At 66.7% G+C, this 107,873-nt stretch carries 114 protein-coding genes, 2 tRNA genes and 3 pseudogenes (2 of these 119 only partly in view); 58 read left to right on the plus strand and 61 right to left on the minus strand.

What is annotated here, in order from left to right:
• Window positions 1-654: the 3' portion of a YihY/virulence factor BrkB family protein gene (locus ACHMXA_RS15980; RefSeq protein ID WP_395315761.1), read on the plus strand. 270 nt of this gene lie to the left of the window's left edge; 654 of the gene's 924 nt are visible here — the last part of the coding sequence; its start codon lies off the left edge, out of view; it ends in the stop codon at window positions 652-654.
• Between the two features lie 18 nt (window positions 655-672).
• On the opposite strand, the gene ACHMXA_RS15985 is transcribed toward ACHMXA_RS15980, so the two are convergent.
• A complete protein-coding gene (locus ACHMXA_RS15985) occupies window positions 673-1,245 on the minus strand; it encodes a DUF924 family protein (RefSeq protein WP_176668906.1) in 573 nt (190 codons plus the stop codon).
• A 116-nt stretch (window positions 1,246-1,361) separates the two neighbouring features.
• Between ACHMXA_RS15985 and ACHMXA_RS15990 the strand changes: the two genes are divergently transcribed.
• The 4 genes from ACHMXA_RS15990 to ACHMXA_RS16005 all read left to right on the plus strand — a co-directional run bounded on the left by ACHMXA_RS15990 (window position 1,362) and on the right by ACHMXA_RS16005 (window position 4,776).
• Window positions 1,362-1,811 (plus strand): CHRD domain-containing protein, encoded by a 450-nt coding sequence (locus tag ACHMXA_RS15990; protein WP_176668905.1) that lies wholly within the window; start codon window positions 1,362-1,364, stop codon window positions 1,809-1,811.
• Between the two features lie 142 nt (window positions 1,812-1,953).
• Complete coding sequence (locus tag ACHMXA_RS15995) at window positions 1,954-3,084, plus strand: patatin-like phospholipase family protein (RefSeq protein WP_176668921.1); 1,131 nt, start codon at window positions 1,954-1,956, stop codon at window positions 3,082-3,084.
• Window positions 3,085-3,185: 101 nt separating this feature from the next.
• Complete coding sequence (locus tag ACHMXA_RS16000) at window positions 3,186-3,935, plus strand: acetoacetate decarboxylase (protein WP_176668904.1); 750 nt, start codon at window positions 3,186-3,188, stop codon at window positions 3,933-3,935.
• Between the two features lie 58 nt (window positions 3,936-3,993).
• Window positions 3,994-4,776, plus strand: coding sequence for a 3-hydroxybutyrate dehydrogenase (locus ACHMXA_RS16005; protein WP_019653083.1), 783 nt, complete (start codon window positions 3,994-3,996; stop codon window positions 4,774-4,776).
• A gap of 124 nt (window positions 4,777-4,900) precedes the next feature.
• Here ACHMXA_RS16005 and ACHMXA_RS16010 read toward each other — a convergent pair whose 3' ends face one another.
• A complete protein-coding gene (locus ACHMXA_RS16010) occupies window positions 4,901-5,851 on the minus strand; it encodes a GNAT family N-acetyltransferase (protein WP_395315762.1) in 951 nt (316 codons plus the stop codon).
• A 157-nt stretch (window positions 5,852-6,008) separates the two neighbouring features.
• Here ACHMXA_RS16010 and ACHMXA_RS16015 point away from each other — a divergent pair, with 157 nt between their 5' ends.
• Window positions 6,009-8,417, plus strand: coding sequence for a YgiQ family radical SAM protein (locus ACHMXA_RS16015; RefSeq protein ID WP_395315763.1), 2,409 nt, complete (start codon window positions 6,009-6,011; stop codon window positions 8,415-8,417).
• Between the two features lie 16 nt (window positions 8,418-8,433).
• On the opposite strand, the gene ACHMXA_RS16020 is transcribed toward ACHMXA_RS16015, so the two are convergent.
• Together ACHMXA_RS16020 and ACHMXA_RS16025 are read right to left on the minus strand one after the other, a co-directional pair.
• Window positions 8,434-9,078: a DUF1294 domain-containing protein gene (locus tag ACHMXA_RS16020; protein ID WP_395315764.1), complete on the minus strand. Its 645-nt coding sequence runs from the start codon at window positions 9,076-9,078 to the stop codon at window positions 8,434-8,436.
• Between the two features lie 17 nt (window positions 9,079-9,095).
• Complete coding sequence (locus tag ACHMXA_RS16025) at window positions 9,096-9,476, minus strand: tautomerase family protein (protein WP_395315765.1); 381 nt, start codon at window positions 9,474-9,476, stop codon at window positions 9,096-9,098.
• 234 nt (window positions 9,477-9,710) lie between these two features.
• On the opposite strand from ACHMXA_RS16025, the gene ACHMXA_RS16030 reads away from it, so the two are divergent.
• Window positions 9,711-10,628: a DMT family transporter gene (locus ACHMXA_RS16030; RefSeq protein ID WP_395315766.1), complete on the plus strand. Its 918-nt coding sequence runs from the start codon at window positions 9,711-9,713 to the stop codon at window positions 10,626-10,628.
• Window positions 10,629-10,665: 37 nt separating this feature from the next.
• On the plus strand, window positions 10,666-11,580 hold the full coding sequence (locus ACHMXA_RS16035; RefSeq protein WP_395315767.1) for a hypothetical protein: 915 nt from the start codon (window positions 10,666-10,668) through the stop codon (window positions 11,578-11,580).
• Window positions 11,581-11,583: 3 nt separating this feature from the next.
• On the opposite strand, the gene ACHMXA_RS16040 is transcribed toward ACHMXA_RS16035, so the two are convergent.
• Window positions 11,584-12,459, minus strand: a complete 876-nt coding sequence (locus tag ACHMXA_RS16040) for a CoA transferase (RefSeq protein WP_395315768.1) — start codon at window positions 12,457-12,459, stop codon at window positions 11,584-11,586.
• Between the two features lie 141 nt (window positions 12,460-12,600).
• Here ACHMXA_RS16040 and ACHMXA_RS16045 point away from each other — a divergent pair, with 141 nt between their 5' ends.
• Window positions 12,601-13,503 (plus strand): SDR family oxidoreductase, encoded by a 903-nt coding sequence (locus ACHMXA_RS16045; RefSeq protein WP_176668895.1) that lies wholly within the window; start codon window positions 12,601-12,603, stop codon window positions 13,501-13,503.
• A gap of 17 nt (window positions 13,504-13,520) precedes the next feature.
• Here ACHMXA_RS16045 and ACHMXA_RS16050 read toward each other — a convergent pair whose 3' ends face one another.
• Window positions 13,521-13,979, minus strand: a complete 459-nt coding sequence (locus ACHMXA_RS16050) for an Lrp/AsnC family transcriptional regulator (protein WP_176668894.1) — start codon at window positions 13,977-13,979, stop codon at window positions 13,521-13,523.
• 126 nt (window positions 13,980-14,105) lie between these two features.
• On the opposite strand from ACHMXA_RS16050, the gene ACHMXA_RS16055 reads away from it, so the two are divergent.
• Window positions 14,106-14,714, plus strand: coding sequence for a glutathione S-transferase (locus ACHMXA_RS16055; RefSeq protein ID WP_395315769.1), 609 nt, complete (start codon window positions 14,106-14,108; stop codon window positions 14,712-14,714).
• 10 nt (window positions 14,715-14,724) lie between these two features.
• Here the strand turns inward: ACHMXA_RS16055 and ACHMXA_RS16060 are convergent, their stop codons facing one another.
• Window positions 14,725-15,123, minus strand: coding sequence for a DUF488 domain-containing protein (locus tag ACHMXA_RS16060; protein WP_395315770.1), 399 nt, complete (start codon window positions 15,121-15,123; stop codon window positions 14,725-14,727).
• A gap of 36 nt (window positions 15,124-15,159) precedes the next feature.
• Window positions 15,160-17,034 (minus strand): PhoX family protein, encoded by a 1,875-nt coding sequence (locus ACHMXA_RS16065; RefSeq protein WP_395315771.1) that lies wholly within the window; start codon window positions 17,032-17,034, stop codon window positions 15,160-15,162.
• 89 nt (window positions 17,035-17,123) lie between these two features.
• Here ACHMXA_RS16065 and ACHMXA_RS16070 point away from each other — a divergent pair.
• A pseudogene (locus ACHMXA_RS16070) lies at window positions 17,124-17,953 on the plus strand (crotonase/enoyl-CoA hydratase family protein).
• A 393-nt stretch (window positions 17,954-18,346) separates the two neighbouring features.
• On the plus strand, window positions 18,347-18,661 hold the full coding sequence (locus tag ACHMXA_RS16075) for a hypothetical protein (RefSeq protein ID WP_019653070.1): 315 nt from the start codon (window positions 18,347-18,349) through the stop codon (window positions 18,659-18,661).
• 53 nt (window positions 18,662-18,714) lie between these two features.
• On the opposite strand, the gene ACHMXA_RS16080 is transcribed toward ACHMXA_RS16075, so the two are convergent.
• From ACHMXA_RS16080 to ACHMXA_RS16095, 4 genes are all read right to left on the minus strand, one after another.
• Complete coding sequence (locus ACHMXA_RS16080) at window positions 18,715-19,968, minus strand: acyl-CoA dehydrogenase family protein (RefSeq protein WP_395315772.1); 1,254 nt, start codon at window positions 19,966-19,968, stop codon at window positions 18,715-18,717.
• Between the two features lie 121 nt (window positions 19,969-20,089).
• A complete protein-coding gene (locus ACHMXA_RS16085) occupies window positions 20,090-21,247 on the minus strand; it encodes a DSD1 family PLP-dependent enzyme (RefSeq protein WP_395315773.1) in 1,158 nt (385 codons plus the stop codon).
• A 132-nt stretch (window positions 21,248-21,379) separates the two neighbouring features.
• The gene (locus tag ACHMXA_RS16090; RefSeq protein WP_176668887.1) at window positions 21,380-21,688 is read right to left on the minus strand and encodes a hypothetical protein; all 309 of its coding nucleotides are present in this window, start codon (window positions 21,686-21,688) and stop codon (window positions 21,380-21,382) included.
• A 78-nt stretch (window positions 21,689-21,766) separates the two neighbouring features.
• Window positions 21,767-23,209 carry an amidase family protein gene (locus ACHMXA_RS16095; protein WP_395315774.1) on the minus strand — a complete coding sequence of 481 codons (1,443 nt, stop codon included), beginning with the start codon at window positions 23,207-23,209 and terminating at the stop codon, window positions 21,767-21,769.
• Between the two features lie 138 nt (window positions 23,210-23,347).
• Here ACHMXA_RS16095 and ACHMXA_RS16100 point away from each other — a divergent pair, with 138 nt between their 5' ends.
• From ACHMXA_RS16100 to ACHMXA_RS16200, 21 genes are all read left to right on the plus strand, one after another.
• Window positions 23,348-24,355 (plus strand): ABC transporter substrate-binding protein, encoded by a 1,008-nt coding sequence (locus tag ACHMXA_RS16100; protein WP_019658670.1) that lies wholly within the window; start codon window positions 23,348-23,350, stop codon window positions 24,353-24,355.
• 11 nt (window positions 24,356-24,366) lie between these two features.
• The gene (locus tag ACHMXA_RS16105; RefSeq protein ID WP_395315775.1) at window positions 24,367-25,218 is read left to right on the plus strand and encodes an ABC transporter ATP-binding protein; all 852 of its coding nucleotides are present in this window, start codon (window positions 24,367-24,369) and stop codon (window positions 25,216-25,218) included.
• Window positions 25,215-25,973: an ABC transporter permease gene (locus tag ACHMXA_RS16110; protein WP_395315776.1), complete on the plus strand. Its 759-nt coding sequence runs from the start codon at window positions 25,215-25,217 to the stop codon at window positions 25,971-25,973. The genes ACHMXA_RS16105 and ACHMXA_RS16110 overlap by 4 nt, the downstream gene beginning before the upstream one ends.
• Window positions 25,973-26,710, plus strand: a complete 738-nt coding sequence (locus ACHMXA_RS16115; protein WP_395315777.1) for an ABC transporter permease — start codon at window positions 25,973-25,975, stop codon at window positions 26,708-26,710. The genes ACHMXA_RS16110 and ACHMXA_RS16115 overlap by 1 nt, the downstream gene beginning before the upstream one ends.
• Window positions 26,710-27,480, plus strand: coding sequence for a class II aldolase/adducin family protein (locus tag ACHMXA_RS16120; RefSeq protein WP_395315778.1), 771 nt, complete (start codon window positions 26,710-26,712; stop codon window positions 27,478-27,480). The genes ACHMXA_RS16115 and ACHMXA_RS16120 overlap by 1 nt, the downstream gene beginning before the upstream one ends.
• A gap of 47 nt (window positions 27,481-27,527) precedes the next feature.
• Complete coding sequence (locus ACHMXA_RS16125; RefSeq protein WP_395315779.1) at window positions 27,528-28,367, plus strand: TauD/TfdA dioxygenase family protein; 840 nt, start codon at window positions 27,528-27,530, stop codon at window positions 28,365-28,367.
• 67 nt (window positions 28,368-28,434) lie between these two features.
• Complete coding sequence (locus tag ACHMXA_RS16130) at window positions 28,435-29,172, plus strand: GntR family transcriptional regulator (protein WP_176668879.1); 738 nt, start codon at window positions 28,435-28,437, stop codon at window positions 29,170-29,172.
• Between the two features lie 57 nt (window positions 29,173-29,229).
• Window positions 29,230-30,063 carry an SDR family oxidoreductase gene (locus ACHMXA_RS16135; RefSeq protein WP_395315780.1) on the plus strand — a complete coding sequence of 278 codons (834 nt, stop codon included), beginning with the start codon at window positions 29,230-29,232 and terminating at the stop codon, window positions 30,061-30,063.
• The gene (locus tag ACHMXA_RS16140; RefSeq protein ID WP_395315781.1) at window positions 30,060-31,235 is read left to right on the plus strand and encodes a pyridoxal phosphate-dependent aminotransferase; all 1,176 of its coding nucleotides are present in this window, start codon (window positions 30,060-30,062) and stop codon (window positions 31,233-31,235) included. The genes ACHMXA_RS16135 and ACHMXA_RS16140 overlap by 4 nt, the downstream gene beginning before the upstream one ends.
• Before the next feature lie 13 nt (window positions 31,236-31,248).
• A complete protein-coding gene (locus tag ACHMXA_RS16145; RefSeq protein ID WP_395315782.1) occupies window positions 31,249-32,130 on the plus strand; it encodes an alpha/beta fold hydrolase in 882 nt (293 codons plus the stop codon).
• Complete coding sequence (locus ACHMXA_RS16150) at window positions 32,130-33,437, plus strand: Zn-dependent hydrolase (RefSeq protein ID WP_395315783.1); 1,308 nt, start codon at window positions 32,130-32,132, stop codon at window positions 33,435-33,437. The genes ACHMXA_RS16145 and ACHMXA_RS16150 overlap by 1 nt, the downstream gene beginning before the upstream one ends.
• Entirely contained in the window at window positions 33,434-34,372 is a 939-nt protein-coding gene (locus tag ACHMXA_RS16155; RefSeq protein ID WP_395315784.1) for a cupin domain-containing protein, read from the plus strand. Before ACHMXA_RS16150 ends, ACHMXA_RS16155 begins: the two co-directional genes overlap by 4 nt.
• Window positions 34,373-34,463: 91 nt before the next feature.
• On the plus strand, window positions 34,464-34,730 hold the full coding sequence (locus ACHMXA_RS16160; RefSeq protein ID WP_395315785.1) for a hypothetical protein: 267 nt from the start codon (window positions 34,464-34,466) through the stop codon (window positions 34,728-34,730).
• Window positions 34,731-34,905: 175 nt separating this feature from the next.
• Complete coding sequence (locus ACHMXA_RS16165) at window positions 34,906-35,166, plus strand: hypothetical protein (protein ID WP_176668872.1); 261 nt, start codon at window positions 34,906-34,908, stop codon at window positions 35,164-35,166.
• Between the two features lie 87 nt (window positions 35,167-35,253).
• Window positions 35,254-35,451 (plus strand): hypothetical protein, encoded by a 198-nt coding sequence (locus ACHMXA_RS16170; protein WP_395315786.1) that lies wholly within the window; start codon window positions 35,254-35,256, stop codon window positions 35,449-35,451.
• A 111-nt stretch (window positions 35,452-35,562) separates the two neighbouring features.
• Window positions 35,563-36,015 (plus strand): hypothetical protein, encoded by a 453-nt coding sequence (locus tag ACHMXA_RS16175; RefSeq protein WP_395315787.1) that lies wholly within the window; start codon window positions 35,563-35,565, stop codon window positions 36,013-36,015.
• A gap of 98 nt (window positions 36,016-36,113) precedes the next feature.
• Complete coding sequence (locus ACHMXA_RS16180; protein ID WP_395315788.1) at window positions 36,114-37,646, plus strand: diguanylate cyclase; 1,533 nt, start codon at window positions 36,114-36,116, stop codon at window positions 37,644-37,646.
• A gap of 141 nt (window positions 37,647-37,787) precedes the next feature.
• Window positions 37,788-38,861: a putative FMN-dependent luciferase-like monooxygenase gene (locus tag ACHMXA_RS16185; RefSeq protein ID WP_395315789.1), complete on the plus strand. Its 1,074-nt coding sequence runs from the start codon at window positions 37,788-37,790 to the stop codon at window positions 38,859-38,861.
• 16 nt (window positions 38,862-38,877) lie between these two features.
• Window positions 38,878-39,540 carry a CMD domain protein gene (locus ACHMXA_RS16190; RefSeq protein WP_395315790.1) on the plus strand — a complete coding sequence of 221 codons (663 nt, stop codon included), beginning with the start codon at window positions 38,878-38,880 and terminating at the stop codon, window positions 39,538-39,540.
• Window positions 39,541-39,553: 13 nt separating this feature from the next.
• Window positions 39,554-40,165 carry an alkylhydroperoxidase domain protein gene (locus ACHMXA_RS16195; RefSeq protein ID WP_395315791.1) on the plus strand — a complete coding sequence of 204 codons (612 nt, stop codon included), beginning with the start codon at window positions 39,554-39,556 and terminating at the stop codon, window positions 40,163-40,165.
• A gap of 364 nt (window positions 40,166-40,529) precedes the next feature.
• Window positions 40,530-40,606, plus strand: a tRNA-Arg gene (locus tag ACHMXA_RS16200).
• A gap of 305 nt (window positions 40,607-40,911) precedes the next feature.
• Here ACHMXA_RS16200 and ACHMXA_RS16205 read toward each other — a convergent pair.
• The 13 genes from ACHMXA_RS16205 to ACHMXA_RS16265 all read right to left on the minus strand — a co-directional run bounded on the left by ACHMXA_RS16205 (window position 40,912) and on the right by ACHMXA_RS16265 (window position 48,941).
• Window positions 40,912-41,976, minus strand: a complete 1,065-nt coding sequence (locus ACHMXA_RS16205; RefSeq protein ID WP_395315792.1) for a tyrosine-type recombinase/integrase — start codon at window positions 41,974-41,976, stop codon at window positions 40,912-40,914.
• A 316-nt stretch (window positions 41,977-42,292) separates the two neighbouring features.
• Entirely contained in the window at window positions 42,293-43,000 is a 708-nt protein-coding gene (locus tag ACHMXA_RS16210; protein ID WP_176668864.1) for a hypothetical protein, read from the minus strand.
• A gap of 23 nt (window positions 43,001-43,023) precedes the next feature.
• A complete protein-coding gene (locus ACHMXA_RS16215) occupies window positions 43,024-43,293 on the minus strand; it encodes a hypothetical protein (RefSeq protein WP_395315793.1) in 270 nt (89 codons plus the stop codon).
• Between the two features lie 272 nt (window positions 43,294-43,565).
• A complete protein-coding gene (locus ACHMXA_RS16220) occupies window positions 43,566-43,772 on the minus strand; it encodes a hypothetical protein (protein ID WP_176668862.1) in 207 nt (68 codons plus the stop codon).
• Window positions 43,769-43,915: a hypothetical protein gene (locus ACHMXA_RS16225; protein WP_176668861.1), complete on the minus strand. Its 147-nt coding sequence runs from the start codon at window positions 43,913-43,915 to the stop codon at window positions 43,769-43,771. The genes ACHMXA_RS16220 and ACHMXA_RS16225 overlap by 4 nt, the downstream gene beginning before the upstream one ends.
• A 2-nt stretch (window positions 43,916-43,917) precedes the next feature.
• Complete coding sequence (locus ACHMXA_RS16230; protein ID WP_176668860.1) at window positions 43,918-44,124, minus strand: hypothetical protein; 207 nt, start codon at window positions 44,122-44,124, stop codon at window positions 43,918-43,920.
• Between the two features lie 14 nt (window positions 44,125-44,138).
• Window positions 44,139-46,844 (minus strand): toprim domain-containing protein, encoded by a 2,706-nt coding sequence (locus tag ACHMXA_RS16235; RefSeq protein ID WP_395315794.1) that lies wholly within the window; start codon window positions 46,842-46,844, stop codon window positions 44,139-44,141.
• Between the two features lie 156 nt (window positions 46,845-47,000).
• On the minus strand, window positions 47,001-47,135 hold the full coding sequence (locus ACHMXA_RS16240; protein ID WP_395315795.1) for a hypothetical protein: 135 nt from the start codon (window positions 47,133-47,135) through the stop codon (window positions 47,001-47,003).
• Window positions 47,135-47,458 carry a hypothetical protein gene (locus tag ACHMXA_RS16245; protein WP_395315796.1) on the minus strand — a complete coding sequence of 108 codons (324 nt, stop codon included), beginning with the start codon at window positions 47,456-47,458 and terminating at the stop codon, window positions 47,135-47,137. The genes ACHMXA_RS16240 and ACHMXA_RS16245 overlap by 1 nt, the downstream gene beginning before the upstream one ends.
• On the minus strand, window positions 47,455-47,829 hold the full coding sequence (locus ACHMXA_RS16250) for a hypothetical protein (protein WP_395315797.1): 375 nt from the start codon (window positions 47,827-47,829) through the stop codon (window positions 47,455-47,457). Before ACHMXA_RS16250 ends, ACHMXA_RS16245 begins: the two co-directional genes overlap by 4 nt.
• Window positions 47,830-47,923: 94 nt before the next feature.
• Window positions 47,924-48,247, minus strand: a complete 324-nt coding sequence (locus ACHMXA_RS16255) for an ogr/Delta-like zinc finger family protein (protein WP_369658405.1) — start codon at window positions 48,245-48,247, stop codon at window positions 47,924-47,926.
• A 252-nt stretch (window positions 48,248-48,499) separates the two neighbouring features.
• Entirely contained in the window at window positions 48,500-48,697 is a 198-nt protein-coding gene (locus ACHMXA_RS16260) for a hypothetical protein (protein ID WP_176668854.1), read from the minus strand.
• Window positions 48,698-48,731: 34 nt separating this feature from the next.
• Window positions 48,732-48,941 carry a hypothetical protein gene (locus ACHMXA_RS16265; protein ID WP_395315798.1) on the minus strand — a complete coding sequence of 70 codons (210 nt, stop codon included), beginning with the start codon at window positions 48,939-48,941 and terminating at the stop codon, window positions 48,732-48,734.
• Window positions 48,942-49,022: 81 nt separating this feature from the next.
• Between ACHMXA_RS16265 and ACHMXA_RS16270 the strand changes: the two genes are divergently transcribed.
• The 3 genes from ACHMXA_RS16270 (at window position 49,023) to ACHMXA_RS16280 (ending at window position 52,678) form a co-directional block, all read left to right on the plus strand.
• On the plus strand, window positions 49,023-49,367 hold the full coding sequence (locus ACHMXA_RS16270; RefSeq protein ID WP_395315799.1) for a helix-turn-helix domain-containing protein: 345 nt from the start codon (window positions 49,023-49,025) through the stop codon (window positions 49,365-49,367).
• Window positions 49,368-49,559: 192 nt separating this feature from the next.
• Entirely contained in the window at window positions 49,560-51,311 is a 1,752-nt protein-coding gene (locus ACHMXA_RS16275; protein ID WP_395315800.1) for an AAA family ATPase, read from the plus strand.
• 74 nt (window positions 51,312-51,385) lie between these two features.
• Window positions 51,386-52,678 (plus strand): hypothetical protein, encoded by a 1,293-nt coding sequence (locus ACHMXA_RS16280; RefSeq protein WP_395315801.1) that lies wholly within the window; start codon window positions 51,386-51,388, stop codon window positions 52,676-52,678.
• 6 nt (window positions 52,679-52,684) lie between these two features.
• Here the strand turns inward: ACHMXA_RS16280 and ACHMXA_RS16285 are convergent, their stop codons facing one another.
• From ACHMXA_RS16285 to ACHMXA_RS16400, 24 genes are all read right to left on the minus strand, one after another.
• A complete protein-coding gene (locus ACHMXA_RS16285) occupies window positions 52,685-53,728 on the minus strand; it encodes a phage late control D family protein (RefSeq protein ID WP_395315802.1) in 1,044 nt (347 codons plus the stop codon).
• Between the two features lie 2 nt (window positions 53,729-53,730).
• Window positions 53,731-54,168 carry a phage tail protein gene (locus tag ACHMXA_RS16290; RefSeq protein ID WP_395315803.1) on the minus strand — a complete coding sequence of 146 codons (438 nt, stop codon included), beginning with the start codon at window positions 54,166-54,168 and terminating at the stop codon, window positions 53,731-53,733.
• A gap of 11 nt (window positions 54,169-54,179) precedes the next feature.
• Window positions 54,180-56,855 carry a phage tail tape measure protein gene (locus tag ACHMXA_RS16295; protein WP_395315804.1) on the minus strand — a complete coding sequence of 892 codons (2,676 nt, stop codon included), beginning with the start codon at window positions 56,853-56,855 and terminating at the stop codon, window positions 54,180-54,182.
• Between the two features lie 68 nt (window positions 56,856-56,923).
• Window positions 56,924-57,040, minus strand: a complete 117-nt coding sequence (locus tag ACHMXA_RS16300; protein ID WP_176663632.1) for a GpE family phage tail protein — start codon at window positions 57,038-57,040, stop codon at window positions 56,924-56,926.
• Window positions 57,041-57,048: 8 nt separating this feature from the next.
• On the minus strand, window positions 57,049-57,411 hold the full coding sequence (locus ACHMXA_RS16305; RefSeq protein ID WP_395315805.1) for a phage tail assembly protein: 363 nt from the start codon (window positions 57,409-57,411) through the stop codon (window positions 57,049-57,051).
• A 65-nt stretch (window positions 57,412-57,476) separates the two neighbouring features.
• Window positions 57,477-57,989, minus strand: a complete 513-nt coding sequence (locus ACHMXA_RS16310; protein ID WP_395315806.1) for a phage major tail tube protein — start codon at window positions 57,987-57,989, stop codon at window positions 57,477-57,479.
• 37 nt (window positions 57,990-58,026) lie between these two features.
• Complete coding sequence (locus ACHMXA_RS16315) at window positions 58,027-59,211, minus strand: phage tail sheath protein (protein WP_395315807.1); 1,185 nt, start codon at window positions 59,209-59,211, stop codon at window positions 58,027-58,029.
• 34 nt (window positions 59,212-59,245) lie between these two features.
• Window positions 59,246-59,920 (minus strand): hypothetical protein, encoded by a 675-nt coding sequence (locus ACHMXA_RS16320; RefSeq protein WP_395315808.1) that lies wholly within the window; start codon window positions 59,918-59,920, stop codon window positions 59,246-59,248.
• 16 nt (window positions 59,921-59,936) lie between these two features.
• On the minus strand, window positions 59,937-61,136 hold the full coding sequence (locus tag ACHMXA_RS16325; protein ID WP_395315809.1) for a hypothetical protein: 1,200 nt from the start codon (window positions 61,134-61,136) through the stop codon (window positions 59,937-59,939).
• Complete coding sequence (locus tag ACHMXA_RS16330) at window positions 61,136-61,714, minus strand: phage tail protein I (protein ID WP_395315810.1); 579 nt, start codon at window positions 61,712-61,714, stop codon at window positions 61,136-61,138. Before ACHMXA_RS16330 ends, ACHMXA_RS16325 begins: the two co-directional genes overlap by 1 nt.
• Window positions 61,707-62,591 carry a baseplate J/gp47 family protein gene (locus ACHMXA_RS16335; protein WP_395315811.1) on the minus strand — a complete coding sequence of 295 codons (885 nt, stop codon included), beginning with the start codon at window positions 62,589-62,591 and terminating at the stop codon, window positions 61,707-61,709. Before ACHMXA_RS16335 ends, ACHMXA_RS16330 begins: the two co-directional genes overlap by 8 nt.
• Window positions 62,588-62,950, minus strand: a complete 363-nt coding sequence (locus tag ACHMXA_RS16340) for a GPW/gp25 family protein (protein WP_369658388.1) — start codon at window positions 62,948-62,950, stop codon at window positions 62,588-62,590. Before ACHMXA_RS16340 ends, ACHMXA_RS16335 begins: the two co-directional genes overlap by 4 nt.
• A complete protein-coding gene (locus tag ACHMXA_RS16345; RefSeq protein WP_395315812.1) occupies window positions 62,947-63,684 on the minus strand; it encodes a phage baseplate assembly protein V in 738 nt (245 codons plus the stop codon). Before ACHMXA_RS16345 ends, ACHMXA_RS16340 begins: the two co-directional genes overlap by 4 nt.
• A 76-nt stretch (window positions 63,685-63,760) precedes the next feature.
• On the minus strand, window positions 63,761-64,213 hold the full coding sequence (locus ACHMXA_RS16350) for a phage virion morphogenesis protein (protein ID WP_395315813.1): 453 nt from the start codon (window positions 64,211-64,213) through the stop codon (window positions 63,761-63,763).
• Window position 64,214: 1 nt separating this feature from the next.
• Window positions 64,215-64,727, minus strand: a complete 513-nt coding sequence (locus ACHMXA_RS16355; protein ID WP_395315814.1) for a phage tail protein — start codon at window positions 64,725-64,727, stop codon at window positions 64,215-64,217.
• Window positions 64,711-65,256, minus strand: a complete 546-nt coding sequence (locus ACHMXA_RS16360; RefSeq protein ID WP_395315815.1) for a hypothetical protein — start codon at window positions 65,254-65,256, stop codon at window positions 64,711-64,713. Before ACHMXA_RS16360 ends, ACHMXA_RS16355 begins: the two co-directional genes overlap by 17 nt.
• Window positions 65,253-65,828 carry a lysozyme gene (locus ACHMXA_RS16365; RefSeq protein WP_395315816.1) on the minus strand — a complete coding sequence of 192 codons (576 nt, stop codon included), beginning with the start codon at window positions 65,826-65,828 and terminating at the stop codon, window positions 65,253-65,255. Before ACHMXA_RS16365 ends, ACHMXA_RS16360 begins: the two co-directional genes overlap by 4 nt.
• Window positions 65,821-66,129 (minus strand): hypothetical protein, encoded by a 309-nt coding sequence (locus ACHMXA_RS16370; protein WP_395315817.1) that lies wholly within the window; start codon window positions 66,127-66,129, stop codon window positions 65,821-65,823. The genes ACHMXA_RS16365 and ACHMXA_RS16370 overlap by 8 nt, the downstream gene beginning before the upstream one ends.
• The gene (locus ACHMXA_RS16375) at window positions 66,126-66,542 is read right to left on the minus strand and encodes a hypothetical protein (RefSeq protein ID WP_395315818.1); all 417 of its coding nucleotides are present in this window, start codon (window positions 66,540-66,542) and stop codon (window positions 66,126-66,128) included. Before ACHMXA_RS16375 ends, ACHMXA_RS16370 begins: the two co-directional genes overlap by 4 nt.
• A 4-nt stretch (window positions 66,543-66,546) precedes the next feature.
• Window positions 66,547-66,750 carry a tail protein X gene (locus ACHMXA_RS16380; protein WP_097199076.1) on the minus strand — a complete coding sequence of 68 codons (204 nt, stop codon included), beginning with the start codon at window positions 66,748-66,750 and terminating at the stop codon, window positions 66,547-66,549.
• Window positions 66,750-67,220 (minus strand): head completion/stabilization protein, encoded by a 471-nt coding sequence (locus tag ACHMXA_RS16385; protein ID WP_395315819.1) that lies wholly within the window; start codon window positions 67,218-67,220, stop codon window positions 66,750-66,752. The genes ACHMXA_RS16380 and ACHMXA_RS16385 overlap by 1 nt, the downstream gene beginning before the upstream one ends.
• A gap of 106 nt (window positions 67,221-67,326) precedes the next feature.
• Complete coding sequence (gpM, locus tag ACHMXA_RS16390) at window positions 67,327-68,037, minus strand: phage terminase small subunit (protein WP_395315820.1); 711 nt, start codon at window positions 68,035-68,037, stop codon at window positions 67,327-67,329.
• A gap of 5 nt (window positions 68,038-68,042) precedes the next feature.
• Window positions 68,043-69,050 (minus strand): phage major capsid protein, P2 family, encoded by a 1,008-nt coding sequence (locus ACHMXA_RS16395; RefSeq protein WP_395315821.1) that lies wholly within the window; start codon window positions 69,048-69,050, stop codon window positions 68,043-68,045.
• A 52-nt stretch (window positions 69,051-69,102) separates the two neighbouring features.
• A complete protein-coding gene (locus ACHMXA_RS16400) occupies window positions 69,103-69,954 on the minus strand; it encodes a GPO family capsid scaffolding protein (protein ID WP_395315822.1) in 852 nt (283 codons plus the stop codon).
• Window positions 69,955-70,107: 153 nt separating this feature from the next.
• Here ACHMXA_RS16400 and ACHMXA_RS16405 point away from each other — a divergent pair, with 153 nt between their 5' ends.
• The 3 genes from ACHMXA_RS16405 (at window position 70,108) to ACHMXA_RS16415 (ending at window position 73,822) form a co-directional block, all read left to right on the plus strand.
• Window positions 70,108-71,886 (plus strand): terminase ATPase subunit family protein, encoded by a 1,779-nt coding sequence (locus ACHMXA_RS16405; RefSeq protein ID WP_395315823.1) that lies wholly within the window; start codon window positions 70,108-70,110, stop codon window positions 71,884-71,886.
• Window positions 71,886-72,902 (plus strand): phage portal protein, encoded by a 1,017-nt coding sequence (locus ACHMXA_RS16410; protein ID WP_395315824.1) that lies wholly within the window; start codon window positions 71,886-71,888, stop codon window positions 72,900-72,902. Before ACHMXA_RS16405 ends, ACHMXA_RS16410 begins: the two co-directional genes overlap by 1 nt.
• Window positions 72,903-73,051: 149 nt before the next feature.
• Window positions 73,052-73,822, plus strand: coding sequence for a DNA adenine methylase (locus tag ACHMXA_RS16415; RefSeq protein ID WP_395315825.1), 771 nt, complete (start codon window positions 73,052-73,054; stop codon window positions 73,820-73,822).
• 81 nt (window positions 73,823-73,903) lie between these two features.
• On the opposite strand, the gene ACHMXA_RS16420 is transcribed toward ACHMXA_RS16415, so the two are convergent.
• Complete coding sequence (locus tag ACHMXA_RS16420; RefSeq protein ID WP_395315826.1) at window positions 73,904-74,812, minus strand: hypothetical protein; 909 nt, start codon at window positions 74,810-74,812, stop codon at window positions 73,904-73,906.
• Window positions 74,813-75,769: 957 nt separating this feature from the next.
• Between ACHMXA_RS16420 and chrA the strand changes: the two genes are divergently transcribed.
• Genes chrA through ACHMXA_RS16435 form a run of 3 tightly spaced genes read left to right on the plus strand, consistent with a single transcriptional unit; the run spans window position 75,770 to window position 78,518 of the window.
• On the plus strand, window positions 75,770-77,140 hold the full coding sequence (chrA, locus tag ACHMXA_RS16425; protein WP_395315827.1) for a chromate efflux transporter: 1,371 nt from the start codon (window positions 75,770-75,772) through the stop codon (window positions 77,138-77,140).
• An 11-nt stretch (window positions 77,141-77,151) separates the two neighbouring features.
• Window positions 77,152-78,066 (plus strand): Fe-Mn family superoxide dismutase, encoded by a 915-nt coding sequence (locus ACHMXA_RS16430; protein ID WP_395315828.1) that lies wholly within the window; start codon window positions 77,152-77,154, stop codon window positions 78,064-78,066.
• Window positions 78,063-78,518 carry a chromate resistance protein ChrB domain-containing protein gene (locus ACHMXA_RS16435; protein WP_395315829.1) on the plus strand — a complete coding sequence of 152 codons (456 nt, stop codon included), beginning with the start codon at window positions 78,063-78,065 and terminating at the stop codon, window positions 78,516-78,518. The genes ACHMXA_RS16430 and ACHMXA_RS16435 overlap by 4 nt, the downstream gene beginning before the upstream one ends.
• Window positions 78,519-78,522: 4 nt before the next feature.
• On the opposite strand, the gene ACHMXA_RS16440 is transcribed toward ACHMXA_RS16435, so the two are convergent.
• On the minus strand, window positions 78,523-79,524 hold the full coding sequence (locus ACHMXA_RS16440) for a DMT family transporter (protein WP_395321308.1): 1,002 nt from the start codon (window positions 79,522-79,524) through the stop codon (window positions 78,523-78,525).
• A 551-nt stretch (window positions 79,525-80,075) separates the two neighbouring features.
• Between ACHMXA_RS16440 and ACHMXA_RS16445 the strand changes: the two genes are divergently transcribed.
• From ACHMXA_RS16445 to ACHMXA_RS16455, 3 genes are all read left to right on the plus strand, one after another.
• Complete coding sequence (locus ACHMXA_RS16445) at window positions 80,076-80,276, plus strand: hypothetical protein (protein WP_395315830.1); 201 nt, start codon at window positions 80,076-80,078, stop codon at window positions 80,274-80,276.
• Window positions 80,277-80,295: 19 nt separating this feature from the next.
• Entirely contained in the window at window positions 80,296-81,183 is an 888-nt protein-coding gene (locus ACHMXA_RS16450) for a DUF72 domain-containing protein (protein ID WP_395315831.1), read from the plus strand.
• A 156-nt stretch (window positions 81,184-81,339) separates the two neighbouring features.
• Window positions 81,340-81,846: a hypothetical protein gene (locus ACHMXA_RS16455; RefSeq protein WP_395315832.1), complete on the plus strand. Its 507-nt coding sequence runs from the start codon at window positions 81,340-81,342 to the stop codon at window positions 81,844-81,846.
• Between the two features lie 220 nt (window positions 81,847-82,066).
• Here the strand turns inward: ACHMXA_RS16455 and ACHMXA_RS16460 are convergent.
• From ACHMXA_RS16460 to ACHMXA_RS16475, 4 genes are all read right to left on the minus strand, one after another.
• Window positions 82,067-82,142: transfer RNA gene (locus ACHMXA_RS16460), tRNA-Pro, on the minus strand.
• Window positions 82,143-82,177: 35 nt separating this feature from the next.
• Window positions 82,178-82,882 (minus strand): glutathione binding-like protein, encoded by a 705-nt coding sequence (locus tag ACHMXA_RS16465; RefSeq protein WP_395315833.1) that lies wholly within the window; start codon window positions 82,880-82,882, stop codon window positions 82,178-82,180.
• Between the two features lie 123 nt (window positions 82,883-83,005).
• Window positions 83,006-83,275, minus strand: coding sequence for a UBP-type zinc finger domain-containing protein (locus ACHMXA_RS16470; RefSeq protein WP_395315834.1), 270 nt, complete (start codon window positions 83,273-83,275; stop codon window positions 83,006-83,008).
• Between the two features lie 38 nt (window positions 83,276-83,313).
• Window positions 83,314-84,996, minus strand: a complete 1,683-nt coding sequence (locus tag ACHMXA_RS16475; protein WP_395315835.1) for an FAD-dependent oxidoreductase — start codon at window positions 84,994-84,996, stop codon at window positions 83,314-83,316.
• Between the two features lie 171 nt (window positions 84,997-85,167).
• Here ACHMXA_RS16475 and ACHMXA_RS16480 point away from each other — a divergent pair, with 171 nt between their 5' ends.
• From ACHMXA_RS16480 to ACHMXA_RS16490, 3 genes and pseudogenes are all read left to right on the plus strand, one after another.
• Entirely contained in the window at window positions 85,168-86,049 is an 882-nt protein-coding gene (locus ACHMXA_RS16480) for a GNAT family N-acetyltransferase (RefSeq protein WP_395315836.1), read from the plus strand.
• Window positions 86,046-88,366 (plus strand): annotated as a pseudogene (ppk1, locus tag ACHMXA_RS16485) (polyphosphate kinase 1). The gene ACHMXA_RS16480 and the pseudogene ppk1 overlap by 4 nt, the downstream one beginning before the upstream one ends.
• A gap of 19 nt (window positions 88,367-88,385) precedes the next feature.
• Complete coding sequence (locus ACHMXA_RS16490) at window positions 88,386-88,847, plus strand: histidine phosphatase family protein (protein WP_176664348.1); 462 nt, start codon at window positions 88,386-88,388, stop codon at window positions 88,845-88,847.
• A 27-nt stretch (window positions 88,848-88,874) separates the two neighbouring features.
• Here the strand turns inward: ACHMXA_RS16490 and ACHMXA_RS16495 are convergent, their stop codons facing one another.
• Entirely contained in the window at window positions 88,875-90,395 is a 1,521-nt protein-coding gene (locus ACHMXA_RS16495) for an exopolyphosphatase (RefSeq protein ID WP_395315837.1), read from the minus strand.
• A gap of 264 nt (window positions 90,396-90,659) precedes the next feature.
• On the opposite strand from ACHMXA_RS16495, the gene pstS reads away from it, so the two are divergent.
• Genes pstS through phoR form a run of 7 tightly spaced genes read left to right on the plus strand, consistent with a single transcriptional unit; the run spans window position 90,660 to window position 97,316 of the window.
• On the plus strand, window positions 90,660-91,694 hold the full coding sequence (pstS, locus tag ACHMXA_RS16500; RefSeq protein ID WP_176663667.1) for a phosphate ABC transporter substrate-binding protein PstS: 1,035 nt from the start codon (window positions 90,660-90,662) through the stop codon (window positions 91,692-91,694).
• Between the two features lie 37 nt (window positions 91,695-91,731).
• Window positions 91,732-92,814 (plus strand): phosphate ABC transporter permease subunit PstC, encoded by a 1,083-nt coding sequence (pstC, locus tag ACHMXA_RS16505; protein ID WP_395315838.1) that lies wholly within the window; start codon window positions 91,732-91,734, stop codon window positions 92,812-92,814.
• The gene (pstA, locus tag ACHMXA_RS16510; RefSeq protein WP_176663669.1) at window positions 92,811-93,695 is read left to right on the plus strand and encodes a phosphate ABC transporter permease PstA; all 885 of its coding nucleotides are present in this window, start codon (window positions 92,811-92,813) and stop codon (window positions 93,693-93,695) included. Before pstC ends, pstA begins: the two co-directional genes overlap by 4 nt.
• 20 nt (window positions 93,696-93,715) lie before the next feature.
• The gene (pstB, locus tag ACHMXA_RS16515; protein WP_021007056.1) at window positions 93,716-94,495 is read left to right on the plus strand and encodes a phosphate ABC transporter ATP-binding protein PstB; all 780 of its coding nucleotides are present in this window, start codon (window positions 93,716-93,718) and stop codon (window positions 94,493-94,495) included.
• Window positions 94,496-94,511: 16 nt separating this feature from the next.
• Window positions 94,512-95,213 carry a phosphate signaling complex protein PhoU gene (phoU, locus tag ACHMXA_RS16520; RefSeq protein WP_125950607.1) on the plus strand — a complete coding sequence of 234 codons (702 nt, stop codon included), beginning with the start codon at window positions 94,512-94,514 and terminating at the stop codon, window positions 95,211-95,213.
• 28 nt (window positions 95,214-95,241) lie between these two features.
• Window positions 95,242-95,934, plus strand: a complete 693-nt coding sequence (gene phoB, locus ACHMXA_RS16525) for a phosphate regulon transcriptional regulator PhoB (protein WP_007836652.1) — start codon at window positions 95,242-95,244, stop codon at window positions 95,932-95,934.
• A gap of 44 nt (window positions 95,935-95,978) precedes the next feature.
• Window positions 95,979-97,316, plus strand: coding sequence for a phosphate regulon sensor histidine kinase PhoR (phoR, locus tag ACHMXA_RS16530; RefSeq protein ID WP_395315839.1), 1,338 nt, complete (start codon window positions 95,979-95,981; stop codon window positions 97,314-97,316).
• Between the two features lie 30 nt (window positions 97,317-97,346).
• On the opposite strand, the pseudogene ACHMXA_RS16535 reads toward phoR, so the two are convergent.
• The 3 genes and pseudogenes from ACHMXA_RS16535 to ACHMXA_RS16545 all read right to left on the minus strand — a co-directional run bounded on the left by ACHMXA_RS16535 (window position 97,347) and on the right by ACHMXA_RS16545 (window position 100,773).
• Window positions 97,347-98,691, minus strand: a pseudogene (locus tag ACHMXA_RS16535) (MATE family efflux transporter).
• Entirely contained in the window at window positions 98,688-100,424 is a 1,737-nt protein-coding gene (locus ACHMXA_RS16540) for a hypothetical protein (protein WP_395315840.1), read from the minus strand. The pseudogene ACHMXA_RS16535 and the gene ACHMXA_RS16540 overlap by 4 nt, the downstream one beginning before the upstream one ends.
• Before the next feature lie 79 nt (window positions 100,425-100,503).
• Window positions 100,504-100,773: a type B 50S ribosomal protein L31 gene (locus ACHMXA_RS16545; protein ID WP_126019047.1), complete on the minus strand. Its 270-nt coding sequence runs from the start codon at window positions 100,771-100,773 to the stop codon at window positions 100,504-100,506.
• Between the two features lie 183 nt (window positions 100,774-100,956).
• Between ACHMXA_RS16545 and ACHMXA_RS16550 the strand changes: the two genes are divergently transcribed.
• Window positions 100,957-102,015 carry an oxidoreductase gene (locus tag ACHMXA_RS16550; protein ID WP_395315841.1) on the plus strand — a complete coding sequence of 353 codons (1,059 nt, stop codon included), beginning with the start codon at window positions 100,957-100,959 and terminating at the stop codon, window positions 102,013-102,015.
• Between the two features lie 131 nt (window positions 102,016-102,146).
• Here ACHMXA_RS16550 and rho read toward each other — a convergent pair whose 3' ends face one another.
• Together rho and trxA are read right to left on the minus strand one after the other, a co-directional pair.
• Window positions 102,147-103,412, minus strand: coding sequence for a transcription termination factor Rho (gene rho, locus ACHMXA_RS16555; protein ID WP_176663674.1), 1,266 nt, complete (start codon window positions 103,410-103,412; stop codon window positions 102,147-102,149).
• Between the two features lie 182 nt (window positions 103,413-103,594).
• A complete protein-coding gene (trxA, locus tag ACHMXA_RS16560) occupies window positions 103,595-103,927 on the minus strand; it encodes a thioredoxin TrxA (protein ID WP_093195545.1) in 333 nt (110 codons plus the stop codon).
• A gap of 157 nt (window positions 103,928-104,084) precedes the next feature.
• Here trxA and ACHMXA_RS16565 point away from each other — a divergent pair, with 157 nt between their 5' ends.
• Both ACHMXA_RS16565 and ACHMXA_RS16570 read left to right on the plus strand, forming a co-directional pair.
• A complete protein-coding gene (locus tag ACHMXA_RS16565; protein WP_395315842.1) occupies window positions 104,085-106,691 on the plus strand; it encodes a PD-(D/E)XK nuclease family protein in 2,607 nt (868 codons plus the stop codon).
• Window positions 106,688-107,873: the beginning of a UvrD-helicase domain-containing protein gene (locus ACHMXA_RS16570; protein WP_395315843.1), read on the plus strand. 2,081 nt of this gene lie beyond the right edge of the window; 1,186 of the gene's 3,267 nt are visible here — the first part of the coding sequence; the start codon lies at window positions 106,688-106,690; its stop codon lies beyond the right edge, outside the window. The genes ACHMXA_RS16565 and ACHMXA_RS16570 overlap by 4 nt, the downstream gene beginning before the upstream one ends.

Raw genomic sequence — 107,873 nt, forward strand, 5'->3', positions numbered from 1 at the left:
GAGGGCATCGTGGCCACCGTGGTCGGCATCGGGCTGCTGGTGGTGGGCGCCACCACCGTGTTCGGCGAGCTGCAGGACGCGCTCGACCGCATCTGGCGCGCGCCGGCCCGTACCAACACCAAGGGGTTGTTCAACATGCTGCGCGTGCGGCTGCTGTCGTTCAGCATGATCATGGGCATCGGCTTCCTGCTGATGGTGTCGCTGGTGGCGAGCGCGGCGCTCGCGGCGGTGGGCAAGTGGTGGTCGCCGGTGTTCGGTGCCTGGGAGACGACGGCGCAGGTCGTCAACTTCGTCTTCAGCTTCGCGATGGTGACGGTGATCTTCGCGATGATCTACAAGATCATGCCGCGCGTGAAGGTGCAGTGGCGCGACGTGTGGGTGGGTGCGGCGGTGACGGCGCTGCTGTTCACCGTGGGCAAGCACCTGATCGGCCTGTACATCGGCAAGAGCAGCGTGGCCTCGGGCTATGGTGCGGCGGGCTCGCTGGTGGTGGTGCTGGTGTGGGTGTACTACTCGGCGCAGATCTTCCTGCTGGGCGCGGAGTTCACCTGGGTCTACGCGCGCACCTACGGCTCGATGAAGGACACCAAGGGCATCGCCGAGCTGAACCCGTCGCCCACGCGCGAGGCGCCGCTGCCGCACAACGACGACTGAGCGGCGCCGCCTCGCGCTTCAGCCCGCGAAGCCGCCTTCGTCCAGGAACTTCTGTTCCTCCGCCGTGCTGGTGCGCCCCAGCATCCTGTTGCGGTGCGGAAAGCGGCCGAAGCGCGCGACGATGTCGCGGTGCAGCACGGCATAGCGCTGGGTGTTGTCGTCGAGCGCGGCGTTGAGCTCCACCGAGCGCTCCTGCTCGGCCAGCACCTCGGAGTGCATGAAGGGCAGGTAGAAGAAACGTTGCAGCGTGGGCTCGCACTGCCGGTCGAAGCCCGCCTCGATGGCCTGCTTTGCCACGGCCAGTGCCTTTCCGTCGGTGGCCAGCATGTGCGGATTGCCGCGCCAGGCGTTGCGCGGGAACTGGTCGAGCAGCACCAGCAGCGCCAATGCGCCCTGGCCGTCGGCGGCCCAGCGGTCGAGTTCGCCGCGGGCGGCGGCCTGGTGGGCATCCGAGAAGCGGGAGATGAAGGCGTCGTCGAAGGCGTCGTTCTTGGCGAACCAGCGCTCGGGGCCGGCCTCGCGCCAGAAATCGACCACTTCGCGGGCCGTGGGGAGCGTGTTGGAGAGGGCTGTGGAGGCGGGGGAGGTCATCGACACATTCTCTTTCAGGTTGTGCGCTCGGGCCCAAGTCGGGGCGATGGCCGACAGGACGGAGCCCGTGCAGTTGCCTATGCTTTGGTCGCCTTCACAACCAGGAGATAAAGCTCATGACCCAATATGGCGCTCTTTTGCGTGCGGCCCTCGTCGCCGGCGTTGCCGGTGCCGCGCTGGCCGGCTGCGGAATGATGTCGAAGTCGAACGTTGCGAGCTTCAGCGGCGCAATGAATGCGGCGAGCGAAGTCCCGCCGAACATGACGCGCGGCAGCGGCATGGCCGAGGCCTGGCTCGACCGCGACACCAATGTGCTCAAGTACAAGATCACCTACACGGGGCTGAGCGGCCCGGCGACCATGGCGCACTTCCACGGCCCGGCGGCCGCGGGCGCCAATGCGGGTGTGGTGCTGCCCTTCGCCAATCCGGCGAGCCCGATCGAGGGGCAGGCCACGCTCACGCCGGCGCAGGCCGCGGACCTGTCGGCGGGCAAGTGGTACGCCAACATCCACACGGCCGCCAACCCCGGCGGCGAGATCCGGGGGCAGATGCTGCCGAAGATGTGAAGCCGTTCCAGGGGCAACAGCCCCTGGTCAGCTTGGCGTCGCGGGGCTGGTGTCAAATGAACGCATGACGACGACACCACCGAAGAAGAAAACCCGTGCCGCCTCCAAGCCCCTCGACCCGTTCGCCTCGCGCCGCGAGGACATGCGCACCGCCCGCAAGGCGCTGGTGCTGCAGGGCGGGGGCGCGCTCGGCGCCTACCAGGCCGGCGTGTACGCCGCGCTCAGCGAGACCGAACTGCAGCCGCACTGGATCGCCGGCGTCTCCATCGGCGCCATCAACGCCGCGCTGATCGCGGGCAATGCGCAGGAAAAGCGGGTCGATCGGCTTCGCGAGTTCTGGCACCTGGTGTCTTCCGGGCCTTCGCAGCGCTTGCCCTCGTGGCTCGGAGACCGGGCCACGCAGAACCAGTACAGCGCCACCATGGCCTCGCTGGTGGGCATTCCGGGCTTCTTCGAGCCGCGCTATTCGCCGGCCTTCCTGATGGGCGGCGCGGCGCCGCTGCTGAGCTACTACGACACCTCGCCGCTGAAGTCGACGCTGGAGCGGCTCGTCGACTTCGACCGCATCAACGCCTGCGAGGCCCGCTTCAGCGTGGGCGCGGTGAATGTGCGCACCGGCAACTCGGTGTACTTCGACAACACGCGCCAGCGCATCGGGCCCGAGCACATCATGGCCAGCGGCGCGCTGCCGCCGGGCTTCGCGCCGGTGAGCATCGACGGCGACGACTACTGGGACGGCGGCATCGTCTCGAACACGCCGCTGCAGTACGTGCTCGACACGCATCCGCGCAACGAGCCGCTGGTGGTGCTGCAGGTCGACCTGTTCAACGCGCGCGGCGAGATGCCGCGCAACATGGCCGGCGTGATGGAGCGGCAGAAGGACATCACCTACTCGAGCCGCACGCGCATGAACACCGACGCGCTGGCCGCCAACATGAACCTGCAGCAGGCCATTGCGGACCTGATCTCCAAGCTGCCGGCCCACCTGCGCAACGACCCTAGCGTGCACGCGGTGCAGTCGCAGCTCACGCACGAGCCCATCGACATCTTCCACCTGATCTACCGCGACAAGCCCTACGAGCTGGAATCGAAGGACTACGAGTTCTCGCGCGCCGCGGTCGAAGAGCATTGGGAGGCCGGCGCGCGCGACATGCGCGTGACGCTGGCCCATCCCGAGACGCTGCGCGCCGATGCCACCGTGAACGGCGTGACCACCTTCGACCTCGGCGAGCACGGCTCGGGGCGCGTCAAGCGGCCCGGGCTTTCTCGATGAGCTGCCTGGGCGACGGTCGATTCAGCCCCGGCTAAGAAACCAGCGCGAGACTGGGCCGTCACTTCACCGCTTCAGCTTCACCAGGAGGAAATGTCTGCATCATGAACATTGAAGACGTGCGACGAACGGCATTCGCGATGCCGCTGACCAGCCCCGCCTTTCCGCCAGGCCCTTACCGCTTCATCAGGCGCGAATTCCTGATCATCACGTACCGCACCGACATCGAGGCCCTGCGCGCGGTGGTACCGGAGCCGCTCGAGGTGGTCGAGCCGCTGGTGAAGTACGAGTTCATCCGCATGCCCGATTCCACCGGCTTCGGCGACTACACCGAGTCGGGCCAGGTCGTTCCGGTGCAGCTGCGCACCGACAAGGGCGTGGAGAAGGGCTCCTACGTGCATGCGATGTACCTGAACGACCATCCGCCCATCGCCGGCGGGCGCGAGCTCTGGGGCTTTCCGAAGAAGCTCGCCTCGCCGGTGCTCGACTACGAGACCGACGTGGTGGTCGGTACGCTCGACTATGGCAAGGTGCGCATCGCCAAGGCTACGATGGGCTTCAAGCACCGCACGCTCGACCCTGCGCCCATCCTGGCGGGCATCGCGCAGCCGAATTTCCTGCTGAAGATCATTCCGCACGTCGACGGCACGGCCCGCATCTGCGAGCTGGTGCGCTATCACATGGTCGACGTGACGCTGCACGGCGCATGGGGCGGGCCGGGCTCGCTCGAACTGCATCCACATGCGCTCGCGCCGGTTGCCGACCTGCCGGTGCGCAAGGTGGAGTCGGCGGTGCACTATATCGCCGACATGACGCTCGCGCTCGGCACCGTCGAGCACGACTATCTCGCCTGATTCTTGCTGGCGGCCTCAGGTCGTCGGCTTTCCAACCCCAACCGTCAAGGAAATCACCATGCAACTCAAGGACAAGGTCGCCTACATCACCGGCTCGGCCAGCGGCATCGGCAAGGAAATCGCCATCCTGTTCGCGCAGGAAGGCGCCAAGATCATCATTGCCGACCTGAACAAGGAAGCGGCCGACGCCACCGCGGCCGAACTCAAGGCCACGGGCGCGCAGGCCATCGGCGTGGGCGTGGACGTGACGAACGAAGACCAGGTCAACGCCTCGGTGGAAGAGGGCGCGGCGGCCTTCGGCGGCATCGACATCCTGATCAGCAACGCGGGCATCCAGATCGTGCATCCGGTGGAGGAATTCAGCTTCGCCGACTGGAAGAAGATGCTCGCCATCCACCTCGACGGCGCCTTCCTCACCACCAAGGCCTGCCTGAAGCACATGTACGCGCAGGGCCGCGGCGGCAGCGTGATCTACATGGGCTCGGTGCACTCCAAGGAGGCCTCGCTGCTGAAGGCGCCCTACGTGACGGCCAAGCATGGCCTCATCGGCCTGGCCAAGACGGTCGCGAAGGAAGGTGCCAAGCACGGCGTGCGCGCCAACGTGATCTGCCCGGGCTTCGTGCGCACGCCGCTCGTGGAGAAGCAGATTCCCGAACAGGCGAAGACGCTGGGCATCACCGAGCAGGAAGTCATCAAGAACGTGATGCTGAAGGAGACGGTCGACGGCGAGTTCACGACCACGGAGGACGTGGCGCGTGTGGCGCTGCTGTTCGCGGGGTTCCCGACGAATGCGCTGACCGGGCAGTCGCTGGTGGTGAGCCACGGTTGGTTCATGCAGTGAGCCTTCTCCCTCCCCCTCTGGGGGAGGGCCGGGGTGGGGGCACGCGGCGTATCCATCGAAAGCTCTGCCTGCCCCCATCCCAACCTTCCCCCAGAGGGGGAAGGGGCCAGTCAGGCAGGGCCTGCTACAGCTTCAATTCCCAGGTCTCGCCCACCAGCGGCGTGCCGTATCCCTCGTGCGGCTCCGAAGCCGTGAGCTCGAAGCCGCGGCTGGCGTAGATGCCGCGGGCGGCCGTCAGGCAGCTGTTGGTCCACAGCACCATCTTGCGGTAGCCCTTCAGGCGTGCGAAGGCGATGCATTCGTCCACCAGCTTGCCGCCCAGCCCCAGCCCGCGCGCGCCGGGCGTGAGGATCAACAGGCGCAACTGCGCCACCGTGGCCGACTTGCGCACCACGAAGATCGAGCCGACCCGTTCGCCGTTGAGCTCGGCGATCCAGCAGCGCTCCCATTCGGGCTGGAACTTGAGCAGGAACTCGCCTGCGATGTTCGCGACGAGCGCCTCGAAGGTGCTGTTCCAGCCGTACTCTCGCGCGTAGATCTCGCCGTGCTGCTGCACCACCCAGCCGATGTCGCCGGGGCCGGGCTCGCGCAGGATGGCGGCTTGAGGCCGCTCCGGCGGCGCCTGGGGATCGAGCAGCGACTGCACCGTGCCCATGGCGTGCACCAGCTGCTGGCGCTGGGCGGGCGCCAGCGAGGCGAGCAGGGCGGCCGCCTCTTCGCGCGACTTCTGCTGCAGCGGCGCGAAAGCGGCATGGCCCGCCTCGGTCAGGCGCAGCACGCTCTGGCGTGCGTCGCGCGGATGGGGCTCGCGCACCAGCCAGCCTTCGTTCTCGAAGCGGCGCAGGATGCGGCTGAGGTAGCCGGCGTCGAACCCGAGGTCGCGCCCGATCTCGCTCGCAACGGGTACCTCGCGGTGCGCCAGCTCGTAGAGAACGCGCACGTCGGTCAGCGACATCGCGCTGCCCAGGTAGGGATCGAGGGCGCCGATGCGGCGGGTGTAGAAGCGGTTGAATTGGCGGATCGCCTTGACGGCGGCGGTATCGATGGGAAGCGAAGTCGTGGACATGGTTGCCATTGTCATTAAGTTGTTTGACTTTGGCAATCAAATTGGCCCGGCATGAGTCCTTCGGGAAAGTCCGGTCACACCTCGGTCGGGGCGACAGGCATGGTGGAAAACCCTAAAATCGAGGGTTGCCCACAACGGCGCTCCGCGGCGCTGTCAACTCCCACCGATGAACGCTCCCGTCGACGTCTCCTTTTTCGCGCGTGCCGCCAAGCCGCTGACCAGCTACCGCAAGTACTGGGCGGCCCGTTTCGGCACGGCGAAATTCCTGCCGACCTCGCGCAAGGAGATGGAAGCGCTCGGCTGGGACAGCTGCGACATCATCGTCGTCACGGGCGACGCCTACGTCGACCATCCCAGCTTCGGCATGTCGGTCATCGGCCGCATGCTGGAGGCGCAGGGCTTTCGCGTGGGCATCATCGCGCAGCCCGACTGGCAGAGCGCCGAGCCCTTCATGGCGCTGGGCAAGCCGAACCTGTTCTTCGGCGTCACCGCCGGCAACATGGATTCGATGATCAACCGCTACACGGCCGACCGGAAGATCCGCAGCGACGATGCCTACACCCCCGGCGACGTCGGCGGCGCTCGCCCCGACCGCGCGGCCATCGTGTATTCGCAGCGCTGCAAGGAAGCCTGGAACGACGTGCCGATCATCCTCGGCGGCATCGAAGGCTCGCTGCGCCGCATCGCCCACTACGACTACTGGTCGGACAAGGTGCGCCGCTCCGTCGTGGTCGACTCCAAGTGCGACCTGCTGCTGTACGGCAACGCCGAGCGCGCCATCGTCGAGATCGCGCACCGTCTGGCGGCCAAGGAGCCGGTGCAGCAGATCACCGACGTGCGCGGCACCGCCTTCGTTCGCCGCGAGACGCCCGAAGGCTGGTTCGAGATCGACTCCACCAGCGTCGACGAGCCCGGCCGCGTCGAGGCGCACGTCAACCCGTACCTCATGGTGTCCGACCAGGCCAAGGCCAACGGCGCCACCTGCGCCAAGGAAGACGAGGCAGAGGCCGTCGCGAAGGCGGCCGAGGCTGCCGGCTCGGCTGCCGGTTCCGTGGTCAACCCCGCCATCAAGCCGCTGAACTTCGTGCCCAACCCCGCGCTGCAGGGCAAGGGCAAGACCAAGGTGCCGCCGCGCGAGCGCTCGGTGATCCGCCTGCCGTCGTACGAGCAGGTGCGCAGCGACCCGGTGCTCTACGCGCACGCCAACCGCGTGCTGCACCTGGAAACCAACCCCGGCAACGCCCGCGCCCTGGTGCAGGCGCACGGCGAGGGCACCACGGCGCGCGACGTGTGGATCAACCCGCCGCCCATTCCCCTCACCACGGCCGAGATGGACCACGTCTTCGACCTGCCGTACGCGCGCAGCCCGCATCCGCGCTACGCCGACGAGAACGGCAGCCACGACGGCGCGACCAAAATCCCCGCGTGGGAAATGATCCGCTTCAGCGTGAACATCATGCGCGGCTGCTTCGGCGGCTGCACCTTCTGCTCCATCACCGAGCACGAGGGCCGCATCATCCAGAGCCGCTCCGAAGACTCGATCATCAAGGAGGTCGAGGCCATCCGCGATTCGGTGAAAGGCTTCACCGGCACCATCTCCGACCTCGGCGGCCCCACGGCCAACATGTACCGCATCGGCTGCAAGTCGCCCGAGATCGAGGCCGCCTGCCGCAAGCCCAGCTGCGTGTACCCGGGCATCTGCCAGAACCTCAGCACCAGCCACGACCCGCTCATCAAGATCTACCGCCGGGCGCGCGCGCTCAAGGGCATCAAGAAGATCCTGATCGGCTCCGGCCTGCGCTACGACCTGGCCGTGCAGTCGCCCGAGTACGTGAAGGAACTGGTGCAGCACCACGTCGGCGGCTATCTCAAGATCGCGCCCGAGCACACCGAGCAGGGCCCGCTCACCAAGATGATGAAGCCCGGCATCGGCAGCTACGACAAGTTCAAGCAGATGTTCGAGAAGTACTCGGCCGAGGCTGGCAAGAAGCAGTACCTCATTCCGTACTTCATCGCCGCGCATCCGGGCACCAGCGACGAGGACATGATGAACCTCGCGATCTGGCTCAAGAAGAACGGCTTCCGCGCCGACCAGGTGCAGACTTTCTACCCGAGCCCGATGGCCACCGCCACCGCGATGTACCACTCCAACCGCAACCCGCTGCGCAAGATCACGCGCGAGAGCGAGACGGTGGACATCGTGCGCGGCGACAAGCGCCGCCGCCTGCACAAGGCTTTCCTGCGCTACCACGACGCCAACAACTGGCCGCTGCTGCGCGAGGCCCTCAAGAGCATGGGCCGCGCCGACCTGATCGGCAACGGCAAGCACCACCTCATTCCGACGTGGCAGCCGCTGACCGACGGCGGCTACACCAGCGCGCGGCGCAAGAACTCGACGGTGGCTCCGGCCACTGCCAAGGCCGCGCCGGTCAAGCTGGCACCGGTGAAGCCCTCCAAGGGCCGCATCCTCACGCAGCACACCGGCCTGCCGCCGCGCGACAACGGTTCGGGCACGGGTTCCGCTGGGCGCAAACCCGCGGGCCCGGTGCGCGGCAGCATCCGCAAGCCGCGCTGAGCGGCTTCGGACTCCGTCAAAGGGCCGGCACGAACCTGCCCACCCAGGCGCCGACAGCCGCCACGTGCGCCAGCACCGTGGCCCAGTAGACGGCCATGAAGCTCTTCTTGCTCACCTTGTGGCGGAACAGCCGCTGCGCGATCCACGCGCCCGGCCAGCCGCCGGCCAGCGAGAGCAGGTGCAGGGTGCTTTCCGCAGTGCGCCACCGGCCTGCCTGGGCCGCGCTCTTGTCGACGCCATAGATGAAGAGCGCCGACAGGCTCAGCAGCAGCAACACGCCAAGGGCGATCGGCGGGATCCGGCCGGTCCATACGCCGTAGCCAAGCAGCGCCGCGTAGCCGACGAGCAGCAGCGCCATCGGCAGTGATGACGAAGGTGAAGAAGAAGCTGAAGAAGAAGGGGCAGGGCGGCGCTGCTGCTGCTTCACGCGCCCTTGCGGACGCTGCTGCGGAGCGCCCGCCGCTCGAACCGCCACTGCGCGCGGCCCCTTGCCGCCCACGTGGATCTCATCGAAGTCCAGCCGCATGCCGACCTGCGGCGTGGTACCGCGGTCTGCGAAGTCGCGCAGATGCACGAACACATCGGCGGAGATTTCGGGACAGCGGATGAAGCCGAAGCCCCGGTCCTTCTCCCATCGAACGAGCGTGCCCTGGCGTTTCATCGGCGGGATTCTCGCCGCTATGCGTACTGCATCTCGCCGTTGCCGAAGGACCAGTTCTCCTTTGCCACCTCGACGAGGTTGATGAACACGTCCTCGCGCCGGATGCCCAGCCGGCCGTGCAGGTCGTCGGCCACGCGCCTGTAGAAAGCCTTCTTCATGTCGGTGGTGCGCCCCTGGTTCAGCGTGATCTGGATCAGCACGAAGCCCGGCGAATACGCCACGCCGAGGTAGCTCGCCGGATGCACCAGCTCGTGCGGGGCGTGCCGCGTGATGACCTGGAACTTGTCGTGCTCCGGCACGTTGATGGTGTCGCGCATGGCCTGGTAGACCAGGTCGCCGATGGCTGGACCCAGGGTTTCGGCGGCGTCGCTGGAAAGATCGATTCGCACGAGTGGCATGTGCTGTTCCTCGAAAAAGTCTTGGGCGCATAAGATACGCGACATGGCCCGCCATCTTCTTTCTCCCCCGTCCGCCGTCCGCTGCTGAAGCGCGCCTCGCGCTCAGACCCAAGCGATTGCCGCCAGCCATGCCCCTCGGGCCGGCCGGCGGCTCGGATGGTCACGCCCGCTGCCTGAACCCCGGTCCTGAAGCGATCGGCCATGGCGGGCGTCATGGAGAAAGAACTTTCATCAATGAACGCAAGAACGTCTGCCGCCCTGGCCTGGGGCGGCGTGCTGCTGGCGGGCGCCCTGTGGGGCGGTGGTGCGCTGGTGGCGCAATTCCTGATCGATGGCGGCATCGCGCCGCAAAGCCTGTCGCTGGCGCGGTTCGCCCTGGGGCTGCCGCTGCTGTGGTGGCTGCACTGGAGGGCGCCCGCGATGCCAGGGGCCGGATGGGCCGATCTCGGTGGCCGCGAGCGGTTGCAGATGCTGGCCACGGGCGCTGCGATGGCGCTCAACGTGAGCTGCTGGTTCGCCGGCATCGTGCACCTGGGGGCGGCGCTGCCGACTGTCATCTCGATCTGCTGTGCGCCGGTGATCGTCGCGCTGGTGTCGGTGCTGCGCGGCTACGAGCGTCTCGGCCCGAGGCTTGTCACGGGCCTGCTGCTCGCGCTGGCGGGCGTGCTTCTGCTGGTGATGCCCGCGGGAGGATGGGGCCCGCTGGCGCCGGGGCATGCGGCCGGCGTGGCCTGGTCGCTGGGCTCTGCCTTCTGCTACGCGATGGTGGTACTGGGCAACGCGCGCATGCCTGCGCGGGTGCCGGCGGTCACGGCCTCGGCCTGGGGGATGACGGTGGCGGCGCTGTGCATGCTGGCCGTCGCGCTGCCCTCGGGCATCACCTGGCCGTCCGGCGGCGCGCAGTGGCTGGGCGTGGGCTACACGGGCGTGGTGACGACCTCGGTGGCTTACCTGGCCTTTGCCTGGGGCGCGCGGCGGCTGTCGCCCACGGCGGCGGTGGTCGGCACGCTGATCGAGCCGCTGGTGGCTGCGTTGCTGGCCGCGGCGCTGTTCTCGCAGGCGCTGACCCCGCGCCAGTGGGCCGGGGCCCTGCTGCTGGCCGGCGCGATGCTGCTGTTGGTGCGGCGCAGCAAGCCCGCGCTGTCCGACTGAAGGCGAGGGCGGGGCGGTCCGTTGTATGGTGTGGCCCATGAGCAGTTCGCCCCACCCGCCGGCTCCATGGACACGCACTCTGGCTGTGGCGGCGCTGCTGCTGTTCGTAGCCTGCCCGATGCGGTCTTCGTTCGCGGCCCCGACGGAGAACTCCTCCGCCGAGGCGTTGCGGGCCACCCACCAGCGCCTGAGCGACAAGCTGAACCGCAGCAGCTTCGGCCGGCCCGTGCAGCTCGATTCCATGGAGACGGCCGACGGCCTCCAGGGCGACGTCCATGCCGTGGTCGAGCATCCGCTCGCTGAAATCGGCGCCGCGCTCAAGGGCTCCGCCCACTGGTGCGAGGTGCTGACCCTGCACGTCAACAACCGGCGCTGCAGCGTCGCCAGCGGCCCGCAGGGGCGCGAGATGCTCACGCTCTACGTGGTGCGCCGCTACGACAAGCCGATCGATCAGGCCTTCGAACTGCCTTTCGTCTACCGGGTCAGCAGCAGCTCGCCCGATCACCTGCTGGTGGAGCTTTCCGCCGAAAGCGGCCCGCTGGGCACCAGCAACTACCGCGTGACGCTCGAGGCCGTGGCGCTCGACGAGCGCAAGAGCTTCCTGCACTTCAGCTACAGCTACGACCACAACACCATGGTGCGCCTGGGCACCATGGCCTATCTGGCGACCTTCGGCAGCGACAAGGTGGGCTTCACCGTGGTCGGCAAGACGCCCGAGGGCCAGCCCGACTACATCCGCGGCCTGCGGGGGCTGGTGGAGCGCAACGCGATGCGCTACTTCCTGACGCTCGACGCCTACCTCTCGGCGCCGGGGCCGGACCAGGCCGAGCGCCGCCAGCGGCGCTGGTTCGCGGCCGCCGAGCAGTACCCGCGTCAGCTGCACGAGATCGATCTGGACACCTACCTCGCGCTCAAGCGAGAAGACCGGCAGCGCGACGGTCCCGCTCGCTGAGTCCTAGTCAGCCAGCGTGAGCAGCGGCACGTCGCGCTCGCGGCTCATCGCATCGAGTTCGGCGCGCGTGCGCGTCAGCAGCCAGGCCGCCAGCGCCTCGCGCGTGGCCGGCGCCAGCATGTCGTGCGAGGCGATCTGCGCGGCTTCGCACAGCCGCTTCGCGAAATGCGGCTCCAGCGCCGCCACCGCCACGCGGCCGTCGGCGCAGGTGTATACGCGATAGCCCGCATGCGCGCCGCCGACCGCGCCCGAAGGCTGCGTCAGGCCCCAGGTGCGGGGCAGGGCGAGCCAGTCGGCCGACGCGTTCAGCGCCACTTCCAGGTACACGCCGCCAGCCTTTCGCGAGCGCAGCAGCATGGCCTTGAGCACCGCCTCGCTCGCGAGCAGGGCGCCGCCCATGTCGGCGTAGAGGGTGGGCGGCAGCTCGGTGCCGGTGACGAGGCCGCTTTCGGCAAGGTAGGTCAGGTCGTGGCCCGGCTCCTCGGCCCGCTCTCCCGGCGCGCCGACGATGGCCACCTGCGACAGCGAAGGGTGGCGCGCCTGCAGCGTGGCCCAGTCGAGCTTCAGCTTGGCGAGCGCCGAGGGGCGGAACGAGGTGAGCAGCACGTCGGTGGAGGCAAGCTCGGCGTGCAGTTGCTGCTGGCCGGCCTCGGTCTTGAGGTCGAGGGTGCGGATCTCGATGCCGTCGTGCAGTGCGGTGTACGCGGGGCGGTTGTAGAGGCCCATCGGATCGCCGCCGGGCGGCTCCAGCTTCAGGCAGGTGGCGCCCATCCGGCGGCAGCGCAGCAGTGCGGCGGGGCCGGGCAGGTTCAGCGCGAGGCTGAGGACGCGAACGCCCTCCAGCGGTGCGAAGGCTTGATCGTCGGCGGGGCTCGGCATCGGTCGTCGTCTCCGGAAGAATCGTTTCGTGCATTCTCGCCCGAGGGGCGGAGCCACCTCACGCAAGCCGCAAGGGCGCTGCGCGCGTAGCATGTGCCGGTGGCGGCGCGTGCCGCCTCCCATCGACCAAGGAGACGAATCATGTTCGAGACTTCCCTCATGAGCGGCCAGCGCATCCTGGTGACCGGCGGGGGCACCGGCCTCGGCCGTGCGATGGCCGAGCGCTTCCTGAGCCTCGGCGCCGACGTGGCCATCTGCGGCCGGCGCCAGTCGGTCTGCGAGGAGACGGCGGCCGAATGGCGCAAGCAGTTTCCGCAGCGGCGCATCGACACCTTCGGCGTGGACATCCGCATCGCGCAGCAGGTCGACGAGATGGTCGAGAGCCTGTTCCAGAGCGGCGGCCTCACGGGGCTGGTGAACAACGCGGCGGGCAACTTCGTCTCGCCCACCGAGGCCCTCTCGCCGCGCGCCTTCGACGCCATCGCCAACATCGTGTTCCACGGCAGCTTCTACGTGACGCAGGCTGTGGGCAAGCGCTGGGTGGCGCAGGCGAAGTCGGGCGAGTGGAAGCAGGGCGACGCCTTCCGCAGCGTGATGAGCATCATCGTCACCTGGGTCGACAACGGCAGCCCCTACGTCGTGCCCTCGGCCATGAGCAAGGCCGGCATCGAGGTCATGACCAAGTCGCTGGCGGTCGAATGGGCGCGCCACGGCATTCGCCTGAACGCCGTCGGCCCCGGCGAGATTCCGACGGAAGGCATGAGCAAGCGCCTGAACCCCGGCGAGGAGCCCGGCGCACGCAGCAAGCAGAACAACCCGATGGCGCGCACCGGCCGCATGAGCGAGCTGCAGAACCTGGCTTCCTTCCTGATGGCGCCGGGCCAGTGCGACTGGCTCACCGGCCAGAGCATCATGATGGACGGCGGCAACGCGCTGGCCACCGGCGGCAACTTCTACGAGCTGCGCCAGTGGAGCGACGCCGACTGGCTGGCCGCGCGCGAACGCATCGAGGCGCAGAACCAGAAGGACAAGGCGCAGCGCTGAGGGCTGCCGTCCATTTCCTATTTCTTCGGCGGCCTGGCCGCGTGCACGGTGACCCGCTTGTTCACCGGGCTCGACAGCACCAGCGACGTGGTCACCGAGCCATCGACCGCCAGCGCGTCCACCACGCGCTCCAGGTCGGCCGGCTCGGCGATCGCGCAGCGCACGAAGAAGCAGTCTTCGCCGGTCACGCGGTCGGCGCTCAGCACCTCGGGCATCGATTCGAACAGCTTCAGGTACCTGGCGATGCCCGCATGCGTGGTGTCGATGCGGATGATGGCCTGCAGCCCCACGCCCAGCGCGCGCAGGTTGACGCGCGCGCCGTAGCCCTCGATCACGCCCGCCTCCTCGAGCTTGCGCACCCTCTCGCTCATGGCCGGCTGCGACAGGCCGATGCGCTTGCCGATGGCGGCCAGGCTCTGGCGCGCGTCGGTCTGGAGCGCTTCGAGGATCAGGCGGTCTTTCTTGTCGATGTTCATGGGCGGAAGAGGGCAGGCGAACGGCCGCCGATGGTTGATCGGTTTGCGGCCGCTATTTTCGATGGCTTGCCATTCGGCGCGGCCGCTGCGCCGGATATCGTGGGCCGTCTTCCAGGAGGAACTTCCATGCAACTCGTCGGCATGCTCGACTCGCCCTATGTGCGGCGCACCGCCATCTCGCTGCGCCTGCTCGGCGTTCCCTTCGAACACCGCTCGATCTCGGTCTTCAGCACCTTCGAGCAGTTCCGCGCGATCAACCCGGTGGTCAAGGCGCCCACGCTGGTCTGCGACGACGGCTCGGTGCTGATGGATTCGACGCTCATCATCGACTACGCCCAGGCGCTCAGTGGGCGCAGCCTGCTGCCTTCAGACCCGGCGCGGCGGCTGCGCGAGCTGCGCCTCACGGGGCTCGCGCTCGCGGCCTGCGAGAAGACGGTGCAGATCGTGTACGAGCGCAAGCTGCGCCCGGCCGAGAAGCTGCACCAGCCGTGGATGGACCGCGTGCAGGGCCAGCTCGCCGCTGCGTATTCGGCGCTCGAAGGCGAGCTCGCTGCCCAGCCGCTGTCGGCCAGTGAAGAGACGATGACGCAAGCCGGCATTTCGACAGCCGTGGCCTGGGCGTTCACGCAGTTGATGACGCCCGACGCGATCTCGCCGAACGACTTCCCGGCGCTGGCCGCGTATTCAACGCAGGCCGAGCGCCTGCCGGTGTTCGTCGGCGCGCCGATGGTCTGAGCGGAGTCAATCAGTCGACGATCTTCGCGCCGCGCTCCGCCAGCAGGCTGCGCAGCACGGAGCGGTGGCAGCGCGATTCCTCCTCGCAGTAGCAGCCCACCGAGAGCGACGCGCCGTGCGACAGCGCGGCCAGCAGGTCGAGGCTGCGGCTCGCATCGGGCTCGGCCATCTCGGCCTTGAACTTGCGCACGAAGGCGTTCCACTGCGCGGGCGACTCCGCCTTCTGTGCTTCCTGTGCCTGCTTCATCGCCTCGACGGAGGGGGCGAGGTTGGGGTACCACACGTCGTACCAGTCCTGCGAGGCGAACTCGGTCTTCGGAACGCCGCGCGGCGGACGGCGCACGGTACCGACGCGAAGGCCTTCGCCGGGGGCGCGCGGTGTGCCGAGGCGGACGATGCGGATGCTCATGCTGGTGTCCTTTTTCTCGCCTGTTTGATTGTTGTCTCAGGTGCCGACGATACCGCCGTCGCGCCGCCGTATCGCCAGCGCCGCCGAGCGCGGCCGGGCGCTGCCCGGCGTCGTGCCGTCGGGCCAGGCGCTGTTGTGCTTTGTGTCGCCGTCGTCGCGCGCCTCGCCTGGGTGCTGGATGTTGACGAACAGCGTGCGCCGGTCGGGCGTGACCACGCAGCCGGTGATCTCGCAGCCATTGGGCCCGGTGAGGAAGCGCTTGATGCGGCCCGAGGCCGGGTCGGCGCACAGCATCTGGTTGTTGCCCAGCGAGGTGTAGGGCGGCTTGCCGATGACCTGGCCGCTCAGGTCGGTCTGGATCCAGAGCAGGCCGCCGCGGTCGAAGTGCAGTCCGTCGGGTGCGCCGAACGCATCGGCGCCGGCCGAGGGATAGCGCGCGCCGCTGCCGGGCTGCGCGGGGTCGCCCGCGAGCGCGAAGTGGTCCCACGAGAAGCCGGTGGAAGCGGCATCGCCCGCGTCCTCGCGCCAGCGCAGGATGCCGCCGAAGAGGTTGTTGGCGCGCGGGTTGGCCGCATCGGGAGCGGGCTTGCCGGCGTCGCCGCGCTGGCTGTTGTTGGTGAGCGTGACGTAGACCTCGCCGCTTTGCGGATGGATGGCGATCCATTCGGGGCGGTCCATCTTCGTGGCGCCGACATGATCGCCGGCCAGCCGCGCGTGGATCAGCACCTCCGCCTGGTCGGCGAAGCCGTTCGCCGCGTCCAGGCCGTTGCGTCCGTGCGTGAGTTCGAGCCACTGGCCGCGGCCGCTGGCGTCGTAGCGCGCCGCGTAGAGCGTGCCTTCGTCGAGCAGGTGCCGGTTGGCGGCGCGCGCGGCGGCGTCGGTGCCGGGGCGCACCTTGTCGCGGCTGATGAACTTGTAGATGTATTCGAAGCGCGAGTCGTCGCCCATGTAGACCACCAGGCGGCCGTCCTTTGCGACGGTGCAGGTGGCGCTCTCCTGGCGCTTGCGGCCCAGCGCGGTGCGCTTGACCGGCGTGGCCGTGGGGTCGAAGGGGTCGATCTCGACCACCCAGCCGAAGCGGTGCGGCTCGTTCGGGTGGCGGCTGAGGTCGAAGCGCTCGTCGAAGCGCCAGTAATCGACCCACTGCGAGCCGGCCACCGTGCCGTAGCGGCGCTGGGCCGGCGTGGCGTTGCGGGCCGCTTCCTTCGGGCCGCCGAAATAGCCGTGGAAGTTCTCCTCGCAGGTGAGGTAGGTGCCCCACGGCGTGACGCCCATCGCGCAGTTGGCGAAGGTGCCGAAGACCGCGTCGCCCGCCGGATTGGCCGCGGTGCGCATCAGCGGCGTGCCGGCGGCGGGGCCGGAGATGCGCATCGGCGTGTTGCCGTGCACGCGGCGCGCGAAGGGCGAGGGCAGCACCTGCTGCCAGCCCTGGCCGCTGCGCCGGATCTCGATCACCGAGACGCCCATGGCGTGCAGCGACTTGCGGACCTTGTCGGCGGTCCAGTCCTTCACGCCGTCGGTGTGGAGCAATTGCTCGTCGGTGTACTCGTGGTTCATCACGAGCAGGCCACGTTCGCCTGTGGCATCGAGCGCGAAGAAATGCATGCCGTCGTGGTGCATGCCGGCCTGCACGGCCTGGTCGTCGGCGCTGTTGCTCGCGTCGGGTGCGAAGGGCGGCATGCGGCCCGCGACGCCGGTGGGCGTGCCCCAGGGGTAGAGCAACTGCCATTCGTATTCGGGCGGCACCACGATGCCGTCGCGCAGGGAGGCCGGCACGCCGGTGAAGCCCAGCGCCTCGCCGGTGCCGGCGGATGGGGGCGCTGGCGTCGAGGCGCAGCCCTGTCCGAACAGTGCGACCACGGCGGCGGCGGAACCCGATTGAATGAGAAAGTGGCGGCGGTCCAGGGGCATGGCTTTGGTGTTGTGTAGGCGACAGCCGCCATCATCGCCTGAGCCCGGGCCCGGCGATACTGGCGCGGCAACCGCCCAGGAGACATCGAATGACCGACCGCATCGAACGGACCCGCCACGCCGACGGCGTCGTGGAACTGCAACTCGCCCGCGCCGACAAGATGAACGCGCTCGACCCGGCGATGTTCGATGCGCTCATCGAGGCCGGCGAGGCCCTGCGCGGCGACAAGGCGGTGCGCGCGGTGGTGATCTCGGCCGCGGCAAGGCCTTCTGCGCGGGGCTCGACATGGCTTCGTTCGAGCGCATGCAGCAGCAGGGCGCGGGAGCCGACGTGCTGGGCGAGGGCGCCGCCGGGGCCGACCTGGTGGTGCGCACCCACGGCATCGCGAACGCCGCGCAGCAGGTCGCGATGGTCTGGCGCGAGGTGCCGGTGCCCGTCATCGCCGCGGTGCATGGCGTGGCCTTCGGGGGCGGCCTGCAGGTGGCGCTGGGGGCGGACATCCGCATCGTCGCGCCCGACACCAAGCTGTCGGTGATGGAGATCAAGTGGGGCCTGGTGCCCGACATGGCCGGCATGGTGCTGATGCGCGAACTCGCGCGCAGCGACGTCGTGCGCGAGCTCACCTTCACAGGTCGCATCTTCTCGGGCGAAGAGGCGCTGCGCCTGGGCTTCGCCACTCGCGTCAGCGCGGACCCGCTGGGCGAGGCGCTGCAGATGGCGCACGAGATCGCCGGCAAGAGCCCCGACGCGATCCGCGCCGGCAAGCGGCTGCTGAACGCATCGCTGTCGCAGAGCGCGGCCGAACTGCTGCTGGCCGAATCGGTGGAGCAGAAGGCGCTGATCGGCAGCCCCAACCAGACCGAGGCCGTGAAGGCCAACATCGAACGGCGCGCGCCGCGCTTCAGCGCGCCGGCCTGATTTCTCCAGGCCCCTCCGGCAGCCGGCCCGAAGGGCCGATTAGGACCAATCCGCGCCGCCGAGCGAACAGGGCGGCCGGGTAACTCCCGTGTCCGCGGGCACCGTTCTCGCGCACCCTCGCATCCCCCGTCTCACCGCAGGCGTGTTTACACCTGCGTCTTTCGTTCGGCTGGCCCTTCAATCCGCGCCGCAACAGCCGAAAAGATTAGAAATTCCCTTTGGTGTATCTTTATGTAAGAATAAAGTGGTTGTTTTGACGCGAGAATCGATGAGGATGGAGGCAATTTGTGTGCAGAAGGTCACGTCTCCTCCTCTGACAACTCCTGCGGAGGATGGCTCCAGACAGCGCACTCATTAACAATTTAAGGCTTTGCCTAGCGACGGCGATCCTGCATGTCGACGACCACGTTTTTCTGTAACCTCAGCGTGCCCATCCTGGTGGGCGAGGATCGCTACAAGTACGTCCCCATAGTGGGAGTCTTCCGCAGCATTCCATTCGATCAAGTCGATGAATGGGTGATGCACCCCGACGGCCGGCCGCGCAGCGACCGCGAACTGGCGGCCGAAGTCCTTGTCGAGATCCGCAAGCCACTCGGTTCGAGTGGACGCACCGCGCCGCACGCCTTCGACGTGGCGGACATCCTGCAGCTCGACCGGGCCGCGGCGATCGTCGTGTCCACCTTCCTGGCGGCGCTTCCGCGCGTCTGACGGCGCCGCGCCGCGTCGATCGCCTGCGCCGCAACTGCCGCCGTCTCAGCCCTTCAAGCGCTTCCCACCGCCCAGTAGAAAGTGGGCCTCGCCCCGTTGAGCAGATATTCGCCCACCACGCGCCCCTTGTAGATGGTCGGGTTGTGCGAGGCGAGCGTGCGCGCATTACGCCAGTGCCGGTCGAGCCGGCGGTCTTCCTGCAGCGCCGAGGCGCCGCCGATGTCGAAAAGCCGCGTGCCCGCCTGCAGCACCGCGTCGACGATGCCGGCCTGCGCCTTGGCGGTGTTCAGCTCCACTTCGAACAGCAGGCTCTCGGGCGCGGCTTCGCCGCGCTGGAGGAAGCGGTCGACCTCGCCCAGGCCGCGCGCCACCGCCTGCACGGTCGAGGCCGCGATGAAGGCCGCACTCGCGAGCTGGCCGACGACCTGCTGCACCAGCGGGTCTTCGCGCGGCGTATCGCCGCTGCCGTGGCTGTAGATGCGCTTGCGCGGCTGCACGAAGGCCACCGCGTCGCGCACGATGGCGCGCGCGATGCCCGCGAGCGTGGCCAGGTGTATGAGCTGGAAATGTGCGGTCAGCGGCGTGGGCTGGTCGCGCACGTAGAGCAGCACGTTCTCCGGCTTCACGCGCACGTTGCGAAAGCGCGTGGTGCCCGATGCGCTCAGCCGCTGGCCGAAGCCGCGCCAGTCGTCCACGCGCTCCACGCCCTGCGCCTCGGCCGGCACGAGCGCGATCACGCGGTCGCTGCTGCCGTCGTCGTTCAGGCGCTGGGCCGAGACCGAGATCCAGTCGGCGTAGAGCGTGCCGGTGCTGTAGAACTTGTCGCCGTCGAGCCGCCAGGCGTCGCCGTCGCGCCGCAGCGTGGTCTTCAGCTCCCCGAGCGGGCCTTCGCCGAGCTCGGTGGTGGCGTTGCCGAAGATCACCCCCTCGGCCGCCAGGCGCATCCACGGGCCATGCAGGGCGGGGTCGATCTCGGCGAAGAGCCGTTCGATGAATCCGAAGTGCGCGCGCAGGATCTGCGGCAGGTTGGAGTCGGCCTCGCCGAGTTCGATGAGCAGGTCGTAGAGCTGCTCCACCGATGCGCCCAGCCCGCCGTGCTCGAGCGGCACGCGCAGGGCGCCGAAGCGCTCGGCGTTGAGCCAGGCCACGGGTTCGTAGGCGAGCTCGCGATCGTTCTCGCGCTGCGCCGCACCTTCTGCGATGCGCTGAAAGATAGGGCGGAAGCGGGCGGCAAGCTGCTGCGAGGAGGGAGCTTGCACGCCGGGCGCCGGCGATGCGGGCCGCGTCGTTGCTTGGATGGATTCCATGGAGGCGGGGCAGCCCCGGAAGGGCGCCCGGAAAGAAGAAAGGGACAGGCTGCCGACTTTCCCCCGCCGTGCGGCGCTTGTGAAATACGCTTTTCGCGTTTTCTTATGACGGCCCCTTCTGCTATCGCCTGCCGCGCGCGTCCACCGGCCAGATGGCGACCAGCGTGCCGCCCTCGACCACGTGATAGGCGTCGTGCAGGTTGACTGTCGGGTCGCAGTGCGGAGTGATGAACTCCACCCGGGTACCCAGCGTCGGCTTCGGTGCCTGCGAGCCCGGAGGCGGCATCAGCTTGCCGTGCTCGTCGCCGAAGAAGGCGTAGCGGCTCGCGGCGTCCGCGCCCTTGGCCACCAGCGGCACGCCGCTGTCGGTGGAGAAGCACTTGGTGCCGCCGTCCACGGTCACCCAGTCGGCCGCGTTCGTGCTGACCACCGCCGTCTGTACGAAGAGCGAGGTCTCGAAGGGCGAGGGCTGGTCGCCGTTTGCCAGCACGCGCGAGTACTCGGCGTCCATGAACACGTACGAGCCCGCCTGCAGTTCGGTGAAGGCGTTCTCCTGCGAATCGAGGTCGTGCGTGCCTGTGCCCGCGCCCGTCACGATGTCGAAGTTCAGGCCCTGCCGCCTTGCGGCCGCCACGATGCCCGCCACGGTCTCGCGCAGCCCGGCTGCCGCCGCGCTGCGCTCCTCGCGTGCCACGATGTGCTGCAGGTTGCCCGCATACGACTGCAGCCCGCGCAGCCGAAGGCGCGGCTCCGCAGCCACCAGCGCGGCCAGCTCGAGCACCTTCGCCTGCGTGGCGCAGCCGGTGCGGTTGTAGCCGGCGCCGTAGTCCACCAGCACGTCGAGCGGGTGCGTGAGCTCGCTCGCGGCGCGTGCCAGGTCGGCCAGGTTCTGCGGGTTGTCGACCACCACCATCACGTCGCCCGGGCGCGCCCGCTGCGCCAGCTTGATGAGTCTTGCGATCTTGCTCGGCGTGACCGCGGGCGAGGTGATGAGCACGCCCGGAATTCCGCCCTGGACCATCACCTCCGCCTCGCCCATCGTCACGCAGCTCACGCCGATGGCGCCCGCCGCCACCTGGCGCCGCGCGATCTCGACCGACTTGTGCGTCTTCACGTGCGGCCGCAGGTTCACGCCGCGTGCCTTGGCGAAGGCGGCCATGCGTTCGATGTTGCGCGTCATCGCGGGCAGGTCGATCAGCAGTGCGGGGGTGTCGAGCAGATGGCGGCCACCGGGAACGCCGATCAGCGGCGCGTTGACTTGCTGCAGGTCTTGGGGCATCGGGGAAAAGCCTTTGTCTCGGTCTTCGTGTTGAGGGCGCCCCGCGCGCGGCATTTCGGCGCGCAGGATTTCGGGGCGAGATGATCGCACCGAATCGCTCTCGGGCTCCCTGGGAGATGCCAGTCCGGGTGGCTAGGCGGGGTGAGAAGGCTCGTGGCGGCTGGGCCGGCGCAGCGCCAGCCACCAGAGCAGCGCGGCATTGGCCGACCAGCTCGCAGCCAGCATCAGCAGCGCCGTGTCGGCCACGCCGGGCGAGAGGCCGAGGGTCAGCAGGCTCAGCGACCACGGCAGCCCACCCGCGATGGCCACGAGCAGGCTCACGTCGCTGTCGGGCGCGACCGCGCTAGCCAGGATGCAGACGACGCCCGTCACCGTGTAGGCGAGGGCGGCGACGCGCCATCCGAAGCGCGAGGGCGGAGGACGTGAGTTTGCAATCGGCATGCTTGAGCATCGCCGATCGTGTGCCATGGCGTGAAGGCCTGCCGCGCGAAGGAGCGTAGTGTTTTTGCGACGAGGGTTTCAGCGGCTTGCCAACTTTTCCACGGCGGGGGCGATTGGCGCCTTCGGCAGCACGGCTTCGATGCCGACGGCCAGTGCCAGCAGCGCCGGATCGGAGCCTTCCGCGCCGGTGATTTCCAGCCCCGCGGGCAGGCCGTCGAAGGCGAGTCCCATCGGCAGGCTCACTGCCGGCAGGCCCGCCATGCCGGCCGGCCCCGTGTTGCGGATGTAGGCCGCGAACGCACTGGTGGGGCGGCCGCACAGCGACACTTCCACGTCCTCGCCGATGCGCGCGGCGGTCAGCGGGCTGGTCGGGAAGACGAGGGCGGCGAGCCCGTGCCGGGCGAAGCAGTCGCGGTATGCCGCCTGCATGCGCGGGCGCAGGGTGTGCAGCGCGTGGGCATAGGCCTCCGGCGCGATGGCCGTGGCGCCGAAGAGGCGCTCGAAGAGCGGCCGCACGTCGGGGCTGACCACCGCGTCGGTGAGCGCGCGTGCGTCGAAGGGGCGATCGTGCCGCGCGAAGTAGGCAGCCAGCGCGGGCAGGATCTCGTGCAGCGAGATCGTCATCGACGCTTCGCGGAAGAGCGCGCCGGCCTCGGCCAGATCGCAGGGCACCAGAACGGCTCCGGCCTCGCGCAGCAGTTCGAGGCGCTCGCGGGCCAGTTGCGCCACGGGCGGATCGAGCTCCTCCCAGAAATAGGCTTCCGGCACGCCGAGGCGCACGCCCGCGAGCGGTGTCGGGCTCACTTGCAGCGGGCCGCCGGCCACCGCGTGGTCGACCAGCACGCAATCGTCGACGCAGCGCGCCATGACGCCGGCGGTGTCGAAGGTGGGCGAGATCGGCACCAGCCCGTCGTCGGGCCAGCGGTGCGTGGTCGGCCGGAAGCCCACCAGGCCGCACAACGCGGCCGGCACGCGCACCGAGCCGCCCGTGTCGGTGCCGATGGCCGCCGACGCGGCGTGCAGCCCCAGCAGCGCCGCATTGCCGCCGCTGGAGCCGCCGGTGATGCGCTCGGCGTCGAACGGATTGCGCGAGGGCCCGAAGCCGTGGTTGTGGCCGGTGACGCCCTGCGACCACTCGTGCAGGTTCGTCTTGCCGAGTACCAGCGCGCCCGCGTCAAGCAGCCGCTGCGTCACGCCGGCGTGGATGCGCGGGCGGTGGTCCGCCATCCACGGGCTGCCGGCCGTGGTCGGCATGCCGGCGACGTCGATGTTGTCCTTGAAGGCGAGCGGCACGCCATATAGAGGCAGCGTTCCCGGCGAGGGGCGAGGTGCGGCATCGAGTTCGGCGGCCGCGGTGCGGAGGGCTTCGGGGTCCAGGTGGAGCAGGGCGCCGTAGGGGGCGGTGGCATCCGCGCGCTCCAGCAGCGCCTGTGCGTAGTCGGCGGCTCGAAGTTCGCCGCGCGACATCAGCCCGGCAGCCTCGCGGGCGGAAAGATCGGTCAGCGCATGGATTCGGTTCATGAGGGGCTCGAAGTGGGGCAGAAGCTGCACTCGGGTGCATGTTTTGGGCCAATTCACGCTTCCAGCGCCAAAAAACAGGCCAAAACAACATGGCATGGATACTGCTTTAAGAGTTTTTTGTATTCACTAGGCCGTCCAATGTCTTTCAAGTCCTTGCGTATCCTGGCCGCCGTCGCAACGTCGATGGCTCTTCTGGCGGGCATGCCCGCGTCCGCCGCCGAGAAGGTCTCGCTGCGCCTCAAATGGCTGGCGCAGGCGCAGTTCGCCGGTTTCTACGTGGCCAAGGCCAAGGGCTTCTATGACCAGGCCGGGCTCGACCTGACGATCAACCCGGGCGGTCCCAACCTGAACGTCGAGACGCTGGTCGCCTCGGGCAACGACACCTTCGGCCTTGCCGGCGGCACCGAGACCGTGCTGCTCGCCCGCGAGAAGGGCCTGCCGCTGGTGTGCATCGGCGTGACAGTGCAGAACACGCCCTTCACCTACGTGACCTACAAGGATTCCGGCATCACCAAGGTGAAGGATTTCGCGGGCAAGAAGGTCGCGACCTGGTTCACCGGCACGCAGTACACGCTGTACTCGATGCTCGCTTCGGCCGGCGTGAAGCAGAGCGACCTGACCATCGTTCCCCAGTCGGGCTCCATGGCGCCCTTCGTCGAGAAGCAGTTCGACGTGGCCGCCGCCACCTACTACAACGAGCTCAATACGCTGAAGGAGCAGGGCCTGGGCGACAAGCTCACCCTCATCAAGCCCGACGACTACGGCGTGGTGGTGCAGCAGGACACGGTGCTCGTGTCCGAGAAGTATCGCAACGAGAAGCCGCAGCAGGTGCAGGCCTTCCTCACGGCCACCATCAAGGGCTGGAAGTACGCGCTGCAGAACAAGAAGGAAGCCATCGACATCGTCATGGCCGCGGCCCCCAGCCTCAACCGCGCGCACCAGGAAGCCATGCTCGACGAGTTCGAGAAGCTCGTGAAGGCCGGCAAGGGCACCACCGATGGCATCCTCGCCATCGACCTGCCCACCGTCGAGAAGATGCAGACCCAGCTCGTGGGCTACAAGGCGCTGAAGGCCCCGGCGGATCTGTCGAAAGCCTACGACCCCAGCTTCTGGACGCAGGTGCCCGTGGCCGACAAGAAGTTCTGAGCCGCCGCGCCATGAAGTTCATGCCTCACGAAGTGATGCCGCCGGTGGCAGCCGACACGGCGCCGCCCATGCTCGAACTGGTCAACGTGTGGAAGCGCTTCGGCGACGCGCAGGCGCGCACCGTCGCGGTGTCCAGCGTCAACCTGCGCATCGCCAAGGGCGAGTTCGTCACGCTCGTGGGGCCCTCGGGTTGCGGCAAGTCGACGCTCTTCAACATGATCGCCGGGCTGCTGCCGCCCGACGACGACGGCTCGCTGCTGTTCGGCGGTGCGCCGCAGCGCGACGGCCAGCTGCTGGGCAAGGTGTCGTTCATGCCGCAGCGCGACTTGCTGTTTCCGTGGCGCACCGTGCTCGACAACGCCATCCTCGCGCTCGAGGTGGAAGGCGTGCCGCGCAAGGAGGCGCGAGAGCGGGCGCGCGCGATGCTGCCGGAGTTCGGCCTGGCGGGTTTCGCTGGGCACTACCCGCACCAGCTCTCGGGCGGCATGCGCCAGCGCGTGGCCCTGATGCGCACCTTCCTGTTCGAGCGCGACCTGATGCTGCTCGACGAACCCTTCGGCGCGTTGGACGCGCTCACGCGCAGCCGCATGCAGCACTGGCTGCTCGACATCTGGGCGCGCCACCGGCGCACCGTGCTCTTCATCACGCACGACATCGACGAGGCCATCGTGCTGGGCGACCGCGTGCTGGTGATGAGCGCGCGCCCCGGCACGGTGAAGAGCGAGACCGTGATCGACCTGCCGCGCCCGCGCGACCCGTCGGTGGTGCTGACGCCGGAGTTCATCCGCATCAAGCAACGCCTGCTGGCGGAGATCGAGGAAGAAAGCCGCAAGACCTTCGCGCAGGAGGGCACCGCCTCGTGAACGATTTCCTGCAGCGCGCAGTGCGCTCGCCCGCGCTGGCCTTCGTCGGCCTGGCGCTGGCGTGGGAGGTCTGCGTGCATGCCTTCGCGCCGTCGCCGCGCTACCTGCCGGCGCTCAGCGCCATCGCGCAGGACGCATGGTCGGTGTGGCCCCAGCTCGCGCGCGGCTTCGGCCGCACGCTGCTGGAGACCGTGCTCGGCTTCGCGATGGGCGCGCTGTTCGGCTGCGCCTGCGGCACGGTGTTCACCTATTCGCGCTGGATGGAGCGCTCGGTGTTCCCGCTGTTCGTGGTGTCGCAGACGGTGCCGGTGGTGGCCTTCGGCGCGCTCATCGTCATCTGGTTCGGCAACTCGCTGCTGGCCAAGGTGATGACCGCCTTCTTCCTGACCTTCTTCCCGGTGACTGTGAACACGCTGCGCGGGCTGAAGTCGTGCGACCCGCAGCGCATCGCGCTGATGAAGAGCTTCGGCGCCGGCCGCTTCGTGATGTTCTTCAAGCTGGCCGTGCCGTCGGCGCTGCCGCAGGTGATGGTCGGGCTGCGCGTGGCCATCGGGCTGAGCCTGATCGGCTCGGTGGTGGGCGAGTGGTTCGGCGAGACCGTGGGCCTGGGCGTGATGCTCATGGAGGCGATGAACGCCGACCTCGTGGTGCGCCTGTGGGTGGTGATGTTCGCCTGCGGGCTGATGGGTGCGCTGCTCTACGGGCTGCTCGCCTTCGTGGAAAGGAGGCTCGTATGGTGGCGCAGCGAAAGCTGATGGCATCGCCTGTAGCGCCGGTGCTGCTGGGCATTGCCGTGCTGCTGGCAGTGTGGGAGGGCGCGATATGGCTCTTCGGCATTCCGCCCTTCGTGCTGCCCAGCCTGGGCACGATCGTGCAGCACGCCTTCACGGACACCGGCCGCCTGACGGGCGCGCTGCTGGCCACGCTGGGCGAGGCGCTCGGCGGTTATGCGCTGGGCGGCCTGCTCGGGCTGATGCTGGCCGTGGTGCTGCTGCTGGCGCCGCCGCTCGAACGCATCGTGATGCCGCTGGCGGTGGCGGTGAACGCGGTGCCCACGGTGGCCTATGCGCCGCTCTTCCTGATCTGGTTCGGCCTCGGTGCCGCCTCGAAGATCGCGCTGGTGGCGCTGGCGGTCGGCTTCACCATGCTGGTGAATGCGCTGCACGGCCTGAAGCAGGCCGACCTCGCGGCGGTCAACCTGATGCGCAGCTTCGGGGCGGGGCAGCTGAAGATCGTCTGGCGCCTGCGCCTGCCGGTGGCCATGCCCTCGGTGGTCACGGCCCTGCGCATCGGCGTGCCGCGCAGCATGATCGTTGCGATCGTCGGCGAGATGCTGGGTGCCTATGCGGGGCTGGGGCGAATGATCTATGAATCGACGCAGCAGGTCGACCTGCTGAGCGTGTGGTCGGCGGTGCTCGTGGCATCGCTGGCGAGCATGGTCTTCTACGGTCTGCTCGTGTGGATCGACCAGAAATTGGTGTGGTGGAGATGATGACGAAAGCGAATCCCGCGGCGTACCCCGAGACCGAAGCCGAACTGCGCGTGCAGCTCGCCGCCTGCTACCGGCTGGTGGCGCACTTCGGCATGGACGACCTGATCTACAACCACATCTCCGCGCGCGTGCCGGGGCCGGAGCACCACTTCCTCATCAACCCCTACGGGCTGCTGTTCTCGGAAGTGACGGCCTCTTCGCTGGTGAAGATCGACCTGAACGGCAACAAGGTGGACGACACCGACGCCGAGGTCAACCGTGCCGGTTTCGTGATCCACAGCGCGATCCACGCGGGGCGCTCCGACGCGCTGTGCGTGCTGCACACGCACTCGGAAGCCGGCACTGCCATCGCCGCCATGCCCAATGGTCTCTCGCCGCTGAGCCAGTTCGCGATGCGCTACCAGGGCCACACCGCCTTCCACGACTACGAGGGCGTGGCGCTGGAGACCGGCGAGCGCGAGCGGCTGGTGCGCGACCTGGGCCCGCACCACACGCTGGTGCTTCGCAACCACGGCATCCTGACCGTGGGCCGCACCATCCCCGAGGCTTTCATCCTCATGTACTACTTCGAGAAGGCAGCCAAGGTGCAACTGCTCGCGCAGGGCGGAGTGGCGCCCGGCGAATCGCTGGTGTACCCGCAGCCTGAGGTGAGCGAACTGGCCGCGCGCCAGTTCACCGAATTCGCGGGCGACATCCTGCCGCCCGGCACGCGCGAATGGCCTGCGTTCCTGCGCATGCTGGAGCGCACCCAGCCCGACTACCGGCTCTGATCGCCGGCAACTTCCTTCCTGTTCATCCCCAGAGACACATCCCGACCATGCAACTCGAGAACCTCACCTCTTTCATCGGCACCGAAGTCAAGGGGCTAGACCTGCGCGAGCCCGTGAGCGACGCCGACTTCGCGGTGCTGCGCGACACGCTCAACCAGCGCTCGGTGCTGCTGTTTCGCGGCCAGCAAATCAACGAATCGCAGCACGTGGCCTTCTCGCGCCGCTTCGGGCCGCTGCTGGGCCACGTGCTCACGCAGTTCCTGAAGAAGGAGCACCCGGAGGTCTACGTGCTGTCGAACGTGTCGGAGAACGGCAAGCCCATCGGCAACCACAAGGAAGGCTGGAACTGGCATTCCGACCTCTCGTACAAGGCGGAGCCTTCCATGGGCGCGCTGCTCTATGCGCTCGAAGTGCCGCCGGTGGAAGGCGACACCTTCTTCGCGTCGATGCACGCCGCCTACGACGCGCTCGACGACGACATGAAGGCGCGCATCCGCCATCTCACCGCCACTCACAGCTACGCCAACTACTACGGCAAGGCCTTCGCCGACCGCAACCCGCTCACCCCCGAGCAGCTGGCCGCCACGCCCGACGTGGTGCACCCGCTGGTGCGCACGCACCCCGAGACCGGCCGCCTCTCGCTCTACGTGGGCGAGGACGTGGTCAAGCAGATCGACGGCCTGCCCGCCGAGGAGAGCGCGGCGCTGCTGGCCGAGCTGAACGCACACGCCATCTCGCCTGAGTTCAGCTACCGCCACAAGTGGCTCGCGGGCGACCTGCTGGTGTGGGACAACCGCTGCACCATGCACCGCGCCACGCCCTATGACGACCAGGTCTATCGCCGCGTGATGCACCGCACCACGGTGGCCGGAGACCGCCCGTTCTGAAACCGCCCAGGGCGCGGCGTGCTGGAAATGCACCGACAAAGACAAACACAACAAGGAAGGCAAGAACATGGAACCCGATGAACCCGAGATGACCGCCGACACTTCGGCGCCGCGCGCACGCGAGCGCCAGCGCGGCAAGGGCGCGACGCTGTCCGACGAGCTGAAGGACACGCTGGAGGACCTGATCGTCAGCGGCGTGCTCAAGCCCGGCGCACGGCTCGACGAGGCCGAGCTGGCCGATCGCTTCAAGGTGTCGCGCACGCCGGTTCGCGAGGCGCTGAAAGCGCTGGCCGCCACCGGGCTCGTCGACCTGCGCAGCCGCCAGGGCGGCGTGTGCGTGGCGCGCATCTCGCTGCCCATGCTCATCGAGATGTTCCAGATGATGGCGGTGATGGAAGGCCTGTGCGCCAAGTTCGCCGCGCGCCGCGCCACCGAGGCGCAGAAGCAGCGCATGGGCCAGCTGCACGACGACCTGACGAGCATCCTCGCCTCGGGCGACCACTCGCGCTTCTATGACGTGAACCAGGACTTCCACGACGCGCTGTACGAAGCCTCCAACACGCACTACCTCGCCGAGCAGACGCGCGCGCTGCGCAAGCGGGTGCGCGTGTACCGCCGCTACGTGACCTTCCAGCCCGGGCGCATGAGCGCCACCATCGGCGAGCACGGCGCCATCCTCGACGCCATCCGGCGCAACGACCCGGGCGCCGCGTTCAACGCCGCCATCGACCACGTGAGCCTGCTCGAGGACGACATCGTCGACCTGATCGCCGCGCTGTCCGAGCAGGACGCGGGCGTCGCCTGAGGCTTCTTTTCTTCCTTCTTCCATTTCCGATCGCATTCCCGCATCCCAGGACAACCCATGAAACTCGAACTCGAAGGCAAGACCGTACTCATCACCGGTGCCTCCAAGGGCATCGGCCTCGCGGCCGCCCACTCGTTCGCGGCCGAAGGCTGCCATCTGCAACTCGCCGCGCGCGACGGCGTCGCCCTCGCAGCGGCCAAGGAGGAGATCGAGAAGCTCCATCCGATCAATGTGCGCATCCACCCGATGGACCTGGCTGCCCCCGGCGCCATGGCGCAGTTGGCCGAGGCGGCCGGCCACGTCGACATCCTCGTGAACAACGCGGGCGACATTCCCGCGGGCCCGATCGAGTCGCTCGACTTCACGGTGGTGCGCCGCGGCTTCCAGCTCAAGGTGCTGGGCTACATGGAGCTCAGCCAGATCTACTACGCGCGCATGAAGGCCGCGGGCGGCGGCGTGATCGTGAACGACATCGGCAACTCCGGCGAGAACTGGGACGCCAACTACATCGCCGGCTCCACCGGCAACGCGGCCGTGATGGCCTTCACGCGCGCGCTCGGCGGCGTGAGCCTGGACGACGGCATCCGCGTGGTCGGCGTGAACCCCGGCCCGGTCGCCACCGATCGCATGGTCAAGCTGATGAAGCGCCGCGCCCTCGATACCCACGGCGACGAAGGCCGTTGGGAGGAGCTGTTCGACAACTACCCGGGCGGGCGCCCGGCCACGCCGCAGGAGGTGGCCGAGCTGATGGTGTTCCTGGCCTCGCCGCGCGCGGGCTACATCACGGGCACGGTGGTGACCATCGACGGCGGCATCGCCGCGCGCGGCTCGATCATCAAGACCAGCAAGAAGGCCATGGCAGCCGAGCAGGCGCAAAGGCTCGCTGCATGAACGCGGCCCTGAACCCCGCCGCCGCGGTGCCGGCCGTGACGAGCGACGCCGAAACCCGCAACCGGTACTTCGACCGGCTGTTCACCAACCCCGAGCTGATGTGGCTGGGCCAGAACACCAACCACTTTCCGCTTCACCCGGCCGTGCGCAAGGCGCTGCACGATGCCATCGACGACGAGAGCTTCCACGCCTACGCGCCGCCGCTGGGCATGGAGGCGCTGCGCTCGGCCATCGTGGCCGACCTCGGCGTGCCCGACCAGTCGGCCGTGGTGACCGACGGCGCGGTGTCGGCGCTCGCGCTGGCCTGCCGTGCCTTCTGCGTGGCGGGCAAGGGCTTCGTCACCACCGACCCCGGCTGGAAGTGGCCGCTGCAATTCGCGGCCAAGGCGGGCTCGGCGATCACCGAGATTCCGATCTACGGGCCGGAGCACGGCTTCAAGCTCTCGGCCGATGCGCTGGCCGCGTCGACCGATGCGAACACCGCCGTCATCTACCTCGTGGACCCGAACAACCCGCTGGGCACCACCTACACCGAGGACGAGATCCGCGCCTTCGCCGAGCGCGCGCGCGAGATCGGCGCCATCCTCATCCACGACTGCACCTACCGCGACTTCGCCGACAGCCACACGCTGGCCTCGCGCTTCTACCCGGAAGGCACCGTGACCATCGTGAGCTTCTCGAAGTGGCTCGGACTCGCGGGCCTGCGCCTCGGCGCGCTGGTGGCTTCGCCGGAACTGCTCGCGCGCATCCTGCCGCACTCGCAGGCGCCGCTGGGCGCGAGCGTGCTGGCGCAGCGCGCGGCCATCGCGGGCCTGTCGGTCAAGGCCGAGTGGATGGCCGAGGTGATCGCGCAGCAGCGCGAGAACCAGCGGATGATCGTCGACGCCTTCGCGAAGCTGCCGGGCTTCGAGGTGCCGGTGTTCCCGTCGCAGGCCAACTTCATCGTGGTCGAGTGCAGCAAGGCAGGCGTGACGCCCGAGGCGCTGGTCACCGCGCTCGGGGAGCACGACATCATGGTGCGGCAGGGCACGTACCACACGCCCCGCTTCGGCCATCGCTTCGTGAAGATATCCACCACCGTACCCAGGGCCTGGGCTCAGGCGCTGTGCGACGTGCTGCCGCAGGCGGTGGAGCGCGCGCGCAGCCTGCCGGCGACGGCGGCGCTGTTCTGAGGAGGATGCGACGATGAGTTTCGCGACCACCCCCGACGGCGTTCGCCTCTACTACGAGACCGTCGGCAGCGGCACGCCGATCGTGTTCGTGCACGAGTTCGGCGGCGACCACCGCAGCTGGGAGCCGCAGATGCGCTACTTCGCGCGGCGCCACCAGTGCGTGACCTTCGGCGCGCGCGGCTATCCGCCTTCGGACGTGCCGGCCGACGTGGAGCGCTATTCGCAGGCCATCGCGGCCGACGACATCGTGGCCGTGATGGACGCGCTGGGCCTTGCGCGCGCGCACATCGTGGGGCTGTCGATGGGCGGCTTCGCGACGCTGCACTTCGGCCTTCGGCATGCGAAGCGGGCCTCGTCGCTGGTGATTGCCGGCGCGGGCTACGGCGCCGAGAAGGAACACGAGGAGTACTTCCGCGGCGTCTCGCTCGAGGTGGCCAGGCAGTTCGAGGCGCAGGGCTCCGAGAAATTCGCCCGCACCTACTCGCTGGGCGCGAGCCGCGTGCAGTTCCAGAACAAGGACCCGCGCGGCTGGCAGGAATTCGCGACCTGGCTGGGCCAGCACGATGCCGTTGGCGCGGCCAACACCATGCGCGGCGTGCAGGCGCGGCGCCCCTCGATCTACGACCTGGAAGGCGACCTGCGCGCGATGGCCGTGCCCTCGCTCGTGGTGGTCGGCGACGAGGACGATCATTGCCTTCAGCCCGGCATCTTCCTCAAGAAGACGCTGCCGGCCTGCGGCCTCGCCGTGATGCCCAAGACCGGCCACACGCTCAACCTGGAAGAGCCCGCCGCGTTCAACGCCTTGCTGGCCGAATTCTTCGCCCAGGTCGAGGCCGGCCAGTGGAAGCCGCGCGATCCGCGCGCGCTGTCCGGCCAGATCATGAAGACCGACTGATGAGCGCGGCAACCGCCTCCGCCGCCACCCCCGCTGTCGCCGCCGCCGAGGGGCGGGGCATCTGGCGCATCGACGCCGACCGGCTGTGGGACCGGCTCATGGCGCTCGCCCGCATCGGCGCCACGCCTGGCGGCGGCGTGAACCGGCAGGCGCTGAGCGCGGAAGAGATCGCGTCATGGCACGCGATGATCGGCTGGGCGCTGTCGGCCGGGCTGGAGCCGTCGACCGACGCGGCGGGCAATCTCTTCATCGCGCTGCCGGGTGCCGACCGCGACGCACCGCCAGTGCTCGCGGGCAGCCATCTCGACAGCCAGCCCGGAGGCGGGCGTTTCGACGGCGTGTACGGCGTGGTCGCGGCGCTGGAGGTGCTGACCACGCTGGCCGGGCGCGGCGTACGTCCGCCGGTGGACATCGTCTGCGTGGCGTGGATGAACGAAGAGGGCTCGCGCTTCGCGCCGGGCATGATGGGCTCGGAAGCCTTTGCCGGCGTGCGCAGCCTGCAGGCCGTGCGCGAGGTGCGCGATGCCGAGGGCGTCGCGGTCGGCGACGCGCTCGATGCGCTGCATGCGGCTTTTCCGGAACTGCGCCGGCGCCCGCTGGGCTTTCCGGTGGCGGCCTATGTCGAGGCGCACATCGAGCAGGGGCCGCTGCTGGAGGCGCACGAACGCGTGATCGGCGTGGTCACCGGCATCCAGGGCAAGAAGACATTCGATGTCGTGATCGAAGGCGAGCGCGGCCACGCCGGCACGCTCGCGATGGCGGACCGGCGCGACGCGCTCGCGGCCTTCTCGCGCGTCGCGACGGCGCTCTACGCCGAGATCGGCGGTCATGACGAGGCGGTGAAGTTCACCATCGGCCGGCTGCAGGTGGAGCCCAACGCGCCCTCGGTGGTGCCCGAGCGGGTGGCGCTGCGCGTCGACCTGCGACATCCCGACAACGCGGTGCTCGACCGTCTGGGAAAGCGGTTGGTCGAACTGTGCGAGTCGCTCGCCGCGCCGTGCCAGGCGAGCGTGACGGCCCTGGTCGATGCCCCGTCCAACGGCTTCGACGCGAAGCTGCAGCGGGCGATCGCGGAGGCCGCCGAGCGCATCGGGCAGACGCACATGCCCATTCTCTCGGCCGCCGGCCACGACGCGCGCCACCTGGCGCCGCTGTGTCCCAGCGCGATGATCTTCATTCCCTGCCGCGACGGCGTGAGCCATGCGGAACACGAGTGGGCCGAGCCCGCGCACGTGGCGGCCGGGGCGAACGTGCTGCTGCGCGTGCTGTTGCCCTATGCCAGGGGCGGAATGGGCGACGAGGCATGAATGCCGCCGCCGCCGTCGACATGGCCGACCTGCCCATGCAGCACCCGCGCGCGCCGGCCAGCGCGGCGCAGGCCAGGGCGCGTTTCTTCAACTCCGGCAACGCCTTCAACGTGAAGCTGCCCGAGGTGCCCGCGCGGCTCTTCGCGCCGCCTCCGCAGGGGCACCATGGCGTCTTCGACTGCGACCAGTCGCGCGCGCTCGACTGCGGCTTTCCGGCCACCACGCCGCTGATGCTCGCGCGCTACGTGCGCATCGCCGCCCGCGATGCGCTGCTGCCGCTGGATGTGCGCGCCACCGGGTCGGTCTGGTACGTGATTTCCGGAAGCGGCAGGCTGGCGGGGGCGGCCGACGGTTTCGCCTTCGGCCCGGGCGACGTGTTCCTGCTGCCCGGCGCATCGGGCTACCGCATCGAAGCGGGCGCCGAGGGCGCGCTGCTGTGGACGGTCGGCAACGAGCCGCAGCTGGCCTTCGAGCGTGCGCAGCCGGCGCCGGTCGACGAGGCGACCATCGATGTCGTGCACTATCCGGCCGCGGAGATCGAGCGCCAGTTCGAGCTGATGTTCTCTTGCGCCACGCGCGACGAGACCTCCGGCCGCGCGCTGATCTTCTCGTCCGACCGCCAGGCCGCCGCGCGCAACCTCACGCCCACGCTGACGCTGAGCTTCAACACCCTGGAGCCGCACACGCACCAGCGCACCCATCGCCACAACTCGGCCGCGGTGACGCTGGTGGTGCAGGGCGAGGGCTGCCACTCGGTGGTGGCCGACGCGGTGTGCCCCTGGACGCCGTGGGCCACGCTGGTCACGCCGCCCGGCGCGCCGCATTCGCATCACAACGCCGGCCCGCGTGGCGCACGCTTCCTGATCGTGCAGGACGGCGGTCTGCACTATCACGCGCGGACGATGGGATTCGAATTCCTCGAGGCCATCGGCTGAGCAGCGCCTGCCTGCGACGAGCGCGGGCAGGGAAGCAGAACGTTCACGCCCGCTTCTTCGGGCTGTCATTCGGGCGCGCCACCATGCGCGCATGGCCGGCCAACTCATCTCCATCGCACTGACCGTAGAACAACACGAGGCGGGCGACTATTTCTGGGTGCTGCTGGAATCCTTCGACAACTCGATGGAGTTCGAGCCGCTGATGGAAGCCGCCACCGGATTCGCCACCTACGCCGACGCCCTGCAGGCGGGCTACGTCGTGCTGAAGGGCCTCTCCGAAGACCTGAACGTCGGGCCCCGCGAAGAGGCCGGCGACCTGATCTCCACCACGGAAACCGCACTCGGCAACGCCCGCTGAGAAGCCACGGGCTGCCCGCCGGAATGCCCGGCGGCTGTCAGCGGGGATCGGTCCCGGCTGACATGCGCTCCACGGACCTCCGACGAGATTGAGCCTTCCGGTCATCGACGTTGCCCCAGCCACGGGGGCCATGGCAATGCTCTCGACCCCAGCGACAACAGGTCAGGGAGTGCGCATGGTTGAGTATTTCAGGGTAGGTCTTCCGTACATCCGCATCCGCTTCAGGGTGCCTGCACGCCGCGGCGGCAGGGTCGAACTGCAGGGCCGCTTCGGAGTCATCACCGGTGCGAGCGGCGAGCACCTGCTGGTTCGCTTCGATGGAGAGTCAGCGGCCTCCATCGTTCATCCGGTGGAGGCCAACTATGTGGAGGCGGGGGAGGCGATCGAGCCGCCACGCGACCTGGGCGAGGGTAAAAGGCCCCCGCCGGCGGAGTAGGGCCGGCGATGCATTGAGGGTAAGTCCCTGCAACTTTTGTCTACAGCAGAGCTATCTTGAACTTGTGACCAACTGCTGGAGACGATCATGTTGATGGTTACAAAAGTGGCGGCGGTCAGCATGACTGCCATCGTCATGGGCGGCACGCCTTCGCCGGGCAGCGACCCCACAGGCTTCTCGTTCGTCACGTCGCCGGTCGCGGCCGTGCAGCCGTCTCCAGGCCTGCCGAGCCAGCCCTGCGTGAACGGGTGCAACGTCTGGCGGATGATCCACGAGCGCCGTTGAATCGGCCGCTCCTGCCGTTTGCAGGCTGGTTAATGGTTGCCAAAGACTGTATATTCGTACAGTCTTTGGCTGCAAGCCCAGTCGGCGCCCCGTGCGCCTGGGCGATGAACCATGAACCAGTTCGAGCTTTTCTTCCCGAGGGCTGCGGTGGCAGCCTTGCCTGTTTCCATGCCCCAGCCGCATTTGCCGCCATTACCGCGGTTGCCGGCGGAGCCGCCGTTTCCGCAGACGGCGCACGAGGAGCCGTTCCGGTTCGAAGATGTCGAAGTCGAGGCGCGCGTCGCCTACACCGTGCGGCTCGCGGACTATTCGCATCCGGCAGCCGATGCCGTGAAAGTCGCCGAGCAGCGCTTCCGGCGCGAGCTCGACCGGCAGCTTGGCGACGACGTCGTCGAGGCGCTGCGCGCATTCCAGAACGCGAGCGAGTCGAGCGAAAGCGACCTCTCGAAGGCCGAGATCGCCATGGCCAGGCGCTGGGCCAAGGCCTACGACGCGGCGCGCACCGCGGGCTTTCGCGACCTGGGTGAAACCGACGAGGCCTTCTTCGACGTGCGGCCTGTCTGAGCCGTGTGGCCGACGGCCACGCCGGATTGCTGCGAATCCGGCCGGAGATGTGTCAAAGTGCGCAAGGCGCCCAGACATCATTGTTCCGAAAGCAGGCAGTGTTTCGTCGACCATCCATCACCTTCCGGACGACGGCCTTCGTCGCCGTCGTCTGCCTCGCCCTCGTGGCGCTCGACTTCCTGAACAGCTGGCATTCGCGCGCGGTCCAGCTCAAGCAGATGAGCGTTGCCACGTCGAATCTCGCGCGGGCGATGGCGCAGCAAGCGGACGACACGATCAAGCAGGCCGATACCGCGCTGATCGGCATCGTCGAGCGCATCCAGCACGACGGCACGGGGCCCGCGGCCCTCGACCGGCTCCACAGGCTGCTGGCGATGCGGGTGGCCGAACTCCCGCAGCTCGACGCGCTTCACGTCTACGACAAGGACGGAAACTGGATCGTCAATTCCCGGCAGGAGTCGCCGCAGAACCTGAACAACGCGCTGCGCGAGTACTTCGTCTTCCATCGCGAGCACACGCAGCGCGGCCCGCACATCGGCGTGCCGGTGAAGAGCCGGACCAACGGCAAGCTGCTCATACCCGTCTCGCGGCGCATCGACAACCCCGACGGCAGCTTCGGCGGGGTGGCGCTCGCGACGATGGACGTCGAGTTCTTCGGCAAGTTCTACGACAGCCTCGACATCGGCGAAGCCGGCGCCGTGGCGCTGATCCTCGAGAGCGGGACGATGATGACCCGCCGGCCCTTCAGCGTCGACTCGGTCGGGCGGAACATGCGCGACACCGGGCTTTTCCGCGCGTACACGACCCAGGGGCCGGTCGGCACGGCCGAGATCCTGTCGGCGCAGGACGGCATCACGCGCCTGAACAGCTTCCGGCGCCTTGCCAACTATCCGCTGTTCGCCGCGGCGGCTCTCTCCAAGGACGAGATCCTGGCCGCCTGGTGGCAGGAGACGCTCTGGCACACCGGCGGGGTCATCCTGCTGACGTCGATCGTCGGCTTCGTGGGCTGGCGGCTGATCAGGCAGATGGAGCTGCAGAACAAGACCGAGGCCGAGCTGCGGCGCGCGCGCGACGCCCTGGAGACGCTCAACAAGACCCTGAACACCCTCGCCATGGAAGACGGCCTCACGGGCCTGGCGAACCGCCGGCAGTTCGACGTGACGCTGGACAGCGAATTCAGCCGCGCCATGCGGGACGCGAGCACGCTGGCGCTGATATTGATCGATGTCGACTGCTTCAAGCAGTACAACGACATCTACGGCCACGCGGCCGGCGACGAGTGCCTGCAGACGATCGGGCGCACCATCGCAAGCCTCGCGGCCCGGCGCCCGGGCGATCTGGCCGCGCGCTACGGCGGGGAAGAACTGGCCGTGATCCTGCCGAAGACCGACGTGGCCGCCGCCGCCGTCCTCGCGGAAAAGATCCGCAGCGCGGTTCGCGACCTGAAGATCGTGCATGCCGGCATGCCCGAGGGCTTCGTGACCCTGAGCGCTGGTGTGGACGCCCTCAGCCCCGCCAAGACCACGAGCCCGCCGAAGGAACTGATCCTGTCCGCCGACAGGGCGCTCTACGCGGCCAAGATGGCGGGCCGCAACCGCGTCTGCACGGCCATGCATCCGACGCAGACATGAGCGGGGGCTCGCGCGGCTGCGGCGCCGCACAGGAGCGATACGCGCAAAGCGCATAAGCAAGCGCGATAAGCGGATTTCCCTCCGCACCGCATCACGGGCAAGACTCGAAGGCCAGCCACAACACAGCCTTCAGACCTCCGGATGCCCGGCACTTCCCATTTCCCACGCCCGCTTCGCCTCGGGTTCTTCAGCCGCCTGCTCGACGACGTTCCCGCCGCGCAGCGCTACCGCCTGGCCGCCGCGCAGATCGCCCACGCCGAGGCCTTCGGCTTCGATTCGGCCTGGGTGGCGCAGCATCACTTCCATGAGCACGAGGGCGGGCTGCCCTCGCCCTTCGTCTTCCTGGCCTACGTGGCTTCGCGCACGCGGCGCATCCGGCTGGGCACGGGCATCGTCACGCTGCCGCTGGAAAACGCCGTACGGGTGGCCGAGGACGCGATCGTGCTGGACCTGCTCTCGGGCGGCCGGCTCGAGGTGGGCGTGGGAACGGGCGGCACGCCCGAGTCCTTCGCGGCCTTCGGGCTGGACGGCAACGACCGTTCGGCCATCTTCGCCAGGCAGCTCGCCGCGGTGCGTTCGGCATGGGCTGGCCAGCCGCTGGCCGGCGGCGACACGCTGTACCCCTCGGGCTCGCAGCTGCTGGGACGCATCTGGCAGGCGACGTTTTCTGTGAGCGGAGGCACGCGCGCGGGAGAGGCGGGCGACGGCCTGATGCTCTCGCGCACGCAGCCGCGTCCGGGACATGCGCCGCATGCCTCGCTCGCGGAAATCCAGAACCCGATCGTCGATGCCTACCTTGCGGCGCTGCCTTCCGGCCATGCGCCGCGGATCGTGGGCTCGCGCAGCGTCTTCGTGGCGGACACGCGCAAGGAGGCGCTGCGCCTGGCCGACGTCGGCCTGCGCCGCTCGGCGGCCCGCTTCGCGGCCTCAGGGCAGTCCGGGCTTGCCGACCGCGCCGGCCCCGACGCGCCGCTCGAACAGCTGATTGCCGAGTACGACGTGCACGTGGGATCGCCGGAAGACGTGATTGCCTCGCTGCGCGCCGACAGCACGCTCGCGCGCGTGACCGATCTCGTCTGCCAGGTGCATTCGGTCGATCCGCCGCACGAGGCGATCCTGCGCTCCATCGAACTGACCGCCTCCGTGGTCGCGCCGGCCCTGGGCTGGACGCGCGGGGCGAGCGCGCCGGATCTCCAGGCACTCGCACTTCTCTAGCCGCATTCCTTTCGCCATGAACGCCATCGCTTCCTCCTCTTTTTCCTCGGCTTCCCTTGCTTCTGCGGTGCCCGACGTCATCGACCGGCTTGCCGGCATCGAGCCCGGCAGCCACCTCGACCGCATCCGTTCGCAGCGCGAGCAGGCACGCATCCATGCGCAGCAGAGCTACCTCGCACTGTTCGCACCGACGCCGCCGCTGTTCGGGAACTTCGAGATCGCGGACCGGTTTGCCGTCGCCGCCTTCGTCGCGGGGCTGCACGGCCAGGCGGACGTGGCGCGCTTCTATGCCGATGCGCTGCCAGGGCAGGGCGCCCGCGCAGGAGTGGCCGAGGCCATCGCCGCGGAAACGAAGCGGGGCGCCGGGCAGGGCCCCTACGGTCGCTATCCCGCCGGACCGCTCAGCGCCGAGGATGCGGATGGCGTCTCGTACGCGGTGAGCGACGCGCAGCGCGCGGTGTTCGGCGAGCGGCTTTCGGCCGGCCTCGAGCACGCACACCTGCTCGTCTTCCACCCGCGCGATGCGAGCGCCGCGGCGCTGCAGTCGCTGCTGGACGCGGGATGGTCGAGCACCGAAGTCGTGACGCTCTCGCAGCTCGTGGCGTTCCTCGCGTTCCAGATCCGTGTCGTCGGCGGCCTGCGGGCCCTGGCGCAACGCCCCGTCACCCTCGTCGATTGATCGGAAGAACACCATGAGCGCCGAATCCGTGCTGAACCACCCCGGCAATATTCATCCGAACGCCTTCACGCAGGCGCAGCTCGAATGGCTGCCCTGGCTCGAACCGCTGGCCGAGGCCGACCTGACCGAGCGGCATTTCGCGGGGCTGGTGGACGCATCGCGAGCGAAGTCGCCGTACTTCCGCCTGCTGGCGCGCGACCCGGACATCCTGGGCGCCCGCACGCGCACCGACAAGGACATCTTCTACAACCCCGAAGCGGGCTTGCCGCGCGCCGAACGCGAACTCTCGGCCACCGCGGCTTCGCGCTACAACGGCTGCATCTATTGCGCCTCGGTGCACGCGCGCTTCGCCTCGCATTTCTCGCAGCGCACACAAGACGTGCAGCGGCTGCTCGACGAAGGCGTGGAGGCCGAGCTGGGCGAGCGCTGGAATGCGATCGTCGCGGCGTCGGTCGCGCTGTCTGCCACGCCGTCCGCATTCGGGCCCGAGCACGTGGCGCAACTGCGCGCGCAAGGACTGGACGATCTTGCGATCGCCGACGTCATCCACGGCGCTGCCTTCTTCAACTGGGCGAACCGGCTGATGCTGTCGCTGGGGGAGCCGCAGCAGGCCGCGGGCAGCTGACCGGCCTCACGACAGCAGATTCAGCAGCCAGGCCAGGAACTGGCCGATGGCGACCAGTGCGGCCCAGACGGCGCGAAGGGCGCGGAGTGCGTCGAGCAAGTTCAGGGTCCTTCAGCGGCGGGGCAGCGGCGTCTCGGGGCAGGGCTAGAGGTGGCTATGCATCACCAGGAGGTTCAGCGTATCCGGCCAGTTGGGCGGAAATTTGGAGACTGTTGCCGCGAGCGAGCTGGCGGGCCTGACGACGCGCTGCGCAATGCCTCGCAGCCGCCGAATCGATACGCGGAACTCGGTAGAATTCGCGCTCGTCCGTGAGAGCATTCACGCTCAAGTCATTGATTTTGCTGGCTTCTCTCCAGCTCCAAATCTGCCCGTAGCTCAGTTGGATAGAGCACCTGCCTTCTAAGCAGGTTGTCGGGGGTTCGATCCCCTCCGGGCAGGCCAACTTTCATTCCCGAGCAGTTGCCGCAGTCTTTTGGGGCCGGTTTTGGCCCTTGCGGTGGCGCAGGCGGTCGGGTGACCGGCCTTCCGGGATACAAACTACAAACGAAAAATGCACACAGCCCGCGATGTGACTGTGTGCATTTCGACTTTTGGTCGGGGCGAAAGGATTCGAACCTTCGACCCTCTGGTCCCAAAACAGTGGGTAAACCTATATAAATCAACGGGTTGCCGACGTTTTGTCTAACGCGGATTTTCGGGTTTGGGTGTGTTTTTCCCTCTGAGGGCATTTCCCCGTTAGACAGGTTTCAGCGTGTCGCGCCGGTCTTCTTCGCCCGCTTGTGACGCACGTAGTCGGCCGTCTGCGTCTGGGTGCTGTGGCCCCCCATAGTCTGGGCCTGGCCGATCCCGCGTTCGCTGACGCCATCGATGTCTGTGAGTGCCTTCGCGCGCAGGTCGTGGAAGTGCGCGTCCTTGACCTTGGCTCGCTCCCGCGCGCGGGTCCACGCGGTGGATGCTCCGTCGTAGGTGTAGGGCTCGCCCTTGAGTGTCGAGAAAACGTACCGCATGCTCACCGGCTTCGTCTTTCGCGCCTTGCCTCGACGGCCAGGCACTGGCGGTGGGTGCCTGAGGCGCTCGATCACGGCCTGCAGCTTCGGTGTCCACTCGATCAAGATCCGGACCGCCGTCGTGTCCTCCGTCTTCGACGGCTCGAAAAGGATTCCTTCCTTTCGGATCTGGGTCCACTCAAGGCCCAGCAGATCGCTGATTCGTTGGCCGGTCAGATATGCCATGTCGATCAGGCAACAGATGGTGTGTCCTGAGCGCGTCCTGTTGCCATCGTCGCCATAGCAGGCGGCAACCTTGATCCGGCGTAGCTCGCTATCCGTGATGTACCTCGTGCGGGCTTTCACCTTCTTCGTCTTGACCGAGTCGACCGGGTTGCTTCCGGCGGGCCTGAAGCCCTTCACCTCGGCGAATCGCATGCGCTCGCGCAGGGCTGCACGGTAGGCGTTGTAGCTGCGCGGCTGCTCGTCCCACGGTTCAAGAAACTCGACGACGACAGGGGGCGTGACATCGCGGGCGCGGAATTCGAGAAACGCCTCGGAGATCGCCTTGTTGTGCGTCCTGTGGTCTGCCTGTGTCTTCTTCCCGTGCTTGCTGCCGATCTCCTTCATCCAGTCGGCGCACACCTTGGGCATCATGTCGTCGAGCGCCTTGTCCGTCTCGATCTTGGCCAGTGCCAGGTACATCGACGACAGGCCTTCCTTGATGCGGCAGAGCTTGGTCCACTTCCGTTTTTCGCCCAACGCGGCGACGTGGTAGTAGCTGCCGTTCTTCTCATAGACCCTCGGTGGGAGGTCACGCTTCATGATCTCTTCCTCGCTACTGGTCGAAGTTTGGGGCCGTTGGCCGGCGCGCGGGCACCGGCGCAGATCGCATCGTAGTGAGGGCGCTCGAGGATGACGCTTCCGTCGAATCGAGATCGGCGCGCTCTGTAGAACCCTTGACGTAGAAGCTCTGCGAGCTGTTCGGCCGCGCGCCTGTACCCCGTGAGCTCTTGAAGCTCACAAGGGGTCAAGATCGCCCTCCCGTTCTGGCGCGCAGGTGTGGCCAGCGGGTGTGTCTTTACCGCAATCGCCGCCGACTGGCTTCCGTCATGGATAGGGCCTTCGATCTCGACGGACTTCATGCATGCGTTCCTTGTTGTCGGCATGAGGCCAGTAGAGGCGTCACAGGTGGCAGCGACAGCACGTTCTCGCACAGCGCCTCGAGACTTCCATCGTTTCGCAGATCGAAGTCGACAGTGATCTGGTGACGCTCGCTGCTGTGGTGCGCCGTGTCGGCGCTGAGCGGCGTCGCGTTCGGGCTGTGAACCCGTACGACGCTGAGCTGGACGCCGAGGGCGCGCAGTGCTGTCACCTCGACGGGATCTCGCAGATCGGTGATCGCGAAACGACGGAACCCGACTGCTGCCTTCCTGGCAATCCAGCGCGTGGCGATGTCGGCGTAGTAGCTGGGCCGGTACCGGCGCCGGAAGTCCGCCCAGTGTTGCATCGCCCAGCGCGGACTGCGGGGCTCGTGCAGGCTTTCGCCGGCGTCGAAGCACCAGCTGATGAAGGCCGGGTCGCTGCACATGCCCACGGCGAGCGCCGGGATGGCCCATTCCTTCGTCGGCCGATGGTCGAGCATCCGCTCGTCGATGCGCCACGCTGCCGCGATCTCGCGGCGCAGACCGTCGGCGAACGCGATGGATTCGAACTGGCAACGGTTGACCAGTACAGCTGCGGCACTGTCCTTGCCTGCGCCGGTCTTTCCGGTGAAGGCGATCACGATGATGCTGCGTTGTGAGCTGCTGCTGGCGGGGCGCGGGGATTCGATGTAGACGCGGTTCATGTTGACTCTGTGAAAGGATCTGATCAGTCGTCATCGCGCTCGCCTGCGGCGGCGCGCTTGCGGTCGATGAAGGGAGGGCAGCCGGCGGACGGCTGCAAGGGCCGGCAGGACGGCGCGCGCGGCGCTGGTGCCCTGCCTGCGGCGGCGGGGTGCCGGGCTGCAATGCGCACCATCCGGCTGCGCACGCGGTCCTGCATCACCGCCTCGAAGTCGTCGGCCCAGCGAAAGCGCTCCGCCATGCGCGCGCAGGCCTCGCGCAGCATCTGGTCGGTGGGCTCGGTTGCGTGGGCCATAAAGGCTCGAAGCGATCAATGCCAGCCCGGCATGTCGAGGTGTCGGGCGTTGGGCCCACAGCTGCCGGAAGCCGCTCGGGCTACATCCAGCGCCTCGGGCTGACCAGTCAGGCGAACTGCTGGGCTGTCGCAGAGCAGCCGACCGGCAAGCGCCGTCGAGTGCCTGCACAGCTCGCAGGCGCGGAACAGAGTTCCGAATGCATGCGCCTCGGGCCTGCCGTGCACGAGCAGCGCGGCCGGCGCCTCTGGCGCTGTAGCGACGTCCACGCGGCTCATTTGCCGCCTCGCGCGGGCATGGGTACCACGTTGTCCAGTTCGAGGCTCTGCTGGCGCTCCTGGGCCTTGCGGTTCGCCTCGCGCGTCAGCGCGGCCCGCGCCACCTTGAACGTCTCGCGGATGTTGGTGTGGTACGAGTCCCGGTACTTGAAGCCGGCGGCGTACACGCCGCGCGTCGGCATGGTCTTGCGCGCGCCGGTCATGCGGACCTCCGCACGCTGAGCAGCCGCAAGTTGCCGAAGCGCTCGAAGGCGATGCCTTCGGCTGCGGCGCACGAGGCTGCGAGCTGGGTGTAGCCGTAGAAGACGCCGGCGGCGTCGATGACCTTCACGATGTAGGCGTGCATGGTCAAACCTCCTTTGCAGAGTTGGTGGTGGAAACGGGAAAGGGAGCGGGCTCCACGCGGTCGACGAGGCGCCCGAGCGCGGCTTCGGCGATCTGCTGGGCGGCGAACGCGTCGCGGGCCCGCAGCTGGATGAAGAGCGCGATGGGCGCCTGGCCGGGGACCGTGTGGCGGTAGTGGCAGCGGAACGGCTGCGCGGCGGTGATGTGCATGGGAGCCTTCGTGGTCAGGCGCCGCGCCCCGGACGCTCGAAGACCCAGCAGTGCACGGTCTTTGGGGTGTCGGGGCCTTCGGCGTTGGGGGTGGTCCGGATCGCGCTGTTGACCGACTTGATGTCGACGAAGCGCCGGGTCTTGCTGGTGCGCAGCACCTTCTTCAGCTCCGCCAGCAGGGGGATCTGCTGGCGGTGTGTATTCGCCTTCTCGACGAACTCGTTGAGATTGACGGCGATCTGCTTGCCGTCGCGGCTGTGGTTGAGCAGTGGGCGGTCGAGATGGCCGTGCTTGACCGACTCCACGCCCAAGGCGTCGAGGTAGTCGAAGGCTTCCCAGAACTCCTGCACCAGCGGGTGGTCGGCGTTGATGGCCTGCTGCCGCTCGCGAGCCATGGCGACGATCTGCGCCTGCACCTGGCTGAACTGTTCATCGGACAGCGGCACCACAGCGCGCAGCGCCTTCGACATGGAAAGCAGCTGCGCGTGGTTCTTCGCGATGCGTGGCTTGTGGATGCCGTCCTGCGCGAGCAGGAACTGAATGTTTTGGTCGTGGTCGGCCGCGATGGTTGCCATCACGTCCGCCTCGCGCTTGAGCGCGGCCAGGATGAAACCGCTGACCTGCTCGATCTCGATCTTCTCCAGCGCCTTCGCGCTCTCGTAGCTCGCGGTCGTGAACCCTCTTGTGTCGAAGGTCATGTGGCAGATCCGCTCCATGATGGCCTGCGAGGCCTGCACCTGGTTGTTCTGGCTGATGACGATGGACGCGCGAAAGGGCGGGTCGTAGGTCTCGTTGCCGCCGGTCTTCACGCCGGTGGTGCGGATGCTGTTGCCGTTGTAGGCGTCCTTGAGCTCGTCCCAGTCGAAGCTCTTCACGTGCGCCTGACCTCCGCTCTTTGTCTCGCGGTCGGACTCGATCAGCACGATGGGCAGGTTGCTTACCTGCGTGAAGGTGCGCAGCCGGCCGGCCGAAGTCGACTTCGACGGATCAAAGCCCTCGTAGTCGCGCCCGCACAGCTTCCAGAGGAACTGGATCAGCGTGGTCTTGCCCGAGCCGGGCTCGCCCACGATCTCGAGGAACGGGAAGCTCTGCTGCTCGGCGCGCACCTGCTCGGCGAACAGGCTCCCGAACCAGTAGGCGAGGGCGATGTAGCCTTTCGCGCCGAAGGCGGACCACAGGTGCTTCTGCCAGGCGCGCTCGTAGCCTTCACGGTCGGTGTTGACCTGCAGCTGGATCGACTTCTGCAGCGTCTTGATCGACAGCTTCTCGAAGTCGAAGTAGTCGTCCTTGTTGGCCTCGTGGATCGCGCCCTCGCGCACCGCGACCTTGCCCAGCAGGTAGGTCTTGTGCGCCGCGCTGTAGCCGATGAAGTCGACGGTCTGGACGGTTTTGATGTTGTCCAGCTGGCGCTGCATCATCACCTCGAGCTGCTGGCTCGAGCCGCTGTAGATCGCGCCGGCGGCCATGTGCAGCAGCTGCTTCTTGAACTCGCTGCCCGTGGTCAGTTGGCCGGCGGTGAAGGTGCCCTTGACCTCGGGTCCGTCGTGCGGGAACGTGACGCGGAAGTAGTACCAGGCCTCGCCGGTGACCTCGTTCTTCTGGTAGTAAAGGGCCTGCGGCTTGCAGTTTGCGATGGGCTGCAGCACGCCGGATTCCTTCAAGGCCTGCGTGCGCAGATCCTCGTCGCCCATCGGCGGCGTATGCCCCTCGGCGATGGCCTGCTTGATCCTGTCCTCGGCCTTGCCGAAGCGGTCGAGATCCAGCTTGAACCAATACAGGCGGTTGACGTGGTCGAAGTCGAAGCTCTGCTTGCCGGTACGGTTGTAGATCAGCAGGGCTTTGTCCTGCGGCGTGGCGGCCAGCAGCAGGGCGCCGTGGTAGCGGTAGTCTTCGAGATGGTTCTCCTCGAGCCGGCCGCGCTGATGCAGGTCGTTCCAGTCGACCTTGGCCTTGCCGCGTTGCGGGATCTGCGCGGCCGAGCAGACCCAGCCAGCCTCCCGCGCGCGCCTTACGTACTTCAGGGTGAAGTCCTGGCCGGCCTTGTCGCCGTCGAAGGCCCACACCAGCCGGGGCAGGTCGACGGCACCGTTCTGGCCGTCGACCACGGCCTTGACCTCGGCCAGGGCCTTCTCCGGGTAGTTGTTGCAGCTCAGCAGCGCCACGGCCGCGATGCCGTGGTGCGCCAGCGCGATGGCATCGAAGATGCCCTCTACCAGCCACAGCTCTTCCGGAGGCGGGCTGGAAAGCCGCACAGGGCCCGCTGGCGACGCGGCCTGCATTGCCTGGGCCATGGCCGTCTCGGGTGTGGCCGGCGGCGGCGCAACGAACGAGAGGCCGGGCATGGCCCACCACGTGCCCGCGTAGCTACCGCCGGCCTTGAAGTTCGCCTTCTTCTTCCCGAAGCGATGCGGCCGGTCGAAAAAGCGCTCCCACCAGGTGCCGGCGAGCTGGAAGCGCACGGTGCCCGTGCCGGCGCCGTTGCCACGGTCGGCGCGGGCGTCGAAGTAGTGCTCCTGGGTGTAGGTGCCCTTGATGAGCGAGAGGTCGAAGCCGCGCCCATCCCGGAGATAGGCATCGGCGGCGGCGGTGGGGTTCTGCTGCTCTGGCGGTTTGTCCTGCTCGGGTTTCTGGTAGCGCTCAGTCCACGAGTTGAAGAAGTCCGGGTAGAGGTCTTTTGCGTGGGCCTCGTAGCCGCAGTTGTTGAGCCGGTCGCACCGCACCACCCACGGCGTCGCGGCATACGTCCACAGCGACTTCTTCCGCAGCTAGGGCAGAGGCCCTTCTGCAGGAAGCGGCCGTCCGACGTGCGCTTGAACTCGTAGTCGTTCGTCAGCGCGTCGGCGATGTCGTTGAGAAGATCTCCGCTCATGAAATCCTCAGAGCAGCCCGGCCAGCGCGAGCGCGCGGCCGAGCAGGGCGGAGATCAGCACCACCACGAGGGCGGGCAGCAGAGAGAGCGCGGCAGCGGCCAGCGCGCGCATCAGCAATAGGCGAGCGAGCTGTGAACCCATCACGCAGCTACCCTGCTGCGACGCGCCAGTACGGCCGCATCAGCAGCCTCGGCCGTAGCTGCGGCACGGTTCAGGCTCGTAGCGAGCGCGCGGGCGTCGTCCGGGGTGATGTGCAGCGGCAGGATGCCGGCGGTCGGGCCCGAGCCGACGATCACCAGCACGAAGGGACGATGGCTTCTGTTGCTGCCGCCTGCGCTGTGGTACGAGTAGACGTCGAGCCCGACGCCGGGCGTCGCGTCAGGATTGCCGCTCTGCTTGTGGCAGATGGTCTGGCCGTGGGCGACCCAGTGATTGCCGCCCTGGTCGAGGAGCCGGGTGCTCATCGTGCGTCACCCGCCGCGCGGGCTACCTCAGCCAGGACGGCTGCGGGGTTGGATTCGATGTCGTGCGCGGCGTCGAGGAGGCGGGCGGCGAGGTCGCGCAAGCCGGCGGCATGCAGCATCAAGGTGACACGCAGTTCGGTGCCGGAGCCGATGTCGATCCTCAGCTGGGCAAGATCCTGCCTGCCGTCGCGGTACACGCTCGCGCGGCCCATCGGCGGACTGCATTCGTCTTCGTGTTGTGGGTCGGCCGATGCTGTGCCGGCAAATGCGTCGGTGGAGTCCGCGCCGAAGCGACGTTGTGTGGCGTACTGCGGCTCGAGGGGCACTTGCGCCGGGCGCGGTGCGAGGTGGTTGGGTGCTGAGTCGTTCATCTGAAAACCTCCGGGGTGAGCACGTCCCGCAGGGCCTCCGAACAGGCACCGCAGGGGATGGGGGAAGGGGAGATCGAGCGGGCGCTCGAGCGCGCTATGAGGGGCCGTCGATGCCGGCCGGCGCGAAGAGGTCACGCGTCTCGGGCGGCGTCATCAAGGGCGTGTGCTCGGCTGTGCTGCCCGAGCGGATCTGCTGGGCCAACACGTCGCGCCGCATGTGCGACGCGAGGGGAAGATGGACAGTCGGCGCCGGCGTTGCTGAAGGCGAGATCGTCATGTCGGCCTCGGTGGTCGCGCGCCACGTGTGCCCGCATTCGAAGTTGCCGCAGACGACGTAGTGCTGCGACACGGTCGGCGTCATCACCTTGGTGGTCCGGATGGACCCGAGGTGGTCGCAGTGAGGGCAGCGCAGTCTCATCGCGGCTCCGAGGGCGCAGGGCGCCGGTCGACGAGATAGAGGGCACGACCGCGCCCAGTAGTCGCGCGCGCGCGGCGCGGCGAAGCCGAGCCTTTACCAGCCATTCGGCGGCGGACTCGAAAGAGGGGAACCCGCGCTCCAGGCGCACGCGCTCGATCAGCGCGTGGTCTTCATCGGTGAAGGTGATGATGTGCTCGGGCATCTTTTCGGCTGCTCTTGTTGCGCCGGGGGGCTGCTGTATGCGGCCTTCCTTCAGGCGGCGCGCTGGTCGAGACTCGGCTCATGAACCAGCCCCAGCACCTGCCGCGCTTCGCGAAGAGCCAACTCGCGCAGCAGCGTTGCGAGCTGCTCGCCCTGATAGTTCGCCATGGCCTGCACGAGGCCATCCTCGTAGTCGTCGAGGCGGATCGTGTAGCGGTTGGAGCGCACGCGCTTGGGATCGGGGTACATGGGGGAGCCTTCCGAGGATTGCTGCAGGGAAAGGTCAAGCCGTGAGCGGCGTGTTGGTGCGGTCGCATTCGTCCAGGCCACGAAGTGCGGCGAGGCGGACCACAGAGGCCATGGAGCGCTGCTCGCGAACAGCGCGGCTCTTGAACCGCTCGAGCTCTTCAGGGTGCAGGCGCACGGCGATGGGCTTATCGCTGACAGCGCCATTTGGAGCGCGACGGACGCGGGTCTTCGAGGCGGGCTTCATAGGCGTCGGCTGTATGCTTGTGAAACGAAGAATTGCACAGTGAAGCGGAATATAGAGCAGAAATCTGCTTATTGCAACGTAATGGATGAAAAAATCCGCTTATCAATTGGCGCGCGCTTGAGAGAAGAGCGTGAGCGGCTCGGGATGTCGCAGACCGCCTTTGCGGAGCTGGGCGATGTTTCGCTGCGCGCAGAACAAGACTGGGAGAGGGGCAACTCCGCCCCGAAGGCGGACTTTCTCGCTGTTGCAGCTACGCACGGGGTTGATGTGCTCTATGTGCTGACGGGGCAGCGGACGCCGACGCCAACTGCCTCACTCAGCCAGGAGCAGCAGGCATTGCTGGACAACTACGATCACGCCGATGAGGAAGGAAGGGCTGCGGCCCGGAGGGTGCTTTCTTCGCTCGCGAAACAGAAAACTGGTTAGCAAACCGCCCTTGTGGCTCCAGTTGCTTTTGGCGCTGCTGCGCTGGGCGGTAATGGACGATTGGGGCGACCTGAGCGAAGTCGCACAAGGTCTTCGCGAACGCTTCGCTGATGCTGATTTTTGTCCACGTCGCTTTTTTGTCTACCGCACAGTAGCAAGAGCAACGCAAGACCAAGAGGGTAGGAGGGACTGATGGCGGATTCGATCTTTCTGCACGGGATTGCTTTGGCCAACTATCGAGGCATCGGCGATGCCTTGAACTACGTTGGGCCATTTCAAAAGTTCAATTTCTTTATCGGACCAAATAACGCCGGTAAATCGACAGTTCTGAACTACATCTCTCGGCATCTGAGGCCCCACGTAACTGAAAGGTCGACCAGCCAAGCAGCCGCTCCTCAGATCGAGCCGCTGTACAAGAACATTTCCAATCCCAATGGGGAAATGGTCCTTGGAGTTGGCCTTTCGTCTGCGCAGGTCAGAGGTGTGCTGGAAAACTTGTTCCCGAGGCACCAAGTCTTCGTCGAAGTTGGGTTGGGACTGCTTTCTGTCTTCAGCAAAGAGGATATGTTCTGGTTCCGGCGGAGTGATCGTCCACCATATGCCCTTCAAGCACTCAAGCCGTCAAAGCTTGATACGCAGGCGCTCGCGCAGAAGATCGGTCTAGTGGCCGTCCGAGACTTCTGGAGCGCGTTGGTTGGAATGACAGGAGGGGATTCAGAGGCTTGGGTGACGCAATCAATCGAGCGATTGCTGACGCACGTGCCAGCATCAATACCTCCTGCCGCGATGGTTCCAGCAATACGTGCAGTTTCTGATAGAGGGCAGGACTTTACTGATTGGTCCGGCCGGGGGCTGATAGAAGAGTTAGGCAGGCATCAGGACCCAGACTACGACGAACAGTTCAAGAGGGTGAAGTTCAACTCGATTAATGAGTTCGTGCGCGCGGTCACAGACAACTCGAGCGCGGAAATTCGAATCCCGCATGATCGAAAGCACATTCTCATCTTGATGGACAACAAGCTCCTTCCGCTAAGTGCGCTAGGCACCGGCATCCAGGAGGTTGTGCTGTTGGCTGCGTCGTGCACATTCATGGAGCGCCAGATCGTGTGCATTGAAGAGCCCGAGGTGCATTTGCATCCGTTGCTCCAGAGACGGCTCGCTCAGTATCTCGCTGAGCAAACCTCAAACCAGTACTTCATTGCGACGCATTCAGCAAGCATCATTGATGCGACTGCAGCTGCGGTGTTCCACGTCTCAAACAGCGATGGCGAAACATCTATTGCACCAGCGTTGACATCGTCGAGCAGGTTTCAAGTTTGCCGTGATCTGGGGTATCGAGCGTCGGACTTGCTTCAGTCGAACGCAATTGTCTGGGTGGAAGGCCCTTCAGATCGCATTTACATCAATCACTGGATTAAAGCGCTAGCGCCCGACCTCAAGGAAGGTATTGACTATTCGATCATGTTCTATGGTGGGCGGTTACTAAGCCATCTGACAGCGAATGACGATGAAGGTCAGAAGGACGTGGAGGCTTTAATTGCCGTCCGCCAACTCAACCGGAACTTGTGCGTGGTGATGGACAGTGATAGATCGGGAGCTGATGACTCCATCAATGCCACCAAACAGAGAATTCTTGCCGAGCTAGCTAGCGATCGTGGCGTCGGTTGGATTACCGACGGCAGGGAGGTTGAGAACTATGTGGAGAGCGAAACCATGAGCAGAGCTTTGAAAAAAGTCTATGGAGATCGCTTTCACAAACGACTCAAGACCGATCAGTTTTCGCATGTACTGCCATTCAAAAAGCCCGATGGGACCAAGATGGAGAAGGTCGACAAGGTCGCAGTGGCAATGGAGGTGTGCAGTGAAGCCGCGAACGTTGACGTGCTCGACCTTCGAGAACGAATTGAAGCAGTGATCGTGCTCATTCGGAGTTCCACGCTTTAAGTATTGATCGCGTCATCACTGCATGTCGCGCGGGCTGCTTTGCGTCGGCCGCAGTTTCTGGAACTTAAATCGATATGGCAACTGTTGAGAGTTCATTCAATCCCACTCCAACTGCGGGAAATATCAAGCTTCAGGGGAAGTATCTTTCTCCGCTCGTTGAGTACGTCAGCAGCCTCGAACTTCGGGACGGCATGTTCCTGATTGCTCCGGGGCCGAAATTCCAGGTGCTCAAAGAGAGCATGGCAAGGGTTTTCGATCCATACATTGAAGTCGACGATGTGCAGTCCATTGTGTTTAGACAGTGCATACAGTTCGAGAGAAAATGGTCGGGCAAACGAAGCGGCGCTCTTTCATCGGAGGAAAATCAAGATCTGCGAGACGAGCTTGTCGGACAGATTAAGAGCTTTTTTGAATCGATCCCTCGTCCTTGTACTCTACGCGTTTCGCTCCCAAGCTTTCCACGATTGGCAGGGCCTGTTAGGAGAGTTGCGGAAGACGTTCGCTTGGTGTCGGTTGCTGCTGCGCCGACAGATAACAAGCTTCGAGGGGGGGCGCTTTCCCTCCTTTTCTACGAATCAGATCCAGCACCGGATACGTGGCTTGAACTGATGGCAACCGGGTATGCAGACCATTCACCGAACTCGCGTACTGCTGCTGAGTGCCTATCGATGGCGAAGCAGTGCGCCTTTGTGTTGACTGGGCTCGGGCTTTGCGCAACGCATTGGAATCCTCGGAAGGCGAAAGCCACTTTTTCTGATGGAGCGTCAGAGCCGTTCTACGCGATGGAAATCCCCGAGGCAGTTCAACGACTGTATGGTCGTCTTCAGATCAATGAGTCGAAACTGCGCGTGCGCGGCAGTGCACCGAAAGGCGCGGAATCGGCTCAAACTTTGCTGACTGAGCCGGATCGAGAGCCAAGGAGTGATGAAGAGAGATTGATCGCGATTGACAGCATGCTCGGTCCGCTGCGTCGCTACTTCAACGCGCGTTCAGAACAAGATTTTCAACAGATTGCTGCGGCGATTGAGTGGTATCAAGATTCGGTCTATGCCGATAACGATACCTTTGCCTACATCGCGGCATGTGTTGGATTGGAGGCTCTGATCGGGAGTGAAGATGAGCATCTCGATTCATTGTCTAAGCGACTTGCTGATCGGTATGCCTTTCTTATCGGAACCAGTCGCAAGGACAGGGAAGAACTCAGGCAGCAATACAACAGGGTGCTGCGCGTTCGCGGAGAGCTGGTGCACGGGAAGGCTGCGCGCCTAGCACCGAAGGAGAGATCCTTGCTTAATACAGCGCAGATGATGCTGATGCGCCTGATTTGGAAGGAGCTCAATCGTGTTTGGAGGGCAGTGGAGCCGTAGAGCAGATTAGTCGTCGTCGATGCTGCTCGGCTCATTCGCCTCAGTCCTGGAGACTTCCATCTCAGCATGAGTGGTGAATCCACCGTCCGACGTCATGGTGTGCCGCACCTTGATCGTCAGCCATTCGGTGTCATCGATCTCCGGTTTCCAGCCCGAGACCTTTACGGGCGTCTGAGGTGTCAGCATGGGCTGGCCGAGCGCCAGCGTCAGGTTGAACGTCGCAAGGCCTCGCTGTATGCGGCGCCACTCGGCCTGCGCTGCTGCGCGCGCGTCGGCCTCGTTTGCGAACGTGTCTTTCAGCCGCTTCGCGTTGCCACTCTTGCCCACCAGCACACCGCGCCGCTTCGCCCGCTTCGGGTCGTGCCAGTAGGCGCGCACGCCGCTGTAGGCGTCCCGGTCGCTCGTGTGATACCGGTGGATGTCGCCATCGGCTCTTGTGATCTCGATGACCGGGATGCGCTCACCCGTCGATGTGGTCGTGCCAACGATGGGCAGGAAAAGCAGCCGTCCCCGCTTGACCGTCGCGACGGCGTCGTGCAGCTTGGCCAGGCGCGTAATGAAGTTCAGGTCGCTTTCGTTGGTCTGGTCGATGTGCGCGATCTGCCGCGCGCCCAAGGCGGGATCGATCCGCGCTACCAACTGGTGCCGTGTGGCCGTCTGCCGCACGATCTCGCCCAAGGTGACTCTGTGGTAGCTGCGCTCCACGCGCGTGCGCAATGACTGATGCATGTCGGCGCTACGGGCGCGGATGCAGATTTGGTCGGGGGCGCCGCTGTGCTCGGCCTCGCCGACGATGAACGTGCCCTTGTCGACCAGGTCGGCACCAATCCAGCCGATGGCGAGCTGCAACTCGCGGCCCTTGGGCGGGATCTCCAGCGCCCCGTCATGGTCGTCGAGCACGAGATCGAGCTGGTCGGCCTCGTTGCCCCGGCACTCGTTGAGCGTCACGCTGATCAGGCGTGCGTCCACCATCGGTGTGATGTCGCGGTCCCCGATCTTGAGGCGGTAGGTGGGCGCTGGGTGGGCTGGATGCTGGTCTTGCGGATCCATCCTCACGTCTCCACGTCGTCACCGGTGCCGTCGTCATCGCCGATGGAATCGGTCTGCCCGTCGTCGACGCGCTCGAGCTGCAGCTGGAACTCGATGCGCCTGGCCGCGCCATTGGGCAGAAACACGGTCTTCGTCTCGGTGAGGCTCTCGATCACGTACAGGCCGTACACGATGCCGGTGCCGTCGACAAGGGGCCACGAGGCGCCCAGGTTGCCCATCTCGCGCAGCTCGTCGAGGGCGACGGTGCCGCCCGTCAGCTCGGGCATCAGCACGCCTGACAGCTGGAAGGTGTCGTCGCCCACGCCGAGGAACTGCCGCGCCGCGCGCGCGCCGATGCGGCTGTTGCTCGCGTGGCGCCACTTCATCTGCCGCTGCAGCTCCTGAAAGGCCAGCGTGTCGAGGCAGAAAACGAACTGGCCGAGGGCCATCATCATGTCCATGGGGGCTCCGGTCAGTCGATATCCGACAGCGAGGACTGGCCGGCGGCGCGTTTGGCGCGCTCGCGGCGATCCAGCTCGGCCGAGACGGCGCGGGCAACGGCTTGCGGGTCCGTGCCCGGCGCCGCGTGGATGTGGATCTCGTATTTGGTGGGCGCCATCGACGCGAGCCGGCCAGCGCTGGCGCTGATGGGCGCGCGGTTGTCGATCAGCGGCATGCTGTCGGCGCCGGCAGTCATCGGCAGCACCGAGGCCGCAGCAGTCGCGACGCCGAGCGCGGCTTGGCGCACGTACCCCGCGCGGCTAGCGATGCCGAGCGCGGCACCGTTGCTGATCTCGCCGCCGGCCAGCATGAAGACGCGGCTCGGGCTGCGGATGCCGAGCTTCTCCTTGAACCACGCAAGGGCCGAGTCCGCCGCACCAGAGATCGCGGTCTGAACCTGCCCCAGCGCGCCAGTGATGCCGTTGGCCAGGCCCGACATGATTTGGGCGCCGAACTCGGTGAACTTTGCCGGCAGCTCGAAGCCGAACCAGCGCATCGACTCTGCGAAGGCCTGGTAGAAGAGGCCCGCCGGCGACCAGTTCAGGATCGCCGCGCCCACGGTGGCGAGGGCAGCAGGTACTGAGCCGCCCAGGTACTGCCAGAACTGGTCGAAGGCGGCCTTCGACCGGTTCCACAGGTCGACGAAGAAGGTGCTGATGGGCCCCCAGTACCGGTAGATCAGGTAGGCGGCTACAGCGATGGCTGTGATGATTAAGCCGATGGGGTTCAGCAGCAGCGCGCGACCGAGCCACAGTAGCGCGGTGCCAGCCAGGCGGAAGCCCGTGGCGAGCAGGCCGAGCACTCGCGAGAGGATGCCGCCCTGTATGCCCATGGCGGCGAATGCAAAGCGCATCGCCACGAAGCCGAGGATCGCGGGCCCGACCACCAGCAGGACGCCGCCGAGCGCCACCAGAGCGACAGCAAGCACGCCGATGCCGGTAGTCAGGATCTGGGCGAGCCGTGGGTTGGCCGCCATCCAGTTCGTGAGGCCCCTCATCGCGGCCGTGGCGAGGCGCAGCGCGGCGAGGTAGGCCGGCATGATGCTGTCGCCAAACTGCTTGTACAGGTCGTTGCGACGGGCGGCCAGCTCCAGCTCGGCGCCCGAGCTGGTCTGTAGTGCGCGGTCGTAGAGCGTGCCGATGCCATCGGCGCCGGCGTTGAGCTTCGCGTTCTTGTGGATCTGGTCGCGCTGCAGGTACATCTGCGCGAACAGGTTGGAGGCGGTACGGTTGCTGAAGATGCCACCCATGGCGTCGAGCACGTCCTGCTTTTCCGTGATGCCCTTTGCCTTGAGCGCCGGCAGCAGGATCTCCTCCATCCAGCGGAACTGGTTCTCCCGGAAGATCTCGCTGCCCTTGAGCGCGCCGACGCCCAGCTGCGAGATCTGGCCGACCTTGTCGTGCTTGACCTTCGAGGGGTCGGCGATCAGCCCGAGGTCGCCGAGCATCATGGCCGAGCGCTTCGTGGTCTTGCCCTGGTAGATGTTGGAGTAGGCCGACATCATGGCCGTGCCCACGCGGTGACCGCCCATTTCCTGCACCAGCGGCTCCATCTGGTAGTAGAGGGCCTCATCGGTCAGGCCCTTGGCCGCGACGCCGCCGGTCTTGATGACGTTGAGCCACTCCTCGCCCTGCACGCGCCCGCCCGTGGCGGCGATTACGCGCTGGATCTTGTCGGCCTGATCCTTGAACACCTGCTCGTTCGCCAGGCCGCCGCGCAGCTCGATGACCTTGAGCATGTCCATGAACTTCTTCTCGTTCTCGTGGCCTTGCTCCTCGCCGTAGATCGCCTCGTTGGCGAACTTCATCTTCGCCAGCGTGGGCGCGACCATCTCGGCGTGGTGCAGATCCGCGAACACGCTGAGCCCGTCGCGCACGAGGGACAGGTTGTCGCGGGTGCTGGTGCCGTAGGTCTCCATGGCCTTCGCGTACTTGATCGCGTCGCCTGTGACCTTGTCTCCCAGGCCCAGCGCGGCAATGCGCTGCTGCTCGGTGGCGAATTTGGAGCTTTCAGCGATGGGCGCGCGCATGGCGTGCAGCACGGCAAAGCCGGAGCCGGCCGCGACTGCGCCGGCCACGGCAGTGTTGTGCCCGAGGTGCCGCCCCTTCTGGTATTCGGCCTTCGCCGCGTGCATGGCGCGCTGGCGCTCGCCGAGCTGCTTGAGCTTCGTGGTCTGCTCGTCGATCACGCGGTTAGCGGCCGAGATCTCGGTGCGCAGCCGGCGCTCGTGGGTGCCCATGGCGGCGGCGCTGATGCCGGCGGCCGTGAGCTTGTCGCGCAGGGCCTGCACGCGGGTGGCCTGCCGCTGATGCTGCTCACTCAGCGCCGCCGCCTCGCGCTTCGCGGCGGTGAAGTCGCGGATCATGGCCTTCGAGGGCGGGCCCATAGCGCCCAGCCCCTGCGCCAGCTGCTTGACGCGCGCCTGTGCGGCCGTCAGCTTCGCCGTGGTGTCCTGCAGGCCGGCGCGGATCTCGCGGAACTCGCCGACGCTCTTCTGCTGGGCGTTGAGCTCCTTGAGGCGGTCTCGCGCATCGCGCAGCGCCTTGGCGGTCTTGCTGCTGCTCTCGGTGACCTTCTTGAAAGGCGCGGAGGCCTTGTCCAGCGCCTGCAGGATCACCATCAGGCGCAGATCGCCGCTACCGGACATGCGAACCCCCTTGCGAGGCCGCCACGAGGCGCTGATGAGGCTGGAAGGGGGAAGGGTGGCGCATGGGTCTACTTGGGCGGTTCGTGGCGTTCACGGGCGCGCTCGCGCCACTGCATCAGGTCGGGCACCGACATGTCATCCATCTGGGCAGGGCCCCAGTGGAAGACGAAGGCGAGGTCCGCCATCGCGTCTTCTACGTGCTCTGGGATGCGGGAATCCGATCCGCACTCGGCAGCAAAAAATTCACCATCTCCGCGCCGAGTTGCGCCAGGTCGGATGGCTCCAGCGCCTCGATCTCGGGCTTCGTGAGCGTGGGGACCGTGACGCGGGGCAGCACCATGGTCAGGGCGATCACGTCCATCTGCATGAGCGCCGAGAGCGAAGTGCCGCGCAGCTCGCCGGAGCGCGGCTTGCGGATGACCACCTTGGTGATGGCTTGGCTGCCGCGCTGCACGGGCGTGTCGAGCGTGACTTCGCCAGCAGCGTTGTTCGGGGCGCTGCCGGGCTTCGGGGTGATGTCGATCACGCCGGGGTCGTTGTTGTCGTGGAGGTTCATGGTGCTGGATGAGGATGTGAAAAGTGGAGGGATGCGCCGGCAGCTGCCGGCGCGGCCGGGTCAGGTCAAAACAGGCCGAGCGCCCGGCGGATCTGCGCCATGCGATCAACGCCGCCGACTACCTCGATGAAGTTGACGAAGTCGATCTCCACGATCACATCGCCGTCGATGGCGAGCTTGTAGTAGCTGAGCGACGACTTCACCTTGATCTCGGTTTTTTCGCCGGCCTTGGCGTTGCCGAAGTCGATCTCCTTGTGACGCCCGCGCATCACTACCTCGCAGGACTGCACGTCGGCGGTGTCGTCGGCCTGGATCGCGCCGGCGAGCCGCAGCAGCACTGCGTCGTGGGTAGGTGCACCCCACTGGGTGAGCAGGCTCTTCATGTAGCCGGCGGCGGTCCATTCGAACTCCAGCGCCTCCATGCCGAGATCGATGCCGACCGGGCCGTTCATGCCGCCGGCGCGGTATTCCTCCATCTTGCGGCTGAGCTTGGGCGGAGTGGCCTCGGGCACTTCGCCAAGGTAGGCGTTGCCGTCGTTGAACAGGATGAAGTTCTTGAGTACGCGGGGGAGGGACATGGTGTTTTCCTCTGTGGATCAATGCGCGGTGATGCGGTCAGGCAGCCTTGGCGACCTGCTCGGCGAAGTTCTCGTAGTAGCGGCCCGTGATTCGCTGGCGGAACATCAGGTTCTCCAGCGGCGCGCAGGGCGTGAAGTCGTAGTCGAGGATCAGGTTCCCGCTCTTGAGCTCGTCGGCGGTGTTGACGTCGCCGTCAACGGCCCAGGCGCTGCCGCCCACGAGGTAGCCCGAGCGGGTCAGGAAGCGGAACTTGCTGTTGACGCCCTCGAGGATGTCTTTCACCAGGCCGGGCAGCAGCGGCTTGTCGTTGGCCCACATGTGGGCCTCGGCGATGGTGTCGGCCAGCACTTGCGCCGTGCGCGTGGCGGACTCGAAGGCGAAGAGCGGGTCGTCGCTGCAGGTGCGCGAACCCCAGAAGCGGTAGCCGTCGCGGTTGATCAGCGTGGTCACATCGCCGGCGTTGAGCACGCCCGCGTCGGTGGCCGGATCCTGCAGATCCCAATAGATGTCCTGGCTGATGCCCGTGACGCCGTCGACCGCGACGTTCGAAAGCGTCTTGTGCCAGCCGATCTCGTTGTCGATCTTCGCGCGCAGGCCGAGCGCAAACGCGACAGCAGGCGCGCGTGCGTTGGCCTTGGTAACCGTGTCCCACGCGAGGAAGTCCGGGTGGATCACCATCAGCTCGCGCGCGCCGAACTGCTGGCGGTATGCCGTGGCTTCCTCGACCGTCTCGCAGCCCCAGGCGTTGACGTAGGCGAAGGCGCGCAGGCTCTTGGCAATCGTGGACAGTGCGGTGGCAACGGGTTGCGTGTCGAGTCCAGGGCAGCCGAGGATGCGCGGCTTGATGCCGAGCTTGGCCTGCGCCGTCAGCAGGGCCTTCATGCCGGTGCGCTGGCCGCTGGGCAGCACCGTGCCGATGACGTTGCTGGTGGTGGCGGCTTCATCGGCGCCGGGCTCGACGCGGACCACGACCGTGATGGGCCGGGCCAGAGCCGCGATGTACTCGAGCGTCTTCTTGAGCGTACCGGTCGTGCCGGCCTTGCCCATGGCGTTGTAGACGTTCGTCACGAGGACGGGCGTGTTCAGCGGGAAGGTGGCCGGGTCGGCGTCCGGCGCGGTTGCGACCAGGCCGATGATCGACGTGTTGATCACGCGGATGGGGCGCGTGCCTTCGTTGATCTCGAAGACGCGCACGCCGTGGTGGTACTCGGTTGTTGCCATGTGATGCTCCTGTGAAGTTTCGGATTCGATGCGGTCAGTCGGCCGCAGGCGATTCGTTGGACGCGTCGGCCTGCTCTTCAGCGGGCGTTTCGGTGGACGGGACGGCGGGCGCCATGAGCGGTGGAATCGTGAGAGCCGGGAGCAAGCCGGTCAGCGTCGCCTGGTTGGGCTCGCTGGCAAGGCCGGCTTTCACGCGCTCGAGGATCTCGTAGCAGGTGGCCCAGACAGCCGACCGCCACGCGCGGAGCGCTCGGCCTTCGTTCTGGAACTTGGGAACGGCGGGCTCGTCGGCGTAGGTGGTCGCGGTCTTGATGTCGTCGTAGCCGAGCGAGCGCGCCATGGCGTCCATGTACTCCTGCACGTGGGCCCGCAGCGCGGCCTGGCGCTCTTCGGACGTGGGCGCGGGCGCCGGAGGCGGAGGCGGTGGCGGCGGCGGCGGGGGCGGGGGCGGGGGCGGGGGCGGGGGCGTCGCCGGGATCTCGGGCTGTGGAGCGGAAGGGATCGCCTCCAAGGCCCACTTGCCGCGCACCATGCGCGCCTTCATGCCGTTGGGGGCGTTGGGTGGTGCCGACTCGGTCGCCAGCGCGGAATTGAGCAATGCATAGACGGCCTTGCCGGTGCGCTCGGTTTCGACGGGGTCGAGCGGGTGCACAGATTCGCCGATGAAGAACCCGGAATCGGGGTCGATCAGGTACATGGTCTTGGTCATGACGTGCGGTCCCGCTTCAGTAGCTCACCCATGCCGGGAACGCGACGTTGCGCGGGCGTGCTTCCGAGCCGTCCGCGTTGATCGAGATACCCGTCGCGCTGTTGTTTAGGTAGATGCCGGTCTTTCTCGTATCGATGCCGACGTTGTGCGCGTGTGCCCCGTCCCAGTTGATGGCTCGGGGCGAGTCGATGCTGAAGTCCGAGTAGTTCGACGTGCCGCGATCCGAGTCGGCAGCCTGCGCCGGCACGTTCATGCCGTGGTTGTGCGAGCCCGCAGAGTCGGTCCACCCGCCGTGCAAGTGGCCGGGGTCGTTGACATAGTGGCCGTGCGCCGGGTCCGTGACACCGTGGGTGTGGGTGTTGTTGGCAGCCGCTTCAGCCGAACGTAGGACGCGCGACGCGTTGATGCCCCGCCCGTTGTCCAGGCAGCGGATGAACTCGCCTCGAAGTTCCACGAGCGAGAACGTGCCGGTGCCCGACAGCCCCAGCCGCGCGACCAGATCGGGGTAGTTGGACTGGTTGTAGGAAACGTCGGCACGGATCGGCAGATAGCCCGGAATGCTCGACGGGTTGTCGTAGCTGTAGAGCACCATGCCCGGCTGATGCCACGGCGCGCGCACGTAGGCGGTGCCGTTCCAGACCATCTGCCGGATGTGCGGCGTCTGGACCGTGATGACTGGTCCGATGTTCACGGCGGGGACGTTGTTGATTGGCCCACGGAAGGCGTATATCGAGTGCGGATCCGGGTCGGTCAAATGAGCGTTCCACTGTGCGAGTACTTCAGTGTCGGTCGCATATAGCGGATGCGGATTCGAATCGCCGATGTGCGCAGCCAGATCGGCATCCGTTGCGTACTGCGGATGCGGGTTCGCCTTGGCTTCGTGCACGGCCATGGTGTCGCCGAGTGCGGTGTTGAGCTCGGCGGCGGTATGGCCCCACCGCGTCCACTTCGTGGCGTCGGTGCCGGGCGGGATGTTGAGGCTGTCAGCCACGCTCTTCCACGTGACGCCGCCGTAGCTGACGTAGGCGACGTTCGCCGGATAGCTGAAAGCGTGATCCCATGGCGTGACGTTGCGCACCCGCTGGTAGCGCGTGCGATTCGCCAGCTCGCGCGGGGGACGGTTGTCGATGCCGGAAGGACCGCCCAGGACCGGGTCATCTTCTTCCAGCTGGTAGACGCCGGTCTCCCACTGATCGGTTTCGTTGAGGTTTGCCATCAGGCGCTTCCGTGGTTGTAGGCACCGTCGCGTCGCGTGGCGCCGTTGTGGCTGTTCGCGACCGTGGCGTACCGCAGCGCGACCAGGTGGCAGCGCGCGGGGGCAACGGACGGCAGGAGCTTGCGCAGCCTGTCGGCCTGCGCATTGGTGATCGGGCGTTCCAGCGCCACCATGTAGGTCGCCCACGAAGTGGCGAGCGAGGCGTGCGGATAGACGCCATCGCGGCGGATCGTTCCGTTGTGGGTGCGACCGCCGACGCGCTCGATGATGTCTACCTCGCCGAAGCCCAGCGAGCGGATCAACAGGCGGATCGCCCAGGGCGTGCCCTTGTGGCGGTGGATCTCGATGCTGTTGAGGATCAGCGCGCGCTTGGCGTCGTCGGATTTCGCGTCCTGCCAGGCCTCGACCGACAGCGTCCACGAGAGCCACGGCAGCAGCGGTGACAGGCAGCGCATGGCCGTCCACAGGTGCCGCAGGCCATCGGTGTTCAGCTCCAGCGGCGAAGCGCCGGCGAGCGCGAGTTCCAGCGGGGTGCGGTTGGGCGGCAGCAGGCGCTGCGAGGGGGTGAGGCTAGCCACTGACCACCTCCTCGAGCACGTTGATCGCGGTGACGCGCACCCACTGGGTCTTCGAGGACAGCATGTCCGCCGGCGGCATCGTGATCTCGACGCGGTCCACGCCTGGCTGATGCAGTGCGGCATCGATGCCGGAATGCGGCAACCCCTTGCCCAGCTTGCGGATCTTCAGGAGCCACTTGTCCAGCGCGATCTTTCCGTTTGCCAGCGCCACCTCGCCCGCAGGCCCCTCGTACCGGTAGACCTTCGCGGTGATGACCGTCTCCAGAATCTCCGGCCCTTGCACGGGCACGCTGTCGCACAGCGGGCGGATCTTCTCGTCGTTGAGCGCGGCGCCCACAGTGACGAGCAGTGCCTCGGACGGAACGCCGCTCGGGGCGGTGGATAGCACCGTCACGCGCACGGTGCCGGGGATCGGGCTGTCGATGCCCACGTCCGCGACCTGCGCGCTGGCGCTGAGTGCGTGGAAGCGGTAGCTGTCCACGGGCCCGGCGGTGGTGATGCCTTCGGGCGCGAGCTGGATGCGTTCGCGGAAGCGCTCGTCGTCTTCGTAGACAGCCTCCACCGGCGGCACGGCGGTCGGGTCGGCGGGCGTAACGACCAGGCGGAAGACCTTGTAGTTCGCACCGAGGTTGTCGAGGTCCGTGCCCGTGGCGTAAGCCAACATGCAGGCCTTGGCCGCGTCGTTGATACGCTGGCGCATCAGCAGCTCCTGATACGCCATCTCCTCGAGCAGCTTGTAGGCCGGGTCGGATTCGAGGACAAGGCCGTAGTCCGGGTAGCGCTCCTGGAACGAGGCAAGGCGCGCGGCGAGGATCACCTCGAAGTCGAGCACCTCGATCACGGCCGGCGCCGGCAGCAGCGACATGTCCATGCTCATGCGGCGGCTCCGATCTGAACCGGAACGCGCATCGAGAGCACGCTGCGGCGCTGGCCCGGCGGGCTGTAGATGCCCTGCAGATCTAGCACCACCTGGCCGGCGGTCTCGGTGCCGAAGATTTGCACGCGCGACAGGCGCAGGCGCGGTTCCCACTTCATGAGCGCGCCGGCCGTGGCCGCGTACAGGCGCACGCGGGTGGCGCCGTTGTCCGGGTGGTCGATCAGCTCGGGCCAGAGGCTGCCGTAGGCGCGGCGCATGACGCGGGCACCCAGCGGCGTGGTGAGGATGTCGGCGATGCTCTGGCGCAGGTGCTCGATGCCGTCGAGCGCCTTGCCGGTGACGCGGTTCATGCCGCTCATGGCACCGCACCGCCTGCGGTCCGGCCGCCGGCGTCCTGCTCGATGTGGCCGTGGCCCTGCACGCTGATGCTGCCGGCCACGATGTCGCCGCCGTCGGTGGTGAGGCCGTGGCCGTTGATGAACTCCATGTCGCCGTCGATCTGGGCCGTCTTGCCACCGGGCCCGGTGCCGGAGCCGGCCATGCCGGCGGTGTAGGTGAGCAGGCCCTGCACGACCAGCTGGCCCGTCACGATGTTCATCGGCGCGTCGAGGGTGATCTCCTGCGAGTGAACTTTCGCAGTCTCGCTGGCGGTTACGTCGGCCGTCTTGCACTGCACGGTGATCGAGTCCGGCACGGTGATATCGGCTGTGCCGCCGCCGGGCAGAGTGACCTTCAGCGCGCTCGCGTTGTGGTCGTATTCGAAGACCGCGCCATCCGGGTAGGTGGTGCGCTCGACGTCGAGGCTGTTGCCGTTGGCGGGCACGCCGTCGCTGAAGATGCCCACGAGCACGAAGCCCGAGGCCATGTCGCCACCGGGCGAAAGCACCATGCACTGCTCGCCGACAAAGGGAGGGGACCAGTGCCGCACGTTGCCGGCTCGGCGCGCAAACCATGGCAGCCAGTTCGTCTCAAGGCCGCCCGTCTTGACGCGGCATTTGTAGCCCGGCTCGTCGACCGCCGAGACCGTGCCAGCACGCACGAGGTTCTCGATCAGGCGCTGCAGTTCGAACGGGGACGGGGTCTTTCCAGACATGCCGTCGATGGTGCCGACCGTGCGCGCGCGACGCACTTCATATCGGTTGTGCGAGTGCGATCTACAACCGAAAGATTCAGGCCGCGAGGTGCTGCAGCAGCAGATCCTTGATCAGCTCGCGGTCGGCGTCAGTGATGCCGAGCAGGCCGCGCGCCGGGTACTGGTAGGTCGGCCCGCCGGGCTGCACCAGGTCGCGCAGGCCTTCGTGGTGCACGCGGGCGATGCGCGCTGTGCGGCCGAAGAAGCCCACGGCGACGCCGTCATCCTCTGCCTCGACGCGCAGATGGCGCGCGGCGCGCAGCTTCTCGAACATGGTGCGTCGGATGCTGCCCTTCTGCAAGCGTGCGTTCGTTGTCTTGCGAGGCTCGTAGGCGCTGCCATCCGGGTTGCGCTGCGATGCGATCCGCGCCGCCTGTTCGCGGCGCAGCGCATGGCCGATCTTGCGGGCCAGCGCGCGGCGCTTGGGCGCGGTGAGCTGGGACAGCAGAGGCGTCGCCCAGTCCTCGAGTGCGCGCAGATCGTCGAGCACCTCAGAACTCCGTGGCCGGGAAGTCCCAGGCGGCGAGCTGCTGGCCTTCGAAGAAGACCACGATGCGCTCGGCCTGTGTGATGGTGCCGAGGTGTGCCGGCTCGGCCGCGTGCGTCACGTCGTAGCGCTTGACCGTCTCCGGCGACGTGGGGTCGGGCCCGGGCTTGACGATCACGCGCTCGGTCAGGTCGATCTCGATGGACAGATCCATCGTTTCCTTGTTGAGGTATTCGGCCTCGAAGCGCAGGCTCTTCTCCCGGAGATCCGGGCTCTCGAAGATCTCGACCTGATTGGTGCGCAGCCATGCCAGCAGCGGCACGAAGACCGCGTCCGCGTGGCTGCTGTAGTCGAGCACCACGAGCTTCAGCGTGTAGCGGTAGACGAACGACAGCGAGGCCGCTGCAGCGGCGACGATCCGCCCGTTGGTGATGAAGATGGTGAGCTTGTCCGGGTCGTTCCGCAGCTCGGGCGTCGCGGCCGACAGGTGCGCGCGCAGGCTATGGGGTTTGAGCACTGGCGCTCCCGGCCCGGGTCAGGGCGTTGATTCGCTCGCGGACTTCGTTGTAACGGTCGATGCAGGCGTTGAGGTCGAAGATGGCCTCGTCTCCGTCGCCGGCGATTCCTGCCACAGCTGCCGCAAACGCTGGGTCAAGTTCGGCTCGCGCTTGTGCAGGCTCGCCGGCAGTGGTGGCACCTGCAGGCCCGCCTGCAGGACAGGCGGCGATGCGGGCGGGGACTGACACCCGCACACCACCAGTGCGAAGCTTGTGCTCCAGAAGAGCTTTTTCCCCTTGAACACGTTGGATCTCCTTTGCATGCGCCGCATCGCGCGCGGCGAGGTTCTCGGTCATCTGCCATTGCGCGGATAGGGTGCGCGTGAAGGCGTCGACGGCGGCGCGGGCATTCGCGGTGCGCTCGGCCTGCCACTCCAGCCGCACGGCGTTTCCGCTGGACTTGCCGGCCAGGTGCCAGATCAGCCCTGACCACGCCGCGCAGACAGCGACCGCGAGCAGGTAGGGCAAGACCTTCAGCAGCCAGCTCATGGGAACTTCGCCAGCGCCGCCGCGATGGCCGGCTTGGGGGCCGAGCCGAGGAACAGCAGGCGCTCGGCTTCGCGGCGGCGCTGCAGGCCCTTCAGCACCGTGCCTCCCGACATGTTCCAGCGCGGGAACTGAGCTGCGGCGCCGGCCGTGTCGCCCGCATTGAGCAGGCGCACGAGCGTGGACTTCGCGAGCGCGTCGGCCCCGGCGTTGTAGAAGATCGAAACGAGCGCATCGAACTGCCGCTGGGAGACGGCCACCGAGACCGTGCGCCGCACCGCAGGCTCGAATTCGCCGGACATGCGGCGCGCGTAGCGTTGGTCGGCCTCGGCCTGCGTGATGGTCAGGCCGGGCACGACGTCGGGCCCGGTGTCGCCCCAGCCGATGGTCCAGGGCTTGCCGCTGAGCCGCGCGAAGGCCGCCGGCACCGTGGTGATGCGGTAGGGGTCGATGCGGGCCGCGCTCAGCGCCTTGAAGAGTGGCGAGCCCGGGTCGGGGTAGGCGAGCAGCCTGCACTGCTCGAAGTAGTGGGCCACCTCGTGGCCGTCCGCGCCCATACGCAGCTGCTCATTCATGGCGGATCTGCCGGCCCACGTCCCGACCGTGCAGGCGGTTGTTCTGCCCAGGGAAGAGACGGTTGATGGCGAAGCCCAGCTCCGAGATCGCGGCGAGCGCGACGGCCAGCAGCAGCCAGGGGTGCTCGCGCTGGCCGAGGAACGCCGCCCATCCGAAGTAGCCGCACAGCAGCGACAGCGCGGCGATCTTGACCCTGCGGGCCTTGCCGCGCAGTGGTGCGTCGTGGATGTCGGGCGCCGTGTGCACGGCGAACTGCAGTAGCGCGGCCAGGCCGAGCAGCACGGCGAGTAGCCACATCATGGTTTGCTCCTTTCGTCGGTGGGCGGCGCGAAGTCGGTGCCTCCGGGCGCGCGGGCCGAGTGATCGCGCCCTCGTATGGCATCGAGCAGGCGCACGGCGAAGCCGAGCGGGTCGTTGCGCATGGCACCGCCCACGGACCGCAGGCCCATCCAGATGTCCTCGCTGACCACTGCGCAGGCGCCGACGATGGCAAGGCGCAGCGTCTCGGACGCCACGAAGCCCTCGATGCCCAGGCCGACGAAGACCGCGACCGACACGCCGGTGAGCAGGGCGCGCAGGAAGCCGCCCCAGCCGCCGTGGCGCTTCTCGACGACACCCTGCGCAAGGCCGGCGAAGAGGCCCACAAGGGCGCTCGAAACGATGATCCCCAGCGTCTGGGGTTCGGTGAAGAGCTTCTTGAGCCAGTCTTGCATGTCTTCAGTCCCAGAGCTGCACGGTGCGGCGCGTCGTCGTGCTGGCGGGTTCGGCCAGCTCGACCAGCAGGCCGGCCGGCAGGATGGGCCCGCGATCAGCGAGCCCGGGGTTGAGGAGGAGGGTGGCTTCCACCACGCCCTGCGTGCGCTGCAGGTAGCGCCAGCACAGCAGGTCGACGGTGTCGTTCTGTTGGGTGCGGACTTGCATCAGATGAGCTCGACCGTGGTTCGGCGGATGCCGAGGAAGTCGGAGATCGCCCAGCGCACGTCGCGGCGCAGATCGTCGGCGCGCAGCTCCAGCTTGTCGGCGGCCTTGTCGCCGGCGCCCGTGGTGTCGTAGTCGCGGTAGCGCTCGACGAGATCAGCCTGCACCGCGCTGTAGACGGCGCGCAGGTACAGCGCCAGCTGCGCGCTCTTGCCGTCGATCTTCGGCGCGGGCACGTCCTCGAGCTTCTCGTGGCCGAGCACGAGCTGCGCGCTCTTGTACAGCGCCAGCTCGGCGTTGACGCTGAGCACGGCCTGAACGGCGCTGTGGCGCAGCCGGTCGGGCGTCACCGTGCCGTCGAGCCGTGCCGTCGTGCGCAGCTTCGCCAGGTCGATGTCGGGAAACCAGCCGTCGTTCGCCAGCGCAGTCTCTGCGCCGGCGGCCGGAGTGGGTGGGTTTCCGAGGAAGTTCATGGCGAAGGGTGAAAAGGTCGGCGGTGGTCGGGCTTTATCCGTGGGCAGGCCGGTCAAGGTGCTTCAGGAATCAGCCCGAGCCGCCGGGGTCCGGGGTCGGACTCGGTTACGGCGCGGGGGGCGTCTCCGGCTTGTTGAGCCGGCGCTCCAGGCGCTCGATGTCTTTTTTCACGCCCACCTGTTCGAACAGGGCGAGGGCGCGCTGCAGGTGCTCCAGCGCCAGGCGCGCTTCGTCGATGGAGACCTTGTCGAAGTCCACATCCGCCGAGCCGGCCTTGCCGATGACGGCGAAGCCGAAGGCCTTGTGCAGCTTGGCGCGGGCCTGATCGGGGGCGTCGAGATCCTTGGTGCCGAAAAGGATCAGCGGCAGCAGCTGACGCGCATCGTTGCGGCCCATCTTCCCGGTGAGTGCGGCGGTGGCGAACTCGTCGATCAGGATCGTGCCGAGGTTCCGGTCGTACTGGTCGGGCGGCGCGAGGTCGTGCGTCACGGCGTACTGCGCGATTTCGATGGCGCGGTGGTAGTTGCCGGCGTCGATGTGCCACACGAGCACGGTGGTCAGCACCTGATCCTGCGCGCCGGTGCCGCCGGCCAGGGCGCCATCGATCCACGCGTCGTAGACAGGCAGGAAGGCGCGCTTCGCCTCGATCTTGCGCTCGACGGACTGGATGTCCTTGAGCGCACGGCGGTGCTCGGCGAGCTGCGCGAGCATGAGCTGGTAGGCGCTGCCCTGCAGCTCGCCGCCTGCCGGCGCCGTGGCCGACGCAATCATGGCGAGCTTGGTCTGCAGATGGCGCTGAGCGGGCGTCTGGCGCATGGTGATCAGTCCTGAACCTCGATGTTCTCCACCAGTGCCGTCAGGCCGTAGTCCTCGATCACGAAGGCATCGTTGCTCGACTCGTAGTTCTCGATGCGGTTGCGCTTCGGGTTGTCCATCACGTTGCGGCGGCGTGCCGACTCCTGCCAGTAGATCGACAGGTTGTCCAGGCGCGTGATGAGAACCTTGTTCGCGGGGAAGTAGGGCACCGTGATGCCCGGCAGGCTGCCCAGGCGCCGCTGGCTGCGCACGATGTCGGCGGCGAGGATCTCGGTGGGGGCGGTCGGGTCGTTGACCAGCGGGAACAGCTTGTCGTGCATCAGGTCACGGCCGACGATGGCGACCAGGCCGCCGTCGTCGCGATACCAGGGATCGAGCAGCGTCTTCGTGGCGTCGAACACGAGCGCGTCGAGGTTCTTGTAGTCGCCACCGGCGCCGACCGTGACCTTGCCGTTGACGGCGCCGTGATCCATCACGCGCGACGGGGCGTCCGTCTTGATGTGCTTGAGCCAGCCGATGTTCACGTCCTGCAGCTTGGGGTTTGCCACAAGGTCGGTCGTGACCGCGATGCTCTCGCCGTTGAAGCCGATCAGCACGCGGTCCAGCGCCTGGCGCTTGATGATCACGTCGCGCACGCGGGTCTGGAAGTCGGGGAACTTCGCCCACGCATCGAGCGTGGCGTACTTGATGTACGTGTCGTAGTTCGTCTGGGCGCACTCGTAGCCTTGGTTGTCGAGCGTCTCGACCGAGCGGGGCGAGCGGTCCGTCACATCCGTGTTGGTGCGGCTCGCGATGGGACCGCTGACGCCAAGGCCGAGCTTCTCGCCCTTGAGTTCCTTCACCCCGATGATGTTGATCGAACTCAGGAACTCGCTCGACTCCTGCATCTTCGTCTCCAGCGTCTGCTGCACGCTCGGGGCGACGGCGAACACCTCGTTGGCGCTGGGCACGCCGCTGAGCGCGCTGAGTCGGCTCAGCCACTGGTTGAAGACGAGGCGGGTATCTTTTTGCATGAATGGCTCCGGGTGATGCGAAAGGGCTGGGGCGTGTTGAGAGGAGGGCGGATCAGCAGTCGGTTTCCTGCTGGTTCGGCTTGCCGCCGGTGGCCGGCGGGCGCTTCGAGTGCTTGTCGGCGTCGGTCGTGTCGATGGTTTCGAACTTCGACTTCAGGTCGTTGTGCTCGGCCTCCAGCGCGTTGAACTTCTTCTGCAGGGCGGCAAGATCCTTGGAGGTCGTGCTGCCTTGCTCGACCGACGCTTGCAGCGTCTCGCCGAGATCGTCGAGCGCGCCCATCAGTTCGGCGGCCGTGGCGTCGTTGCGCTTCGACTGGGAGGCGAACTTCTTCGAGAACGAATCGCGCCAGCTCTTGACCTTCGCGAGCACTCCCTTGTCGTCTTCTTCGTCATCCTCGAATTCGAGGGTGACCTCGACGGCCTCGGAGAAGAGGTTGTCAGGCGCCTGCTTCTTCCCCTTGAAGGGGTTGCTGTCGGGGTTCTTGGCGGCAAAGCTCAGGATGTCGGTGCCCAGGCTGGCAGGGCTGTCGGTGATGCCCAGGCCGACCAGATAGGCCTGCCCGGTGTCGCCGAACTTCGGGTTCACCTCCATGCTGGTGTAGATCTTCTGGCGTTCCTTTGCCAGCTTGATCAGGTCGGGCGTCGGGTCCAGCTGCGCGAAGAGCCCCAGCTTCTTCTGGCCGTCGAGGGTGATCTCCTCGGCCTTCAGCGCTGTCACGTCGCCGTAGGCCTTGAAGGGGCTGTCGGGCAGGGTGCCGCGAATGTGCTCGAGCCAGATGCGCGCGCCGTACTTCGCGGGGTCGAAGTTGGCGGCCATCTGCTGCAGCCATGTGCGCTCGATGGTGCGACCGTCGGTGGTGGCGCCTTCGACGGCGACGCGAAAGAACTTGGACTTCTGGGCCATGGTGGTGTGCGGGTAGGTTGACGAGTGATGGCGCTGATGGTCGGCGGACCACGCGCGAGGCTCAACGCAATTCGGTTGTGTATTCGCGGTCTACAACCGAAACCCGACTCGGAGGCGTCGCGAAGAGGCGGGAGCGCCCATAGCCTCACCGCCATGGATTCATGCAGCGATGTCGTCGAAGCGCCTCAAACGCCCGTGGTGGAGCAGCGGCGCGCGGCCCGGCATCTCTACTGGCAGGGCTGGCGCATTTCTTCTATCGCGGAACACCTTGGAATTCCGCGCACGACAGTGCACGGGTGGAAGGATGCCGAGGAGTGGGACAAGGCGCAACCGATCCAGCGCGTGGAGGGCGCGCTCGAAGCCCGCATGGTGCAGCTGATCGGCAAGGAGTCGAAGACCGGCGGCGACTTCAAGGAGATCGACCTCCTCGGCCGGCAGCTCGAGCGCACCGCGCGCATCACCAAGTACGAGAAGACCGGCAAGGAAGCGGATCTCAACCCCGAGATCGAGAAGCGCAATGCCGGGCCGAAGAAGAAGCCGCAGCGCAACCACTTCACCGACGAGCAGGCAGATGAGCTGTACGAGGCGTTTCAGGACTCCCTCTTCGGCCATCAGAAGGTGTGGTTCCGCAACGGGCACGAGCGCACGCGCATGGTGCTCAAGAGCCGACAGATCGGCGCGACCTGGTACTTTGCGCGTGAAGCTCTCGTCGACGCGCTGAAGACCGGGCGCAACCAGATCTTCCTGTCGGCCAGCAAGGCGCAGGCGTACATCTTCCGCCAGTACATCGTGCAGTTCGCGCAGGAGGCTTGCGGCGTCACGCTGACCGGCGATCCGATGATCCTGCCGAACGGCGCGCACATCTACTTCCTCGGCACCAACGCGCGCACGGCCCAGGGCTACCACGGCAACTTCTATTTCGACGAGTTCTTCTGGACGCACCGGTTCGAAGAGCTCAACAAGGTCGCATCCGCCATGGCGATGCACAAGCGCTGGCGCAAGACCTACTTCAGCTCACCCAGCTCGATCCAGCACGAGGCCTACGCGCGCTGGAGCGGCGCGCACTTCAACAAGAACAGGCCGAAGGATCAGCGCGTTGCCATCGACCTCTCGCACGACCGCCTCGCTGGCGGATTCACGGGCGAGGACAAGGTGTGGCGCAACATCGTCAACATCATCGACGCCGAGGCGGCCGGCTGCGATCTCTTCGACATCGACGAGCTGCGCCTCGAGTACAACCCGCAGGAGTTCGCCAACCTGCTGATGTGCGAGTTCATCGACGACACGCAGTCGGTGTTCCCGATGTCGGAGCTGCAGGCCTGCATGGTCGACTCGTGGGTTGACTGGGCCGACGTCTACAAGCCGCTGGCGCCGAGGCCCTACGGCTACCGGCCGGTGTGGGTGGGCTACGACCCCTCGCATACGGGCGACACCGCCGGGTGTGTGGTGCTGGCGCCGCCGGACCGCCCCGGCGGAAAGTTCCGCGTGCTGGAGAAGCACCAGTTCCGGGGCCTGGACTTCGAGGCGCAGGCCGAGGCCATCCGCAAGATCACCGAGCGCTACAACGTGGCGTTCATCGGGATTGACACCACAGGCCTCGGCCAAGGCGTCTACCAGCTGGTGAGCAAGTTCTTCCCCGCTGCCAAGGCCATCAACTACTCGCTCGAGGTGAAGACGCGCCTCGTGCTGAAGGCGAAGAGCGTGATCAGCAAAGGCAGGCTCGAGTTCGATGCCGGCTGGGTCGATCTCGCGCACGCCTTCCTCGCCATCCGTAAGACGCTCACGGCCAGCGGCCGGAACGTCACCTTCGAGGCGGGGCGCACCGAAGACACCGGGCACGCCGACCTCGCGTGGGCCTGCATGCACGCCCTCGACAACGAGCCGCTCGAAGGCATCACCGCCGCGAACAGTGGCTTCATGGAGATTTCGTAATGGAACAGACAGCGCTTGCTGACAACCCTGCCCGCATGGAAGCGTTCACCTTCGGCGACCCGACGCCGGTGATGGACCGGCGCGAGATCCTCGACTACATCGAGTGCTGGATGAATGGGCGGTGGTACGAGCCGCCGGTGAGCTGGGAGGGCCTGGCCAGGTCGTTCCACGCGAGCACGCACCACAGCAGCTCCATCTTCTTCAAGCGCAACATCCTGCTGAGCACCTTCGTGCCGCACAAGCTGATGGACCGCACGACCTTCAGCGCCTATGCGCTGGACTACCTGACCTTCGGCAATGCTTATGTCGAGCGGCGCGATTCGCTCACGCGGCGGCCGGTGGGCCTGAAGCACGCGCTCGCGAAGTACGTGCGGCGCGGTGCGGATCTCGAAAGCTATTTCTTCGTGCGTGGCTGGAAGGAGGAGCACGAGTTCAAGGCGGGCAGCGTCTTCCACATGCGCGAGGCAGACATCAATCAGGAGGTGTATGGCCTGCCTGAGTACCTGAGCGCGCTGCAATCGGCCTGGCTCAACGAGAGCGCGACGCTGTTCCGCCGGCGGTACTACAACAACGGCAGCCACGCGGGCTTCATCCTCTACATCAGCGACGCGCAACAGCAGCAGGGCGACGTCGACGCAATCCGCGAGGCCCTGAAGAGCAGCAAGGGCCCGGGCAACTTCCGCAACCTGTTCCTCTACTCGCCCAACGGCAAGAAGGATGGCGTGCAGCTGATCCCGGTCAGCGAGGTGGCTGCGAAGGACGACTTCTTCAACATCAAGAACGTGAGCCGTGATGACGTGCTGGCCGCGCATCGCATCCCCCCGCAGCTGCTGGGCATCGTGCCCAGCAACACCGGCGGTTTCGGCGCCGTGGTGCCGGCCGCCCAGGTCTTCGCGCGCAACGAGATCAAGCCGCTGCAGGACCGGTTCAAGGAGATCAACGAGTGGATCGGCGACGAGATCGTGCGGTTCACCGACTACGAGGTGCCAACGGGCGAGGCGACGGCCGCGCCCTGAATCACAAAAAAGACGGGCGACCCCTTCAGGTGTTGGAGCACCTGAAGGGGCCCCAACATGCAGAACGAGCCTGCAAGCCGGCGAGGCCCGCCACCCTGTACAGAGTGGGCCAAGCCTATCAGCAATTTTTAGTGTCAAAGGCTTGCACAATGGAAATTTCAGCGAAACCTCTCGTGCCGTGGATCGGCGGCAAGCGCCGCCTCGCGAAGCACATCATTCCCCTGTTCCCCGAGCACACCTGCTACGTCGAGCCCTTCGCGGGTGCGGCGGCCCTGTTCTTCCTGAAGGAACCGGCGAAGGTCGAAGTGCTGAACGACGTCAACAGCGACCTCGTGAACCTCTACCGCGTGGTGCAGCATCACCTCGACGAGTTCGTGCGGCAGTTCCGGTGGGCGCTCACGAGCCGCGAGATCTTCGGCTGGCTCAACGAGACGCCGCCGGCCACGCTGACCGACATTCAGCGGGCGGCGCGGTTCTTCTACCTGCAGAAGCATTCGTTCGGCGGCAAGATCGAAGGCCGCACGTTCGGCACGGCGACCTCGTCGCCCGGCCGCATGAACCTGCTGCGCATGGAAGAGGATCTGAGCGCCGTGCACCTGCGGCTGCACCAGGTGACCATCGAACGGCTCGACTGGGCCGCGTGCGTGCAGCGCTACGACCGCAGCCACACCCTGTTTTATCTCGACCCGCCCTACTGGGGCACCGAAGGCTATGACGTGCCCTTCGCGCTGGAGCAGTACGGCCGCATGGCCGAGCTGCTGAAGGCGATGAAGGGGAAAGCCATCGCGAGCGTGAACGACATTCCAGAGATGCGGCGGGCCTTCGCCGGCCTGAAGCAGCGCCCGCTGTCTATCACCTACTCGGTCGGCGCGGCCGAGAACCGCTCGCCCTCGCGCGAATTGCTCATCAGCAATTTCTAACTGAATCGGCGGCCGCTCGTAAGAATCTCAAAATATGGGTAAGCCGCCTCTAAAAATAGTTTTGTGCAGGCTGGAAGGGAATTAGGAAGTGTACGTGTAATCACGAGTAAATACTGCGTCGCTGCTTGATGTTCTGTATCTGATTTTCGCCAATCGAATTTGGGCCTTTAGGTCGGTGATGTCTTTGTACATTTGAAAAATGATTTCATCGAGATACAGAGATTCCTTAGGCTTTAGTTTTTTGTATGTCGGGTATCCTTCGATATATCTAATTTTAATGGTCACGCATCGCAAGTGGGCCACTTTCTTGTGTTCGTCGACGATGAGCACTCTTGAGCTATTTGGATTCGATGTGCTGAATTGCTTGAGATCTTTGGCGAAATATATTTCCTTCCCGCCTTTGAGGAATTTTGGCTTATGGGTTTCTCCATTGAGCCAAGACATGAGTTCGCGCGCTCCGTCTGCTGGCGTGTCACCACCGGAAAATTTCCAAAGTTCTTCCTTGGCTAGCTTCTGAATGTCTTCCAGGCTGGTCTGGTCTCGCGCTTTGCCGTACGCCCCCCCTGGGAGTGGCCACGGGTTTGTGCCCTCGATTCTCAGGTCAATAATTCGGACATCATTAGCTCTAGGCATATATCCTGTTTCCCCGGCAATTTGTTTGATTGCTTTTTTATAAAGCAGATTGGCGTCTCCCTTTGTTGGAGCAGTCAAACTTTTTGCTTCGATTGATTTGGCAAAAAAATCATCTGCTGCGCCTATCGTGACGTCTGCGAATTTTTGGGTAATGACAGGTCGGTGTTTATCTTTGCCCGCCATGGCGGTTTGATATTCGTGCTGAAAGCTTGCCGCTTGGCCATATGCCTTGTTTATGCCCGTCGTCAATTGCTCCTGACTAGCTTCCGCAAGAGTATTCCAATCGCTAAGTAGTTGGGAAAAGACTACGTTTATCGTTTTCACTCGTTCCCTAAGATCATCCAAAGATTGGGGCATCCGACACCTCCGTACCCGTTCTCCGCCGACATTGGCAACTGAACGTTACGAATCGTGCGAGGCAACGGCAATCACATATTCGGCTGATGTCGACGCAGATTGCGAGTAGTTAAGGGTTAATTTCCCTTGTCCACCTAGGCCGTTGGAGCCCCCACAGCACCTCGCGCGCGCGGGGCAGCCCGAGCCCTTCCTTTCACCGTTTGACACAGCCTGTGGCGCTGTGCTGCCTCGGCATGGCCCATCTTCAAGCGTCCAGTCGCCTGGCCGGGGCTGGGGGCGACTCTGCGCCTTGGCGCGCGGTCTTGACCCCGCCACGCCTGCTCGCTAAATGGGGCTGTTTCGTCGGGGGAGTCGAACCGGCGCGCGGCCAAGCGGCATGCCGCGCGGGCGTCCGTCGAGCACCCTGCGACAGCGGCGAGTTTTGACGGACTTTGAGGCCGGCGGACGGCTTGAGGAGGAGGAGGCCTCGATGCCTCCGCAGGGGACCAAATCCGGTTTGGGTTCGGGGAAAACCTGATTTCCTAATCGAGAGCGCCGAATCGGCTGGAAACCCGCATGGCGCCTAGCGATGCACAGATTAGGCCCCGCCCTAATCTGACCTAACCTGAAACCTAATTTTTTCGTAAGTTATTGATTTATATGAGATTTCTTTTTTCCGGGAATCAGCAGTCGAGACCCTAATTTGGTTAGGTTCAGGTTAGGAAAAAGTTAGGTTTGGTCAAATCGCCGAAACCCGCATGGATAAAGGCTTTGCGGCTGGTTCGAAATGGTTGATTAGGGATGTTAGGTTTCTCCCGAACCCTCCCCGGAATTTTGGCGAGCACGCCTCGACGGCGCGAACGGCGCCCACTCTTGTGAAGGTCTGCTACGATCTGGGCTCCCGGGAAAACAGCCTCCCGGCCTGCAAAGGTAGACGGTGTCCCGTCCAAGCGCTGGTGACTCATAACGGAGTTATCCGTGGACACCGCTCTGCCTGACGCACCTCATGCGCTTTCTGCGCCAATCCAATCCATCTCGTTCGCCGAGGCTTTCCGTTTCTGGCTCAAGCTCGGCTTCATTAGCTTCGGTGGCCCTGCCGGGCAGATCGCGATCATGCATACCGAGCTGGTCGAGCGGCGGCGCTGGATCTCGGAGAAGCGCTTCCTGCACGCGCTCAACTACTGCATGCTGCTGCCTGGCCCCGAAGCCCAGCAGCTCGCCACCTACATCGGCTGGCTCATGCACCGTACGTGGGGCGGGATCGTTGCCGGCGCATTGTTCGTGCTGCCGTCGCTCTTCATCCTGATCGCGCTGTCATGGATCTACATGGCCTACGGCAATGTGCCGGTGGTGGCCGGCATCTTCTATGGCATCAAGCCGGCCGTCACGGCGCTGGTGCTGCACGCGGCGCATCGCATTGGCACGCGAGCGTTGAAGAACCGCTGGATGTGGGCCATCGCCGGTGCAGCCTTCGTGGCCATCTTCGCCTTCGACACGCCGTTTCCGGCCATCGTGATCGGGGCTGCGCTTATCGGCCATTTCGGCGCGCGTCGGGCGCCTGGCGTGTTCATGCTCGGCGGCGGTCATGGTGGCGCCGCGCAGGGCTACGGGCCGGCGCTGATCGACGACGACACGCCAACCCCGGCTCACGCCCGTTTTACAAGGGGCCGGCTCGCCTGGGTACTGCTTGTAGGGCTCGGCCTTTGGGCCGCAGTGATGAGCGTGCTGGTGCTTGCTCAAGGCTGGCACAGCGCGCTGGCGCAGATGGGCTGGTTCTTCACCAAGGCCGCACTCCTGACTTTCGGTGGCGCTTATGCCGTGTTGCCCTACGTCTACCAGGGCGCGGTCGAGCATTACCACTGGCTCAACGGCACTCAGATGATCGACGGCCTGGCACTTGGAGAAACAACGCCCGGGCCACTGATCATGGTGGTGGCCTTCGTTGGCTTCGTCGGCGGTTGGCTGCAGCAGGTAGCTGGGCTGGGGGCTCCGTTGGTGGGGGGCGTGCTCGCAGCCACAGTGGTGACCTTCTTCACTTTTCTACCGTCGTTTGTTTTTATTCTCGCTGGCGGGCCACTGATCGAAGCTACCCACGGCAAGCTCGGATTCACGGCGCCGTTGTCGGCCGTCACAGCGGCAGTGGTCGGCGTGATCCTGAATCTGGCGCTGTTCTTCGCGTATCACGTGTTGTGGCCGCAGGGGCTCGGCGGGCGTTTCGATGTACTGTCCGCGATCATTGCGGTGGCTGCAGCCATAGCGCTCTTCCGCTTCAAAGTCGGCGTGATGCCGCTGCTCGGCGCGTGCGCGGTCGTCGGGTTGCTCGTGACTCTGGTTCCCGGACTGCGCTGAGGAGAGACGCCATGGACGCAATTGCGCAACCTCTGCCTTTCGACCCCGCGACGATTCGCGGACTGTCCGAAAAACTACTGAGCAGCCATCACCAGAACAACTACGGCGGGGCTGTGAAGCGGCTCAATGCCATTCGTGCGCAGCTTGCGAAGCAACCGGCCGCGGGCTTGGCCGGCTTCGAACTCAATGGCCTCAAGCGCGAAGAGCTGCTAGCGACCAACTCGATGCTGCTGCACGAGCTGTACTTCGGGAGCCTCGGCGGCGACGGTCAGATCATGGAGCCGGCCATGGCGCTTGCGCTGAGCGCCAATTTCGGCAGCGTAGATCAATGGCGGCAGGAATTCGTCGCGATGGGCAAGGCGCTGAGCGGCGGCTCTGGCTGGGTGCTGCTGGTGTTCCAGCCGCGCGAAGGCACGTTAGTCAACCAGTGGGCTGCCGATCACACGAACGGAATCGCCGGTGGCGTGCCAATCCTTGCGCTGGACATGTACGAGCACGCTTATCACATGGACTTCGGTGCGGCGGCGGGGGCATACGTCGATGCCTGTGTGGCTTGCATCGACTGGGCTCGTGTCTACAAGCGCTATCAGCTCGCGGTGCACGGCGCGAGCGAGCCCTTTGAGGCCGAGCACCGCGAGTTGACAGGGGCGCTCGTGCTCGATGTGCGGCGCGCGGGTGTCTTCGAGCGCGCTCAGTCGCTGATTCCTGGCGCGTACTGGCGCGACCCGGCCGCCGTTGCCGACTGGGCGCGCGAGCTCCCGCCAGATCGGGAGGTCATCGTCTACTGCGTCTACGGCCACGAGGTCGGCCGGTCGACGGCCATGCGGTTGCGCGCGGCCGGCGTGAAAGCCCGCTACCTGCGCGGCGGCATCGATGGCTGGCAAGCAGCCGGCCTCCCGCTTGCCGCAAAAGGAGATACACCATGAAATGGATCACTCGCGAGCGCCCGAAGATCGACCGCATCGCCTGCCCCTGGCTGGTCCTGCGCTTCGTCGACAGGGACGCGGAGTTCCTTTACGTTCCGAAGACCGACGTGCTGCGCATCGCCGCTGAGGTGGGGGCCGTGCCGTACGACATCCCGGACGTCGAGTTCGGCCACGTCGGGGAGCAGTGCAGCTTCGATGCCTTCCTCGCGAAGTACCAGCTTGACGATCCGGCGCTCCAGACGCTGGCGACGATCGTGCGGGGTGCCGACACCTCGCGCCTCGACCTGGCATCGCAATCGGCGGGTCTGTACGCCATTTCACTCGGCCTTTCTCGCATCTTTGCTGACGATCACGAGATGCTGCGTCACGGCCTGGTGATGTACGACGCGCTCTATGCCTGGTGCCGCGACGGCCAGGGAGAGACGCACAACTGGCCGCCGGCACTGGCCTGAAGCTTTAGTGCGGATGCGCGTGATGCGCGTCCGGCACGTGCGCATGCGTGTGGCGCAGCGGTGCGTGGTGATGCGGATGGCTGTGCTCGCCGGTCGGCATTGGATCATGCACATGGTCGTGATGGCCGTCGTCGTGCCGATGCGCGTGCTCATGGTCGAGCGCTTCATGGTCGTGCGCATGAGCATGCGATTCCGCCAGATGCAGAGTCACGCCCGCAAGCATCAGGAGGCCTCCGGTCGCCATGCCCCAACTCAAGGCTCTGTCCCCGAGAGCGATGGCTACCAGCGCGCCGATGAAGGGCGCGAAGGCAAACACCGAGCCGGTGCGAGCCGCACCGAAGGCCCGCTGCGCCAGCAGGTAGAGCCGCAGGCTGAGCCCGTAGCCGCTCGCGCCGATGGCGAGCAGTGCAAGGGCAGTGGTCCAGTCAGGCAAGGGCTCGCGCGCGGCGACGGCGAGCAGGGCCGTGGCACCTGCCCCGAGGAGTGACTTGTAGAGCACCACTTGGCCGGGGTCACGCTCGGCCAGCGCGCGCGATAGGGTGTTATCGATACCCCATGCTGCGGTGGCTGCCAGCACTGCGAGCAGACCCAGCAACTGCACGCCGCCGCTGAGGCCTCGGTCGATCACAAGCACCATGCCTCCGGCGAGCAGCAACAGCATCGCGCTCCAGACGCGGCGATCCATCACCTCGCGGTAGAGCGTACGCGCCAGCACTGCGGTGAACAGCGCCTCGATTGCGAGCATTAGCGAGGCGCTGGTGCCGCTGGTGTGCTGCAGGCCCCAAGCCAGCGCCACAGGGCCGATCACGGCGCCGAACACGGCCATCCACGATAGCCGTTTCAGATCGGCGCGCCGCAGTGCCGCTTCGCGCTCCACCGGCTGGCGAAGCCAGGCGCCCATGAGGGCGGCACCGGCGTAGAGCAGGGCTGCGGTGGTGAAGGCGCCGAGTCCAGCGCCCATGTGCTGGACCAATGGGGTGCTGATGCCGAACAGCGCCGCCGCCATCAAGGCCAGCAAGCCGCCGCGCAATGCAGGGAGATGAACGGGAGTCACGTCTTCAGTCCTCGAATGGCCGATGCGCCGATTCTGCCGACAACGGGCGCCAGACATCAGCGTGAAGAACGTCGGGTGGGAGCGTCGAGAGCACAGGCTGGCCCGGTCGCGTCAACCTGTGTGACGACTTCCCGAACGGCCTTGCAGAACTGGTCTGGGGGACCGGTAGGCGTGTCGACCTGAGCGTCTGCCAGGGGCAAGCACCACCAGACTTGCTTCCAGTACTCACGGTAGCCATGTTCCTGCTGGCCCTCGATGCGTAGCCCGCCGCGTTTGATCTTCTTCACGCGAGCGTAGTCAACAAAGGGGGCCACCTCGGCTGCGTCGCTCCGGCTGCGATACAGATGTGCCTCATCGTGCGGGTAGCTTCGGCCAGCGTCTCCATAGCAAAGCCAGCCGCGCACCCGTCGCGCGCGCACGACTTCCTCGGGCAATGGCTGGTTTGACTCGTAGAGGATGTAAACGTCGCACAACACTGTTTAAATATACAGTACTATTGAGCCATGGACGACGAGATCCCGACTGATATTTGGATCTACTACTGCGCGCAGCAGCTGAAGCGGCACTGGCGCACGGTCGACCCTGACCAGCTCGAGGAGCTGGCCGCCGACCTGGCTCGCGAGCCGCATCTGAGGGCTCTGTCGCCGCAGGCGGCCGCAGCGGTCTATCTTGAGCCGGTAATGCCGCCAAGTAGGACCGCATGAGCGGCGGAAAGGGCAATCCATGGCAACCTTGGTCGGAACAGCCTCGTGGGCCGAGAAGACCCTCATCGATTGCAAGCGCTTCTATCCACCTGGGGTGAGCAGCGCAGAAGGGCGGCTGCGCTACTACGCGTCGATTTTTCCGGTGGTGGAGGTGGACAGCAGCTACTACGCGATCCCCTCACAGACCATGGTTCAGAACTGGGCGGCGCGTACCCCCGAGCACTTCGTCTTCAACGTGAAGGCCTTTCGATTCTTCACGGGACACCAGACGGACGTGCAGGCGCTGCCGCGAGCGGTGAAGGAGCTGCTGCCTGGCCGGAAGCGCCTGCTGTATCGCGATTCGGCAGAGGAGGTGAAAGAGGCGTTGTGGGGAGCGTTCGTTCTGGCGCTCGAGCCGCTGCGCGCCGCCGGCAAACTGGGGATGATCCACTTCCAGTTCCCGCCAACGGTGACGCCGTCGCCCCGAGTCACAGCGCACATCGAGCAATGCGCCGAGAGGCTGGGGCGCGACACCCTGAGCATCGAGTTTCGGCACAAGAGCTGGTGGGATGGGGCAGAGCGAACAGCCAGTACGCTCGCCTGGCTGCGCGACATCGGCGCGGTACACACCATCGTTGACGGGCCCCAGGGGGCAGACAACAGCGTGCCGGCGGTTTGGGAGGCGACGCATCCCGACTACGTGCTGCTGCGGCTGAGCGGGCGGAATGCAGAGACCTACAACGCCGACGTGCCTACGGCCGCTGATCGATTCAACTACGAGTACCCCGACGATGAACTGAGCAGCCTTGCTGCAGAGATGGTGCGCCTCGCCTTCAAGGTCAAGAATGCGCACGCGATCTTCAACAACTGCGACGAGGACAAGGGCGTTCGCAACGCTCAGACCTTTATGCAGATCCTTTCCGGCTGAGAGGTGCCATGCGACTGGTCGCCCCACCTTGGTGACCTGGAGGCTCTCGAAGCCGCAAGTAGACTTTGACCATTGGTCAAAACCCAGTGTTCAAGAGGTCTGCTCGGATTCGCCCCCGCAGTGGACATACAACGAAGAAACTCTTAGGAGGTGAGGATGAGCGATACGGAAATGCTGTCGTACTTGGGCGCCGTAGCCGGCGTTGTCGGCGCTGTCGCCGGCATTGCTGGTTCGATCATGGGGTACTTCAGTATCAGGCGAACTGGTGAGATCAAGTCACTTGAGCTTCGCCTGGAACTTGTAAAGGCCGCAGCAGATGTCTTCCAGAAGATCGACAGTGTTGGCGACCTCCTCATTCAGGCCAAGAAATCCAGAGATGCCGTGGCTGCCGCTACAGGCATGTATCACTCCGGCGCGAGGGAGGCTTGGCAGCGCCAGCACGAAGCAGACCATGGATCGCTGGAATCCATTAACGAGTCTTTCGACGAGCTGAACGTCGATTTTTCAGAATTCAGCATGCGCGAACTTGAGAAGGCAATCAGTGAGATGTATGCACTTCGCACTTTCCTCGACCGCATCGCCCAAAGAAATGCCCAATCGATCGCTGAAGATGATCTCAAGCGCGAATCAATCCGAAATCAGATAGCCGGGCGTTCCGCTTGACGGCCCTGCCGCCCTCGACTTGGATCTTCGGTGCGATGAGCCAAACTTCGTGATTCAGCGGTATCGACCGTCATTTTGATCAGGTGCCGGACACCCGGGTCCATGACTGGTGAGAAGGCGATCTGGGTCGTGCCGTTAGACAAAATCACCTGCGTTAGACACGGGCCGCGCAATGCAAAACGGTGACAGTGTCCTAAGTCACTGTCACCGTTCACATTTTTGGTCGGGCGAAAGGATTCGAACCTTCGACCCTCTGGTCCCAAACCAGATGCGCTACCAGGCTGCGCTACACCCCGACAAGCCTTCTATTCTAGCCCGGATAAAGGGGCTCTCAGCGTTTCTCGTACTGAGTCTTGCCGAAAAGAATCTCGCGCTCCTTGTCGCCGGTGATCGGCTGGCGCAGGTCAGCCAGCACTTTCACGCCGCGCTGCACGGCGGGACGGGCGGCGATGCCGTCGAACCAGTCTTTCAGATAAGGGAAGTCGGTGAGGGTGATGCCCTGGTTTTCCCAGCTGCGCAGCCACGGGAAGATGGCGATGTCGGCAATCGAATAGCTCTTGCCGGCGATGAACCTGTTCTTCGACAGCTGCTTGTCGATCACGCCGTACAGGCGCTTGGCTTCGTTGCTGTAGCGGTCGATGGCGTAGGCGATCTTCTCGGGGGCGTAGAGGCGGAAGTGATGCGCCTGTCCGAGCATGGGGCCGACGCCGCCCATCTGGAACATCAGCCACTGCAGCACGTCGTAGCGCTCGCGGTCGCCGGTGGGCAGGAACTTGCCGGTCTTGCCCGCCAGGTAGACGAGGATGGCGCCCGATTCGAAGAGCGAGATCGGCTTGCCGTCCGGACCGTGGGGGTCGGTGATGGCGGGGATCTTGTTGTTGGGGCTGATCTGCAGGAAGTCGGGCGCGAACTGGTCGCCCTTGCCGATGTTCACGGGGTGCGCGCGATAGGGCAGTTCGCACTCCTCCAGCATGATGTGAATCTTGTGTCCGTTGGGCGTTGGCCAGGAATAGACCTCGATGGGCGATGCGGGCATGTTGTCTGACACTCCGGTGATGGGCAGGGCGGGCGGTGTTTGATGCGAGCCGGCAGCATATACGCGCGATCTCAAACGCGTGCCGGCGCGGGAATTCACCGCGTGCCCGCGGCCGGAATGAACTCAGCCGACCTGTCTTTCGTGCGCGTTGCACCACATCCAGCTCTCGCCGGGCTCCAGCGAGCGGATGACGGGGTGGCCTTCGGCGTGCGAGTGCCTCGTGGCATGACGGTTCTTCGACGAATCGCAGCAGCCGATGTGGCCGCAATGCACGCACAGGCGAAGGTGCACCCAGGTGTCGCCGGTCTTCAGGCAGTCTTCGCAGCCGCGCCGATGCTGTGCATGGGGCTGCGCGATTTCGGTGGGCAGGTGGTCGCAGGGCTCGATGGGCAAATCTCTACTCCTTGTCGTTCGAAATGGCTGGTCGCGCCTCAGGCCACAGCCGAGGCTTGGGACAGATGCTGGTGAATCAGCGCGACCGCCGCGGCGCCTTCGCCGATGGCGCCACCCACGCGCTTGACCGAGCCCGAGCGCACGTCGCCGACGGCGAACACGCCCGGCACGCTCGATTCGAGCGGCGCGGCGGGCCGCGCCGGAAAGCCGAGGCTGGCGGCGGTGCCGGTCAGCACGAATCCGTGCTTGTCGACCGCCACGGCGCAGCCTTCGAGCCATGAGGTCTCGGGCTCGGCGCCGACGAACAGGAAGATGTTGCGCGCCGGGCAGTCGTGTTCGTTGCCGGAGGTGTGACAGCGCCATGTCGCGCCGGTGAGCCCTTCGTCGGAGCCGCCGTGCAGGCGAACGAGCTCGGTGTGGGGCTGCAGCGAGATGTTGGGCGTGGCTTCGATGCGGTCGATCAGGTAGCGCGACATGCTGGCCGCGAGCGACGGTCCGCGCACCAGCACGTTGACCTTGGCCGCGTGCCGCGACAGGAACACCGCCGCCTGGCCGGCAGAGTTGCCGCCGCCGACCAGCGCCACCTCCTGCCGGGCGCAGATCTTCGCTTCGATCGCCGAGGCCCAGTACCAGATGCCGCGGCCTTCGAATTCGGCAAGGCGCGGAACGTCGGGGCGGCGGTAGCGCGCGCCGCTGGCGATGACCACCGTGCGGGCGTGGATCGTGCGCCCATCGGCCAGGGCGATGGCCAGGCTCTCCGCCGGATTGTTGCGGGAGCAGTCGAGCGAGACGACCTTGGCCGGGATCAGCATCTCGACGCCGAATTTCTGGGCCTGCACGAATGCGCGGCCCGCCAGCGCCTGCCCGGAGATGCCGGTGGGAAAGCCCAGGTAGTTCTCGATGCGCGCGCTGGCGCCGGCCTGGCCGCCGAATGCTCGGCAGTCGAGCACGATCACGCGCAGGCCTTCGGACGCCGCGTACACCGCGGTTGCCAGCCCGGCTGGGCCGGCGCCGACGACGGCCACGTCGAAGAGCTCGTTGCGCTCGGCGGTATCGACCATGCCCAGGCAGCGGGCCAGCGCCTCGTCGCTCGGGTTGACCAGCACGGAGCCGTCGGGGCACACGGCCAGCAGCTTGCAGGCGCCGTATTGCGTGAGCAACGCCGCGGCATCGGGGTCTTCGGCGGCGTCGACCAGGTGATAGGGATAGCCGTTGCGGCGCAGGAAGTTCTCCAGCCGCGCCATGTCGGGCGACTGCGGCTGGCCGATCAGCACCGGCCCGCTGGCGCCGGACTCGATCAGCGCCACGCGCCGCAATATGAGTGCGCGGGTGATCCGCTCGCCCAGGTCGGCCTCGGCGACGAGCAGCGCCCGCAGTTGCGCCGGGGACACGAGCAGCGCCTCGACGTCTTCGTCGGCGTGGCCGTCGACCAGGGCAGGGCGGCCGCTCAGCTGGCCGACTTCGGCCAGGAACTCGCCCGGCCCCTGACGGACGATGGGAACCACGTGACCGAGGCCGTCGCGTTGCGTCACGGCCACGACGCCCTTGAGCAGCACGAACATGCCGGGGCCTGTTTCTCCCGCGGTGAACAGCCGCGAGCCGCGCGCGAACTGCTGCACCGTGCCGAAACGTGCAATGCGCGCAATCTCCGTGTCACTGAGGACGGGGAAGGTCTGGTGCAGGCGGCTGTTGTCGGTGCCGTTGGAGTTGGTCGTGGCCATCGGAAAGCTCCGTTTTGAAAATCCACCGCATTAGACGACGAAGCCAGCCTGAACGGTTGCAGGCGTTTGCGTGGCGGCTGCGGGCTGTAACAACGTCACGTGCCTGCAATGTTCCTGACATGCCCGCTTCATCGCAGGTGCGGAGACTCCCTCGGCAGAAAGGGTTTCCCCATGAAAGAACTGCCCAACCCGACGTTTCCGCTTTCGCAGATCGGGCTGCGCGCGGCCTTGTGGCCCGCTCCCGCAGCCGGCGCCTCCGCCGCTGCAGCCCGGACGTCGGTGCCCCAGGCCCCCGCAGTCATCCTGCCGCAGGCCATCGAATCGAAGCAAGGCATCACCGTCGGCTGGGCACGCCATGTCGACGACGTGCGCGCCGCCCAGCGCCTTCGCTACGACGTGTTCGTCGGCGAAATGGGCGCCCGGGTTTCTTCGCCGCTGGCCGGCCACGACATCGACCTGTTCGACGACTTCTGCGAGCACCTCCTGGTGCGCGACGAGCTGACCCAGCAGGTCATCGGCACCTACCGCGTGCTCACGCCGGCGCAGGCCCGGCGGGTCGGCAGCACCTACAGCGATACTGAATTCGACCTCACCCGCCTGCGCGACCTGCGCGAGCGCATGGTGGAACTCGGCCGCAGCTGCGTGCACCCCGACCACCGCCAGGGCGGCGTGATCCTCGCGCTCTGGGGCGCGCTGGCCGGCTTCATGCACCGCAACAAGCTGGACACGATGATCGGTTGCGCGAGCATTCCGATGTCACACAACGGTGTCACGAACGGCGATGCGGCAGCCAGCATCTGGCGCCAGGTTTCGGCCAAGCACATGGCGCCCATCCAGTACCAGGTGCAGCCCCGCCTGCCGCTGCCGGTGGAGCGGCTCGACAGCACGCTCGACGTGGAGCCCCCGGCGCTCATCAAGGGCTACCTGCGCCTGGGCGCGAAGGTGCTCGGCGCCCCGGCCTGGGATCCGGATTTCAACGCAGCCGACCTGCCGATGCTGATGCGCATCGACGACCTGCCGGCGCGTTACCGCAAGCACTTCCTGGGCGCATGAAGCCGGCGGCCGACCGGCCCGAAACCGGGCCGCTCGCTTCTTCGCCGGGCGGGAGCCGCCAGCAGACTGCCGGCGCAACTGCGTCACAAGGCAGTCACGGAACTGTCACAGGAGGGGCTGACACTGTCATATTTCAGCCTACGTTTCCTCCTGTGTCGCCTGCTGCAGAATCAGTGCCCATGCCATCCGCCCCCGCAGAATCGTCCCTCGACGTTGCGGCTCCCGCGTTCACCTTGCTGGATCGCGACCACAGCATTCTTTCGTTCAACGAGCGCGTGCTCGACTGGGCGCATCGCAAGGAGGTGCCGCTGATCGAGCGCCTTCGCTACCTGTGCATCGTCTCGTCGAACCTCGACGAATTCTTCGAGGTTCGCGCCGCGCCGCACCTGATCGCAGGCAGCGCCGGCGACCACAAGGGCACCTACACGGTCGAGTCCTTCGAGCGGCTGGCCGAGGCGGCCCACAAGCTGGTGGCGCGCCAGTACGCGCTGTACAACGACGAGCTGATGCCGACGTTCGCGACGCACGGCATCCGCATCATTTCGCACGGCGAGCGCAATCCGGCCCAGCGCAAGTGGGTCAGCGAGTATTTCGAGCGCGAAGTGCGCCCGCTGCTGATTCCGGTCGGCCTCGATCCTGCGCACCCGTTCCCGCAAGTGGCGAACAAGTCGCTCAACTTCATCGTGCGGCTGGGCGGCAAGGACGCCTTCGGGCGCGAGAACCCGATCCAGATCGTCAAGCTGCCGCGCGTGCTGCCGCGGCTGATCAAGATGCCGGCCAAGGTGTCGGAGGGCAAGACGCTCTTCGTGGCGCTTTCGAGCGTGGTGCGCGCGCACCTGAGCAGCATGTTCCCGGGGCGCGAGGTGGGCGACTTCTCGCAGTTCCGTGTCACGCGGCATTCCGACCTGGCGGTCGACGAGGAAGACGTCAAGAACCTTCGCACCGCGCTGCGCCAGGGCCTGCAGCACCGCCACTACGGGCAGGCCGTGCGACTCGAAGTCTCGGCGAGCTGTGCCGAATCGCTCGCGAGCTTCCTTCTGGCGCAGTTCAATCTGCCGCCCCAGGCGCTGTACCGGGTGCATGGCCCCGTGAACCTGGCGCGGCTCACGCAGCTGGCGGACCTGCTCGACGAGCCGCAGCTGCGCTTTCCGCCGTACCGCGCGTCGTACCCCGTCACCTTGTCGCCCGCGCAGTCGTTCTTCGAGCAACTGCAGCGCGGCGACGTGCTGATCCACCAGCCCTTCGAGAGCTTCGAGGGCGTGCTGGCCTTCCTGCGCGAGGCGGTGCAAGACCCGCAGGTCCTGGCGATCAAGCAGACCATCTACCGCACGGGCGCCGACTCGGAAATGATGGACCTGCTGCGCGAGGCCGTTCGCCGCGGCAAGGAAGTCACGGTGGTGGTGGAACTGAAGGCCCGCTTCGACGAAGAAGCGAACATCAACTGGGCCGAGATGCTCGAGTCGATCGGCGCGCAGGTGGTGTACGGCGTGGTCGGCCTGAAGACCCACGCCAAGATGCTGCTGGTGACGCGGCGCGAGGGCAAGCAGATGCGCCGCTACGGCCATCTTTCCACGGGCAACTACAACCCGCGCACCGCAAGGCTCTACACCGACATCAGCCACCTCACGGCCGATCCGCTGCTGACGGCCGACATGGAGGCAGTGTTCGTGCATCTGGCGAGCCAGAGCCGGCTGCCGAAGCTCAACCGCATGTGGCTGGCGCCTTTCGACCTGCACAAGAACGTCATTGCGCGGATCGATGCCCTGGGCGCGGCCGCCGCGGCTGGCCAGCCGACGCGAATCGTCGCCAAGATGAATGCGCTGACCGACGACGAGATCATCGCCTCGCTGGTCCGCGCCGGCCAGAAGGGCGTGAAGATCGACCTCATCGTGCGCGGCGCCTGCACGCTGCCGGCACAGGTACCGGGCGTCACAGACAACATCCGCGTGCGCTCGGTCATCGGCCGCTTCCTCGAGCATTCACGGGTCTTCTATTTCCGTGTTGGCGAGGACGAATCGCTTTACCTGTCGAGCGCCGACTGGATGAACCGCAACATGATGCGTCGCGTCGAACTCGCGTGGCCCGTGACGGACCCGGGCTGCGCCAGCGGCTGATCGACGAATGCCTGGTGGCCTATCTGCACGATGGCCGCGACGCCTGGGACCTGGGCCCGGACGGCACCTACACGCGCGTCGACCACGACACGCACTCGGGCGAGGCGGGCGCGTCGCCCGTGGTCGAAGCCCATGGCGCGCAGGCGGCGCTCATGAACCGCTACGCATCGCGAGGGCATCTCAGAGATGCATCCAGCAACTGAAGATCGAAAGACGATGACCATGGACTTGATCTTCTGGCGCCACGCCGAAGCCGAGGACTGGACCGAGGGGTGCGACGACATGCAGCGCTCGCTCACCCCGCGCGGCGAGAAGCAGGCCAAGCGGATGGCGGTCTGGTTGGACCGCCAGCTGCCGGATGGCACGCGCATCATCTGCAGCCCCGCGCGGCGCTGCGAGCAGACCGCGCTGGCGCTGGGCCGCAAATACAAGCTGCGTTCGGAGCTCGCTCCGGACACCACCCCCGAGGCGCTGCTCGGCGCGGCCGGCTGGCCCAATGGCAAGTCGGTGGTGCTGATGATCGGCCACCAGCCTTCGGTGGGGCAGGCGATTTCGCTTCTGCTGGGCCTGAAGCAGGACAGCTGCCCGGTGCGCAAGGGCGCGCTGTGGTGGATCCGCACGCGCGAGCGCGACGGCGACGTGCAGACCGTCGTGGTGACGGTGCAGTCGCCGGAATTGCTTTAACTGATTAGTTGGATAGCGGGCAGGGGCTCAGCAGCCGCTGAGTTCCACCCGCCAGTTGCTGGTCTTCTGCCAGGCCAGCACTTCCTCGCGCAGCAGGTGTGCCGACTGCGGGTACGCATCCGCCCAGTCCGGCGCGCAGGCGATGGCGAAGGCCCGGGCGCCCAGTGCCGCGAGATGCAACGCCTGCGGATCGGGATCGCGCCGCGCATGGCACAGGATCACCGCAAGCCGCAGGGACAGCAGCTGCATCACGAAGGTTTCGTCGTCCAGCGAGGCCTCGAGCTTGCGCAGCTTGCCGCGCTGGCCGAGCACCAGCTGGCCGAGCGCGTGCAGCTCGTTGACGGCAAAGCCCGGTGCGTCGGCGTTGTCGAGGATGTAGGCACCGTGCTTGTGATAGTCGCTGTGCGACACCAGCGTGCCGATCTCGTGCAGCTGCGCCGCCCATCCGAGCTTGCGCAGTGCGCGGCCTGCGCGGTTGGTGGTGCTGCCGCCGCGCGCGGCCGGTGCCAGCTGCACGAAAAGGGCTGCGGCCGTTTCGCCAACGCGCCGGGCCTGCTCCAGATCCACCGCGAACCGGGTGGCCAGCCGCGCCACGGTGGTGGTGCGCATGTCGGCAACGCTTTCGTCGCGCTCCAGCAGCTCGTAGAGCACGCCATGGCGCAGCGCACCCTGCGCGACTTTCATCTCCTCGATGCCGAGCAGGTCGAACACCGCGCGCAGCACGCTGAGCCCGCCGCCGATCACGGCCTTGCGGTCTTCGCGCATGCCGTCGATGCGCAGTTTTTCGGCGCTGCCGGCCTTGAGCAGCCGGTCGAGCAGCCAATCCAGGCCCTCTCGCGTGACCAGGCCGGGCTCACCGCCCGCCGCGGCGAGCACGTCGCCGACCGCGCCGATGGTGCCCGAAGCGCCATAGGCCACGTCCCACTGGTCGCGCGCGTAGCTGCCGAGCGCGTCGTCCAGCACGGCCTTGGCGGCGACCTCGGCGGCCCGGAAGGCCGACTGGGTGAAGTGCCCCTCTCCGAAGTGCTTCATCGACCACGCGACACTGCCCACGCGGTACGACTCCATTCGGTCGGCAACCAGGGCACGGCCGATGATCATTTCAGTGGAACGCCCCCCGATGTCGATCACCAGCCGGCGTTCGCGGTCGGAGGCATCGTCGTGCGGCAGCATGTGCGCCACGCCCTGATAGATAAGGCGGGCTTCCTCCCGCCCCGGGATCACGTCGATGCCGAAACCCAGGATGGTGCGTGCGCGCAACAGGAATTCTTCCCGGTTGCGGGCTTCGCGCAGGGTCTGCGTGGCCACGGCCCGGACCTGCGAGCGCTTGAAGCCCGCCAGCCGCTCGCCGAAGCGGGCGAGGGCGTCCCAGCCGCGCTGCATGGCCTCGGTCGTGAGATTGCGCGCGCTGTCCAGGCCGTTTCCCTGGCGCACCGTCTCCTTGAGGTATTCGGTGCGGTGGATCTGGCCGTGGTCGACCTGTCCGATTTCGAGCCGGAAGCTGTTGGAGCCCAGGTCGACTGCTGCGAGGCGGGTGCCGTTTTGCATGTGGTTCTGAAGGGGGAAGCCGGGGAGTCTTTGTGTTTGATCGTAGCGCCGTGACAGGGCGCCCCGCCTTCTGGATCGCCCGATGGCGAGTCCCGGGAGGCTAGGCGCATCGCATGACGGTTATGTGACAGCGTCACACGATGCACCTGCGGGAAAAAGGCATTTTCCCTCGACAGAGGGGTGTCACACCGATGTCACACAAGCTTTCTAGAGTCCGTCCCAAGCCCGGAAAGGGACTACTTCTTACTTCTAAAAGGAAGCTTCATGAAAACGACGTTCAAATTTGCAACAGCCGGCCTCGTGGCCGCGGTGTTCTCCATTCCCGCCTTCGCTCAAGACGTGACCGGCGCCGGCGCCAGCTTCCCGGCACCGCTGTATGCCAAGTGGGCTTCCGACTTCAACAAGGCCACTGGCGTCAAGATCAACTATCAGTCCGTCGGCTCGGGCGCCGGCATCAAGCAGATCGAAGCCAAGACCGTCGACTTCGGCGCTTCCGACGCTCCCCTGAAGGACGACGAGCTCCAGGCCAAGGGCCTGCTGCAGTTCCCCACCGTCATCGGCGGCGTGATCCCCGTGGTCAACATCCAGGGCGTGAAGCCCGGCGAGCTGAAGCTCAACGGCCAGGTCCTGGGCGACATCTACCTGGGCAAGATCACCAAGTGGAACGACCCCGCCATCAAGGCCCTGAACGGTTCGCTGAACCTGCCCGACGCTGCCATCGCACCGGTTCGCCGCGCCGACGGTTCGGGCACCAGCTTCCTGTTCACCAACTACCTGAGCAAGGTCAATGCCGAGTGGAAGACCAAGGTCGGCGAAGGCACGGCCGTGAACTGGCCCACCGGCGCGGGCGGCAAGGGCAATGAAGGCGTTGCGGCCTTCGTGAACCGCCTGCCCAACTCGATCGGCTACGTCGAATACGCCTACGTCAAGCAGAACAAGATGACGTACGCCCAGCTGCAGAACGCCGCCGGCACCTTCGTGTCGCCCGACGACTCGGCATTCAAGGCCGCCGCCGCCGGCGCCGACTGGAGCAAGAGCTTCTACCAGGTGCTGACCAACCAGGCCGGCAAGGACGCATGGCCCATCACCGGCGCCACCTTCATCCTGATGCACAAGGTGCAGGACAAGCCCGCCAACGCGACCACCGTGCTCAAGTTCTTCGACTGGGCCTACAAGAGCGGCGACAAGACTGCGGACGATCTCGACTATGTGCCGATGCCCGACGCCGTGAAGGCCACCATCGCCAAGGCATGGGGCGAGGTGAAGGACTCGTCGGGCAAGGCCGTCGCGTTCAAGTAAACCTACCCACCAGTCCAGAACGCAGAACGGCGCGCCCATGAGCAACTCTTCGCTCCAGGACGCGCCGCTTTCGTCTTTGCCGGAGCGACCCGTGTCATCCACCTTTCCCGCCGCCACCACCTCTCTCGACCTCGCGGCCGAGCGCGGTCGTGCCACCGCACCTCCGCCGCCCGTGAAGGCGCCGCGCTCCGGCCCGATGGCCGACCGGCTGTTCGGCTGGGCCGCCAAGGGCGCCGCCTTGCTGACGCTGGCGATGCTCATCGGCATCCTGCTGTCGCTGGTTGCCGGCGCCTGGCCCGCCATTTCGAAGTACGGCCTCGGCTTCCTCACGAGCAGCGTGTGGGATCCGGTCAAGGACGAGTACGGCGGCCTGGTCATGATCTACGGCACGCTGGCCACCTCGTTCATCGCGCTGGTGATCGCGGTGCCGGTGAGCTTCGGCATCGCGCTCTTTCTCACGGAACTCTCGCCCAGCTGGCTCAAGCGTCCGCTGGGCACGGCCATCGAGCTGCTGGCCGCGGTGCCCTCCATCGTCTACGGCATGTGGGGCCTGCTGGTGTTCGGGCCGATCCTGTCGACCTGGGTGCAGCAGCCGCTGCAAAAGCTGCTTTCCGACGTGCCTTACCTCGGCGCGCTGGTGTCCGGCCCGCCGGTGGGCATCGGCATTCTCTCGGCCGGCATCATCCTCGCGATCATGATCATCCCGTTCATCGCCTCGGTGATGCGCGACGTGTTCGAGGTGACGCCGCCGCTGCTGAAGGAGTCGGCCTACGGCCTCGGCTCCACCACCTGGGAAGTGGTTTCCAAGGTGGTGCTGCCCTACACCAAGGCCGGCGTGATCGGCGGCATCATGCTCGGCCTCGGCCGGGCGCTGGGTGAAACGATGGCGGTCACGTTCGTGATCGGCAACATGAACCAGCTCAACTCTCTTTCCGTGTTCGAGGCTGCGAACAGCATCACCTCGGCACTCGCCAACGAATTCGCCGAAGCCGGCGCCGGCCTGCACCAGGCCGCGCTGATGTACCTCGGCCTCGTGCTGTTCTTCATCACCTTCGTCGTGCTGTCGCTCTCCAAGATGCTGCTGGCCCGTATGAAGAAGAGCGAAGGAACCAAGTCGTGAGCACCGCCCAGAACCTTCTCGTGGCCAAGGCACTGGCCGAAACGCGCCAGGCCAAGTTCGCCGCGCGCAACCGCGTCAACAAGATCGCGCTCACGCTGTCGCTCGCCGCGATGGCCTTCGGCGTGTTCTGGCTGATCTGGATCCTCTGGGAAACGCTGCGCCAGGGCGTGGGCGGCCTGGCCATCGCGACGTTCACGCAGATGACGCCGCCGCCGAACGAGGTGGGCGGCATCGCGAACGCGATCTTCGGCTCGTTCGTGATGGTGATGCTGGCCACCTTCGTTGGCACGCCCATCGGCATCATGGCCGGCATCTACCTGGCCGAGTACAACCCCAAGGGCTGGCTCTCTTCCGTCACGCGCTTCGTCAACGACATCCTGCTGTCGGCGCCGTCGATCGTGATCGGCCTGTTCGTGTATGCCGTGGTGGTGGCCTACTTCAAGACCTTCTCGGGTCTGGCCGGTGCCATCGCACTCGCGCTGATCGTGATTCCCGTGGTGATCCGCACCACCGAGAACATGCTGCAGCTGGTGCCGCCGGGCCTGCGCGAAGCCGCCTATGCGCTCGGCACGCCGAAGTGGAAGGTCATCACCAGCATCACGCTGCGCGCTGCCCGAGCCGGTGTGGTCACCGGTGTGCTGCTGGCCGTGGCTCGCATCGCCGGCGAAACCGCGCCGCTGCTCTTCACCGCGCTGAACAACCAGTTCTGGACCGCCGACGTGAGCCAGCCGATGGCCAGCCTGCCGGTCACGATCTTCAAGTTCGCGATGAGCCCGTACGAGAACTGGCAGCAGCTGGCATGGGCCGGCGTGTTCCTGATCACGATCGCCGTGCTCGCCCTCAACATCCTGGCGCGGGTACTGACGCGCAACAAACATTGAATCCGGAAGAAGACAACAACATGCCAAATACTGTTGCACAACCGTCGCGCTCGAAGATCTCGGTCAAGGACCTGAACTTCTACTACGGCAAGTTCCACGCCCTCAAGGGCATCAACCTCGAGATTCCCGAAAACAAGGTCACGGCCTTCATCGGCCCCTCGGGCTGCGGCAAGTCGACCCTGCTGCGCACCTTCAACCGCATGTTCGAGCTCTATCCGGAGCAGCGTGCCGAGGGCACCATCGCGCTGGACGGCGAGAACCTGCTCACCTCCAAGCAGGACGTGGCGCTGATCCGTGCCAAGGTCGGCATGGTGTTCCAGAAGCCCACGCCCTTCCCGATGTCGATCTACGACAACATCGCCTTCGGCGTGAAGCTGTTCGAGAACCTCTCGGCCAGCGAGATGGACGACCGCGTCGAGTGGGCGCTCAAGAAGGCCGCCCTGTGGACCGAAGTGCGCGACAAGCTGCAGCAAAGCGGCTCGGGCCTTTCCGGCGGCCAGCAGCAGCGCCTGTGCATCGCGCGCGGCATCGCGATCAAGCCTGAAGTCCTGCTGCTCGACGAGCCCTGCTCGGCGCTCGACCCGATCTCGACCGCGAAGATCGAGGAGCTGATCGCCGAGCTCAAGAACGAATACACGGTGGTCATCGTCACGCATAACATGCAGCAGGCCGCCCGCTGCAGCGACTACACCGCATACATGTACCTCGGCGACCTGATCGAGTTCGGCGCAACCGAACAGATGTTCTTCAAGCCGCAGCGCAAGGAGACCGAGGACTACATCACCGGCCGTTTCGGTTGAAGTCAAAGGAGACAACATGACCGAGAAACATCTCTCCAGCCAGTTCGACAGCGAGCTCAACGGCGTTTCGTCGCGCGTGATGGAGCTCGGCGGCATGGTCGAGTCGCAGATCAACCAGGCCGTCTACGCGCTGCTGCAGTTCGACCCCGAAGCGGCCAACCGCGTGATGGAAACCGAGCACCGCGTCAATGCGATGGAAATCGACATCGACCGCGAACTGTCGTCCATCATCGCGCGCCGCCAGCCGACCGCGCGCGACCTGCGCCTGCTGATCGCCATCAGCAAGACCACCGCCAACCTCGAGCGCGTGGGCGACGAGGCCAACAAGATCGCGCGCATGGTCAAGTCGATCATCGAGAGCGGCGCCTCGCGGCAGCTGCCCACCACCGAACTGCGCATTGCCGCCGACCTGGCCGCTGGCCTGCTGCGCAAGGCGCTCGATGCCTTCGCACGGCTCGACACCGCCGCGGCGCTGTCGATCCTGAAGGACGACGACCTGATCGACAAGGAGTTCGACGGGTTCGTGCGCAAGCTGGTCACCTACATGATGGAAGACCCGCGCACCATCTCGGCCAGCCTGGACCTGCTGTTCCTGGCCAAGGCCATCGAACGCATCGGCGACCATGCCAAGAACATCGCCGAATTCATCATCTACATCGTCAAGGGTGCCGATGTGCGGCACACTTCGATGCAGGAAATCGAGTCCGCGCTGCAGTAACGGCTGCGGCAAGACTCCCTATAAAAGCATGAAGAAACCCCGAGTCCTCATCGTCGAAGACGAGTCCTCGATCGCCGAGCTGATCGCCGTCAACCTGCGCCACAACGGCTTCGAGCCGATCTGGTCGGAAGATGGCGCAGCGGCCCAGCGCGAGATCGACGCCTTCCTGCCGGACCTGATCCTGCTCGACTGGATGCTGCCCGGCCAGAGCGGCCTGCAGCTCGCGCGCCAGTGGCGCAAGGACCCGCGCACCAAGGCCATCCCGATCCTGATGCTGACCGCGCGCGGCGACGAGCCCGACAAGGTCGCCGGCCTCGATGCCGGTGCCGACGACTACATCACCAAGCCGTTCTCAACCCAGGAAATGCTGGCCCGCATCCGTGCCGTGCTGCGTCGCCGGGCGCCGGAAGTGGTCACGGAGCGGGTCGAGATCGGTGAACTGGCGCTCGATACCTCCACCCACCGCGTGACCTGGCAGGGTGGCGCGCTGAAGGTCGGGCCGACTGAATTCAAGCTGCTGGCCTACCTGATGCAGCATGCCGAGCGCGTGCACAGCCGGGCGCAGTTGCTCGACAAGGTGTGGGGCGACCATGTCTACATCGAGGAGCGCACGGTCGACGTGCACGTCAAGCGTCTGCGCGAATCGCTGGGCGCTGCGGCGCCCATGGTCGAGACCGTCCGCGGAGCGGGCTATCGGCTGACCGCCCAAGTCACGGTTTGAGCGCCGTGGCTTCCATTGGCCGCGGGCGCGGATAATCGCCCGCCATGCCTTATCGCATCGCTACTTTTTTGATAGCATCCATCGTCGTGGGAGTGGGTGCTGCCGGCATTTTTGGCTGGAAGTTCGGGTGGCTGGGCGCCTGGCTGGGCGCCGTGCTCTGGCTGGCGCTCGATGCCTGGCGTGCCGAGCGGCTGATGCGCGTGTTGCGCAATGACGCCGCCGGCCTGCCGTCGCGCGGCCCGGGCGTGTGGGGCGAACTGGCGGAGCGCATCCGCAAGCTGCTGCGCGACCGCGAGCAGCAGACCCGCCAGGCAGAAGACCGGCTCCAGGAGTTTCTCGCGGCCATCCAGGCGTCGCCCAATGGGGTGGTGCTGCTGGACGAACAGGGCCGCATCGAATGGTGCAACCAGACGGCGGCCAGCCAGTTCGGCATCGATGCCGAGCGCGACCTGGCGCAGCATCTGGCGAACCTCGTTCGCGACCCGGCCTTCGTCGCATACCTCGCGTCCTGGAACTACAGCCGCGACGTCGTCATCGACGGCCCCGGCCTGGGCCATGGGCACCAGCGCAGCCATCCGGTTCGGCTCTCCGTGCAGGTGCACCCCTATGCCGGCAACCGCCGCATGCTGCTCACGCGCGACATCACCGCGCTCGAGCAGGCCGAGGCGATGCGGCGCGATTTCGTGGCGAACGTGTCGCACGAGATACGCACGCCGCTGACGGTGCTGGCGGGCTTCGTCGAGACCCTGCAGAACCTGCCGCTCGATGCCGACGAGCGCGCGCGCTACCTCTCCCTGATGGGGCAGCAGTCGCATCGCATGGAGACGCTGGTGAACGACCTGCTGACGCTGTCGCGGCTCGAAGGCAGCGCGCCGCCCTCGGGCAACCAGTGGATCCGCATTCGCGCGCTGTTTGCGCAGTGCGAGGACGAAGGGCGCGGCCTTTCGGGCCGGCTGACGCCGCAGGGCCATCGGCTGTCGTTCAGCGTCGACGCGGAGTCCGAAGTGTCGGGCGCGCCGACCGAACTGCAGAGCGCGATGTCGAACCTGCTGAGCAATGCCATCCGCTATACGCCAGGCGGTGGCGAGGTGGCTGTGAGCTGGAAGGTGCTGCCCGACGGGCGCGGCGAATACGCCGTGAAAGACACCGGCCCGGGCATCGCCGCCGAGCACATCCCGCGGCTGACCGAGCGCTTCTATCGCATCGACCGCAGCCGCTCGCGCGAAACCGGCGGCACGGGGCTGGGGCTGGCGATCGTCAAGCACATCGCCCAGCGGCACGGCGCGGAGCTGCGCATCGAAAGCACGGTGGGCAAGGGCTCCCGCTTCGCGCTGGTGTTTCCGGCGGCGCGCGTGCGGGAAGCGCGCGTGATGGCCAAGTAGGCCTTCGGGCCTTTGCCTCTTCTTCTGCTTCTATCTCGCGCGCCGGCGCATCGTCCAGCGCAGCAGCACGCCGAAGAGCAGGGCGGTGAGGGCCAGCGCGGCGGCGCTCATGATCCAGAACGCCAGCGGCGACTGCATGGCGGCCCAGGGACCAAGGCCGCGGTAGGCAAGCAGGTAGCTTCCGCCCAGGCCGAGTCCCCACAGCATCGCGCAGTAGATCACCAGCGGCGCGAGCGTGACCCGGTAGCAGCGCAGCACGAACACGCAGAAGGTCTGCACGGCGTCGGCGAAGTGGTAGAGCGCCACGGCCAGCAGCAGGGTGCCAGCCATTGCGATGACGGCCGGGTTGTCGGAGTACACGTTGGCGAGTTCGTTGCGCAGCACGGCCATGACGGCGGCATAGAACAGCGCGCACAGGGCCGTCAGCTCGAAGCCCAGTCGGCAGGCGTGCCGTGCCTTGGCGGCATCGCCGGCGCCTAGCCAGAAGCTCACGCGCGCGCTGGTGGCGATGCCCAGCGACAGCGGCGTCATGTAGGCCACCGCCAGCAGGTTCGACGCGATCTGGTGCGCTGCCGCGGCGGCGGTGCCGAGCCGGGCGATGAACAGCGCCATCAGCGTGAACGAGGTGACCTCGACCAGCACCGCCAGGCCGCCAGGCACGCCGAGCCGCGCGAACTTGCGGATCTGCTGCCAGTCCGGGGCCTCGATGCGCTTCCAGAGCCCGTAGTCGGCATAGAACGGCCGGCTGCGCAGAAGCCAGACGGCGCAGCCGAGCATGGTCCAGTTCACGCACAGCGTGGCCCAGCCGCAGCCCACCAGCCCCATGGCCGGCAGGCCCGCGCCGCCGAAGGTGAACCAGATCGACAAGGGCAGCTTCACGACCAGCGAGCCCAGTTGCAGCCACGTCACGAGCTGGGGCCTGCCCAGGCTCTGGTTGAGCGTGCTGAACAGGCGGAAGAGCAGGGCGGGCGCCAGCGCGAAGGCCAGCACGGCGAGATACGCCTCGACTTCGCCGCGCATCTCCGCCGGCACCTGGGGTCCATTGCAGGACCGAGCCCGGCAGCAGCAGGATCGTCATGCCGATGACGATGGCGATACCCGCCAGGTACAGCGATTGCCGCACCGACCGGCCCACCTCACTGCCGCGTCCGCCGCCGTGCAGCTCCGCCCAGACCGGCAAAAGCGCCTGCAGCACGCCCATCAGCGACACGTAGACGCTCACGAAGACCGCCGCGCCGACCGAGAGCGCAGCCAATGCATGTTCCGAGTAGCGGCCCGCGATGATGGTGTCGGTCACGCCGAAGGCCATCACGGCCAGTTGGCCGACGAGCACCGTGCCCGCGTGCCGCGCGATCAGAGCCCGTTCGCCCCTCACTGCGGCTTGATCTTCTCGTAGAGCAGGAGGTCGTCGGCCGCGCTGCTGGGGCGGCGCAGCGTACCGGCAAAGCGCCACTGGTCGAAGGGAATGATGGTGTGCAGGCGCTCGATCGTTTCAGGGCTGGCCAGCAGCCACGGGCAGTCGGTGCCCAGCAGCAGCGGCTGCACGTTGAAGTTGCCGTGATGGCGCAGCGCCGCGATGTGCGGACGGCTGAGCGCGAGTTCCGCGATGCAGCTCGGCTGGCCCACGCGCTCTGCCACGGCGCGGATCTGCGGCTCGTAGCTGCGCGCGTAGTCGATGGGCGGCAGCCACAGCGTCATCAGCAGCATCCAGCAAAGCGCGGTGCCGCCGGCCGGCAGAACCAGCGTCTTCCAGAGCGCGGCGCGGTGCCGTCCCGTGCGCCAGCGCACCAGCCAGCACCAGGCGATGGTGGCGGCCACGGCGAGCACCACCGCGATCGGCGAGAACTCTGGCACGAAGCCGGGCACCAGCCGCGCGACGCTGGCCGCGGGCTTGGGCGGCACGCCGGTCTGCATCGCGATCCAGTAGATCCAGCCCAGCACGGCGAGGCCGCTGAAGAACAGCACGTTGAACCAGTCGATCAGCGCCGAAGCGCTGCGACGGAAGGTGGGCAGTGCGAATGCCGCGAGCGTGGCGAAGGCGGGCAGCGCCAGCAGCAGCGAGCGGTCGGAGTAGTCGGTGGTCCAGGTGGCGGCCAGCGGCACCAGCGCGAACCAGAAGGGCAGCGCGACGTGGCGCGCCGTGAGCTGCCGCCGCCAGCGCCAGAGCGTCCAGATGGCGAGCGGCCAGACCGGCCAGGTGAACCACACCAGCAGCTTGGCCTGGCTGCGTACGTCGCCGACGAGGGAGCCGCCGAGCACGGTGATCTTCCACGTGGGCAGCTTCAGGCCGAACACGAGCACCGCCGCCAGCACGGTGATGCCGATCATCGTGAGCAGGGCGCCGCGCGTGTAGCCGGGGCCGCTGTCCTCGTCGTGGCCGTTTTCGCTCTCGAACTGCGCGGCGAGCCGTCGCTCGTAGGCGATGTACAGCACGCTGCCCACAGCCAGCGCGAGCCCGACGGTCGGTGCGCCGCTGAGCGTGATGCCGATGGTGCCCACGGCCAGCGCGATCACCGGGCCGTTGCGGCGATAGGGCAGCGCGGCCACGCCATAGAAAAGGCTCGAGGCGAAGAAGAGCTGGGCCAGCGCGGGCGTGGTCTCGTGGCCGAGTTGAGCGAGACCGAGGCAGGCGATCAGCGCCAGCAGGCCGCCGTCCGCGATGGCGCGTGCGTAGTCAGTGGGCCGGGCCTCGCCGCCGAAGGCGAAGGCCACCGGCTGGGCGCGGGAAGTGCGGGCCAGGTAGTACACCGCGTACCAGGTGGCAGTGAAGGTGCCCCACAGCAGGAACGCGAACGCGATGCGCACGGCCAGGTCGGGGTTCAGCCACGAGGGGGAGATCTTGATCGCCAGGGCGCCGATCCAGTAGGGGATCAGCGCGGGCGTTTCCGGGCGCAGGCCCAGCAGCATCGGGTCGAACCAGCGTGCGATGCCTTCCGTGCTGCGAGCCAGTTCGGCCATGTAGCCGAAGGCCGTGATGTCGGCGCTCTTCCAGGGCCCCCGGCCGACCAGCCCCGGCAGCAGATACGCCGCGCAGAGCAGCAGCAATGCGATGCGCGGAAGCCGGCGCACGGCGCTCTGGGCAACGATCGCGGGGGTGGGCTGGTTCAAGTGGCGGGAGAAATCTGGATTCGGAAAGAAAAAGGGCAGCGCGGTAAACCGGGCTGCCCTCGACGCAAAAGCGCGTACCTTACTTCGAGGCGGCGCCGGTGGTCTTGCCGAAGCGGTTGCGGAACTTCTCGACGCGGCCGCCCATGTTGTCGACCGACTTCTGCGTGCCGGTGTAGAACGGGTGCGATTCGCTCGTGGTGTCGAGCTTGAACAGCGGCAGTTCGCGGCCGTCGTCGGTCGTGCCCATTTCCTTGGTGTTCGCGCACGAACGGGTCACGAACTTGAAGCCGTTCGACATGTCGACGAACAGGACTTCGCGGTAATTCGGGTGAATGCCTTCTTTTGCCATGGTGTTTCCTTTTGCGCTTTTGGAATCAATGCGCGGTCGATGCGAGAGCCACCAGCGTGCCTAGAGTGGCGCGCTGCCTCGGAGGAAACCCGAGGAGCCAGGCGAAGCTGCCTGACCGCACTTTTCGCGGAGCCAGCGATTATCGCATACTGCCCCATTTTCGAGCAAACCGAAGGCTCCCCAATGACTTCCACACCCTTGCGCGCGGGCCTCGTCGGCTACGGATTTGCCGGCCAGACCTTCCACGCGCCCGTTCTTTCGGCCGTTCCGGGGCTGGAACTGGCGGCCGTGGCCAGCTCGCAGCCCCACAAGGTGCATGCCGACTGGCCCGGCGTGGCGGTCGTGCCGGACGTGGCCGCCCTCGTGGCCCGTTCGGACATCGACCTGATCGTGGTCGCCACGCCCAACGCCCAGCACCATCCCGTCGCCAAGGCGGCGCTGGAGGCCGGCAAGCACGTGGTGGTCGACAAGCCCTTCACGCTCGACGTGGCCGAGGCGAGGGAGCTCGAGCTGTTGTCAAAGCGCAACGATCGGCTTCTCGCGGTCTACCAGAACCGTCGCTTCGACTCCGATTACCTGACTCTCAAGGATGTCCTTGCGTCCGGCGAACTGGGCCGCCCCGTGTACCTGGAGTCCCATTTCGACCGTTTCCGGCCCGAGGTGAAGGCGCGCTGGCGCGAGCAGGCCGTGCCCGGTTCGGGCCTCTGGGTGGACTTGGGGGCCCATCTGGTCGATCAGGTGGTGCAGCTTTTCGGCCGTCCTGACACGATCCAGCTCGACACCGCGGTCATGCGTGACGGTGCCGTGGTCGAGGACTACTTCCATGCCGTGCTGCGCTATGAGACAGGTCCGCACGCACCGCTGCGCGTGGTGCTGCACTCGACGACGCTGGCGGCCCATGCGGCGCCACGCTACATCGTCCACGGCACGCTCGGAAGCTACGTCAAGCATGGCGTCGATACGCAGGAAGATGCGCTGCGCGCCGGGCAGCGGCCGCCCGCCGAAGGATGGGGCGCCGATCCGCTGGATGGAGAGCTCTCGCTGGCAGGGCCCGGCGGGACCTTCATCAAAAGAAGCATCCCCACGCGGGCCGGCAACTACGTCGACTACTACGCTGCGGTTCGTGATGCCATCCTCGGGCATGGGCCCAATCCGGTGCCGCCCGAGCAGGCTGTCGCGCTGATGGAACTACTCGACCTCGGCCGCCAAAGCGCTAGAGAGGGCCGAGCGATTCGCACATGAAAAATGCCCGCGCAAGGCGGGCATTCATTCGTGAGGGGCCACTGATCCGGCTCTGCCGGTCAGTAGGCACCGCCCCCGGTAGGGGGCAGGCGTAGCGACACGAAGTGCGCGCAGCCTGGGGCGAGCAAAAACTACCCGCCGCGACGCATCATGTCGAAGAACTCGACATTGGTCTTCGTCGCCTTCATGTTCTTGAGCATCAGCTCCATCGACTCGATCTCGTCCATGTTGTACATGAGCTGGCGCAGGATGCGGGTCTTCTGCAGGATCTCGGGGGCCAGCAGCAGTTCTTCGCGGCGCGTGCCGCTGCGGTTGAGCTGGATCGAAGGGAAGACGCGCTTTTCGTACAGGCGGCGGTCGAGATGGATTTCGGAGTTGCCGGTGCCCTTGAACTCTTCGAAGATCACTTCGTCCATGCGGCTGCCGGTGTCGATCAGCGCGGTGCCGATGATGGTCAGCGAGCCGCCTTCTTCCACGTTGCGCGCGGCGCCCAGGAAGCGCTTGGGACGCTGCAGCGCGTTGGAGTCGACACCGCCGGTCAGCACCTTGCCCGACGAGGGCACGACGTTGTTGTAGGCGCGGGCGAGGCGGGTGATCGAGTCGAGCAGGATCACGACGTCCTTCTTGAGCTCGACCAGGCGCTTGGCGCGCTCGATGACCATTTCGGCCACGTGCACGTGACGCGCTGCGGGCTCGTCGAAGGTGGAGGCAATGACCTCGCCCTTCACCGTGCGCTGCATTTCGGTCACTTCTTCAGGGCGCTCGTCGACGAGCAGCACCATCATGTGCACGTCGGGATAGTTGGCGCTGATGGCGTGGGCGATGTGCTGCATCATCACCGTCTTGCCGCTCTTGGGCGGTGCCACGAGCAGGGCGCGCTGGCCTTTGCCGATGGGGGCGATGATGTCGATGATGCGGCCGGTGATGTTCTCGTCGCCCTTGATGCCGTCGCGCTCGAGCCGCATCTGTTCCTTGGGGAACAGCGGCGTCAGGTTCTCGAACATCACCTTGTGCTTGTTCTGCTCCGGCGGGCCGTTGTTGACCTTGTCGAGCTTGGTCAGCGCGAAATAGCGCTCGCCGTCCTTGGGCGTGCGCACCTCGCCTTCGATCATGTCGCCGGTGTGCAGGTTGAAGCGGCGCACCTGGCTGGGCGAGATGTAGATGTCGTCCGTGCTGGCCGTGAAGCTGGTGTCGGGGCTGCGCAGGAAGCCGAAGCCGTCGGGGAGTATTTCGAGCACGCCGTCGGCGAAGACCTGTTCGCCGGCCTTGGCGCGCTTCTTGATGATCGCGAACATCAGCTCCTGCTTGCGCATGCGGCCGACGTTTTCGATCTCAAGCGCTTCAGCCTGCTTGAGGACTTCAGACACGTGGAGTGCCTTGAGTTCGTTTAAGTGCATGGAATGACCCCTCGCGGGGTAATCGAACGAAAAACGGGGGGAGGTTGGGTGTGAAGCGAGAACTGCCTCACCAACCGGGGAACTCGAACCGGTTGCCTGAATGAAGGACCGGTGATCTGTGGGAGATTATGACAGGAAAAACGCGCCGGCCAACGCATTGCGCGCTGGCCGGTTGAATTCGATCAGGCGAGTTGCTGGTCGATGAAGGCGGTGAGCTGAGCCTTGCTCATGGCGCCGACCTTGGTGGCTGCCAGCTGGCCGTCCTTGAACAGCATCAGCGTGGGGATGCCGCGGATGCCGAACTTGGCGGGGATGTCGCGGTTCTCGTCGACGTTCAGCTTGGCGATCTGCAGCTTGCCTTCGTAGGCGGTGGAGACTTCGTCCAGGATCGGGGCGATCATCTTGCAGGGGCCGCACCATTCGGCCCAGTAGTCGACCAGCACCGGCTGGCTGGACTTGAGCACGTCGGCCTCGAAGGAGGAGTCGGAGATGTGTTTGATGAGTTCGCTGGCCATGTGATGGATCCTTGTGCGCAGAGAGTTTCGGTGCAGCTAAAGTGCTGGTCATTGTGACAGAAACCAAGGGGCGGCGTGCCTTGCAGGGCGGCTATGGCGGCGATAGCCAAAGCCCTTGCGCCCCGCGTCCGCGCGCGCCCCGACCCCTCGATAGAACATGAACGAAGGCCACCCCGTCCAGGCCCTGTGGTGCGATCCCGCCGACGGCGTCGTCGCGCGGATCGTCCGCGCGCTCGCCGAGCGCCAGCTGCACGCCGCCCGCACCGTGGTGCTGGTGCCCTATGCGCAGCTGATGGGCGTCGCGCGAGCCATGTGGGCCCGGTGCGGCAGCCCCGGCTTCGTGCCGCGCTTCGAAACCACCCACAACTGGGCCCGCAGCGCGGGCGGCTTTATGCCGACGGGCTACGACATCGCCCATGACATGGCGCGCGACCTGGTCACGGCGCAGGCGCTGCTGTCGCAGGCCGGCTTCCATGCCGAGCGCTTCGCACTGGCCGGCCGCGTCGTCGAGCTCGCCTATCAACTGGCGCCCCTGGCCGCCGCCGTGACGCCCGAGGAGCGCGGCGGCGAATGGGCGCAGCGCGCGGCGGGTGTGGCGGATGCGGGCAGCGAGTCCGAGTGGTTCCGCATCGAGAGCGCGCTGATCCGCATCGCCGTCGCCTGGACTTCGACCTCGAGCTACGCCACCGACGTGCTGCAGCGCGAATCCACCCGCGCCCAGGTCGACGCGCTGATCGTGCTCGAGGGCTTCCAGGCCGATCCGCTCACCCAGTCGCTGTGCAGGCTGTGGGGCGACCATGCCCTTCATATTTCGCTCGTGCCTTCCGGTGCGCCCACGCAGGCCTGCGCCTCGCATATCGCGCTCGACCCGGAAGACGAAGCCGGGCTCGCCGCGGCCTGCGTGCTGCGCCATCTCGCCGAAGGCCGCGCGCCGGTCGCGCTGGTCGCGACCGATCGCGCGCTCACGCGTCGCATCAGCGCCCAGCTGAGCGCGCAGGGCGTCGTCACGCACGACGAAACGGGCTGGAAGCTCTCGACCACGCGCGCGGCCGCCTCGTTGATGAGCGCGCTGCGCGCCTGCGCCCACGACGCCACCAGCGACCAGGTGCTCGAATGGCTCAAGAGCGGCGCCGACGGCGATTCGCCCATCGTCCAGTCGCTCGAGGCGCGCCTGCGCCACGAAGGCATGCGCGACTGGTCCGCCTGGTGCACCCTGATGGCCCGCAGCGAGAAGTCGAAGGACACCGCGCTGCTGGTCTTCACGGAGGCCGTCGAGGCGCGTCGCGCGCCCATGGCCCGTTCGCGCCCGCTGGCCGAATGGCTGCGCGCGCTGCGCGAACTGCTGGAAGCCGGCGACCAGTGGGCCTTGCTCGAGGAAGACCTGGCCGGCGGCAAGGTGATCGGCGCGCTGTGGCTCGACGCCGGCGCCCATGGCGACGACGAAGACGAGTTCCCCGGCGGCCGCCACACCCTGGCCGAATTCACCGCCTGGGTGCGCGACGTGCTGGAAGACGCGAGCTTCGTACCCCCAGCCGGTGACCAGGCGCCCAGGGTGGTGGTGCTCCCGCTCTATCAGCTCCTGGGCCGATCCTTCGGCGCCGTGGTCATTCCCGGTTGCGACGATCGGCGCCTGCCCGCGTCGCCCGAGCCGCCGGGCAACTGGAGCGCGGCCCAGCGCCTCGAACTGGGCCTGCCGTCGCGCGAGGCGCTCGAGGCCGCGCAGCGCGCCGCCTGGGCCGCGGCCCTGCACAACCCGTCGTGCGAGCTGATCTGGCGCCATTCCGACGCCAGCGGCGAGCCCGTCCGTCCGAGCCCGCTCGTGCAGGCGCTGCAGCTCGACCACGCCCTGCAGCCCTCGGCCGATCCGCGCCTGCCGCGCGACGTACCGGTGCAGCCGACGGGCTACCCGACGCCCTCCGGCGCGCTGCTGCCGCTGGAGAACATCTCCACCAGCGTGTACGAAGACCTGCGCCGCTGCCCCTATCGTTTCTTCGCGCTGCGGCAGTTGGGTCTGCGCAGCGCCGACGAGCTCGATGCCGAAGTCGACAAGCGCGACTTCGGCAACTGGCTGCATGCGGTGCTCGGCCATTTCCACGAAGCCCTGGCCGAAGCCCCGACGCAGGACGCGCAGCAGCGCATCGCCCTCATCGAAGAGGCGGCGCGCCGCTCGACGCAGGAGCTCGGGCTGTCCGATGCCGAGTTCCTGCCTTTCGCCGCCGCCTGGCCCGCCGTGCGCGACGGCTATCTGGCCTGGCTGACGGGGCACGAGGCGGCCGGGGCCGTCTTCGTCGAGTCCGAGCCCTGGAAGGAACAGCCGCTGGGCGATCTGCGCCTGATCGGCCGGCTCGATCGCATCGACCGCATGCCCGACGGCCAGGCCTTCGTGATCGACTACAAGACCGAGTCCGCCACGGTCAGCAAGGAGCGCGTGAAAGACCCGACCGAGGACACCCAGCTGGCCTTCTACGCCGCACTCGTGGCCGACGACACCCTGCGCGCGGCCTACGTGAACGTGGGCGAGAAATCCGCCGGCACGCAGACCGTCGAGCAGCCCGCCGTGGTCGAGGCGCGCGATGCCCTGGTGGCCGGCATCATCGACGACTTCGGCCGCATCGCGCAGGGTGCGGCGCTGCCGCCGCTGGGGGAGGGCGCCGTGTGCGACTACTGCGCCGCGCGCGGCCTCTGCCGAAAGGACTTCTGGGGCGACGAGTCCCCGCTGCCCGCCATCGTGGGCGGCCCGACGACTGGAGGCGACACGCCATGAACGGCGCAGCCTACGAACACAACGGCCGGCACGTCGCGCGCGAGGCCTTCTACACCGTCGCCTGCGATCCGCGCCGCTCGGTGGCGGTGGAGGCCTGCGCCGGCGCGGGCAAGACCTGGATGCTGGTCTCGCGCATCCTGCGTGCGCTGCTCGAGGAGGGCGAATCCGCCTGCGAGCCGCACGAGATCCTGGCCATCACCTTCACGAAGAAGGCGGCCGGCGAAATGCGCGAGCGCCTCGACCAGTGGCTGGAGGACTTCGCGCAGCGTGCACCGGAAGAACTGGTCGCCCAGCTCGTGATGCGCGGCATGGAGCCGGCTGCGGCGTCGGCCGCCGTGCCGCGCCTGAAAGGCCTCTACCGCCGCCTGCTCGAAGGCGGCAGGCCGGTGCAGTTCCGCACCTTCCACGCCTGGTTCGCCGGCCTGCTGCGCAACGCGCCGCTCGCGGTGCTGCGCGAGCTGGGCCTGCCTTCGAACTACGAGCTGCTCGAAGACGACGCCGAGGCGCGCGGCCACACATGGCGCCCCTTCTTCGAGGCGGTCACGGCCAGCAAGGAGGCGCTGGCCGACTACTACGCCGTCGTCGCCACGCACGGACGCTCGCAGACGGCCAAGGCCCTGAGCGAAGCGCTGTCGAAGCGCGTCGAGTTTTCGCTGGCCGATGCGGAAAACGCCGTGCAGCATTTCAGCGCGCTCTATCCGGCGCTCGAAGGCCTGGACGAACCGACCGAGGCCCTGCGCGGCGAGGCGGTGCGCCGCCGCTGGCTCGACCGCGCCGCCGCATTGGGCCGCGAGAGCAACAAGACGCCGCAGAAGGCCGCCGAAGCCATCATCGACGTGTTCGGCACGGGCGAGCCCGCCGCCGATTCGCTGCCAGCCGCGCTTGCCCTGCTGCGCAAGAACTTCTTCGTGGCGACCGAAGACCGCCTCACCAAAAACCTCCAGAAGTTCCCCGCCGCGCAGGAGGCGGAAGCCGAGCTGCAGCTGCTTTGCGCCGCGCAGGCCCAGCACGCCGCATGGCTCTACCAGCAGCGCATGACGAGGCTCACGCGCCTGCTGATCGCGGCCTTCGCCGAGGTCAAGCGCACCCATGGCTGGGTTGACATGAACGACGTCGAGCAGGCCGCGCAGCTGCTGCTGGGCCAGTCGGCGCTGTCGGGCTGGGTGCAGGAGCGGCTCGACG

Origin of the sequence: Variovorax sp. UC74_104, assembly GCF_044055375.1 — a bacterium.
Classification (GTDB): domain Bacteria; phylum Pseudomonadota; class Gammaproteobacteria; order Burkholderiales; family Burkholderiaceae_C; genus Variovorax.

What these genes read in the sequence shown, in the direction of transcription:
- ACHMXA_RS16420 (WP_395315826.1), bottom strand. Translation starts at nt 74,812, where the DNA reads ATGCCCCAATCTTTGGATGATCTTAGGGAACGAGTGAAAACGATAAAC.
- ACHMXA_RS16480 (WP_395315836.1), top strand. Translation starts at nt 85,168, where the DNA reads ATGAAAGAACTGCCCAACCCGACGTTTCCGCTTTCGCAGATCGGGCTG.
- ACHMXA_RS16550 (WP_395315841.1), top strand. Translation starts at nt 100,957, where the DNA reads ATGACTTCCACACCCTTGCGCGCGGGCCTCGTCGGCTACGGATTTGCC.
- ACHMXA_RS16035 (WP_395315767.1), top strand. Translation starts at nt 10,666, where the DNA reads ATGAGCAGTTCGCCCCACCCGCCGGCTCCATGGACACGCACTCTGGCT.
- ACHMXA_RS16335 (WP_395315811.1), bottom strand. Translation starts at nt 62,591, where the DNA reads ATGAGCATGGACATGTCGCTGCTGCCGGCGCCGGCCGTGATCGAGGTG.
- ACHMXA_RS16395 (WP_395315821.1), bottom strand. Translation starts at nt 69,050, where the DNA reads ATGCAAAAAGATACCCGCCTCGTCTTCAACCAGTGGCTGAGCCGACTC.
- ACHMXA_RS16410 (WP_395315824.1), top strand. Translation starts at nt 71,886, where the DNA reads ATGGAACAGACAGCGCTTGCTGACAACCCTGCCCGCATGGAAGCGTTC.
- ACHMXA_RS16245 (WP_395315796.1), bottom strand. Translation starts at nt 47,458, where the DNA reads ATGAGCACCCGGCTCCTCGACCAGGGCGGCAATCACTGGGTCGCCCAC.
- ACHMXA_RS16325 (WP_395315809.1), bottom strand. Translation starts at nt 61,136, where the DNA reads ATGGCAAACCTCAACGAAACCGATCAGTGGGAGACCGGCGTCTACCAG.
- ACHMXA_RS16405 (WP_395315823.1), top strand. Translation starts at nt 70,108, where the DNA reads ATGGATTCATGCAGCGATGTCGTCGAAGCGCCTCAAACGCCCGTGGTG.
- ACHMXA_RS16310 (WP_395315806.1), bottom strand. Translation starts at nt 57,989, where the DNA reads ATGTCCCTCCCCCGCGTACTCAAGAACTTCATCCTGTTCAACGACGGC.
- ACHMXA_RS16280 (WP_395315801.1), top strand. Translation starts at nt 51,386, where the DNA reads ATGGCAACTGTTGAGAGTTCATTCAATCCCACTCCAACTGCGGGAAAT.
- ACHMXA_RS16130 (WP_176668879.1), top strand. Translation starts at nt 28,435, where the DNA reads ATGGAACCCGATGAACCCGAGATGACCGCCGACACTTCGGCGCCGCGC.
- ACHMXA_RS16320 (WP_395315808.1), bottom strand. Translation starts at nt 59,920, where the DNA reads ATGACCAAGACCATGTACCTGATCGACCCCGATTCCGGGTTCTTCATC.
- ACHMXA_RS16340 (WP_369658388.1), bottom strand. Translation starts at nt 62,950, where the DNA reads ATGAGCGGCATGAACCGCGTCACCGGCAAGGCGCTCGACGGCATCGAG.
- phoB (WP_007836652.1), top strand. Translation starts at nt 95,242, where the DNA reads ATGAAGAAACCCCGAGTCCTCATCGTCGAAGACGAGTCCTCGATCGCC.
- ACHMXA_RS15995 (WP_176668921.1), top strand. Translation starts at nt 1,954, where the DNA reads ATGCGCACCGCCCGCAAGGCGCTGGTGCTGCAGGGCGGGGGCGCGCTC.
- ACHMXA_RS16080 (WP_395315772.1), bottom strand. Translation starts at nt 19,968, where the DNA reads ATGGAATCCATCCAAGCAACGACGCGGCCCGCATCGCCGGCGCCCGGC.
- ACHMXA_RS16445 (WP_395315830.1), top strand. Translation starts at nt 80,076, where the DNA reads ATGGACGACGAGATCCCGACTGATATTTGGATCTACTACTGCGCGCAG.
- ACHMXA_RS16140 (WP_395315781.1), top strand. Translation starts at nt 30,060, where the DNA reads ATGAACGCGGCCCTGAACCCCGCCGCCGCGGTGCCGGCCGTGACGAGC.
- ACHMXA_RS16005 (WP_019653083.1), top strand. Translation starts at nt 3,994, where the DNA reads ATGCAACTCAAGGACAAGGTCGCCTACATCACCGGCTCGGCCAGCGGC.
- ACHMXA_RS16120 (WP_395315778.1), top strand. Translation starts at nt 26,710, where the DNA reads ATGACGAAAGCGAATCCCGCGGCGTACCCCGAGACCGAAGCCGAACTG.
- ACHMXA_RS16000 (WP_176668904.1), top strand. Translation starts at nt 3,186, where the DNA reads ATGAACATTGAAGACGTGCGACGAACGGCATTCGCGATGCCGCTGACC.
- ACHMXA_RS16165 (WP_176668872.1), top strand. Translation starts at nt 34,906, where the DNA reads ATGGTTGAGTATTTCAGGGTAGGTCTTCCGTACATCCGCATCCGCTTC.
- ACHMXA_RS16060 (WP_395315770.1), bottom strand. Translation starts at nt 15,123, where the DNA reads ATGAGCATCCGCATCGTCCGCCTCGGCACACCGCGCGCCCCCGGCGAA.
- ACHMXA_RS16360 (WP_395315815.1), bottom strand. Translation starts at nt 65,256, where the DNA reads ATGAGCTGGCTGCTGAAGGTCTTGCCCTACCTGCTCGCGGTCGCTGTC.
- ACHMXA_RS16020 (WP_395315764.1), bottom strand. Translation starts at nt 9,078, where the DNA reads ATGAAACGCCAGGGCACGCTCGTTCGATGGGAGAAGGACCGGGGCTTC.
- ACHMXA_RS16375 (WP_395315818.1), bottom strand. Translation starts at nt 66,542, where the DNA reads ATGCAAGACTGGCTCAAGAAGCTCTTCACCGAACCCCAGACGCTGGGG.
- ACHMXA_RS16400 (WP_395315822.1), bottom strand. Translation starts at nt 69,954, where the DNA reads ATGGCCCAGAAGTCCAAGTTCTTTCGCGTCGCCGTCGAAGGCGCCACC.
- ACHMXA_RS16025 (WP_395315765.1), bottom strand. Translation starts at nt 9,476, where the DNA reads ATGCCACTCGTGCGAATCGATCTTTCCAGCGACGCCGCCGAAACCCTG.
- ACHMXA_RS16255 (WP_369658405.1), bottom strand. Translation starts at nt 48,247, where the DNA reads ATGAGACTGCGCTGCCCTCACTGCGACCACCTCGGGTCCATCCGGACC.
- ACHMXA_RS16215 (WP_395315793.1), bottom strand. Translation starts at nt 43,293, where the DNA reads ATGGCCCACGCAACCGAGCCCACCGACCAGATGCTGCGCGAGGCCTGC.
- ACHMXA_RS16455 (WP_395315832.1), top strand. Translation starts at nt 81,340, where the DNA reads ATGAGCGATACGGAAATGCTGTCGTACTTGGGCGCCGTAGCCGGCGTT.
- ACHMXA_RS16090 (WP_176668887.1), bottom strand. Translation starts at nt 21,688, where the DNA reads ATGCCGATTGCAAACTCACGTCCTCCGCCCTCGCGCTTCGGATGGCGC.
- ACHMXA_RS16430 (WP_395315828.1), top strand. Translation starts at nt 77,152, where the DNA reads ATGGACGCAATTGCGCAACCTCTGCCTTTCGACCCCGCGACGATTCGC.
- ACHMXA_RS16250 (WP_395315797.1), bottom strand. Translation starts at nt 47,829, where the DNA reads ATGAACGACTCAGCACCCAACCACCTCGCACCGCGCCCGGCGCAAGTG.
- ACHMXA_RS16285 (WP_395315802.1), bottom strand. Translation starts at nt 53,728, where the DNA reads ATGGATCCGCAAGACCAGCATCCAGCCCACCCAGCGCCCACCTACCGC.
- trxA (WP_093195545.1), bottom strand. Translation starts at nt 103,927, where the DNA reads ATGGCCAGCGAACTCATCAAACACATCTCCGACTCCTCCTTCGAGGCC.
- ACHMXA_RS16435 (WP_395315829.1), top strand. Translation starts at nt 78,063, where the DNA reads ATGAAATGGATCACTCGCGAGCGCCCGAAGATCGACCGCATCGCCTGC.
- ACHMXA_RS16095 (WP_395315774.1), bottom strand. Translation starts at nt 23,209, where the DNA reads ATGAACCGAATCCATGCGCTGACCGATCTTTCCGCCCGCGAGGCTGCC.
- ACHMXA_RS16440 (WP_395321308.1), bottom strand. Translation starts at nt 79,524, where the DNA reads ATGGCGGCGGCGCTGTTCGGCATCAGCACCCCATTGGTCCAGCACATG.
- ACHMXA_RS16010 (WP_395315762.1), bottom strand. Translation starts at nt 5,851, where the DNA reads ATGGCAACCATGTCCACGACTTCGCTTCCCATCGATACCGCCGCCGTC.
- pstS (WP_176663667.1), top strand. Translation starts at nt 90,660, where the DNA reads ATGAAAACGACGTTCAAATTTGCAACAGCCGGCCTCGTGGCCGCGGTG.
- ACHMXA_RS16300 (WP_176663632.1), bottom strand. Translation starts at nt 57,040, where the DNA reads ATGGCGGACCTCGCCTTCGTCTTCCACTGGGGCCCTGCCCAGATGGAT.
- ACHMXA_RS16565 (WP_395315842.1), top strand. Translation starts at nt 104,085, where the DNA reads ATGAACGAAGGCCACCCCGTCCAGGCCCTGTGGTGCGATCCCGCCGAC.
- ACHMXA_RS16315 (WP_395315807.1), bottom strand. Translation starts at nt 59,211, where the DNA reads ATGGCAACAACCGAGTACCACCACGGCGTGCGCGTCTTCGAGATCAAC.
- ACHMXA_RS16305 (WP_395315805.1), bottom strand. Translation starts at nt 57,411, where the DNA reads ATGAACCTCCACGACAACAACGACCCCGGCGTGATCGACATCACCCCG.
- ACHMXA_RS16105 (WP_395315775.1), top strand. Translation starts at nt 24,367, where the DNA reads ATGAAGTTCATGCCTCACGAAGTGATGCCGCCGGTGGCAGCCGACACG.
- ACHMXA_RS16175 (WP_395315787.1), top strand. Translation starts at nt 35,563, where the DNA reads ATGAACCAGTTCGAGCTTTTCTTCCCGAGGGCTGCGGTGGCAGCCTTG.
- ACHMXA_RS16155 (WP_395315784.1), top strand. Translation starts at nt 33,434, where the DNA reads ATGAATGCCGCCGCCGCCGTCGACATGGCCGACCTGCCCATGCAGCAC.
- ACHMXA_RS16030 (WP_395315766.1), top strand. Translation starts at nt 9,711, where the DNA reads ATGAACGCAAGAACGTCTGCCGCCCTGGCCTGGGGCGGCGTGCTGCTG.
- ACHMXA_RS16190 (WP_395315790.1), top strand. Translation starts at nt 38,878, where the DNA reads ATGAACGCCATCGCTTCCTCCTCTTTTTCCTCGGCTTCCCTTGCTTCT.
- ACHMXA_RS16365 (WP_395315816.1), bottom strand. Translation starts at nt 65,828, where the DNA reads ATGAATGAGCAGCTGCGTATGGGCGCGGACGGCCACGAGGTGGCCCAC.
- ACHMXA_RS16160 (WP_395315785.1), top strand. Translation starts at nt 34,464, where the DNA reads ATGGCCGGCCAACTCATCTCCATCGCACTGACCGTAGAACAACACGAG.
- ACHMXA_RS16185 (WP_395315789.1), top strand. Translation starts at nt 37,788, where the DNA reads ATGCCCGGCACTTCCCATTTCCCACGCCCGCTTCGCCTCGGGTTCTTC.
- ACHMXA_RS16495 (WP_395315837.1), bottom strand. Translation starts at nt 90,395, where the DNA reads ATGCAAAACGGCACCCGCCTCGCAGCAGTCGACCTGGGCTCCAACAGC.
- ACHMXA_RS16385 (WP_395315819.1), bottom strand. Translation starts at nt 67,220, where the DNA reads ATGAACTTCCTCGGAAACCCACCCACTCCGGCCGCCGGCGCAGAGACT.
- ACHMXA_RS16345 (WP_395315812.1), bottom strand. Translation starts at nt 63,684, where the DNA reads ATGTCTGGAAAGACCCCGTCCCCGTTCGAACTGCAGCGCCTGATCGAG.
- ACHMXA_RS16290 (WP_395315803.1), bottom strand. Translation starts at nt 54,168, where the DNA reads ATGGACATGATGATGGCCCTCGGCCAGTTCGTTTTCTGCCTCGACACG.
- ACHMXA_RS15990 (WP_176668905.1), top strand. Translation starts at nt 1,362, where the DNA reads ATGACCCAATATGGCGCTCTTTTGCGTGCGGCCCTCGTCGCCGGCGTT.
- ACHMXA_RS16170 (WP_395315786.1), top strand. Translation starts at nt 35,254, where the DNA reads ATGTTGATGGTTACAAAAGTGGCGGCGGTCAGCATGACTGCCATCGTC.
- ACHMXA_RS16450 (WP_395315831.1), top strand. Translation starts at nt 80,296, where the DNA reads ATGGCAACCTTGGTCGGAACAGCCTCGTGGGCCGAGAAGACCCTCATC.
- ACHMXA_RS16380 (WP_097199076.1), bottom strand. Translation starts at nt 66,750, where the DNA reads ATGCAAGTCCGCACCCAACAGAACGACACCGTCGACCTGCTGTGCTGG.
- ACHMXA_RS16125 (WP_395315779.1), top strand. Translation starts at nt 27,528, where the DNA reads ATGCAACTCGAGAACCTCACCTCTTTCATCGGCACCGAAGTCAAGGGG.
- ACHMXA_RS16055 (WP_395315769.1), top strand. Translation starts at nt 14,106, where the DNA reads ATGCAACTCGTCGGCATGCTCGACTCGCCCTATGTGCGGCGCACCGCC.
- ACHMXA_RS16270 (WP_395315799.1), top strand. Translation starts at nt 49,023, where the DNA reads ATGGATGAAAAAATCCGCTTATCAATTGGCGCGCGCTTGAGAGAAGAG.
- ACHMXA_RS16490 (WP_176664348.1), top strand. Translation starts at nt 88,386, where the DNA reads ATGGACTTGATCTTCTGGCGCCACGCCGAAGCCGAGGACTGGACCGAG.
- ACHMXA_RS16065 (WP_395315771.1), bottom strand. Translation starts at nt 17,034, where the DNA reads ATGCCCCTGGACCGCCGCCACTTTCTCATTCAATCGGGTTCCGCCGCC.
- ACHMXA_RS16040 (WP_395315768.1), bottom strand. Translation starts at nt 12,459, where the DNA reads ATGCCGAGCCCCGCCGACGATCAAGCCTTCGCACCGCTGGAGGGCGTT.
- ACHMXA_RS16015 (WP_395315763.1), top strand. Translation starts at nt 6,009, where the DNA reads ATGAACGCTCCCGTCGACGTCTCCTTTTTCGCGCGTGCCGCCAAGCCG.
- ACHMXA_RS16210 (WP_176668864.1), bottom strand. Translation starts at nt 43,000, where the DNA reads ATGAACCGCGTCTACATCGAATCCCCGCGCCCCGCCAGCAGCAGCTCA.
- ACHMXA_RS16415 (WP_395315825.1), top strand. Translation starts at nt 73,052, where the DNA reads ATGGAAATTTCAGCGAAACCTCTCGTGCCGTGGATCGGCGGCAAGCGC.
- ACHMXA_RS16045 (WP_176668895.1), top strand. Translation starts at nt 12,601, where the DNA reads ATGTTCGAGACTTCCCTCATGAGCGGCCAGCGCATCCTGGTGACCGGC.
- ACHMXA_RS16275 (WP_395315800.1), top strand. Translation starts at nt 49,560, where the DNA reads ATGGCGGATTCGATCTTTCTGCACGGGATTGCTTTGGCCAACTATCGA.
- ACHMXA_RS16220 (WP_176668862.1), bottom strand. Translation starts at nt 43,772, where the DNA reads ATGACCGGCGCGCGCAAGACCATGCCGACGCGCGGCGTGTACGCCGCC.
- ACHMXA_RS16370 (WP_395315817.1), bottom strand. Translation starts at nt 66,129, where the DNA reads ATGATGTGGCTACTCGCCGTGCTGCTCGGCCTGGCCGCGCTACTGCAG.
- ACHMXA_RS16135 (WP_395315780.1), top strand. Translation starts at nt 29,230, where the DNA reads ATGAAACTCGAACTCGAAGGCAAGACCGTACTCATCACCGGTGCCTCC.
- ACHMXA_RS16100 (WP_019658670.1), top strand. Translation starts at nt 23,348, where the DNA reads ATGTCTTTCAAGTCCTTGCGTATCCTGGCCGCCGTCGCAACGTCGATG.
- rho (WP_176663674.1), bottom strand. Translation starts at nt 103,412, where the DNA reads ATGCACTTAAACGAACTCAAGGCACTCCACGTGTCTGAAGTCCTCAAG.
- ACHMXA_RS16145 (WP_395315782.1), top strand. Translation starts at nt 31,249, where the DNA reads ATGAGTTTCGCGACCACCCCCGACGGCGTTCGCCTCTACTACGAGACC.
- ACHMXA_RS16240 (WP_395315795.1), bottom strand. Translation starts at nt 47,135, where the DNA reads ATGGGTTCACAGCTCGCTCGCCTATTGCTGATGCGCGCGCTGGCCGCT.
- ACHMXA_RS16465 (WP_395315833.1), bottom strand. Translation starts at nt 82,882, where the DNA reads ATGCCCGCATCGCCCATCGAGGTCTATTCCTGGCCAACGCCCAACGGA.
- ACHMXA_RS16115 (WP_395315777.1), top strand. Translation starts at nt 25,973, where the DNA reads ATGGCATCGCCTGTAGCGCCGGTGCTGCTGGGCATTGCCGTGCTGCTG.
- ACHMXA_RS16050 (WP_176668894.1), bottom strand. Translation starts at nt 13,979, where the DNA reads ATGAACATCGACAAGAAAGACCGCCTGATCCTCGAAGCGCTCCAGACC.
- phoR (WP_395315839.1), top strand. Translation starts at nt 95,979, where the DNA reads ATGCCTTATCGCATCGCTACTTTTTTGATAGCATCCATCGTCGTGGGA.
- ACHMXA_RS16150 (WP_395315783.1), top strand. Translation starts at nt 32,130, where the DNA reads ATGAGCGCGGCAACCGCCTCCGCCGCCACCCCCGCTGTCGCCGCCGCC.
- ACHMXA_RS16545 (WP_126019047.1), bottom strand. Translation starts at nt 100,773, where the DNA reads ATGGCAAAAGAAGGCATTCACCCGAATTACCGCGAAGTCCTGTTCGTC.
- ACHMXA_RS16260 (WP_176668854.1), bottom strand. Translation starts at nt 48,697, where the DNA reads ATGTACCCCGATCCCAAGCGCGTGCGCTCCAACCGCTACACGATCCGC.
- ACHMXA_RS16475 (WP_395315835.1), bottom strand. Translation starts at nt 84,996, where the DNA reads ATGGCCACGACCAACTCCAACGGCACCGACAACAGCCGCCTGCACCAG.
- phoU (WP_125950607.1), top strand. Translation starts at nt 94,512, where the DNA reads ATGACCGAGAAACATCTCTCCAGCCAGTTCGACAGCGAGCTCAACGGC.
- ACHMXA_RS16085 (WP_395315773.1), bottom strand. Translation starts at nt 21,247, where the DNA reads ATGCCCCAAGACCTGCAGCAAGTCAACGCGCCGCTGATCGGCGTTCCC.
- ACHMXA_RS16195 (WP_395315791.1), top strand. Translation starts at nt 39,554, where the DNA reads ATGAGCGCCGAATCCGTGCTGAACCACCCCGGCAATATTCATCCGAAC.
- pstC (WP_395315838.1), top strand. Translation starts at nt 91,732, where the DNA reads ATGAGCAACTCTTCGCTCCAGGACGCGCCGCTTTCGTCTTTGCCGGAG.
- ACHMXA_RS16265 (WP_395315798.1), bottom strand. Translation starts at nt 48,941, where the DNA reads ATGAAGCCCGCCTCGAAGACCCGCGTCCGTCGCGCTCCAAATGGCGCT.
- ACHMXA_RS16225 (WP_176668861.1), bottom strand. Translation starts at nt 43,915, where the DNA reads ATGCACGCCTACATCGTGAAGGTCATCGACGCCGCCGGCGTCTTCTAC.
- ACHMXA_RS15985 (WP_176668906.1), bottom strand. Translation starts at nt 1,245, where the DNA reads ATGACCTCCCCCGCCTCCACAGCCCTCTCCAACACGCTCCCCACGGCC.
- ACHMXA_RS16230 (WP_176668860.1), bottom strand. Translation starts at nt 44,124, where the DNA reads ATGCACATCACCGCCGCGCAGCCGTTCCGCTGCCACTACCGCCACACG.
- ACHMXA_RS16075 (WP_019653070.1), top strand. Translation starts at nt 18,347, where the DNA reads ATGTCGACGACCACGTTTTTCTGTAACCTCAGCGTGCCCATCCTGGTG.
- ACHMXA_RS16205 (WP_395315792.1), bottom strand. Translation starts at nt 41,976, where the DNA reads ATGAAGCGTGACCTCCCACCGAGGGTCTATGAGAAGAACGGCAGCTAC.
- pstB (WP_021007056.1), top strand. Translation starts at nt 93,716, where the DNA reads ATGCCAAATACTGTTGCACAACCGTCGCGCTCGAAGATCTCGGTCAAG.
- ACHMXA_RS16295 (WP_395315804.1), bottom strand. Translation starts at nt 56,855, where the DNA reads ATGTCCGGTAGCGGCGATCTGCGCCTGATGGTGATCCTGCAGGCGCTG.
- gpM (WP_395315820.1), bottom strand. Translation starts at nt 68,037, where the DNA reads ATGCGCCAGACGCCCGCTCAGCGCCATCTGCAGACCAAGCTCGCCATG.